The organism is Halobacterium rubrum, from assembly GCF_021729015.1.
GTDB classification, from domain to species: Archaea; Halobacteriota; Halobacteria; order Halobacteriales; family Halobacteriaceae; genus Halobacterium; species Halobacterium rubrum.
In genome coordinates, this window is record NZ_JAJQQZ010000001.1 from 164,862 (window position 1) to 277,753 (window position 112,892).

Below are 112,892 nucleotides of genomic sequence, written 5' to 3' on the forward strand. Positions count from 1 at the left end.
GCCGGCCAGTGCGGACGCGAACAGCCCGATGAACAGCGAGATGCGTCCGCCGAACGCCATGAACGTGAACAGGTCTTTCCCCGTCGTCAGTGTCCCGAACGGATGGAATCGGTCGTACTTGTCGTACGTCCACAGGCCGAAGTTCTGCCGGTCACCCCGGGATTTCGACGCGAGGTTCGCGCTCCCGGCGGTCACTTCCTGCACCTCGCCGGCGTTCTCGTTGTAGTATTTGACCATGCTGTTCTCCGTGTCGTACGGATTGGTCATGTTCTGGGACTCCGTCGTCGGGCTCACCGCCGGCGCGAACAGCGCCATGACGAGGAATGCGGCGACGATGATCAGTCCGAAGCGGCCCCAGTTGTGGCTGCGGAACCGGTCGATCATGTCGTCGGCGGGCGTCCAGTCCGCGTACCGGTAGTGCCGCCGGAACGTCATGTAGCCGCGCCACGCCCAGTACGCCGTCACTGCCGCGTAGACGTAGACGAGCGTGAGCCGAATCAGCCACGCGTACGCGGGCTCGAGGCCGAGGAACGTCCCCTGCCAGCCCTCGCCCGGCACGTGGTAGCCCCGGTTCGGAATCCACTGTCGCTCGAGCAGCGTCGGCACTTCGGCGAACGCGTTCCCGACGTCGGCGAACACGCTGCCGATGCCCGTGACGACGCCGCCGATTGCCGCCGGCAGGACGTCTGCGAGACCCTTGACCGGCACGTCCCACGGGATGGACATGATGCCGCCCCAGATGGCGCCGAACTCGAGCAGGAGCAGGAACGCCATGACGGCACCCCAGCGGGCGGCGGGGCCGGGGTTCTCCTTCACTCGCTCGACGATGCTGTCGTTCTTGTTCTCAGTCATTGACATAGTTCACTCACCTTCGAAGCCGACGCGGGGGTCGACGATCGTGTACAGGAAGTCCTGGAGGATGTTCAGCCCGACGATGAGCAGGATGATGAGGTACATCATCGCGACTGCGAGGGGGAGGTCGCCCCGCGCCATCGCGTTGAAGAACAGCCAGCCGATGCCGTTGATTCCGAAGACGCTCTCGATGAGCACGGACCCGCCGACGAGCACGCCGGCCTCCGCGGTGATGACGGGAATCAGCGGGATGAGGGCGTTCCGGAAGATGTGCTTCCAGACGATGCTGCGGCCGGGGACGCCCTTCGCGCGCGCCATCTCGACGTAGTTGGAGTTCTTCGCCTCGAGGAACGCTGTCCGCCCGATGCGCATCTCATTGCCCATCGACGCGGATCCGAGCACGAGCGCGCCCGGGAGCACGACCTTCACCGCGGCGATGAAGTTCAGCGGCTGGAGGAGGTTGTCCATCTCCGGCGTGCCTGCGACGTTCGTGGACACGATCCAGGTCTCCCAGTTGAATCCGAACAGCCAGTACTCCGAACTGGACAGGACCATCAGCATGATGACCGCCAGCCAGAAGTTCGGCATCGCACGCCACACGATACCGGTGAACGACGCCGTGTAGTCACCGAGCGTGTTCGGCCGCAGTCCCGCGTAGAACCCCAGCGGGATGCCGACGAACAGCGGGAGGATGACCGCCAGCGCACCCATCAGCACGGTCCGGGGTGCGTAGGAGAGAATCACCTCGTTGGCGGCGACGTCGGGCCGGATGACCCACGACTCCCCGAGGCTGAAGGTGAACATGTCTACCATGTACTGGAAGTACTGCTCCCAGAGCGGCTGGTTCAGCCCCAGCTGCTGTTCGAGGTTCTGGATCTGCTCCGAGGTTGCTCCCATTCCCAGGATGGACGTCACCGGGTCTATCGGTCCGGCGTAGATGATGAAGAACGTCAGTGACGTCCCGAAGATTATCACTGGAATTGACAGTACGAGTCGTTTCGCGAAGTATGTCCACCGGCTCATATGTGCATGCCTCGGGTTGTGCGACTGGTTTGCATTCTTCTCTGTCTCATATTCGCGTTTAGGTCTTGTGCTTCGGAGGGTTCGGGGCGCACTGACGGCTTTCGTACCGAAATACGACTACGTCGTTGCCGCGTTCGAAAAAACGGGGGACGGTTCGGTCGGCTGGCCGACTGACTCGATTACTCGTACTCGCCGCGGTCCATGATGCCCGTGGTGTTGGACTTCGAGCGGGAGCCGCCCATCGCACCGACGCGCGGGGAGTCGACCCACTGGTAGCTGTAGCCCTGCGTGATGCCGTGGTACAGCGGAATGTAGACGGCGTCCTCCTCGATGGCTGCTTCCATCGTCTGGCCGCCTTCCGCACGGGCCTCCTGCATGCCGGTCCCGTAGTTGCTCTGGATCTGTTCCCAGCCTTCCTTGGCCTGCTCGGCAGCGGTGGCGTTCTCGCCCCGCCAGTTGATGTAGCCGGTGAAGCTCTCGGAGGAGGTGTTCGTTGCCGGCGGGTACGCGAGGTTCAGGAAGTTGTCGGCACCCGGGTAGTCGGCGATCCAGCCGAGGAAGTACATGTCGAAGTCGCCCTGACGGCCGGTGTTGAGGAACGCGTTCCAGTCGGCCGACTGGAGCTCGATGTCGATGTACGCCTCGGTGAGCTGGTCGCGGAGCAGCGTGAACAGGTCGCTACCCCACGAGGACGCGGTGCCCGACGGCATGTTGAAGCTCATCGAGAAGCGGTTGTCCGGCCCGTAGCCGGCGTCCTCCATGACCTGAGTCGCCTTGCCGAGCTGCGGCCCCATCTGGTAGCCGTACTCGTATTCCTGCGCGAGGCTCTCGTACTCCGAGGGGCCGCCCGGGAAGATGGACGGCGGCGTGAAGTGGTAGGCCTGCTTCGCGGGCCGCGGGTAAATCTCGTTGACGAACGTCTGCTGGCTGAACGTGTACGCGACGGCCTGGCGGACCGGCTTCGGAACGTTCTGGACGTTGAACCCGATGTAGAAGGTCGACAGCGTCGCGACCTCGTAGTAGTCGGCCGTCAGGTCGTTGTCCATCGGGCCGTAGGTACCGTAGCGGCGGCCACGGTCGTCAGTACCCTCGAAGTTGCGGAGCTCGGGGTCGTACTGCGAGCTCGGGATGTACGGCGAGTCCGCGTTGACGTTGACGGTCGCGTACGTGTACCGCGGGTTCGACTCGTTGAAGATGGCCTTGTTGATGCCGGCGTTCCGCGGGTCCATCCCGTGGTAGTCGTCGCGGGCGTCGAGGCTGACCTCGGACGCCTGCTCCCAGGTGTTCAGGACGTACGGACCGGCGCCGATGGGGTTCTCGGTCGCGAACGTCTGGTAGTCCATCTCGCCCTCGTAGCCCTCGACGTCGCCGAGGAGGCCCTCGGGGACGGCGGAGAACGAGGTGTACGCGAGCATGCTCGTCGCCGCGTAGAACGGCTGCTCGAGTTCGATGCGCAGCGTGTAGTCGTCCTCGGCCTCGACGGCGAGGGTGCCGGGCTCGTAGACCTCGACTTCCTCCTCTTCGCCGTCGTCGTTCTCCCGAGTCTCCGTCGTCGTCTCGTGTGCGATGGCGAGAGTGCTCAGGATGAAGCTCTTGCGGCGGGAGTTGTCGGAGGCAGCGAGTCGCTCGAAGGAGTAGACGAAGTCCTGTGCCGTGACCTCGTCACCGTTGCTGTACGTGGCGCCCTCCTTGAGCGTGAACGTCAGCACCGCACCGTCCTCTTCGGTCTCGAGGTTCGTCGCGAGGAGGTTCTCGACGTTGGTCTGACCGTTCGGGTAGTTGGTCAGGGCGTCGAAGATGTTCTGGATGTTCGCGCCGGACGTGGTGTCCGTCGCCTTGATCGGGTCGAGGGTGTCCATCGTCCCGATGTTGAGCGCGCGAACGCGCTTGCTCGGGTCGACTTCGCCCTCGCCCATTCCTTCCTCGGTCGTTCCGTCGTCTTCGGGGGCAGTCGTCGTCTCGTCTTCGCCGTCGTCACCGTCTCCGCCGCCGGTACAACCGGCCAGGGCGGCTGCGGTCGCAGCGGCACCAGTTCCCTGCAGGAACCGACGCCGGGAGAGGTTGTCAGTATCTGTCATCCACACGCGGATTACTAATCTATATTCATAAACTTACCGCTTCTGTGGGGGTCTTCGGTGACAAATTCCGCGCGATGGCGGCAGAAACGCCGCTGTGTCGGCGTCAACACGGTACCATGTGACAATGTAACTTTCGGACGCTTCGACGCGCTTAAGTATCGTCTGTGACGTTGTAGCACACGTCATGTCGACTGACGCCGCCAACTCGGCACACTGCGGGACCGACGTGATGGCCTCACTGGACGACGACGGCCCCGAGTCCCGACTCGTCATCGCGGACATCTCCACGGACGACGCGTGGGTGTCCGTCACCGAAGCCGACGCCACACCGCTCTCGGCGTGGCGATAAGCGCAGCGTCGTCGACCACCACCACACCCCGGAACGCGAGGACTTTTCCTCACCCGCGTCCTTGTCGCGGCCATGAACGTCCGCGAAGTCACGGGCGGCCGCGAGTTCGTCGTCAGCCTCGACCACGGCGCCGAGTGGCGCTCCGAACTCGAGACGCTAGCCGCCGACGAGGACATCGACGCCGCCTGGTTCGTCGGACTGGGCGCCGTCCAGGACGCGGAACTCTGGTACTACGACCAGGACGACTTCGAGTACAAGTCCGCCGAGTTCGACGAGCCACTAGAGGTCGCCAGCTGCGTCGGGAACGTCTCCGACCTCGACGGCGAGCCGTTCGCACACACGCACGTCACACTGTCTAGACGGTCGGGGCAGGCGCTGGCCGGCCACCTCGAGCGAGCGACCGTGTTCGCCGGCGAGGTGTACGTCCGGGAGCTCGACACGGAACTGGTCCGCGAGCACGACGCGGCGACCGACCTCGACCTCTGGCTTTGACATCCTCCCCGCCCTAAGGGGCGAGGATTCCCCGAAGGGGATATTCAGGTTGCGCGTTTCCTCGGTTCTCAAGTACGCTTTCGCGTGGAACGTCGACGGTCGCCACCGAGTTGTGACCAACGGTGTGCGTTACAGCGCGTACAGCCGTGTCAAAGCGGCCTTCCTCCCCGGTCACGCCGGGCGTCGAAGACGGCGGGTTCTTCAGCCCGCGAGGCCGCACGGTTCGCGTCAGCCGAACTGCTACGCCGTGCATGGTTCTCCCTCCCGCTGTGCGATGTTCTCCGCCCCGTTCAGGTCCGAGTGTCGCTCTCGACCACACGACGGACACGAAAAGTGGTCGCCGTCGCGGGTACCGTACTCGTCACAGACCGAACACCGCTGGCTGGTGTCCTCCGGGTCCACCTTCTCGACCCGGACACCGGTGCGTTCGGCCTTGTAGACGATGAACTCCTGCAACTGATGGAAGTGCCACGAGTGGACCCCACGCCAGTCCGACCCAGCGCGGATGCCTTCGAGGTCTTCGAGGCGGAGAACAGGGTTCTCAAACTGCTCTATCCAGTCGATGAGGCGGCGGGAGGCCGTGTGATTGAGGTCACGAATCCGGCGGCTTTCTTTGTCATCTGCACGGTTGAGTGCGCGAAGCGCACCCGCTTCCTGAAGCGACTCGCGCAGGGAACGAAAGTGTCGTCGGATGTATTTCGCCTCTCGACCGGATACCAGCATCGACTTGTCGGTGTCCTCGGCGTGAGCCGCCAGCAGGTTGTTGTGGCCTACGTCCACGCCGATGGCCGTCTCTCCATCGGGGTTAGTATCGTATTCAACGTTGAACGTACAGAACCAGTCCTCACCCCGGCGGTAGACTTGAAGCCGTGTTTTGTCAGCCTTGCCGCTTAGGACACGACGAACGGCGTCGTCTACGTCGTCGTACACTTCGATGGGGGTGTACCACCATCCGGAGATGCAGGGAAAGCCGACGATAACCGAACCGTTCTCGGTGGTGTCGATCTCCCAGTTTTGGTTGTTAAGGGCGAACGGTTGGCTCTGCCGGTAGGACACAGCGCCGTCCTCCTGATGGTCGGCCTTGGCTTCGCGGATGGCTTGGTTCTGGATGGCCGAGTAGAGACCGTTGTCGATGCTGGCCGTGGTCACGGACTTGTCGAAGTCATCGTTCTCCCACCCGTCGATACAGAATTGCTTGGTGTCCCGGTAGAGTTGGGCGGCGCGTTGCCACTCTTTTCGCCGAGAGAGCGACGGGTTGTGGAACTTGACGGTGACCGTCGTCGTAACCACGATTACAGTTGTATATCTCTGCAGATATTGAAAAGGCTTTCGTAGAACCGGTGGGAATGCCGGGCTATGCCACCGACTCCGGTTGTGGAATCGGGCTTACGGATTTATTCCCGCTCTGAAGCGCGGGGCTTTCTCCTGCGGTCCACGTAATGCGGCCGGAAGACGAGTCGTACTTCGCGTCGCTGGAAGCCGACCTCGACGACGCCTTCGACGTCGCGGAAGCCGCGAAGCGACGCGGGGCCGACCCCGAGCCCGAGGTCGAGATTCCGGTCGCGAAGGACATGGCCGACCGTGTCGAGAACATCCTCGGCATCGACGGGGTCGCCGAGCGGGTGCGAGAACTGGAGGGCGAGATGAGCCGCGAGGAGGCCGCCCTCGAACTCGTCGAGGACTTCGTCGACGAGCGCGTCGGCGACTACGAGACGGACGCCGGCAAGGTCGAGGGCGCGGTGCGGACGGCGGTCGCGCTCCTCACGGAGGGCGTGGTCGCGGCGCCCATCGAGGGCATCGACCGCGTCGAGGTCAACGCCAACGACGACGGCACGGAGTACGTCGCCGTCTACTACGCCGGCCCCATCCGGTCTGCGGGCGGCACCGCGCAGGCGCTCTCGGTACTGGTCGCCGACTACGCCCGGTCGCTGCTGGACATCGACGAGTTCGAGCCCCGGGACGACGAGATCGAGCGCTACGCCGAGGAGGTCGGCCTCTACGACTCCGAGACCGGCCTCCAGTACTCGCCGAAGGACAAGGAGACGAAGTTCATCACGGAAAACTGTCCGGTGATGCTGGACGGCGAGGCCACCGGCAACGAGGAGGTCGACGGCTTCCGGGACCTCGAACGCATCGCGACGAACTCCCCGCGGGGCGGGATGTGTCTCGTGCTCGCGGAGGGCATCGCGCTGAAGGCGCCGAAGATCCAGCGCTACACCCGGAACCTCGACGAGGTCGAGTGGCCGTGGCTCCAGGACCTCATCGACGGCACCATCGGGGAGAACGAGGCCGACCAGGGGGAGGCCTCGGAGGACGCGAGCGGCGAAGCCGCGAGCGGTGCAGAAGACCAGTCCGACGCCGACGACGAGCCCGAGGGCCCGCCGCGCGCGGAGCCCTCCGACAAATTCCTCCGCGACCTCATCGCCGGCCGACCGGTCTTCGGCCACCCATCCAAAGAGGGCGGCTTCCGGCTGCGGTACGGCCGCGCCCGCAACCACGGGAACGCGACGGCGGGCGTCCACCCGGCGACGATGCACCTGCTGGACGACTTCCTCGCGACCGGCACCCAGATCAAGACCGAGCTCCCGGGGAAGGCGGCGGGCGTCGTGCCCGTCGACACCATCGAGGGACCGACCGTGAAGCTCGCGAACGGCGACGTCCGCCACATCGAGGACCCCGCCGAAGCCCTCGAGGTCCGGAACGGCGTCGAGGAGATTCTGGACGTCGGCGAGTACCTCGTGAACTACGGCGAGTTCGTGGAGAACAACCACGAGCTCGTCCCCGCGTCGTACGCGCCCGAGTGGTGGATTCAGGACTTCGAGGCCGCCGGCGCCGACGTGCAGGCGCTCCGGGACTCGCCGTACGTCGACCTCGAGGACCCGGACGCCGACCAGGCCATCGAGTGGGCGACCGAGTACGACGCTCCGCTGCACCCCGCCTACACGTACCTCTGGCACGACATCGACGTCGAGCACTTCGAGATTCTGGCCGACGCAGTCGCCGACGGCCGCATCGAGGCACGGGACGGCAGCGAGACCGGCGACGGCGCCGACAGCGACCACGGCGTGCTCGTCCTCGACCACACCGACGCCGTCCGAGAGTCCCTCGAGGCGCTGCTCGTCACCCACAACCAGGGCGACGACGTCCTCCGCGTGGACGACTGGCTGCCGCTCGCGCGCTCGCTGGGCGTCGGCGGAGCGCGAAACGCCTCGGAACCGCCGAGCGGAGCGTCGCTCCACGAGGCCGAGTCCCTGGAGCGCGAGTGGGAGGACCTCTCCGCGGACGCGCGCGAGTGGCCGAACGCCGTCCGCGCCGTCAACGACGTCGCCCCCTTCGAGGTCCAGGAGCGCGCCCCCACCCGCATCGGGAACCGCATGGGCCGCCCGGAGAAGTCCGAGTCCCGCGACCTCTCCCCCGCCGTCCACACCCTCTTCCCCATCGGGGAGGCCGGCGGCAGCCAGCGCGACGTGGGCGACGCCGCCCGCTACGCGCCCGACATGGCCGACACCCCCGGCGAGATTCCCGTTCAGGTCGGCGACCGCGTCTGCCCGGACTGCGGTGACCACACCTACGAGGCCCGCTGTCCGGACTGCGGCGAGTGGACCGACCCACACTACGAGTGCGACGACTGCGGCGCCGTCGCCGAACCCGACGAGTCCGGCCGCGTCCAGTGCCCGCGCTGCGAGCGCGACCTCGACAACGTCACCACGCAGGTCGTCGACGTCGGCGACGAGTACCGCTCCGCGCTCCAGGCTGTCGGCGAACGCGAGAACGCCTTCGACCAGCTCAAGGGCGTCGAGGGGCTGATGTCCGCGGAGAAAGTCCCCGAACCGATGGAGAAGGGCGTCCTCCGCGCGAAACACGGCGTCACCGCGTTCAAGGACGGCACCGTCCGCTACGACATGACCGACCTCCCGGTCACCGCCGTCCGTCCCCGTGAACTCGACGTCACGGCCGACCACTTCCGCGAACTCGGCTACACCGAGGACGTCCACGGCGACCCACTCGAACACGACGACCAGCTCGTCGAACTCCGCGTGCAGGACGTCGTGCTCTCGGACGGCGCCGCCGAGCACATGCTCAAGACCGCCGACTTCGTCGACGACCTCCTCACCCAGTACTACGGTTTAGAGCCCTTCTACGAGGTCGAGGAGCGCGGCGACCTCGTTGGCGAACTCGTCTTCGGCATGGCGCCACACACCTCCGCCGCCGTCGTCGGCAGGGTCATCGGCTTCACGTCGGCGTCGGTCGGATACGCCCATCCGTACTTCCACGCCGCGAAACGCCGTAACTGCTTCCACCCGGACACGAACGTCTGGTTCGAGAACGAAGCTGGCGAGTGGCACCACGACCACATCGAGACACTGGTCGAGGACCGAATCGACCCGGATACGGCCGACGAGGACGACTTCGGGGCGCTCGTGCAGGAACTCGACGGCGACGTGTTCGTCCCGTCGGTGACCGAGGACGGCGACATCGTCCAGAAGCCGGTCGAAGCTGTCTCGAAGCACGTCGCTCCGGACCACATGGTCGAAATCGAGACGGACGGTGGGCGCGAGCTCACCGTCACGCCGGACCACGAAGTGCTCTGTTGGACTGGGAGCGGATCCGAGCGGGTCGAAGCGCGCGAACTCGAGGGAAGTGAAACGCTGCTGACGAGCCCACGGAAACAGCCGACCTCGGAGGCGTCTGGTCTGGCCGCCGTTGACGGCGGCACGACGCTCGACGATGTCGCGTCTGTGGAGTTCGTCGCTTCTGACACCGCCCACACCTACTGTCTCACCGTTGCCGACACACACTCCCTGTTTGCCGACGGCTTAGCTGTCGGGCAGTGCGACGGTGACGAGGACTGCGTGATGCTCCTGATGGACGGACTCGTGAACTTCTCGAAGTCCTACCTCCCGGACAAGCGCGGCGGGCGGATGGACGCGCCGCTGGTGATGTCCTCCCGAATCGACCCGTCGGAGATCGACGACGAGGCGCACAACGTCGACATCGACCGCGAGTACCCCCGAGAGTTCTACGAGGCGACCCGGGAGCTCGCGGACCCCGAGGACGTCGAAGACCTCGTGACCATCGCGGAGTCGACGCTCGGCACCGACGAGGAGTACACGGGCTTCGGGCACACCCACGACACGTCGAACATCCACCTGGGGCCGGAGCTGTCGGCGTACAAGACGCTGGGGTCGATGATGGACAAGATGGACGCCCAGCTGGAGCTCTCCCGGAAGCTCCGGTCCGTGGACGAGACGGACGTCGCCGAGCGCGTCATCGAGTACCACTTCCTCCCGGACCTCATCGGGAACCTCCGGGCCTTCAGCCGCCAGGAGACGCGGTGTCTGGACTGCGGGGAGAAGTACCGCCGGATGCCGCTCACCGGCGACTGCCGGGAGTGCGGCGGCCGCGTGAACCTCACCGTCCACGAGGGCTCCGTGAACAAGTACATGGACACCGCCATCCAGGTCGCCGAGGACTACGACTGCCGCGAGTACACGAAACAGCGCCTCGAGATCATGGACCGCCGGCTGGAGTCAATCTTCGAGAACGACAAGAACCGCCCCTCGACCATCGGGGACTTCATGTGACGAACGCTCCCCGCAGACGGATTCTCGTGGGGGTTCGGGCGAGCACGTCCCTGCGAGGACACCTCCGGACGCTCTATTTGACCGGGCCAAATCGACACGATTCACCGACGTGCGCACGTCGCCCCTCGATGTATCCCCCTGTCGGCGGGGGCCTTCGGTTTCGAATCCACAGCAGCGCCGCGTCGAAAGTGGTGGAATCTGAAGGAAAACTGCAATAGCCGATTCCTGCGATGGTACACGTATGCAGGGGACGATGGCCGGCGGCGTTCTCGAAGCCCTCCGCATCGGCGTCGGATTCCTCTGGACGGCGGCGTGGGCGATCATCATGGGGCTCACGGTCACGAGTCTCGTCCAGGTCTACGTCTCCAAGGAGCGGATGGCGCAGCTCCTGGGGGACGGCGACCTGCGTGGCCTCACCCGGGCGACGGCGTTCGGAGCAGCGAGCAGTGGCTGCAGTTTCGGCGCCGTCGCCATCGGCAAGGGGCTGTTCAAAAAAGGCGCCCACGTCGTGAACTTCCTGGCGTTCATGTTCGCCTCGACGAACCTCATCGTCGAACTCGGGTTGATGATTCTGCTGTTGCTGGGCTGGGAGTTCCTCGTCGCCGAGCTGCTGGGCGGCCTCGTCCTCATCGCCGTCATGGCCGTCATCGTCCACCTCACGCTCCCCGAGACCCTCTTCGACGAGGTCCGGGAGACACTCAACGAGCGCGACCGCGAATCGGGCGTCACCGAGGACCCCACCTGCGGGATGGCGGGCACAGACGAGTACACGCTCACGACCGACAGCGGGGAGACGCTGCAGTTCTGCTCGGCGGGCTGCATGGAGACCTACCGCCAGCAGGCGGCGAGCCGCGGCGGGTGGCGCGAGGAGCTGCTGTCCTGGGGTGGCTGGTACAGGGTCGGGAACCAGTACCGCAAAGAGTGGTCGATGATCTGGACAGACGTCGTCGCCGGCTTCCTCGTCTCCGGGTTCGTCATCGTCTTCGTCCCGCAGTGGGTGTGGAACGCCCTGTTCCTCCAGGGCGACGGAGTGCTCGTGACCGCCGAGAACGCCGTCATGGGCGTCGCAATCGCCGTGCTCAGCTTCGTCGGCAGCATGGGCAACGTCCCGTTCGCCGTCGCCCTCTGGGGCGGCGGCATCAGCTTCGCCGGCGTCATCGCGTTCGTCTACGCCGACCTCATCACGGTTCCCGTGCTGAACGTCTACCGGAAGTACTACGGCTGGCAGGTCATGCTGTACATCCTCGGCGTCTTCTTCGTCACGATGGCGTTCACCGGATTCCTCATGGAGTTGCTGTTCGACGCCCTCGGCATCGTCCCGGACCTGGCCGGCGGGGAGACGGCGACCGAACAGACGTACTTCGAACTCAACTACACGTTCTACCTCAACCTCGTCGCTTTCGCGCTCTCGGGCTTCCTCCTGTACGTGTACCGCCGCGGCCTCGGTGCGCCCGGCCAGTACCGGGATCCGGTCTGCGGGATGCGGACCGACGACAGCGAGCCCGCAGCTACACACGACGGCGAGACGTACTACTTCTGCTCGCAGACCTGCAGGCAGGCCTTCGAGGAGAACCCCGACGAGTACGCCAACGGACACCCGATGGTGATGGACGGCCACGACCACTGAACGCACACCGAGCGAATGCCACGCGCCCGCCGGGCGTGTCACCGATCCGGTCCGTTCCACACGGGTCGGAAACTGGCTCCGAACTGGATACTACGCTTATTCTCTCGCACGTCGAACCGCCACACGTGTCCGACAACCAGCCCCAAATCGGTCCTGGCGCTACAGTCTACACCGACGACGGCGACCCGCTCGGCACGGTCCGTGGCTTCGACGGCGACGGCTACTACGTCACCACGAAGGACGGCATCGAGGCACTGTCAGTCGAACACGAGCGCTCCGGCCACAAGTTCGGGGAGGCGGAACTCGTCTGGCGGTGCTCGCAGTGCGGCGAAGTCGGTGAAATCGGGGACGCACTCCCGGCTGCGTGCCCGAGCTGCGGCACCGAGAGAGAAGACATCTACTACTGGACGGAGGACTAGCCGGTCAGAACGGCGCCTGGGGGCCTTCGTCCTCTTCGCCGTCCTCGGCGTCGCCTTCCTCGCCCGGGAACGACGGGCTCATGCCGCTGCTGTCGCCGCCCATGCCGGTGTCGGCGTGGACGGTGTCGATCTCGGGGATCTCCTTGGTCATCCGGGACTTGATGGCCTGAATCGTCATCGGCGAGATGCCGCAGCCCGAACACGCGCCGCCGAGCTGGAGGTCGACGATGCCCTCCTCGCGGTCGATGTTCTGAATCGCGGCCGTGCCGCCGTGCATCTGGATCTGCGGGAAGTTCCGGCGGAGGAAGTTGTTGACGCGCTCCTCCAGGTCACTCCCGTCCTGACTCTCTGTGCTCATGGCTCCGGGTTGGCGCTCACCCCGCTTAGGCCTTTTCGTCCCCGAGGTCGAACTGGTCGCGGAGGTGCGCGCAGATCCGGTCGGTGTGTTCGTCGATGACGTCGCGAGCGTGGTCGTCCTCGAACTGAACGGCGGCGAGCCGGTCGAGGGGGTCGTCGGGGAGTTCGACGGTGAACTCGCCGTCGCCCTCGTAGAACGGCTCGCTCTCCGAGAGCACCTGCTGGTCGATGGCGTGGACGAGTTCGCGGTCGTACGTCCCGTTCATCTCGTCGAACGCCCGCTTGTAGGCGGTCTCGAGCTTCGGGAAGTAGTCGACGTACTTCTGTTCCTCGAACTCGTCGGGCGTCAGGTCGCTCATTGCCGGCGCTTGGGCGTCCCGGTGCAAGTGCCCGTCGGAAGGCACACACCGGCCCCGATTCGATATCTCACTATGTAGTTTATGACGCTCTCCGCAGGGGCGTCTGCTCGCGGTCCTCGTGACCCTCGAGTCTCTCCCTCAGTCGGACGCTCGCTCGCCTGGGTCGCTGTTGGCTCCCATCGACGCGAAGCAGCAGCCTCCGTCAAGAACTCCGCCACACGCTCTCCGTCCTCGGGGGCTCTCCGCCCGCACGTGGTGGCCTTCGTCGTTGCCTCGTTGGTAACTCTCCCACTGGCTCAGTCGCTGCCGGGTTTGTCCCGGTCGGACACGATGACTGTCTCGACCACTGGACCGGGCCCGGTAGCCGGACACTCACGGTGGCCACGTCCGGTTCGATACACGCGCTGTCGGTTTACCGACTGGCGGCGCAGCTGCTACGCGGAACCGTGTCAGTCTGTAGCGAACGGTGGGTGTCCGATCGCGGACAGCCCCCGGTACTCGGCGTCACCTGCGGGATCGCAGCCGGTCCGGTAGCTCGGCCCTGTCTGTGGCCGGCTGTCGGCTGATGTCACCGCGCGTTCCAGGGAATATAAATTACATAGTGCGATATAAAATTAGGGCGGGACGGCCGCTTAGCCACATCCTTGATACCCCTATGGCGCGTACCCGTCAGGGTGACTCCGCTGGATTCCGGTACGGCCAGCCCGATTCACGTCCTGTACGTGAACGACGACGCCGACTTCGCCGAACTCGCGCGCCAGAAGCTCTTGACCGCATCCTCGACGCTCGACGTCACGACTGCAGCGACCGCAGACGCCGCACTCGACCGCCTCGACGAGTTGGCCGTCGACTGCGTCGTGACGTCGTACTCGCTGCCCGACGGCACGGGAATCGACCTCCTCGAACGAATCCAGTCGGAGGCGTACAGCCCTCCGACGATACTGTTCACCGGGCGCGGGAGCGAGCAGATCGCCAGTGAAGCCACGCAGGCCGGCGTCTCTGACTACCTCCCGATTCACACAGACCAGAACAGCTTCGAGTTGCTCGCGAGCCGCATCCAGACGCTCGTCGGGGCGTCCCGGAAGGAAGCGGCCGCCGAGCAGATGGCCGACCGCTTCCGACGGACGCTCGAGCGCACGGCAGACGCGGTGTACGCCGTCGACGACGAGTGGCGCATCGAGTACATGAACGAGCGGATGGCCGCGCGCATCGACCGCGACCGAGACGCCGTCGTCGGCACGACGCTCTGGGACGAGTTCCCCTCGATCGTCGGGACGCAACTCGAAGACCGCTACCGGACGGCGATGGAGACCGGGGAGCCGGTGTCGTTCGAGCAGCGCCTCGGGCCGCCGTTCGACTACTGGGTCGATGTCCGGGCGTTCCCGGACGACGACGGACTCACGGTGTTCTCGCGCGAAATCACGGCGGAGCGCGAGCGGGAACTGGAGCTGGAGCGCAGCGAGACCATCCTGCAGCACATCCACGACGTGGTGTTCGTCGTCGACGGCGACGGCGTCCTCGAGTTCGCGAACGCTGCTGCGAAGCGCCTGACTGCCGCCGGCCAGTCGACGGAGCTCGCGGGCCAGCAGCTGGCGACAGTCATCGGTGATCAGGTCAGCTCGTCCGACGCCACGGCGTTCTCGAACGCTGTCGAGTCGACGCTGGCAGAGATGGAGAGCGACGGCGGGACCACCGGCCTGTACGACGTGGACTTGACGATAGACTTCGAGACCGGCAGCGGCGAGCGGACGTTCGACGTTCGGTTCACGCCCTTCCAGAGTGCGGCCGACCGACAGGTGCTGGTGGTCGCTCGGGACATCACCGAGCAGAGCGAGGCGAAGCGACAGCTCGAGCGGGAACGGGACGTGCTCCGGGAACTACAGCGCGTCGTGGCCAAAAGCAGCGTGTCAGCCGACGACCGCCTCCGGGAACTGCTGGCGGTCGGCTGCGAGGCGCTGGGACTGGAAATCGGTATTGTCTCTCGCATCCGAGACGACGAGTACACCGTCAGGACCGCACACGCGCCCGACACCGACATCGACGCCGGCGACGAGTTCGACCTGGCGTCGACGTACTGCGAGGCGGTCGTGGGCAGCGACGCGGTCTGCTCGTTCACGGACGCTGTCGCCGACGGGCGAGAGACGCATCCAGCCTACCAGGAGACGGGCCTCGAGTCGTACATCGGCGCGCCACTCGTCGTGGACGGCGACCGTTACGGGACCGTCAACTTCTCGAGTCCGACGACGCGGGTCGCCCCGTTCGGGGCCATCGAGCAGACGCTCGTCGAGTTGCTGGCGGAGCTCGTGAGCGCCGAACTGGCGCGGGCCAGCGACCGCGCCGAACTCGAGCGCCGGGAGTTCCTCTTCGAGCGGGTCCAGGAGACTGCGGACGTCGGAATCTTCGAGTACGCCCCGTCGACCGGGTCGCTGGACTGGTCGGAGGGCGTCCGCCGTATCCACGGCGTCGACCCGGACTACGAGCCGTCGCTGGACGACGCCATCGGGTTCTACCACCCCGACGACAGGCCGGCGGTGGCCGCGGCGGTGGACCGGGCACTCGAGGACGGGGAGCCCTACGACCTCGACCTCCGAATCGTGCGGCCCGACGGCGACGTCCGTGACGTCCGCGCCTGGGGCGAGCGGGTCGACAGCCCGCAGGGTGACGGGCCGGTGCTCCGCGGGGTGTTCCAGGACATCACCGCCCGGAAGCGCCAGGAGCGAGAACACCGGGAGCTCGCCGAGGAGTACGAGGCGCTGCTCGAGACGTCCGGCGACGCGATATTCCTGCTCGACGTCGACACCACTGGTGACGACCCCCGCTTCGAGTTCGCGCGTCTCAGTCCCGGCTACGAGACCCAGACCGGGCTCACGACCGATGAGGTCCGTGGACGGACGCCGGCCGACGTGTTCGGCGAGGAACGCGGCGCGGAGCTCGCCGCGAACTACACTCGCTGCGTCGAGGCGGGCGGCCCGATCTCGTACCGGGAGGAGCTGGCCATCGGTGACGACGCCCGGTTCTGGGACACGAGTCTGGCGCCGGTGGTCGTCGACGGCGAGGTCGTCCGGGTCGTCGGTATCGCGCGGAACGTGACCGAGCAGGTCCAGCGGGAACGCAGCCTCGAGACGACGAACGAGCGCCTCGAGTCGCTCATCGAGGCGACGCCGCTGACCGTGATGGAGATCGACCGCGACGGTACCGTCACGCGCTGGAACGACGAGGCCGAGAAGATGTTCGGGTGGTCGCGCGAGGAGGTGCTCGGCGAGTTCAACCCGATGGTCCCGGCCGACCAGCAGACCGAGTTCGATGACCACCGGCAGCGGGCACTCGACGGTGAGCGAATCCGCGGGAAAGAGATTCGCCGGCAGACGAAGTCGGGCGAGGAACTGGACCTGCTGCTGTCGGTCGCCCCGATTACGGACCCTGACGGGGAGACGACCAGCATCCTCGCCGTCCTCGAGGACATCACCGAGCAGAAGCGACTCGAGACGAAGCTCCGGTCGCTGCAGGAGACTGCACGGCGGCTGACCGGCGCGCAGTCGGCCGAAGCCGTCGGCGACATCGCTGTCGAAGCGGCTGCCGAGGTTCTCGGATACGAACTCACTGGCATCTGGGAGTACGACGAGCACGAGGACGTTTTGGTCCCGCTCGCGTCGACGTCCGCCACCCGTGCGTTACTCGGAGAACTGCCGGAACTGGAACCCGGTGAGAGCCTCGCGTGGGAGGGATTCGAAACCGGAGAGCTGCGCGTGTACGACGACCTCCAGAGCCGGTCGGACCTCGCGGAGTCCGAGACGCCGGTCAAGAGCGGCCTGTTCGTGCCGCTGGGCGACGTCGGCGTCGTCGGCGTCGGCACGACCTCCGAACAGACGTTCTCCGACACCGACGTCGACCTGTTCCGGATTCTGGGCGCGACCGTCGAGGCGGCGTTCGTGCGAGCGAGCCGCGAGGTGGAACTGCAGCGCCAGAACGAGCGACTCGACGAGTTTGCGAGCGTCGTGGCTCACGACCTCAGGAACCCCCTGCAGGTCGCCACGGGGTTCCTCGACATCGTCGAAGACACCGGCGATCTGGCACACCTCGACCGGGTCGAGTCAGCCCACGACCGGATGGGGCGCCTCATCGACGACCTCCTGACGCTGGCCAGCGGCGAGTCGACGGTCACCGACGCGGAGCGCGTCGACCTCCACGCCGTGACGACGGAGTCGTGGGGGTACGTCGACACGGCCGAAGCGACGCTGACGGTCGCCGACGACCTCCAGAGCGTGGACGGCGACGGCGGCCGCCTGACACAGCTGTTCGAGAACCTGTTCCGGAACGCCGTCGAACACGGTGGGGCCGGTGTCGCGGTCGCCGTCGGGCCGCTCGACGACCGCGCCGGCTTCTACGTCGCGGACGACGGAGCCGGGATTCCGCCCGAGAAGCGGTCCGAGGTCCTCGAGCACGGCGTGACGTCGAACGACGGCGGCACCGGGTTCGGGCTCTCCATCGTGGTCGACATCGCGAAGGCTCACGGCTGGACGGTCGACGTGACCGAGAGCGCCGACGGCGGGGCGCGATTCGAGTTCGTCACCGCTCCGTGACGACACCCGGGACGGGGACTGCTCGGAACGGTCGCCGAGCCCAACTGCGGCGGCTCCCGGTCGGTCGCTCCAGTCACGTAGTGCGGTCCGTCGGCCAACGCTTTTCCCGCAGCCAGTGGACGTGAGCGTGTGTCAGCACTCCCGCCCGTCGTCGACGGACACAACGACAGTCTGCTCGCGCTCCGCCGGGCCAGCGCCGACCCGGCGGCGTTCCGGGACGGCCATCCGGGGGGCGACCTGGACCTGCCCCGGGCTCGCGACGCCGGGCTCGCGGCTGGGCTGTTCGCCGTGTTCGTCCCGTCGGAGGACTGCTTCGGCCCGGAGGCGGCTCGCACCGAGACTGCGGACGGCTACCGCGTGCAGCGGCCGCCGCCGCTCGCGCCGAGTGCTGCACGCCGCGTCACCGACGAGCTGCTCGAGGCGTTCGACGTGGTCACCGGCTTCGACGGCGTCCGGAAGTGCACCACGGTCGAGGACCTGCGGGCGTGCGTCGAGGGTGACGAACTCGGTGCCGTCCTGCACTTCGAGGGCGCGGAGGCCATCGCACCGGATCTCTCGAACTTCGCGGACTACTACGACCGGGGGCTGCGGTCGCTCGGGCCGGCGTGGTCGCGGCCGACCCAGTTCGCCGACGGCGTCCCGTTCCGGTACCCGAGCACGCCGGACTGCGGCGGCGGCCTGACCGACGCCGGCCGCCGGCTGGTCGAGCGCTGCGACGACCGCGGCGTCCTCGTCGACTGTGCGCATCTCACCGCCCGGGGTTTCTGGGACGTCCACGACGCGTCGACGAATCCGCTGGTCGTCTCCCACTCGGCCGCCCACGGCGTCTGTCCGCTGTCCCGCAACCTCACGGACGACCAGCTGGACGCCGTCGCCGACACGGGTGGTGTCGTCGGGCTGACGTTCGCGGCGAACGCGCTCCGGCCGGACGGCGACAGCAACCCGGACGTGGAGCTGTCGGTGGTCGTCGACCACGTCGACTACCTCGTCGACCGGATGGGCGTCGACCACGTCGCGCTCGGCTCGGACTTCGACGGCGCGACCGTCGTCGACGGCGTCGGTGACGCCACGGGGCTCCCGGACCTGCTCGCGGTGCTCCGCGAATCAGGGTACTCGCAGGCCGACCTGCGGAAGCTCGCGCACGAGAACTGGCTGCGCGTGCTCGGCGAGGTCTGGGGGTCGTAGTCAGTCGTCGTCCCGGCGCACGTACACCGTCTTCTCCACCTCGGCGTGGCACTCGCCGTCGCCGTCCACCAGCTCGACGTCGTAGACGCGGTCGGTCGACTCACCGGGTGTGAGCTCCCGGAGGGTGTCGACCTCGTCGTCGGACAGGTGGACGTCAGCGTACAGCGTCGACTCGCCGGGTTTCCGGAAGCGGACCTCGGCGGCCCTGTCCCAGACGGTGAAGGCGTCGCCGAGCCGGTGGCGCAGCAACACCACGTAGATAGGGTCGACGGCGCCGTAGATGCTGCCCCCGAAGGTGACCCCGAGGGGGTTTTTCGTCCGCCAGTTGTGCGGGAGTTTCACACGGATGTGCGAGAAGTCGTTCGCCAGCGAGACGACCCGGGCGCCCGTCGACCAGTACGAGGGGTAGTAGGAGAACCCGAGCCGGTAGAGTTCGGTCCGCAGGTCGGAGAGCGTCGGCAACACGCTACGGGGTTGGCGGGCGGCCGGAATAGGCGTTCCGTCAGTCGTCGGCCCGTCGCTGCTCGGCGAGGATGTCGCTGGCGGCGTCGAGGAACGCCCGCTCGTCGCCCGCCGGGACGGTCGCACCCGCGGCGACCTCGTGGCCGCCGCCGTCACCACCGACCGCCTGCGAGGCGTCCCGCAGCACGACCGAGAGGTCGACGCCGTCCTCGACGAGTCCGGGAGTGGCACGAGCCGACACCTTGACCTCTTCCTCGCCGTCCGGGTCGTCGCCGTCCTTGGTCCCGAACGCGACGATGGGGCGGTCGCTCTCGGTGGCGTCGCTGCCGAGCGCCATCCCGGCGACGATGCCGACGATGGTCTCCCGGATGCGGTCCTCGGCGTGGAACCACTGGAGGTCGTCCTCGACCGTGACGCCCTCGCGTTTCACCCACTCCAGACCCTCCGAGAGGTTCCGCCGGTGCTGCCGGAGGAGCTCTCGAGCGGCCTCGAGGGGCTCGCCGCGCTCGCCGAGGCAGACCGCGAGCCCGACGTCCGCGCGCTCGTATCGCGCCGTGGCGTTCAGCAGCGTGGAGAACTCGCTGGCGTCCCGCAGTTCGGTGCCCGGCGCTTCGTCGGTGAGCGTGTACGTCGTGCCGACGAGCTTCGTCACCTCGTCGCCGGAGACGCCGTTCCGGACGGCGCGCTGGACGAGCGCGCTGACGACCGTCTGGCGCTCGTCGTGGGTCAGGTCGGCCCACGTCCGCCAGTCGCCGCCGTCGTGGAGGTCCACGTCGAGGCCGTCGAGGAACCGAATCGCCCCCTGCTGGTCGTTCGTGATGCCGGGGACGTACACCTCGCTTGCGTACTCCAGGAGCTTCGGCAGCGGCCGGGTCTGGGTGCCGTACAGCGCGAGGTCCTTCGCGGTGTCGAGCACGCCCGCCGCGACGCCCTCGACGGCGATTCGGGTGTTCGCGCCGACGAGCTCGCCGTCGACGGTCTGGCGGTCACCGACCGCGCCGACGACCGCCAGCGCGGCGAGGTCCGTCGCGTCCTCGCCGAGCAGGGCTCGCGCGAGCACGTAGCTCGCGCCAGCGCCGGAGAGCTCCTTGCCGCCGTCCACGCCCTCCAGCAGCGGGTTCAGGTGGAACTCCGTGTCGGCGTCCTCGGCGGGCTGGTGGTGGTCCGCGACGACCGGCGTGAAGTCCCCGTGGTCCTCGTGGTCGGTGATGGCGTCCAGTTGTCCGCTCCCGAAGTCCGTGAACAGCACCGTCTCGTGGTCGTGGGCGGCGATGCCGGCGATCTCCTCGTCGTCGAGTTGCTTCGAGAAGACCACGTCGTGCGGAATGTTGGCGCGCTCGAGGGCCGTCGACGCGATACCGGCGCTCGTCAGGCCGTCGGCGTCGATGTGGGAGGCCAGCAGGACGCTGTCGGCGTCCCGCAGGGCGTCCGCGCAGGCCGCCGCGCGCTCTGCGAGCGCCGGTACGGGAGGCCCGTCGCCGGCGCCGTCGACGTCCGCCTCGTCGTCGTCCATCACTCCGGGGTAGCGCGCACTCGGGTAAAAAGTCCCGCCTACCTGTCGAGGGCGGCGCGTGCGAGCTCCTCGAAGCCGGCGTCGTCGGGCACGACGTCGACATCGATGCCGTGCTCGACGGCGGTGTCGGCCGTCGGCGGCCCGATGACGCCGACCGTGGCGTCGGCCAGCCCCTCGCGCGCTTCCGGTTCGACGCCGCGCTCGCGGGCGGCCGCCAGCCAGTTCTCGACGGTCAGCGAGGACGTGAACAGCGCGGCGTCGAGGTCGCCCTCGGCCGCGAGTTCGACGGACTCGCCCGCGCCGGCCGGCCGCACGAGCTCGTACAGCACCGTCTCGTGGACGTAGGCGCCGGCGTCGTCGAGGCCGTCGGTGAGCACCGCCGAGCCGTGGTCTGAGCGCGCCACCTCGACGCGCGCGCCGTCGACGTCGTCGTCGAGCGCCGCGACGAGGCCGGCGCTCGTGTACTCGTCGGGAACCACGTCGACGTCGTAGCCCGCCTCCCGGCAGGCGTCGGCGGTCGCCGGACCGATGGCGACGAGCGTCGCGTCCCCGGGCGTCCAGCCGTCGGCTGCGGCGAGTTCGACGCCGGTCTTGCTCGTGACGACGACGTACCCGGCGTCCTCTCGGGGGGTTTTTCCAGTGGGTTCGACGGCGAGCATCGGGTCCGGGACGGGCTCGACGCCGAGGTCCGCCAGCAGGGCGACGGCGTCCGCGAGGCGCTCGTCGTCCGGCCGGAACACGGCGACGTTCACGACTGGCCCTCCGGCTCGTCGCCTCTCTCGTCGGCCCACAGGCCGGCGACGCCGCCGACGACGGTGACGGCGGGCGGCGAGATGCCCACCTCGTCCCGGGCGTCCACGATGGTGTCGAGGGTGCCGGTGGCGACCTGCTGGCCGGGCCGCGTCCCCTTCTCGACGAGCGCGACCGGCGTCTCGGGGTCCATCCCGGCGTCGCGCAGCACGTCGGTGTACTCCGGGAGCTTGCCGACGCCCATCAGCACGACGATGGTGCCACCGGTGTCGGCCAGCGCCGCCCAGTCGACGGCGGACTCGTCCTTCTCGGGGTCCTCGTGGCCCGTGACGAACGAGACGCTGGAGGCGTGGTCGCGGTGCGTCACCGGGATGTCGGCCGCCGCGGGCGCCGCAACCGCCGACGTGATGCCGGGCACGACCTCGAAGTCCACGCCGTGCTCGGCGAGGTACAGCATCTCCTCGCCGCCCCGGCCGAACACGAACGGGTCGCCGCCCTTCAGCCGCACCACGTCGTTCCCGGCTTCGGCGAGTTCGACCAGCCGGGCGTTCGTCTCGGACTGCGGCGTGCGCTCGCCGCCCGCGCGCTTCCCGACGTCCTCGCGCTTCTCGGCGGGAATCGACTCCAGAATCTCAGGCCCGGGGAGCTTGTCGTGGAGCACCACGTCGGCCGCCTCGAGCAGCCGCTTCGCCTTCACCGTCAACAGCTCGGGGTCCCCGGGGCCGCTCCCGACGAGGTAGACGGTTCCCGTCATCTCAGGCCTCCCTGCGCGCGTTCTCGATGAGGTCGGCAGCGCCACGGTCGCGGAGGTCGTCGGCGAGCTCGCGGGCCTCCTCGGCGTACCGCTCGGCGTCCAGCTCGCGGGTCTCCCCGACCTGCTCGCTGCCGTCCTGACTGAACACCTGGACCGCCGTCCGGACGGTCTCGCCCTGCACGAGGGCGTGCACGCCGATTGGGGCGATGCAGCCGCCACCGAGCTCCTCGAGGACGACGCGCTCGGTCGTCACTTCCACGCGAGTGCGGACGTGTTCGAGCGCGTCGCGGAGCTCGTCGACCACGTCGCTGTCGCGGCGCGCCGTCACGCAGAGCGCGCCCTGTCCGGTCGCCGGCACGTGCGTCCCCGTCGACAGCTCTTCGATGCCGACGTGGTGCAGCAGGCCGGTGCGTTCGAGGCCGACGCGCGCCATCACGAGCGCGTCGTACTCGGTGTCGGGGTCGCGCTCCATCGCGGACTGCTGGAGCGGCGTCAGCGAGTCGAACCACTCCTCGACCGACTGGTCGAACTCGCTGTCCGACTCCTCCTCGTCGTCGTCATCGTCGTCCTCGCCGTCGAGGTTCTCGACGCCAGCCTCGACGTCGTCGCTGTAGTCGCCCCGGCGCTGCTCACGGGCCGCCTCGGACTGGGCATCCTTCTCCGCCTCGGTGCGGCGCTCGTGCTCGCGGTGGAGCGCGGGCGCCAGCAGCTTCTCCACCCGAGTGTCGACGTTCCCCCGGATGGGTTCGACCTCGAGGTCGGGCCGGTGGGCCTGCACCTGCGCGCCCCGCCGCAGGCTCGACGTCCCGACGACGCTGCCCGACGGGAGGTCCTCCAGCCGGGTGCCGTCCTCGGTGACGAGCACGTCCGCGGGGTTCTCGCGGTGGGGCACGGCTGCCACCACGAGGTCCTCGGGGACGTCTGTCGGCACGTCCTTCATCGAGTGGATGGCGGCGTCGACGTTGCTCTCCAGGACCTCCTGGTCGAGTGCGCGCACGAACGCCCCGGTTTTGCCGAGGTCGCTGATGAGTGCGTCCGTCACCCGGTCGCCCTCGGTCTCCACCTCCACGAGTTCGACGTCGTGGCGGTGGTCCTCGAGGGCGTCGACGACCTCGCCCGCCTGCCGGAGCGCGAGGTCCGACCCCCGTGTCGCGAGCCGAATCTGACTGCTCATGTCCCGAACTCCGCGCTCCCGCTTGAAACCCCCTGCGTTCCGCTCGCGGCGTCAGGTCGCCGTGGCGTCGCCGGCATCCGGTAGCCCGTCCTCGCGGAACACTTCGAGTGCCTGCCAGACGTTGTTCGCGCCGTGCAGGACGACCGCCGGCAGTAGACTCCCGGTGAGGACGACGACGCCAGTCATCACGAGCGCGAACGCGAGGTAGAACCCAAGCGCCATCGGGTTCAGCACGGCGAGGCCGTGGGTGGCAGCGAACGCCAGCGCCGCACCGCCTACCGCCACCGGCCACGGCAGGCCGACGCCGAGCAGCGCCGCGAGCACCACGCCACGGTAGACGAACTCCTCGCAGACGCTTGCCGTGACACAGCCCGAGACGTACCAGAGAACTCGCTCTCGACCGTTCGCGGGGTACGTCGTGGTGAAGCTTGTCGGCGCGTCTGCCACCGGAACCGACGGCTCTCTGGCGGCGGCGTAGGCGTACCACGCCGTGAGGCCGACCGCTGCCGCGGCGCAAGCGACGGTGACCGGCAGCGACGGCAGCCGGACACCGACCGACGAGAGCGGGACATCCGCCACGGCGACGACCAGCCAGCCGGCGACGGCTGCCTGCACCCAGCGAATACCGGTCACGACGCTCCAGAACTGCGACCACGCCCGGTGGTCGAACGCCGTCCAGAGCCGGCGGGACCACGGTGTCAGGCTGTGCAGGAAGTCGAAGACTGGGAGCGCGAGCAAGACGACAACCGCCCACGTCGGGAACGCGACGGCACCGTCAGGGAACACGTGTCGTCACCTCTCCGAACCGGTTCCGGGGTTGCATCTACCGGACGCCCTCGGGCCGCCCACTTCAGTATTTTCGTGGCAGGCACTAGACGCGTTCGCCCTCGCGCAGTTCGGCCCGCCACTCGCGGAGCCCCGACGGCATCACGACCACGTCGCGGCGGGCGCGAACGTACCGGACGCTCAGCCACGTCCCGGCGACGACGGCGGCCGCGACCAGCAGCGTCCCGACCGGGTCGGGTTCGCTGACGGCGTTGCCGCCCTCGAAGAACAGGTAGACGCCGACGACCAGCACGAGGTCGATTGCGGCGCCGAGCTTCGGCGTCTCGCCGGCGAGGCCGGGAATCTCGCCGCCGGCGTCGCGAATCGCGCGGCCGTCCATGTGGGCGGCCAGCGGCATCGCGAGGTAGGCCACGAGCGCCGGGACGCCCAGCGCGACCGCCGGGATGGAGACGACGGCGCTCGCTGCCGACGCTCCTGCCTGCGGGACGAGGGCGACGACGCCCACTATCCAGAGTGCGGTGACCACCCAGAAGGCGGCCACGACCGGGACGGCGGCGACCCAGTACCACCAGCGGGACCGGACTCGGAGTTCGCTCACGGTCGCCCTACGGACTCGTGCCTCTTGTATAGGTAGTACACGGCGAGCGGCACCTGGAGCGGCTGCGCGACGACGCCCGCGAGCCCGAGCAGCCCGTAGAGCGCGGGGTCGGGCTGCCAGTCGCGGCGGGCGTCGGCGACGGCCTCGGCGTCGAGGTAGACCGCGACCGGGAACACCAGCGAGACGACCATCCCGGCGAACGCAAGCAGCACCGCGACGGCGGCGAAACCGAACGCGCCGAGGCCGAACCCGGCGCCCGGAATCCCGCCCATGTGCCCGAACCCGGCGGCGCCCGTGAGCGCGAACGCGAACGCGAGCAGCCCGATAGCGAACCCGGCGACAGTCGCCACCACCCAGTAGACTGGCACCGACGCCACCCAGTACCACCAGTTCGAGTCGACGCTGCCGTCGGCCGGCTCGCCGACTCCCCGGGCGTGGTCTGGCCCGCCGCCGCTGGGGGTGACCGGGTCGGTTCGACGACCACTGTCCGTCTCGTCGTCGGCTCGCGGCGTCTCGCCGCTCCGGGGTGCATCGCGGTCGTCCTCGTCGTCGGCGGTGTCGTCGACGCCGTCGCCTCCCGGCGGAGCGCCGTCGCGCTCGCTGTCGTCGTCGTCAGTGTCGGGGACCATGGCCGAAGGTTCGACGTGCCGCGAGAAAAAGCCGCCGGCCTCGACCGTTCTCCGGCCGTCTCAGAGCGCGTCGCGGTAGGCTTCGACGGTCTGGTCGACGTCCTCCTCGGTGTGGGCGTACGAGACGAACTGGGACTCGAACTGGTTCTGGGAGAGCATGATGCCCTCGTCGAGCAGCTGCGGGCGGAACACGCGGTTCCAGCGGTCGACGGCCGCGTCGCCGACGTCGCTGGCGTCCGTCGGGCAGGCGTCGAAGCGCTCGCAGTCGGGGTCCTGCCGGCAGCCCGCCGCACACCGCCCGGACTGGGCGCTGCCGCCGCGCGTGAACACGACCTTGAACATGCTGTCGCGGCCGACGACGGTGTACTCGGGCGCCTGCTCGGCGACGACCTCGGCCAGCCCCTCGCGGAGCCGGTCGCCCAGCCGGTTCACGTGCTCGTAGACGTCGTTCTCGGCGGCGTACTGCAGGGTCTCCAGCCCGGCGGCCATCGTGACCGGGTGGCCGGAGAACGTCCCCGCCTGGAAGACGTCGCCGGTCGGCGTGAACGCCTCCATCACGTCCGTGCGGCCGCCGATGGCGCCGACGGGGAAGCCGCCGCCGACGATCTTCCCGAACGTCGTGACGTCCGGCGTGACGCCGAACTCGGACTGCGCGCAGCCCAGTCCGCCGACCCGGAAGCCGGTGATGACCTCGTCCCAGACCAGCAGCGCGCCGTGGTCGTGCGTGAGGTCCCGCAGCGTCTCGTGGTACCCCTCGACGGGTTCGACGATGCCCTTGTTCGCGAGAATCGGCTCCACGAGCACGGCGGCGATGTCGTCGCCGTGCGCCTCGAACACCTCGGTGACGGCCTCGGTGTCGTTGAACGGCACCGGAATCGTGTGCTCGGCGAACTCCGGCGGGATGCCCGCCGACGACGGCCCGCGGTGGTCGGCGTCGCCTTCGACGAGGGTGGACTCCTGGGCGCCGTGGTAGCCGCCCTGCATCACGACGATCTTGTTCCGGCCGGTGTAGCCGCGGGCCAGTCTGACCGCCGACACCGTCGCCTCGGTCCCCGAGTTCACGAAGCGCAGCATCTCCACGCTGGGGACGTGGCGCGCGACGAACTCGGCGTGCTCGACCTCCAGCTCTGTCGGCACGCCGTACATCGGCCCCTCGCTGGCGTGGCGCTGGATGGCGGACTCGACGGGCTGTGGGAGGTCGTGGCCCAGAAGCAGCGGCCCGAGCCCCATCACCCAGTCCACGTACCGGTTCCCGTCGGCGTCGACGACGTGGCCGCCGTCCCCGGACTGCACGAACGTCGGGTACGGCTGCGGGGCGGCGCGCACGGTCGAGTTCACGCCGCCGACGAGCACGTCGAGCGACCGGTCGTAGAGCTCCCGGGACGTCTCGCGATTCATGCCCCGAAGTTGGGAGGGTCCCCGAAAATAGGTGTCGGGTCAGGTGTTCGGCGCCGCGGAGTCGCGGTTCTCGCAGGGTCCCCGGCCGTCGTTCTGTCTGTCAGAAAACACTTACGGGTGGTCTGCCACCAGAGACGTGTGCAGCGACGCCGACTCCTCGGTGGCATCGGCCTCGTAGCGACCGGACTCACCGCGGGCTGTTTCGGGTGGAGCGACACCTTCAGCAGCCCGGGCGGCAGCGTCCTCGTGTGGAACAACGACACCGTCGCGCACTCGCTTTCCGTCACGGTTAGCGACGGCGACTCCGAGGCGTTCTCGGCGGAGTTCTCGGTCGACGGAGGCGAGAACCGAGAGCACGAGGACGCGTTTGGCGGCGGCGAGTACGACGTCGAGGTGGTGCTGGACGGCGACACGACGAAGACTCACCACCTGACTGTGGGGCGTTGCAGCGGCATCCGACTCCTCGTCGACATCGACGACGCCGGCGAGTGGGGGCTCTCGCAGGGGTACTGCGACTGACTACGGCACACCTCGGGGCCACGCCGGCGCCTCACCCGCCTAATCGGCCGTGCGTTCGGCTAGCAGCAGGCCGGCGACGTCGTTGAGCGCGTGGACGGCCATCACGACCGGGAGGCTGTGCGTCCAGAGGTACAGCGCGAGCAGGACGACGGTCGGCTGGGCCATCTGGACGGCGGCGGCCCGCGACCACTGCTCGCCGACGTGCGCGGCGAGAAACGCCACGAGCGAGACGGCGGCCGCGAGCAGCGGGCTGCCGGTGAGTGCGGTCACGCGCTCGACGGCGTACCCCCGGTAGGGGACCTCTTCGGTGATTCCGGCCGTCCCGGCGACGAACAGCCGTTCGGCCACCGAGAAGTCCGCGAACGCCGCCATCCCGTCCTCCATCGCCTCTGCGGTGCCCAGCGCTTCCCAGAGCGGCGAGAGGAGGATGGCGCTGCCGAGCATCGCGGCGAAACCGACGGCGGTGTGGTACGCGAACGGCAGCGGGCCGGCGAACGTCCAGCCGATGGACGAGAGCGGCCGGCCCTCGACGGCGAGGACGTAGCCGGCGACGGCGGCCGGCACCAGCCACTTCCAGGCGTGGGCTTCGAGGCTCTCGCTGGGCCGGCCGAGGCGGTCCTGCAGCCGGGACAGCGCCTCGAAGCCGCCGAAGGAGAGCGCGAGTCCGCCGAACGCGACCACCCAGCTCATCCGTCGCTCAGAGCGACCGGGCGACGCCCTCGGCGAAGTACGTGACGATGAGGTCTGCGCCCGCCCGCTTGATGGACAGCAGGCTCTCGCGGGCGACCGCGTCGAGGTCGAGCCACCCCTGCTCGGCGGCGGCGTGCAGCATCGCGTACTCGCCGGAGACGTTGTAGGCGGCGACCGGCCGGTCGAACTCGCGGCGCACGTCCGCCACCACGTCGAGGTACGGCAGCGCGGGCTTGACCATCAGGACGTCGGCGCCCTGTTCGACGTCCAGCGCCACCTCGCGGCCCGCCTCGCGGCGGTTCGCGGGGTCCATCTGGTAGTGCCGGCGGTCGCCGAACGCCGGTGCGCCGTCGGCGGCGTCCCGGAACGGCCCGTAGAACGCGGACTCGTACTTCGCGGCGTAGCTCATGATGGGGACGTCCGAGAAGCCCGCGTCGTCCAGCGCCACCCGGATGGCGCCGACCATCCCGTCGGTCATCGAGGACGGCGCGACCATTTCGGCTCCGGCCTCGGCCTGCGAGACGGCGGTCTTCGCGAGCAACTCGAGCGTCTCGTCGTTGTCCACCGTGAGGTCGGGGTCCTCGGCGGCGTCGTCTTCGAGCACGTTGGAAGAGCAACGCTCTTCCATGCGCTCACTCGCTTCGCTCGTGAGAACCCCGCAGTGGCCGTGGCTCGTGTACTCGCAGAGGCAGACGTCGGTAATCACGTAGGCGTCCGTCTCGCTCGTGATGCGTCGCGTGGCCTCCTGCACGACGCCGTCCTCGGCGTACGCCCGGCTGCCGACCTCGTCTTTGGCCTCGGGGATGCCGAAGAGCATGACGGCCTCCACGCCCGTCTCGAGGACTTCCTCGACCCGGGCGACGGCGTCGTCCAGCGGGACGCGCTCGTGGCCGGGCATCGACTCGATGGGCTGGCGCTCCTCGGTCGTCGCGTCGACGAACACGGGCGCGACGAAGTCCGATGGCGACAGGCTCGTCTCCGAGACGAGGTCGCGGACGCCGTCCCGGCGGAGCCGCCGGGGGCGGTGCGTGAGGTGGTCCATACCGGCTCCTCCGGGCGGCGCGGCAAAAGGGTTCGCGGAACCGACGCCCGTGGCCGCTACTCGCCCTCGGGGGCGACTAGGCCCGACAGCAGGCCGCCCCGGAGCGGCCGGGCGGAGTTCCCGACGACGACCAGACTGGAGGCCGCCATCGCCACGGCCGCGAACAGCGGGTTCAGCAGCGCGCCCACGGCCAGCGGGACGGCGACGGCGTTGTACGTGAACGCCCAGCCGAGGTTCTGGCGGATGCGCGACCGGGTGGCGTCAGCGAGCCCGAACAGCTCGGGGACGGCGTCGAGGTCGCCGGTGACGACGGCGTCGGCGGCGTCGGCGGCGAGTTCGGTGCCGGACGCCATCGCGACGCCGAGGTCGGCGGCGGCGAGCGCGGGCGCGTCGTTGCTGCCGTCGCCGACCATCGCCACCGTCGCGTCCTCGCTGTCGCCGACCGCGCGCACCGTCTGTGCCTTCCCCTCGGGCGGGACGCCGGCGAACACGTCCGCGACGGCGTCGTGGTCGCGGAACGGCGCAGCGGCCTCGGGGTCGTCGCCCGTCAGCACGACCACGTCACGGCCTTCAGCCGCGAGCTGTTCGACGACCGGTAGCCACTCCTCGCGGGGCTGGTCGGCCACGGCGAGTACCCCCTTCGCCTCGCCGTCCCAGCCGACGACTGTGGGCACGCCCTCGCTCGCCGCCACGGCGTCCCGGACTGTCCCGGGCACGGCCCAGTCAGCGAACAACTCCGGGTGACCGACGAGCACGCGGTCGCCGTCGACAGTGCCGGCGACGCCCCGCGGTTTCCGGTCGAAGTCGGTCACCTCGGCGTCCGGCGGGTCGGCGCGGTCGGTGACGGCCTCGGCGACCGGGTGCGTGGAGAACTGTTCGACGGCCGCCGCTCGCGCGAGCACGGTCTCTGTCTCGGTGCCGTCGGCCGCCGTCACGTCCTCGACGGCCATCTCCCCCGTCGTGAGCGTCCCGGTCTTGTCGAGGACGACGGCGTCGACGTCCCGCACGCGCTCGAAGACGCCGGCGTCGGTGACGACCACGCCCGCGTCGAGCGCTTCCCGGACGCCCGCCGACACGGCCAGCGGCGTGGCGAGCCCGAGCGCGCACGGGCAGGAGACGACGAGGACCGCGACGCCCGTGAGCACGGCGGCCGCGACGCCGGCACCCGCCCAGAGGTAGTAGGCGGCCGTGGCGATGGCGACCACCACCACGAGCGGGACGAAGACGGCGGCGAGCCGGTCGGCGACCTGCTGGACGCCCGGCCGCGAGCTCCGGATGTCCCACAGCAGGTCGACCAGCCGGGCGGCCGTCGACCCGGCGCCCTCGCCCGCCTCGACGACGAGCGCATCGTCGGTGACGACGGTGCCGCCGACAACCCCGTCGCCGGGCCGCTTCGTGTCCGGGACGGACTCGCCCGTGACGAGGGACTCGTCGACGGCCGCAGCGCCCTCGGCGACGGTGCCGTCGACGGGGACGCGCTCGCCGGCGCGCACCACGACCTCGTCGCCCGTCTCGAGGTCGTCGACGGCGACGGTCTCGGTGGCGCCGTCGCCGGTCCGCCTGCGGGTCTCGTCGACGCGCGCGGCGGCGAACGCCGACAGGCCGGAGACGGCGCGGGCCTTCACGCGCTCCTCGATGCGGTTGCCGAGCGTGACGACGAGCACCACCATCACGGCGACGTCGAAGTAGACGTGCGCGCTGCCGGCCGCCCACGCCACCACCGAGTACCCCCACGCTGCGAGCACGGCGAGCGCGACGAGCAGGTCCATGTTCGGGCGGCCGGCGCGCAGGCTCACGTACGCGCCCCTGAGGAACGGCCGGCCGGTGTAGAAGACGACGACGGTGGCGAGCGCGGCGACGACCGGGACGACGCTCCCGACGGAGAGCGCGTCGGCGTTGAGGATGGCCGCGAACGACACGCTCTGGAGCACGGCGAGCAGCGCCACCGCTTCGAGCAGCCCGAACACGAGCCCGAACGTCACCGCGCAGTAGACGGTGCCGAGCGCGAGCGTGGCGGCGAGCACCCCGAGTTCGGTCGTCGGCGCGAGGTCGAGGTAGGAGCCGTACAGCACGAGCCCGTAGCCGAGCATCACGACCATCCCGAGCAGACTCCCGACGACCACCCGGAGGTCGTCGCCGAGCCACCCCTCGGACCCGCTGGCTCCCGCCGCCTCGCTCTCGTCGTCCGGGAGCGACGCGCCGTACCCCAGCCGGTCGAAGATGCCGGGCAGGTCGGCGGGGTCGGTGGTCTCCGGGTCGTAGGCCACGCGGGCGGCGTCCGTCGCGTAGCTCACGTCGGCGTCGTGGACGCCGTCCGTGCTCGCCGCCTCGTCCTCGAGGAACAGCTCGCAGGCCGAACAGTGGAGGCCGTCGACGTCGAGGTAAGCGGTCTCGGCGCTCTCGGGCACGTCGCGGCCGCTCGCGTCGTCGCTCACGTCGGTCCTGTCGAGGTCGTCGGGGTCGGCGGCCGAGACGTCGTCGAGCCGGCGGCCGACCTCCAGACAGCCACGGCAGCAGTACTCGCCGTCGACGCCGCCGTCGGTGACCGGCGGGTCGGGCGTCGGGAGGTCGCAGAGCGCGCACTGGCTCACCGCCACTCACCCGTCCTGCTGGCGCCACGCTCGGCTGGCCGACGGCCGGCGCGCTGGTGCATACCCGGAGGTAGGCAACACCGCCGCAAGCCCCTTCACCCGAACATCTTCCCGCGCGTTCCCGGCGGGTCGGAGTGCCGCCGCTGGCCCGGAACTGCCGGCAAACCCTGCCGGCTACGGGGAATCCGCAACGGCCTTGACGGGGCTGGCCCACCCGCGAGTGTGGACCGGGACCAACTGCAGTTCTACTCGCTGTACGTCTCGCGGTTCGCCGGCGGCTTCGGGTTCAGCGCGCTCGCCCTGCTGCTCCCGAAGTACGCCAACGAACTGGTCGCCTCCGACCTCATGATCGGGCTGTTCTACACGGGGTTCACGGCGACCCAGGCGCTCGTCGTCGTGCCGCTCGCGTGGGCCGGCGACCGCTACGACAAACGCGCCATCTTCCTCGGCCTGCTCGGGTTCGGCGTCGTCGTCTCGCTGGCGTTCACGCTCGTCGGCACGTCCTGGCAGCTCGTCGCCGTGCGCGGCGGGCAGGGCATCCTCGCCACCGGCATGGGGCTGTTGAGTCTCTCGCTGGTCGGCGAACTCGCCTCGAAAGGCACCCGCGCGAACTACATCGGGAAGGCCAACGCCTGGCGGTTCGCCGCCTCCCTGTTCGGGTTCGGCGCCGCCGGCGTGCTCTACGACCTCTACGGCTTCGAGCCCGTCTTCTACGTGCTCGCGGTGCTGTTCGTCGTCGCCTTCGTCGCAGTCTGGTTCCTGCTCGACGCCGACGACACCCGCATCCGGGGGTTCCCGTTCAGCGACCTCGCCGTGAACCGTCGCATCCTCACCCTCACCAGCTTCCGCGCGCAGTACGCCGTCGCCGTCACCCTCGTCCGGTCGTGGGTCGCCGTCTACGCCGGCCTCGAAGCCTCCCGGGGCGGGCTGGCGTACACCGGCGTCGTGCTCGCCGTCGTGCTCAGCGCGGAGAAGTTCACGAACATGCTCTGCCAGCCGCACACCGGCCGGCTCTCCGACCGCTTCGGTCGGTCGCTGTTCGTCGCCGCCGGCGGCGCGGGCTACGGCGTCGTCGCGATGCTCGTCCCGTTCACGCCCGCCGTCGGGAACGCGCTCGGGCTGGCCGCCTCCGCGCCCTTCCTCGGCGAACTCTCCCCGGCGTTCCTCCCGCTGCTGGCGGTCAACGGTCTGCTCGGCGTCGCCGACTCCTTCCGGGAGCCCGCGAGCATGGCGCTGTTCGCCGACGAGGGCATCGACGGCGAGGGGGTCGCCTCCTCGTTCGGCATCCGCGAACTCGTCTGGCGGCCGGGCAGCGTGCTCGCGCCCGTGCTCGGCGGCTGGCTGATGGGCCAGTTCGGCATCGAGTGGGCGTTCTACGTCGGCGGCGCGTTCGCGCTCACCGGCGTCGCCACCTTCGTCGCGGTGCTCGTGCGCTCGCACGGCGCCGAAGCCCTCACCGAGTGGTAGCAGACCTCTCGGGTTTCCGAGTGAAATCCCCTTCAGCGAACACCTAACTCTCCGTGGGTGCCTTGTCCGGGTATGCCCGGCCCAGCGTTCGCGGAGGGCGACGCCGTCTCCCTCCACCCGATCGAGGACGAGGACCACGAGTTCATCCAGCGCTACCGCAACCATCCCGACGTGCGGGTGCCGCTGACCGACACCCGCATCCGGACGCTCGGTGACGTCGCCGAGTCGGTCGAAGAGGACGACTACCGGTTCCTCATCTGCGTGGACGAACGAAGTGAGTCCACCGAAAACGCGAGCGGGGACGCAGGACCCGCGAGCAGCGTGGACGACGAGGACGGCGACGACCCGACGCCGGTCGGCGAGGTGGCATTCGCGTACGTCCACCAGGAGGGCGAGCGCGGCGCCCTGATGTACTGGGTGGCGCCCGAGCACCGGGGCAACGGCTACGTCACGGAGGCCACCGAACTGTTCCTGGACTACGCGTTCCGGGAGTGCGGGTTCCACAAGGTGACCGCCCGGGTGCTCGCGTCGAACGAGGCGTCGGCCGGCGCGCTGGAGAAACTCGGGTTCCAGCAGGAGGGCCGACGCCGCGAGAACGCGGTCGTCGACGGCGAGCGCGAGGACATGTTCACGTACGGCTTGCTCGCCCGCGAGTGGCTGAACTGACGGCGCGCGAACAGGAATTCGGTTCAGCGAGGCTATAACTGGCCGTCCGTGCAAGTCTGGGGTATGCCCGGTCCAGCGTTCACCACCGGCGAGCGGGTGTCCCTGCACCCCATCGAGGACGAGGACCACGAGTTCCTCCAGCGCGGCCGCAACCACCCCGAGGTGCGCGTGCCGCTGACCGACACCGACGTCCACACCATCGACGACGTCGCGGAGCTGGTCGACGACGCCGACCAGCACTTCCTCGTCTGCGAGAAGCCAGACGGCGACGAGGCGCCGACCCGGGTCGGTGTCGTGGCGTTCACGTGGACGAGCGAGCCGCCGAAGTCCGGCGACATGATGTACTGGGTGCTGCCCGAACACCAGGGCAACGGCTACGTCACGGAGGCCACCGAACTGTTCCTGGACTACGCGTTCCGGGAGTGTGGCTACCACAAGGTGACGGCGCGGGCCCTCGAGACGAACGCGGCCTCCATCGCCGTTCTGGAGAAACTCGGATTCCAGCGGGAGGGCACGCTGCGCGACGACCACTTCGTCGACGGCGACCTCGTCGACGCCCACGCGTTCGGCCTGCTTGCCGACGAGTGGCTCGCGGAGTGAGCCTACGCCTCGCCGAAGGCGACCCGGCGGACTGACGCGACGAACTCCGTCAGCGACTGCGCCACGCGGGCATCCAGTTCGACGAGCATCCCGCGCTGGCCGGCGGCGTCGCCGGTCGGCCGGAGGTGCATCACGGCGGCCTCGTCCCGTATCTGGATGCTCGCGCGTTCGGGCCCCAGCGTCCCCCAGCGGTCGTCCTCGGGCGCCGTGGTCGTCGCGCGAATCGACTCGTGGACGGCGCCGAAGCGTTTTGCGACGTCGTCCTCGAGGTCGCTGCGAGCGTACCTGACGTCGAGGTCGTCGCCGTCGTAGACAGCGACCCCCCGCAGGCCGTCCTGAGCGCGGTCGTGGACGTACGCCTGCACTTCCCGGGGTCTGAGCGAACCGTCGGCCATACGGTCCTGTTGGAGGGCTGACGGAAAACTGTTCGGTCGGCGGACAGGTCGGCCGGTCAGTCGGCGGCCGCCGACGTGGCGCTGGCGTCGCTCGCAGCGCCGCCGTCTTTCGCCTCGATGGCCTCCACGAGCAGCTCCGTGACGTCCGTGATCTCGATGTCGTCCTCGTAGCCGCCGGTCTTCCGACCGTCCTCGTACATCGTCATGCACATCGGGCACGCGACGACGAACCGGTCGACGTCCGGCCCGGCGTCGGTGTCCTCCAGCGCCTCCCGGATGCGCTCCTCGCTGGGCTTGGGCTCCTCGTCGAAGTCCATCCAGAGGCCGCCGCCGCCGCCACCGCAGCAGAACGAATCGCTGCGGTTCCGCGGCATCTCGTCGAGGGTCACGCCCGTTGCGCGCACGACCTCCCGGGGCGCCTCGAACTCGCCGTTGTACCGGCCGAGGTGGCAGGGGTCGTGGTACGTGACGGTGTCGTCGAGTTCCGTGCCCGAGAGCCCGAGCGCGCCCCGGTTCACGAGGTCTTCGACGACCTGCGTGTAGTGGTAGACCGAATCGGCGTCCTCGAAGCCGAACTGGTCGTACTCGTTGCTGAACGTGTTGTACGAGTGCGGGTCCGTGCAGACGACCTTCTCGTAGTCGCACTCGCGGAACGCCTCGATGTTCTCCTCGGCGACCATCTCGAAGAGCCCCTCCTCGCCCACGCGGCGGATGTCGTTGCCGTCGTTTTGCTCGTCCTCGTAGAGGATGCCGTAGTCGACGCCGGCCGCCTCGAAGACCTTCGCCAGGGAGCGCGCGACGTGCTGGTTGCGCTCGTCGTAGCTCGGGTAGTCGCCGACGTACCAGAGGTACTCGACGTCCTGCTCGCGGGCGTCGGGCACCTCGAAGTCGAGTTCCTCGGTCCAGTCCGGGCGCTTCCGGTCGGGTTCGCCGAACGTGTTGCCCTTCTGGAAGACGTTCATGACGGCCTCCTCGACGTTCTTGTTCATCTGGCCGGACTCCGTGAGCCGGCGGTTCATCTCCGTGAACTGCGTGACGTGCTCGATGTCCACCGGGCAGGCGTCCATACACGCCATACAGGACATGCAGGACTCCATCGTCTCCGCGTCGATAACGGAGGTGCCGCCGTCGGCGACGATGTCGACCTCCTCGCGCTCGCCGGACTCCAGGCCCTCCCGGTAGGACTTCAGGTCGAGAATCACGTCCCGGGGGTCCAGCGGGCGGCCGGCGGCCTTCGCCGGACACGCCGACGAACACCGGCCGCACTTCGTGCAGGCGTCGTGGTCGAGCAGCTGTTTCCACGAGAAGTCCTCGATCTCGGAGGGCCCGATCTCCTCGGGGCTGGCGTCCTCGGGGACGCGCGGCAGCCGGCGGCCGGCGTCCTCGTCGCGCGCCACGAGGTTCGCGTAACTGGAGATCATGTGGAACGGCTTCGCGTACGGAATCGCGGCGACGAACGCCAGCGCCAGAATCGAGTGGCTCCACCAGACGACGGGGTAGGCCGACGCCGCCATCGACGCGTCGACGCCGGCGACCGCCAGTACGTCGGCGACGAACCAGCCGACGAACGACACCGTCTCGAACTCCGGCCGGCCGGTGCCGAGGATGCGGACGCCCTCGGTGAGGTAGCCGCCGACGCCCAGCAGGAACAGCGTCCACACGAACGCGTCGTCCTCGAGGCTCGTGTGCTTCCCCCAGAGGCGCTCGTTGCGCACCCAGTACCGCCGGTAGATGGCGACGCCGACGCCGACGACGAACAGCAGCCCCATCGCGTCCATCACCAGCGAGTACGAGAGGTAGAAGTCACCGACGAAGAAGGAGGGCTGGCCGAGCGCCTTCGTCCAGATGTCCATGTCGATGGCGAGGATGGTGGTCCCAATGAGCAGCGTCAGGAAGCCCCAGAGGATGAACGTGTGCATCAGGCCCGCGACCAGGTCGCGGTCGAACTGCTTCTCGTTGGACGCGACGAGTTTCGCGGCCGCCACCACGCGACCGGGGAGGTTCGACAGCCGCTCGGTCGGGTCCTCGCTCCCCGTCGCGTACGTGGCGAACCGCTGGTAGATGCCGTACAGGAGGATGGCGATGGCCATCGCGGCGAGCCCGTAGAACATGGCCTCGCCGACGTGGCTGATGCGCCAGAACGTGGGGCGGGTGACCTCGCCCCCCGTCTGCGCCAGCACGGTCGAATACATACCAGTACGCGTGGGCAGGATTCGCATAAAGGTTGTCAACCGGGAGACCACGGGCTCGGCGTTTGTTTCGGCTGTCTGTCACGCGAGCGCGGCGGCGGCGCCGAGTGCGGCGGCGACGCCGGTCGCCAGCCAGTCGCGGCGGCCGTACGACAGCGGCGGGCTGGTGGGGTTCCAGGCGAAACACCGGGCGCGCAGCGCGACCGCGAGCCGGTCGGCCCGCGAGAGGGCGCGGCCGAGCCCACCCACCCCCACGAGGCGGATGCGCTCCCGTAGCGAGCGTTCGCCGCCGAGCCGTGCGTTCACGGCGTCCCGGCGGGCCGCGAGGTCGCCCTGGAGCACCGGCAGGAACCGGAAGACGAGCGCGACGCCGACGCCCGTGGCCGCCCCGAGCTTCCCGGGGAGGAGCCAGCGGACGGCCGCCCGCGAGTCGCGGACCGGCGTGCTGTAGACGTAGGCGGCGGCCACGAGCAACAGCAGGAGGACGCGGTAGGACGCCAGCGCGGTGTGGACGGCGGGCGCGACCTCGAACCACGGCTCGCCGAGCCTGAGCCCCGCGACCAGCGGGCTGGCGAGCAGGAACGGCGCAATCACCCGGAACTCGCCGAGGGCGTCCCGCACGGACGCACCGGCCAGCCGGGGTGCGAACACGGCGAGCGGCGTGAGCACCGCCAGCCCGGGCGCCGTCGTGTGGACGAACGCGGCGGCGGCGAAGCCCGCCTGCAACGCCAGCTTCGACCGTGGGTCGAGGCGGTGGAGGACGCCGTCGCCCGGCCGGTACGCGAGCGTCACGGCGGCCGCACCCCGACGCCGGTGAGGTCGCCACGGACCTCGCCGGGGGTGCCGCGCAGCGCCACCTCGCCGTCCCGCATCGCGACGACGCGGTCGGCGAGCCCCCAGACGTCCCGGAGGTCGTGCGTGACCACGACGAGACTCGTGCCGGCCTCGTGGAGCGCCCGCAGGCGGTCGAGGACGGACTGGCGGGCCGGCCAGTCGAGGCCCGTGAACGGTTCGTCCAGCACGAGGTGGTCGGGGCGCATCGCGAGCGCCGCCGCGATGGCGACCCGTTCCTGCTCGCCGCCGGAGAGGTCGCCGATGCGCTCGTCGCGTCGGCCCGCCAGCTCCACCGCCTCCAGCGCTTCGGTCACGCGTTCGTCGACGGCCTCGCGGGGGAGACCGAGGTTCTCGGGGCCGAACGCCACGTCCGAACCGACGGTCGCGCCGACGAAGCCGTCACGGGGGTCCTGGAAGACCATGCCGACGCTCGCCCGCGCGGCGACGACGTCTTCGTCGACGGGCGTGCCGTTCACGAGCACCTCGCCCTCGTCGGGCTCCAGCAGGCCGTTGAGGTGGCGGACGAGCGTCGTCTTCCCGGAGCCGTTCGCACCGGCGACCAGCACGCACTCGCCGTCCGCGACGTCGAGGCTGACGCCGTCGACGGCGACGGTATCCCCGTAGCGGTGGGTGAGACGGCGGACCGACAGCATCAGGCGGCGTTCAGCTGGTCGCTGCGCGTTATGCCGATTGCGGCCGCAATCTTGAACGCCTCGGCGGGGATGAACGCCGCGGCTGCGAGGCCGAACGCCTTCACGAGTCCGACGTTCTCGACGACGGCGTACCCGACGGTGCCGCCGGCGTAGATGAGGACGGTGCCCGCGACCATCGCTGCGACCAGCCGCGGGACGCCGACCTGCCGGGGGTCGACGAGACCGCTCGTGCCGTGCGCGACGAGGCCGGTGAGCGCGGCCGCCACCGGGTACGCCCAGAGGTAGCCGCCGAACGGTCCGAGCAGGCTCCCGAGGCCGGCGCCGCCGCCGGCGTAGATCGGTGCGCCGACGGCGCCCGCGGCGACGTACAGCGACATGGAGGCGCCGCCCCAGACCGGACCGAGGTAGAGGCCCGCGAGGAACACGCCCAGCACCTGCATCGTCACCGGGACGGGCGAGACGGGGTTCGGGAACGACACGTACGCCATCGCGCCCGTGAGCGCCGCGAACACGGCGGCACGGGCGATGTTCTCGACGGTCTCGTCGCCGACCAGTTCCACGCCGTCTGTCTCGACACTCATGGCTCCTCCTCGCCCGTCAACCACTTTCAATTCCGCGGTTTACGGACTGGTGGACCAGGCGTCAGACATTTGCACTCGGGAGCACAGACGTTCGCACTACCGCAATGGACGAGAAGACCGAGGAACTCCGTGACATCTTCCAGAGCGTCGCCGACGACGACACCGTCACGGAGTCCCAGGCCGACAGCCACGGCTCCCTCGCCTCCGAGACCGACGTCGAGGACCGCCTCAACGACACCGTCGCCACCATGCGCGACCGCCTCGACTTCCGCACCGACCTCGACACGGACGCCCTCACCACCGTCGTCCGCCAGTTCTACGCTGGCGACAGCGACGCCGACATCGCCGGCGAACTCGACGACGACGCCGCCGATCCGGAGACAATCCGCGCCGCGCGACTCGACCTCCACCTCGTCCGCGACGACGACGCGCCGGTCGCCCTCGACGACGTCCGTGCCGCCGCCGACGACCCCACCGACCCCGACCTCGCCACCGTCGTCGACGCCATCGACGCCGACCCCGAGGACGCCGAAACCGCGCTCGGCGTCCTCCGCGTCAGAAACGAGATCCAGCGCGTCAACGACCGCTACCGCGCCGAGTTCGAGAACGCGCTCCGCGACCGCGAACTCACCGAACGCCTCACCGCCACCGTCCACGAGGACGGCCTCGACGACGCCACCGAGGGCCAGGAGACGGACGTCGACCTCTGACGCCCGGGAACGCAGCCGCCGACACACCTCCGCTCGTACTCCGCCCGCCCGAACCCGTCTGCCTGCGCCCGTCCGCCGCCGGCTGCCGACGCCACCGGGTTTAAGTCAGCCTCGCGCCACGTAGGCAACCAATGAGCGATGGTGACGGCACAGACGGCGGCCCCGACGGCGTCGAGTCGGTCGAAGACCTGCTCGACGTCCGATCCGCCGAAGACGTCTTCGACCGTCTGTTCCGGGACAGCCTCGTGAACGCCGTCATCGCGTGGCTGCTGGTCGCCGTGCTCGCAGGCGTGTTCGTCGACAGCGTCCTCGACTTCGACCAGCAGTGGATGCTGTTCGTCGCCGCCGTCGGCGCCATCGTCCTCGTCCCGCCCGCCGCACTCCGGTCGTGGCGCGTGATGCTGCCGTGGGAGCTGCTGGTCGTCGCGCTGCTCCCGATACTCGTCCGCGGTCTGTTCGGCGGCACCGTCGGGACGTTCGCCGTCTACTTCTCGCTGGCCGCCGTCGCGCTCGTCGTCGTCGTCGAACTCCACCTGTTCACGTCGATGGAGGTCACCCACTGGTTCGCGGTCGTGCTCGTCGTGATGACGACGCTCGCGTCCGGCGCCGCGTGGGCGGTCTTCCGGTGGAACGCCGACCAGTATCTCGGCACCGACTTCCTCACCACGAACGAGGCGCTGATGACCGAGTTCCTCTGGATGACCCTCGCCGGCTTCGCCGCCGGCATCATGTTCGACGCGTACTTCCGGCGGCGCGACCGCTGGCTCCGCCGCGCCTTCGACCGGGTGATGCGCCGATGACGCTGCTCCCGCGGCCGTCGGTCGGGAACCAGCGGCGTCTCACGCGCGCCATGCAGACCGTGCTCGTCGGCATGGTCGCGTACGGCTTCCTGCAGGGGAACTCGAAAGCGGTCGTGAACGGCTCCATCACGCTGTTCGTCACGTTCCTCCCCGCCCTCCTCGAACGCAACTACGACCTCCCGATGGACCCCTGGCTCGTGCTCTGGATCTCGGCGGCCGCGTTCCTCCACTCGCTGGGCTCCTCGGGGCTGTACGCCCACATCTCGTGGTGGGACCACGTCACGCACTCGCTGTCGGCGTCGCTGATCGCGGGCGCCGGGTACACGGTCGCGCGCGCCATCGACCTCCACCACGACGACATCACGCTCCCCAGCGAGGTCGCGTTCGTCTACATCTTCGTCGTCGTGCTCTCGTTCGGCGTCGTTTGGGAGCTCTTCGAGTTCGGCCTCGACGTGCTCTCGACGGCGACCGGCCTCGAGATGCCGCTGGCCCAGCACGGCCTCGACGACACGGTCAAGGACTTCATGTACAACTCGCTGGGCGCGCTCGTCGTCGCCGTGTTCGGGCAGGCCCACCTCGTCGGCGTCGCCGAGACCGTCGAGAACTGGTGGCTCACCCGCAGTCGCCAGTAGGGGCCCGCGAACGTTCAAGTACGAGGCCGGGACCACGCCGTGCCGTGGCCGCACCCGAATCCGCGCCCGAGTCCGCCCGCGACGCCGACACCGACGACCGCCAGCTAGCGCCCGCCCCGGACTCCGTCCCGTTCAGCGACCTCGCGCTGGCGGCGTACTGCCCCCGGCAGCTCTACTACGCGCGCCGCGACGACACGGACCGCAGTCCGCCGCCGGTCCACGAGACGGCCCGGGCGCTCGCGGGCCAGTACGACGCGCTCGCGGTCGCTTCCGACGCCGCACTCGCCACCTACGACCTCGCCGTCGAACCCCCCGAGTTCCGGTCGAACCTCGCCGTCAGCCGCGACCGACACGACGTCTCCTCGCCGGCCGAGACCGCCGTATTCCTGCGTGGGAAGGACGCACACGGCCGCGCAGCGAAAGTCCACCACGACCCCCTCGCGCCCTCCCTGGTGACCCCCGGCAGCCCACCCGAAGCGGGGGTCTGGGAGCCACAGGCAGTGCGCGCGACCGCCGCCGCGAAGGCGCTGTCGTGGCGCGAGCAGACGCGCGTCGACCACGCGTTCGTGGAGTACGCCCGCCACGGCGTCGTCCGCCGCGTCGACCTCACGACCCGGAAGAAGGCAGCGTACCGCCGGGCGCTCCGGACCGCTCGCGGCATCGACGGGCCGCCGCCACGCATCCACGACGACGCGAAATGCGGGGCGTGCGAGTACCGCGAGGAGTGCGGGACGAAGACGCGCACGCTCGGCTCGCTTTTGTCGTTCGGCGACGGTTGAAGAAGAACCGGGACCGCGAACGGGGTCTACGCGTGCTCGGCGAGCCACTCCCGGACGGCGTCGCCGACTGCGCCCTCCCGCAGAATCTCGCCGCGCTCCACGTCGACCACCGTGCTCCCGGTCCCACCCGGAGTCTCGCCGGCGTCCAAGACGGCGTCGACCCGGTCGACGAACTCGGGGTCGAGGTCGTCGGGGTGGGTGACGCTCGGTTCGCCGGAGACGTTCGCGCTCGTCGCCGTCATCGGCGCGACCCGGTCGAGCAGCGCCAGCGCCACGTCGCTGTCGGGCACGCGCACGCCGACGCGGTCCCGGCCGCCAGTCAGCACGTCCGGGACCGAGTCACGCTTCTCGCAGACCACCGTGACCGGTCCGGGGAGGAACTCGGCCAGGAACACGCGCTCGGTCTCGTCGACGTCGACGTGCTCCAGTGCGGCCTCGGGGTCGGGGAACGCGAACGACAGCGGCTTCTCCCTGGGGCGCCGTTTCGCCTCGAACGCTGCCTCGACGGCGGCCGGGTCGAGGGCGTCCGCGGCGAGGCCGTACACCGTCTCCGTCGGGTAGACGACCAGCCTGCCGTCGCGGAGCGCCGCGGCGGCCTCGTCGAGTGCGTCCTCGGTGACCATCGTACCAGTGGGAGGCACTGGCCGGGAAAAAGCGTTACAGGTCGACGGTCAGTCCTCGCCGCCCGCGTCGAGGTCGCTGACGGTCGTCGCGTACACCGCGAGACCGAGAACCGTGAGCACGACGGCGCCGAGGACGCCTGCGACGAACAGGCCGATGACGGCGCTGACCAGGGCGACGACGAGGAAGAACAGCGGGTGGACGGCGTCCGAGGCAGTCACGCTTCCCGGTCCACTGCGAGCGGAAATAACTGTTTCGGCGCCGATTACAGGGCTTCGAGCGCGGCTTCCAGCTCGTCGTAGTCCGGGAAGTCCGGCCACTGCTCGGCCGTCCAGGCGTACTCCACGGTGCCGTCCTCGGCGACGACGAACGTCGACGGGCGGTGTTCGACGACGCCAGCCATGCCGTCGAGGTCGTTGACGACGCCGTAGGCCTCGGCGACGCCCGCCTGCGGGTCGCTGAAGATGCCCTCGAACTGCTCGATGCCGCGCTCCTCGATGGTGGTCTTGTGCTCGTACGGCGACGAGACGGAGACGCCGACGACCTGCGCGTGCTCGTCGACGCCCCGGTCGCGGAGCTCGTTGTAGACGTACGTCGTCGGGAACGCGCCGTCCATCGGCGTGAACACCAGCAGGACCGGCCCCTCGGCGAGCAGGTCCGAGAGCGAGACGTCCTCCCAGTACTCGTCGTTCACCAGCGGGCGCGTGAAGTCCGGCGCCTGCTCGCCCTCGGGGACGTGGTCCGCCTCGGGGAGGTCGACGACGTCGAAGTCCAGTTCCATCACTCCCCACCCCCGTAGGTGGCGTCGAGGTAGTCGACGATGTTCGCGCTCTCGGCCATCGCCACGCCCGTCTCGTCGTCGACGATGGCGGGCACGGTGCGCGCGCCGACGATGCGCTTGACTGCGTCCCGGTCGCCGTGCATCGGCTCCACGAACCGCGACTGGTACTCCAGCCCGAGTTCGTCGAGGCGGCGGACGACGCGCTCGCAGAACGGACACGCCTGCAGCCGGTAGAGCGTGATGTGGGCGTCACTGTGCGGCGGCCGCGGCGGCGCTTCTGCTGCACTCATGTGCGGGGTGTTCGCCGGAAACCCGGGTAAACGCTTCGCCCGCGGCGGTCACCGCGGCTTCGGTGAGCAAAGCATTAAACGGCCGGGAGGTAAGACCCTCTACTTGACTAATGGGCTCTCCACTGCTGTCGCCGCTCTCAGTGTCGGTGCTCGGCGTTGACCTCGGACAGAACGTCATCGTCGCCGCCGGTGTGGCGACGCTGGCGGTGCTGATGGTGCTGTCGGCGTTCTTCTCCTCCTCGGAGATCGCGATGTTCTCGCTCGCGCGCCACCGCATCGACGCGCTCGTCGAGGACGACATGCCAGGCGCGAAGACGGTCGCGGACCTCAAGGAGGATCCACACCGGCTGCTGGTGACGATTCTCGTCGGCAACAACCTCGTGAACATCGCGATGTCCTCCATCGCGACCGGGTTGCTCGGTTACTACATGTCTCAGGGCCAGGCGGTGGTCGCGGCGACGTTCGGCATCACCGCGCTCGTTCTCCTGTTCGGTGAGAGCGCGCCGAAGTCCTACGCCGTCGAGAACACCGAGTCGTGGGCGCTGTCCATCGCGGGGCCGCTGAAGTGGAGCGAGCGCCTGCTGTACCCGCTGGTCGTCACGTTCGATTACCTCACGCGAGTCGTCAATCAGGTCACTGGCGGCCGGGCGGCCATCGAGACGAGCTACGTCACGCGCTCCGAGATTCAGGACATGATCAAGACCGGGGAGCGCGAGGGCGTCATCGAGGAGGACGAGCGGGAGATGTTCCAGCGCATCTTCCGGTTCAACAACACCATCGCCAAGGAGGTGATGACGCCGCGGCTGGACATGGTCGCCGTCTCGAAGGAGGCGACCATCGAGGAGGCCATCCAGACGTGCACGCAGGCTGGCCACGAGCGCGTGCCCGTCTACGACGGCGAGCTCGACAACGTCATCGGCGTCGTCAGCCTCGAAGATCTCGTCCGCGAGTACCTCTACGGGGAGACCGAGGACGTCGAGCTGGACGACCTCATCGAGCCGACCCTGCACGTCCCCGAGTCGAAGAACGTCGACGACCTCCTCCAGGAGATGCAGGACGAGCGCGTGCAGCTGGTCGTCGTCATCGACGAGTTCGGGACGACGGAGGGCCTGCTCACCACCGAGGACATCACCGAGGAGATCGTCGGCGAGATTCTGGAGGGCGAGGAGGAACTCCCGCTGGACTTCGTCGACGACGACACGGTCCGGGTGCGCGGTGAGGTGAACATCGAGGAGGTCAACGAGGCTCTCGAAATCGACCTGCCGGAGGGCGAGGAGTTCGAGACCATCGCGGGATTCATCTTCAACCGCGCCGGCCGGCTGGTCGAAGAGGGCGAGACGTTCCGCTTCGAGAACGTCGAGCTCACGGTCGAACACGTCGAGAACACACGCATCATGAAGGCGCGCGTGAAGCGGGTGCCCGCCGACGACGCCGTCGACCCCGAGGCGGAGGCGCTGACGGCCGAGGGCGACGCCGAAGACGCGTAACCCGAAGCGAGCGGCGCCACCACCGGCGCCGACCGCGCCACGCTTCTCGTCCGGCGACAGCGCCCCGGGATTTAGGTGGCTCGTCGCTGTCGGCTCGCCTGCATGTCCCTCCGTCCGCTCGACGTCATCCGGTCCCCGCTGTACCTCCTCGGGTCGTTCCCGCTCGGCGTCGCGTACTTCACACTGCTCGCGGCCGCCGTGTCCGCCGGTGTCTCGCTGCTCGTGTTCGTCGTCGGCGCGTTCGTGCTCGCCGGCGGCGCCGCTGTCGCACGCCGGGTGGCGGTCGCCGACGCCGCGCTCACGGCCCGGGTGTACGACACACCGACCCCCGAGCTGGCGTCGCCGTCAGTCGACGGCGGCCTGCTTGCTACGGCTCGCGCCGAACTGTTCTGTCTGGACAGCTACCGCGCGACGGGCTACCTGCTCGTGCGGTTCGCCGTCGGCGTCGCCGGATTCACCGCCGTCGTGACGTGGCTGACGGTCTCGGTCGCGCTGCTCGCGACGCCGTTCCTGTACGACCACCCCGAGTTCTACGTCGGGGCGGCCGGCGTCTGGACGGTCGACACGCTGCAGGCCGCGCTCGGCGCCGCCGCACTCGGCGTCGTCGTCGCAGTCGCCGGCGCTGTCGCCGTCGCCGCAGCCGGCCGGGCCGCGGCCGCGGCGAGCGCGCGCCTGCTGGCTGGCCCCACCTAGATGAGGGCGTCGACGCCCGCGAAGACGCCGTAGCTCACGGCCAGCGCGAGCACCAGCGACGCCACCCACGCAAGCACCGTGAACAGCATCTTCCGGCCGCTGACGCCGCCGCCGCTGCCGCCGGCCGCGGCGTACCCGGAGCCGACGATAGCGGAGACGATAATCTCGTTGAACGACACCGGGATGCCGAAGAAGACCGCTGACTGCGCGATGGCGAAACTCGGGATGAGCGCGGCGATGGAGCGCCGCGGCCCCAGCGAGGAGTAGTCCTGCGCGAGCGCCTTGATCATCCGCGGAGCGCCGGTCCACGAGCCGACGAGCAGCCCGATACCGCCGCCGAGCAGCACGTACACGAGCGGCACCTCGTCGCCGACCAGCGGCAGCAGCGGCCCGACGGCCAGCCCCACCTGGCTGCCGCCCGCGGAGAACGCGACGAGGCCGCCCAGCGCCAGCAGGAAGTGGCGCTGGCCGCGCTCGGGGTCGCCGGCGACGTCCCGGTAGAGGGCGGCCGCGACCAGCGCCGCGAACGCCAGCGTGACGCCGGCCTGCGCGGCCAGGCTCGTGCTCCCGAGCGCGCCCGCGGCGGCGGTCTGCGCGAGCGACTGGCCCTCCCCGGGGCCGCCGAGGAACGCGAACTGGATGTTCGCGACGATGACGCCGACGACGCCCGCCAGCAGCGGGACGAGCACGCGGTCCCGGCCGATGTCCCGGAGGCCGCGCGCGGTGACGTACGCGGTGCCGCCGCCGACGAACGGGACGAGAACCCACAGCGCCGCGATCTGTCGGTACTTCGGCCACGCGGCGCCGCCGCCCATCGCCAGCCCGGTGCCGACGACGGCGCCCGTGACGGTGAACGCGGTGGCTATCGGGTAGCCGGCGAACACGCCGATGGCGACGAGAATCGCGGCCGTCGACAGTGCCGTCGTCGCGGCCAGCGGGGAGAGGGTGACGCCGACGACGAGCTCGCTGCCGACCGCCTCCGAGACGTTCGCGCCCTGGAAGACGGCGCCGGCGAGCCCGAGGATGCCGACGACGAACCCCGCCCGCATGACGGTAATCGCGTTGGCGCCGACGGCGGGCGCGAACGGCGTCGACCCCGAGGACCCGGCGCCGATGGCCCACGCCATGAACAGGCTCGCCAGCGCGGCGACGCCGAGCGTCGCCAGTCCAGCACCAACCATCGTGTATTGTCCGTGATTCCGTGGGGACGAGCAAAGAGCCTACCGACACACCGCCAGCCCGCCGGTACCATCGGCTGGCGACTGCGCGCGACTGCAAGCGGTGGGGTGGCCGGCGGTCAGTTCGTCGTGGACTTCGCGTCCTCGCGTTGTTCCGGGGGTTCGACGCCTTCGGCGGCCTCTGCGGCCTCCGTCTCGCGCTCGGTGTCGACGTGCCACCGGTCGATGTCCTCGTCGAAGGACTCGAGGTGCTCGCGGACGGCGTCCTTGAGGTCGTCGTCGTTGACGTTCACTTCGAAGGCGAACTCCTCCTGGCTGCGGACGCGCTGGACGTTCGCGGACACGAGGTCGTTGTCGAAGTAGTACGGCGCGACCTGCGTCATCACGTTCCGGTAGACGGCGTCCTCGACCTTCCGCAGGGCCTTCCGGCCGGCGGTGTCGGCCGCGCGCTTGACGTGCCCCAGGGAGTCCTGCCACTTCTCGACGGCGTCACCGTTCTCGCCCTCCTCGAGTTTCTCGTAGGACTCCGAGAGCTGCTCGCCCGCCGTCTGGAGGTCCTCGTCGGCGGACTTCCCCGCCTTCTCGCCCTCGCCCTCGGCGACGCTGGCCTGGTCGGCGGTCTTCTCGCTGACCTCCTCCTCGATTCGCTCGTGGGACTTCGGCCGCCAGTTGTCCCACGCTTCGAACGCGTCGGGATACTCGTCGTCGGCGTCAGCCTCCCGGAGCGCGATGGTGATTCGTTCCCCGTGCTCGACCACGTCGCCCCACGTGCCGCGCTGTTTGAACCCGGCGACGCTCTCCTCCATGATTGGACTGTCTAGGCCGCCATCGCATAAACCTCTTGTCGGGTGCGTGCTGGCGTCCACCGTGCTAGACGCTCCGAGCGTCCGGGACTCGGGGGTTGCGTGCCCGTAGCAACTGCCACGACCGTTGCTGTTGCCACTACTGCCCCGCCGTAGCCACTGGAACACGGCGGCTGCCGCGGGCCGGTCGGCATAGCAGGTTTCAAGCCGACGCGCGGCGGCATACCAGACATGACCATCGAGGACCGCGGCGACGCGAACGTCATCACGCACTCGCTGGCGAAACACACGCTGTCCCGGCTCCGGGACGTCGAGACCGAGCAGGTGGGCTTCCGGAAGGGGCTGGTGAAACTCGGCCGCATCTCGGGGTACGAGATCATCGACGGCGCGATGGAGACCGAGTTCACGGCCATCGAGACGCCGCTCACCGAGACCACCGGCGAGAGCGTGAAGGGCCTCGACGACGTCGTCATCATCAACGTCCTGCGCGCGGCGACGCCGTTCGTGGAGGGGCTGCTGAAGGCGTTCCCGCGCGCGAAGCAGGGCGTCATCAGCGCCGGCCGCGACGAGGAGGCCGGAATGGACGAGGCGGGCGAGTTCCCCATCACCATCGACTACGTGAAGCTGCCCGAGATCTCGGCGGACGACACTGTCATCGTCGCCGACCCGATGCTGGCGACGGGGTCGACGATGTGCACCGTCCTCGGCCACGTCACCGACGAGATGCCCGACTCGGGCGTCGAGGACCTGTTCGTGCTGTCGGCCGTCAGCGCGCCCGACGGGCTGCTGCGGGTCGGTGACCAGTTCCCGGAGGCCGACCTGCTGACGGTCGCTATCGACGACCACCTCAACGACGAGGGCTTCATCGTTCCCGGCCTCGGCGACGCCGGCGACCGCGCGTTCCGCACGACGTAGCGCCGCTCGCGCGCCAGCCGGCGGTTCCCGCCGGCACGGAATCCGCGCCGCTGTTTTCACCCCCGTAGTCGTAGGTTCTGCCGTGCTCGGACGCATCGTGCGTGGTCGGCCGCTGGCGCTGTGGGGGCTGTGTGTCGTACTGTCGTCGCTGTCAGTCCGTGGACTCGCCGGCGGCGCCGCGCTCGTCGCCGACCCCTCGGGAGGCCTCGTCGGCGCCTCGACGGCCCCGCTTGCTGCCACGCCGTTCGATACCTTCCTCGGTCCCGGCGTCGTGCTGTTCGTGGCGTTCGGCGTCGCGCCCCTCGCTACTGTCGCTCTCGTCTACCGCCGCCACCCTCGGGGCTGGCTCGTGGCCGCCGCTACCGGGGTCGCGCTCGCCGTCTGGGTGGCCGTCGAGGTGGCAATTGGCTTCTACCGCCCGACGGTCGCGCTCAACCTCGGAACGGCGGCGGCGCTGGTCGCGTTCGCCGGCCACCCAGCCGTCCGAGCGCCCGCGAGCGAGGCGTAACCTCGCCTGTCAGGCGTCGAGTTCGTCCGCAAGGCCGTTCAGCGTCTCGACGGTCAGGTCGGGGTCGACGCCGGCGAACGGCTCCCACGGGTCGCCCTTCCGGTCGACGCGGACGCCCTGCATGCCGGCGTGCTGGGCGCCGAGCACGTCGAACCAGGCGGCGGTCGCGTGCGCTATCTCGTCGATTGGCGTGCCGGTCCGGGCCGCGGCGTGCCGGTACAGCTCGGCGGCCGGCTTGAACGTCTCCACCTCGTCGGCGCTGACGGTGTCCTCGACGAGGTCGCCGATGTCGGCGTGGGCGACCATCGACTCGAGCATCTCCGGGTCGCCGTTCGAGACGACGTAGCAGTCGTAGCCAGCCGCCCGCAGCCGCTGGACCGCGTCCCGGACGTCGTCGAAGACGTCGAGCTCGTGGTAGACGGCGAGAATCTCGTCGCGCTCCTCGGCCGAGACGTCGTCGAGGCCGTGGGCGTCCAGCGCGTACTGGAGCGCCGCCCGGTTCAGCTCGTAGAACGGCCGGTAGGCGTCCACGTGGTTGGCGACGAACGTGTACGAAAGCGACCGCGAGCGCCACAGCCGGGAGACCGGCTCCGGGTCGGGGACGCGGTCGGCGAGCGCGCGCTCGGCGGCGTCGACGTCCACGAGTGTGCTGTACGAGTCGAACGTCACGGTGCTCACGCGCCCGGGGTCGAGTGCCATACGTCACCGTCCGGCTGCCGGGGGCATAGGCTCCGGGCCCGGTGAACCCGTGTGTGCCCGCCAGTGACCCCCACGTTCAAGACGCTCGCCCGCGAGTCGCCGGGTATGAGCGAGGACGACGCCGACGCGGAGCCGTGTCACCACTGCGGGGAGGCGGTCGCCGACCCGCTGTCGCGGACCGTCCGGGTGACGGTCGACCGCTCCCAGATCGACAGCCAGCGGCTCTGCCCCGAGTGTTTCGCGGACTGGATCGACCGCTACGAGACGGAGATGAAGCCCGACGACGCCGACGAGGAGCCCGACCCCGGGCCGACGCCGGTCGACGACGACACCGACATCATCGTCGACTGACCAGACCCCTCTCTTTCACCTCCACGACGCGCCCCAGTCAGGCGATTACTGGGCCCCAGAAGGGGGTCGGAAACCGTCCCCCGGACGGCTATAGAGACGACCGGAGACCGGCGTCGCGCGATTCGTCGCCGTTCTCGTTCTCACCCTCGCCCTCGTCGCTGTTCTCGCCGGCGGTGAGGCCGTCGTCGCGCTCGCGGTCGAGCGCGCGGTCGGCGTCGTGGTGGTCGCTGTAGCCGTCGAACCAGCGCGTGATGCGCTCGATGCGGTCGACGACGTGGCCGGGTTCGCCCGACCGCGAGAGTTCGTGGCCCTCGCGGGGGTAGCGTACCATCCGCGTGTCGACACCCTGCTTCCGCAGCGAGAGGTAGAACAGTTCGGCCGTGTTCGCGGGCGTCCGGTAGTCGTTGTCCGAGTGGACGACGAGCGTCGGCGTGTCGACCTTGTCGGTGTGCGCGACCGGCGACTGCTCCCACAGGAACTCGGCGTCCGCCCAGGGGACGGCGTCGAAGTCGCCCTCCACGAGCTTGTAGGCGTCCGTGGAGCCGTAGAACCCCGTGAGGTCGTAGACGCCGCGCTGGGCGACGGCGCCGTCGAAGAAGTCCGTGTGGCCGACCGTCCACGCGGTCATGAACCCGCCGAAACTCCCCCCGGTGACGAACGCGCTGTCCTCGTCGACGTAGTCGCGGTCGGCGACCGCCCGGGTGCCGGCCATCACGTCCTCGAGGGTGACGTCGCCCCAGTCGCGTTCGATGCTGCGCATCCACGCCTCGCCGTACCCCGACGACCCGCGGGGGTTGCACCAGAAGACGACGTAGCCGCGGGCGGCCAGCGTCTGGAACTCGTGCCACATCGAGCCCGTGGTCGACCACATCCGGTGGGGGCCGCCGTGGACCTCCACGGCGAGGGGGTACTCCTCGTCGGGGTCGAAGTCCGGGGGCGTGAGCACCCAGCCCTGGACCGCCCCGCCGGGTGCGTCGAACCAGACCTCCTCGGGCTGGGCGATGGCGCGGTCGTCGAGGTAGTCGCGGTTCGCGCGCGTCAGAACGCGCTCCTCACCGCCGGCCGGGGTCGCCGCCACGACCTCGCCGGGGTGGTCCCACTCGGAGTGGACGGCGCCGACCGTGTCCGCGGACACGGAGAAGCCGTGGACGTGGCGGTCGCCGCCGAGCACGACCTGGTCGTCGCCGGTCTCGGCGTCCAGCCGGCGCACGACGTAGCTGCCCTCGTCGGGCGTGCAGACGTAGAGGTGGTCACCGTCTGGCCCCCACTCCGGGGCGTGGCTGTCGTTCCACAGTTCCAGCGTGCGGTCGAGCCCGGCAGTGAGGTGGTCGACGTCGCCGGTCTCGCGGTCGAACACCTCGATCTCGGTCTGGGCGAGCGTCGGGTCGTCGGCGGGCGTCGTCGTGTACGCCACCGTCGACCCGTGGACGGCCAGCGTCGGCCCCCAGCCCTCGACGGTCGTCACGACCTCGGTGTCTCCCGACTCGGGGTCGTGGGCCTCGAGCTCCCACTCCAGTCGGTCGTCGCCGTCCAGCCCGCGCCGGATGGGGTAGTAGAGGTCGTCGTCGCCCCACGCCGGGCCGAGGCACTCCGCGACGCCCTCGGTGACGCGCTGGACGTCCCCGGACGAGACGTCGAGCACGTAGACGTGGCTGCGCGCGCCGTCCCGGTACTGCTCGTGGGCGCGGTAGACGTGCCGGTCGATTACCCGGGGGTCGGGGTCCTCGCGCTCGTAGTCCTCGTCGCGCGCGAGGTCCATGTCCGCCTCGCGCTCCTCGTCCCGGACCGACTGCAGGAAGGCGATTCGGTCGCCGTTGGGCCCCCACGCGATGGCGGAGACGCCGCCGACCACGTCGGTCACCTGCTCGGCCTCCCCGCCGTCGGTCGGCAGCACCCACAGCTGCGGGCGGTCGTCGTCCGCGCCCCTCGTGGAGACGAACGCCAGGCGGTCACCGGACGGGCTCCACGCCGGCTCCGAGTCCACGCCCTCCGCGACGGTGAACCGCCGGCTCTCCTCGCCGCCGATGGAGGCCACGTGCACCGTCGCCTCGTGGTCCTCGTCGGTCTCCGGCGTCGTCCGGACGTACGCCACCCGGTCGCCGCCCGGCGCCACCACCGGATGGCCGAGTTTCGCGAACTCGTGGTAGTCGCTTGCCTCGACTGGCTGCATACCGGTGGGTGGCCCGGCGCTCGCAAAACGATTCGGGTACCCCACGCACACGCCCGCCGTCGCCGGTGTCGGAGTGCTCCCGGGACCGGACTGGCCGCCAGTCCGGGCAGTCGGCCGCTACTCGCGGCGGTCGTCGAGGTAGGACTCGATGTACTCGTCGTCGACGTGGTCGAGCAGCCTGTGGTAGCCCGCCTCCGTCTGTCGCGCTATCTCCTCGTCGGTGAGCTTCGTGTCGAACGCGCGGTCGATGTACGCCTCCCGGAGTTCGGCGAACCGGTCGTCGTCGAGCCCGTGGTCGTCGCCGGCCTCCGCCTCGAACCACTCCCGCCAGCGGTCGCGGTCGCCCCACTCGCCGCTGAACTCGGACTCGGGGCGCTTCCAGTCGTAGTGCGGGGCGACGCCCTCCGGGAACCCCCGTTCGCGTTTGTGGTCTTCGAGCAGGCTGCGAGCGACGTGCGCGCCGTTGCCCGCCGCGATGACGACCTGCGCGCTGCGCTCGCCGCCGGGCGACGCGACGTACAGCCCGTCGGCCGGGGTGCGGCCGTCCACGTCGGCGTACTCGTGGTCGAAGCGCTCGTGGGTCTCGCCGTGGTGGTCGTGGACCTCGAAGGCGTCGTCGCCGACGACCGGCCGGAGGTAGGAGCCGTCGTACCAGGCGGCGGCGAGCACGTAGCTCGCGCGCACCCGGCGGCCGTCCTGCGTCTCGACGACGAATCCGGATTCGTCGTCGGCCGGCCGTTCGACGGACTCGACGGTGTCCTCGATTCGGTCGCAGCCCGCCGCCGCGGCGTGGTCGCGGAACAGGTCCAGCAGCGTCGGGACGTCGACGCCGCCCGGGAAGCCGGGGTAGTTCTCGACGAACGCGCACCGCTGGAGTGCGGCGTTCCCGCGGTCGAAGACGAGCGTGTCGAGGCCGTACCGGGCGGTGAACACGCCCGCCGAGCAGCCCGCCGGGCCGCCGCCGACGACGACGACGTCCCGGCGCTCGTCGTGGCCGCTGCCGTCGTCGTCGTCGTCGTCCGCCGTCTCGGACACGTCAGAACTCCCCCGCGACGATGTCGGCGACGCGCCCGCGGTCGAACAGTTCACCGTCGAACCCGTAGAGGTCGCCGGCCAGCCGCTCGGTGAGCACGAGGTTCGTGATGGGGCCCTGGTAGAGGCCGCCGGCGCGGTACACCTCGCCGTTCTCGACGGCGGCCACGCGGCTCGCCGTCTCGTGGTCCTCGAGGAAGGAGACGATGGTGTCCCGGAACTCCTGTTCGCTCATGTTCTCGTAGCCGCGCAGGAGCAACACCTCGGGGTCGACGTCGAGCAGGGTCTCCACGTCGATGGCCGCCCGGGTGCCGTGGAAGTCCTCGACGCCGGACTCGGCCAGGGCGTCCCGCACGCCGAGGTCGCGGAGGTGCTTGAAGCCCGTGCCGTCACCGATGACGTACGGGTAGAACTTCGTCGGCTCCTTCCCGACGCCCCAGAGCACGGCCGCGGACGGGCGCTCTCCCTGGCCGGGGACGACCGGTGCGAGATTCGACTGGAAGTCGTCGTGGACGCCCTGGAAGGCCTCGTAGCGGTCGGTGCGCTGGAAGACCTCCGCCAGCTTCTCGAAGCACTCCATGAGCGAGTAGTACCGGTAGTCCCCGTGCCAGGGGTAGTGCTGGGCGTAGCTGCAGTTCCCGAACAGCGGCGCGACGCGTTCCTCGAGCTCCGAGACGTCCTCCTCGTTCCATCCCTCGAAGCGGCTCTGGAGGAAGTTCGGATCCATCACGTGGACGTCGGCGTCGAGCTCCAGGAATCGCTCGAGGCTCACGCCGCCGTTCTGGTACAGCGACACCATCTCGCTGTCGTCGACGCTGACGCCGTCGACGTCGTCGTAGTAGTGGGTGTGGTAGCGGCTCGTGAGCCAGACGCCCTCAGGCGGTTCGAGGCCGAGTGCGACGCCCATGTCGGCCCAGCTGCCGTTGTTCGCCACCCACGTCTCCGGCACCGAGTCGAACTCGACCTCGCCGACCGGTTCGATGGAGACGGTGTACGACCCGCCGTCGCCGCCGTCGCTGCCCCCGGTGGGGCTGCTGGCACAGCCCGCGAGCAGGCCGGCGGCCGCGAGGCCGGCGCTCCCCCGGAGGAACTGTCTGCGCGTCCGTCGCTGGCTGTCGTCTGCTACGCCCATGTGGTTTAGGCTCCCCTAAACACACTTGTGCGCTTCGATTTTTAGGCGGCCCAAAAGTAACGGGGCTGTCAGGTCGGGCTACGACACGTCCGCCCGCCCGCTCGTCGCGTCCGCCACGCGCTCCCGGAGGCCGTCGGCGTCGGCCACGGCCACGGTCACGTCGAACGCCACGTCCTCGCCGTAGTCGGCGTCGAACTCGCAGTCCGCGCTCTCCAGAATCCCCCGGACAGTGCCCGAGTCGTCGTACTCGACGGTCACCGTGAACCGCTCCTGTGGCCGTTGCTCGACCACGCCGGCGGCGTCCACGGCGTCCTTGACCGCTCGCGAGTACGCCCGCGCCAGCCCGCCGACCCCGAGGTTCGTGCCGCCGTAGTACCGCGTGACGACGACGACGGCGTTCTCCACGTCGCGCTGCTGGAGGACGTTCAGCGCCGGCTTCCCCGACGAACCGGTGGGTTCGCCGTCGTCGCTCTGGTACTCGCGCAGCATGTGTCCTCCCCCCGGTCCGCCGGACTCCACCCGCACCCGGTAGCAGGGGACGTTGTGCGTGGCGTCGCCGTGGCGGTCCCGCACCTCGTCGACGAACGCCTCCGCCTCGTCGACGGTACCGGCGGGGCTGGCGTACCCGATGAACTCCGAGCCCTGCACCTCGAAGCTGGCGTCCCCCCGGCCGGCGAGCGTGCGGTAGACGTCAGTCACGCCAGTAGCTCGGTCGGCGAGCGAGTTCCCGCTTGCGGTTCGTCGCCCCAAAAGGTTATGCGTACGTCGGCGCAATCCCGGGACAGATGGCCGCGTTGACGACGCTCGAGTTGCTGTACGTCGCCGCCAGCGTCGCGCTCTCCCTGTCGGGGCTCGCGATGGTGGCGTTCGCAGCGAACGCGTTCCTCCAGACCGAGCGCCGCGAGATGCTGTACCTCGCGCTCGGGTTCAGCATCGTCGTCGCGGCCGCCATCGCCACCACCGTCTCGGCGTTCGCCCAGGACTTCGAGAACGCCATCGTCCTGCTCACCGTGAACTACGCGCTGACGACCGTCGGCTACCTCTTCATCCTCGGCAGCGTCGTCTTCCGGAAGTAGCGCTGCTCCTCCGGGCGCCCGGTTCACGACAGCTCGACGGAGCGCACGAACGGCATGTCGGCCAGCTCCGTGAACACCTCGCCCGGCAGCTCCTCGTCCGTCACCAGATAGAGCCGGGGTTCGTCGGTGAACTCGGGGTCCTCGCTGATGGTCTGGCGGATGGAGATGCCGCGGTCGGCCAGCAGCCCGGTCACCTGCGCGACGATGCCGGGCTCGTCGGCGTCCTGCACGGCGATGGTGACGACGTGGAGGTCCAGCACCGGCGCGAGGTCCATCAGGCTCGGAATCTGGCTGATGTTCTGGAAGATGCGCGTGAGCTCGTCGTCCGCCAGGATGGCCTCGGTCGTGGAGTCGACCACGCGGCGGTCGACGCCCGCCTCCTGGGCGACCTGCGTGTAGGGAATCTCGATGTCCCCCGAGACCACGCGCCCCTCGTCGTTCACGGAGAAGCCGCGCTCGAGCAGGAGCCGGATCACGGCCTGCTGGCCGGGGCTCCCCTCGAACTTCTCCATAATCTCTGCGAACATACCCGGAGTCAGGTGGACGCGCCTGAAAACGGTTCGCGTCTGACCGGCGTTGCGGACGCGCCAGTCGGTGTCTCCCTGGGATCGACCAGCGTCGACACCGACCCGTCGGCGAGTCGCCGCTGCGGCCGTCGGCGAGCAGGCTTTTGGTGCCGCACCGCGACGCAAGCGGTATGCGTCAGGTAGACACCTGTGACTTCTGTGGCGAGGCCCCGGACGGGGTCTTCGAGGTGGTTCCGGCGGCCGTCCCCGACGGCCCGGTCCGGCTCGCCCTCTGTGCGGACTGCCAGCGGACTCTCGAGACGGTCGTCGACCCGTTGCTCGACGCCGACGCCGGCGAGGCGGGCGACGGCGCTGTCGGCGACAGCCAGCGAGACGACACCGGAGCGGCCGGCGAGCCGGCGGACAGCACTACTACTGCTCCCGAATCCGCCCCCGAGCGAACCGCGACGACGGCAGCGCCGTCCGGTACTCGGAATGCGGCCGACGGCCCGGCCTCCAGCGCCGACGCGGACGCCAGCAGCGCCGAGACTGATGTCGTCCAGTCCGAGACTGACGCCAGTAGCGACGACACTGACGCCGCCCGAACCGAGACCGACGCTGGCAGCGCGGATGCCGCCGACGACGGCATCACCATCGAGGAGCCGTCCGGCGGGACGCCCGTCGAGCGGCCGGACGGCTACGCGCAAGTGCTTCGCCTGCTGGAGAACCGCGACGACGGCATGCCGCGCAGCGACCTCCGGTCGCTCGCGACGAACGCCTACGACCTCACCGACGCGTCCTTCGAGGCCGCCGTCGAAGCCGCCATCGAGAACGGCGACGTCGAGGACACCGCGGGCGGCCTGCGTCGCACCTAGAGGTCGCCCTTCGTCGACGGCGTCTCGCCCGCCCGCCGCTCGTCCACGCGAGTCGCGTCGTCCAGCGCCCGCGCGACGCCCTTGAACAGCGCCTCGACCTCGTGGTGGGCGTTCTCTCCGGTGACCTCGCAGTGCAGCGTGAGTTCGGCGTTCGTCGCGAACGACCGCCAGAAGTGCGCCGCCATCTGGCTGGTCAGCCCGCCGACCTCGCGCTGGCTGAACTCGCCGTCGAACTCGTAGACTGCGCGGCCCGAGACGTCCACGACGACGGCCGCCACCGCCTCGTCTAGCGGCACCCGGCGGTCCGCGAACCGCTCGATGCCGCGCTTCTCGCCGACAGCCTCGTCGAACGCCGTCCCGAGCGCGATGCCGACGTCTTCGACCGTGTGGTGGTCGTCGACCTCGAGGTCGCCGTCGCAGCGCGCCGTCAGGTCGAACAGCCCGTGTTTCGCGAACGACGCCAGCATGTGGTCGAAGAAGGCGACGCCCGTGTCCACCGTGCTCTCGCCGTCCCCGTCGAGGTCGAGCGTGACCTCCACGTCGGTCTCGGCCGTCTCCCGCGTCACCGCGGCCGTGCGGTCTGTCATTGGTTGGGTCGTGGCAGGCCGGCTACAAGGCCGTTGCGCTCGTCGCAGTCCGCTGGCTACGGACGCCGCCGAGAACCAGCTACTCTTCGACCGCCCGCTTCGCCTCTTCGAGTGTGAAGCTCCCCTCGTAGAGGGCGGTGCCGACGACGACGCCCGCAGCCCCAGCCTCCTTCAGCGCGCGGACGTCGTCGACGGTGGCGACGCCGCCGCTGGCAATCACGGGGATGTCGACGCTGTCGGCGAGCGCCCGGACGGGTTCGGTCCGGACGCCTTCCTGGCGCCCCTCGACGTCCACGTCCGTGAACAGGATGGCGGCGGCGCCGAGGTCGACGTAGCGCTGGGCGGCCTCCACGGGGTCCATGCCGGTGCCCTCGGTCCACCCCTCGACGACGACCTCGCCGTCTTTCGCGTCGAGGCTCACCATCACGCCGTCGCCGTACTCGGCCGCGATCTCTCCGACGATGTCCGGGTTCTCGACGGCCGCGGTGCCGAGGATGACGCGGTCGACGCCCCGGTCGAGCAGGTCGGTGGCGTCGTCGGCGGTCCGGATGCCGCCGCCGACCTGCACGGAGACGTCGGTCGCGTCGAGCACGCTACCGACGGCGTCGGCGTTCGCGCGAGCGCCCTCGAACGCGCCGTCGAGGTCCACGAGGTGGAGCGTGTCGGCGCCCTCGTCTACCCACCTCGTCGCGGCCTCCACGGGGTCGCCGTACTTCCGTTCTGTCCCGCGCTCCCCCTGGACGAGCTGGACGACCTCGCCGTCCTGCATGTCGACGGCGGGTACCACCGCGAACGACTCGAAAGCCATACTGTCGCCACGGCCCGGCGCGTATAAAACCCCTCGCTGGCGGTGGCCCTACTCGTCCTCGTCGCCCGTCACGAACCGGGTCGCGTGCCGGATTGCTGGAGTGAACAGCAACTACTATGACTCGGGGCGCCGAACTGCCGGGGTGATGCCGACGGTAGAATACCTCAACTACGAGACGCTGGACGACCAGGGCTGGGACATGGACGACGACGACCTCTTCGAGAAGGCTGCCGACGCGGGCCTCGACGACGAGGACTACGGTAGCCTCGAGGTCGCCGAAGGCGAGTACATCCTCGAAGCCGCCGAGGCGCAGGGCTACGACTGGCCGTTCTCGTGCCGCGCCGGCGCCTGTGCGAACTGCGCGTCCATCGTCAAGAAGGGCGAAATCGACATGGACATGCAGCAGATCCTCAGCGACGAGGAGGTCGAGGAGAAGAACGTTCGCCTGACCTGCATCGGCTCGCCGGCCGCCGACGAGGTCAAGATCGTCTACAACGCCAAGCACCTCGACTACCTGCAGAACCGCGTCATCTAACGCGGCGACGACCCACATCGTTTTTTCGCCGGACGCGTGCAAAAGGGCTAAGCAACCGCAGGTCCGTCACCCGGTAGTGGTGGACGCTTCGATACCGGACCTCCTGCGGCTCGTCGCGGTGCCCGCGCTCGGCTGGGCCGCGCTTCGCGACGTGAGCACGCGTCGCGTCACGAACGACCTCTGGGGGCCGCTGGCGTTCCTCGGCGCGCTCCTCCTGCTCTGGGAGGGCTTCGCCGCGCTCGGGCAGCCGGGCGCGTTCACGCTGTTCGCGGTGCGGGCGGGGTTCAGCCTCCTGTTCGTGATTCCGCTCGCGTACGGCTTCTGGTACATTGGGGGGTTCGGCGGCGCCGACGCTCGCGCGTTCATGGTGCTTGCCGTCCTGTTCCCGACGTACCCCGCCTACGAGGTTGCCGGGTACGCGCTCCCCGAGGTGCAGACGACGCTGGGCGTGTTCTCCCTGACTATCCTCACGAACACGGTGTTGCTCGGGCTGGCGTACCCGCTCGTGCTCGGCGTGCGGAACGCGCTCGACGGCGAGTACTCGGTCGTGATGTTCGTCGGGCGGCGGGTCGCCGTCGACGACCTGCCGTCGATTCACGGCAGTCTCCTCGAGGACGGCGACGGCTTCACGCGGGCCGGCCTCGACCTGGACGCGCTCCGGATGTACCTCCGGTGGCGCGGCCTCACGCTGGCGGACCTCCGCATGGACCCCGAACTCCGGGACCCGGCGACGCTCCCCGAGGACCCCAGCGACCCGACCGACGGCGCCGTCGCCACCGACGGCAGCGGCGACCCCTGGGGGGCGGCGGCGTTCCTCGACGCCATCGACCACTCGGCGTACGGCACGACGCCCGCCCAGCTCCGGGCGGGCCTCGACCTCGTCGCCGAGCGCGAGGACGTCTGGGTGACGCCCGGCGTCCCGTTCCTGCTGCCGCTGTTCGTCGGCCTCGTCGTCGCGCTCACGTTCGGCGACGTGCTGTTCTACGTGCTGGACGCGCTGGGGTTCGCGGCGGCCTGAGCCGCACGCGCAACCACTAACCCCGCGGGCGCCCAGTCGCCGGTATGGAGGAGTTCGACGTCGACCTCGACTTCGGCGACGACGGCCTCGTCACCGTGGTCGCACAGGACGCCGACAGCGGCGACGTACTGATGCTCGCGCACGCCACCCGGGAGGCGGTCGCGGAGACCGCCGAGACCGGGCGTGCGCACTATTACTCGCGCTCCCGCGACGAGCTCTGGGAGAAGGGCGCGACCAGCGGCAACACGCAGGCCGTCGAGGAGATTCGGGTCGACTGCGACGGCGACGCGCTGCTGTACCTCGTCGACCAGACCGGCGGCGCCTGCCACACCGGCTACGAGTCGTGTTTCCACCGCACGCTGGACGGCGACGTCGTCGGCGAGAAAGTCTTCGACCCCGAGGAGACGTACTGAATCCTCTCAATACCTCCAAGAGTTTATAACTCCTAAATAGCAAACTCTGGTTTATCCGGGATTACGGACTAGAGCCGCCTAACAACCGGAATAGAACTCATAATGGACGCTATTCGATTTACTTTCCTGTCTTTTGCGTCTTGGTACGCTTTATCGAAATTCCTGTGGATCTTCTCTGTCGTCGCTAAGATCTGCCGTTGCTGGGGTTCAGACAGTGGGGCAAATAGCTGCTCTTCGGAATCAGTAATTGCATTGTATGTCTCCAGGTCGTCAGCAAAAACGAAATCTTCGTGGGTGAATCTGGAATAAACGGAGTTCAGATAATCGTTGTACGACTTCCGCTGATTCTCTAATTCATCAATGGAGAGGCCAGTTAGCTCTTCATACGAAAAGTGCTCTTCGATGAAAGCAAGCCTTCTCTCCAGAAATTCGTCTGCAGTTTCGTCATTTGGGGTTCCTAGAAACTGCGAGTCATTCTGTTCCTCTTCTCGGTCCATTGTGTACAATGTAGGAGCCTAGAACAAAAAGAACTACGGCGTCCTAACTGTATTCGGCAGAATCCAACGCCTCTATCGCTGGATTAGGCGCTTGCGATATCCTTCAGAATATCGGGCGCCTGCTCCAGTGCGTCGTCGAGGCTGTCGACGTCTGGGCCGCCGCCCTGCGCGAAGTCGGCGGGACCGCCGCCGCCGCCGCCCACCATTCGAGCGAGTTCGCCGACGACCTCGCCGGCGTTCACGGGAACGTCGTCGGGGACGCCGACGACGAACTGCGCGCCGTCGGCGCCGGAGCCGACGACCGCGACCTTGCCGCCGTCGACGAGCGCGTTCGCGGTCGCGCGGAGCTCGTCCATGTCGCCGTCCACGCGCTGGACGACGGCCGTCGTGCCGGCGACGTCGATTTCCTCGCCGGCGCCGCCGCCGGACGCGCGCGCCTCGGCGAGCTGTTCTTTCAGGTCCTCGATGGTCTTCCCGCGCTCCTTCCACTCGGTGAAGAACCGCTCGGCGGTCTCCGGCACCTCCGACGGCGTCACGTCGAGAATCTCGGCGGTCGCCAGCAGGTCGTCCTCCAGCTCCTGGACGTGCTCGACGGCGGCTGCGCCGGCGGCGAACGTCAGCCGCTCGACGCCGTCCTGTACGCGCTCGGCGTTCAGAATCTTGATGGAGCCGATCTCGCCCGTGCGGTCGACGTGCGTCCCGCCACAGGCCTGCACGTCGTCGTCGACGTGCACCAGCCGGATCTGTTCGCCGGTCGGGATGCCGCCCTGGTAGAGGTCGAAGCCGTACTTCTCCTCGGCCTCGTGGCGGTCCGGCCACTCCCGCTGCACGCTCGTGTTGTCGGTGACGACCTCGTTGGCGACGCGCTCGATCTCCTTGACCGTCTCGCGGTCGAGGCGCTCGTAGTGCGTCACGTCGATGCGCGAGGAGTCGACGCCCTTCTGGGCGCCTGCCTGCCGGACGTGCTCGCCGAGCACCTGCCGGGCGGCGTGAACGACGACGTGCGTCGCGGTGTGGTGGGCCATCAGGCGGCGGCGGCGCTCGGTGTCGATCTGGCCGCGCACGAACTCGCCTTTGCCCGGGCTCTCGGCGGTCCGGTGGAGGACGACGCCGTCGCGCTCCTGGACGTCCGTCACGTCGACGGTGCGGTCGTCGGTCGACAGCGTCCCGGTGTCGGCGGGCTGGCCGCCGCCCTCGGGGTAGAACATCGTCTGGTCGAGGACCACGTCGTAGGCGGCCTCGCCGTCCTCGTCCTCGCGCTCGAAGACGTCGAGGACGACGGCCTCGAACTCCGAGCGGTAGGCGTCGTCGTAGTACAGCGTCTCCGTCTCCGGCAGGTCGGCGAGGCGCTCGTCGCCGTCGTCGCCGGCCGCCTCCCCGGCGTCGGCCTCGTCGTGGCGGGCCGCCACGAGCGAGTAGAAGTCGTCGGGGGCGTCGACGTCGGCGCCGACGTCGGCGGCGATGTCCGCCACCATGTCCGGCTGGATGCCGTGGGAGTCGTAGAGCTCGATGAGCTCGCTGGTCGGAATCGGCTCGCCGCGCTCGGCGTACTCCTCGGCGAGTTGCTCGACGCGACGGCCGCCGCGTTCGAGCGTCTCGGCGTACTTCTCGACCTCCGAGCGCACGATGCTCCGGATGCTGTCGCGGTTCTCGTAGCCGAGGCGTTCGGCCTGCATGTCGACGAGCTCGTCCAGCGGGACGTCCGCGCCGACGTCGTCGACGAGGCGCTTGGTGCGGCGCAGCACCATCCGCGCGAGGTAGCCGGTGCCGACGTTCGACGGCACGATGCCGTCACCGAACATGTACGCCAGCACGCGGGAGTGGTCGGCGATGGCGTAGATGTCCTCCAGCGGCTCGACGAGCCCGGTGAGGTAGTCGGCGTCGACGCCGAGTTCGCCGGCGACCTCGGCGCGCGCGGTCGCCATGTCGTCGATCTCGTCGATGTCGAGGTTGCCGGAGAGCTTCGACGCGCGGTGGACGAGCTCGGCCTCTTCGTCGGTGTGCTCGATGCCCGCCTGCTCTTTCAGGAAGTCGATGGTCTCGGGGTAGACGGCCTCGTAGACGGTCGGGGTGCCCTGGCTCATCCACGTCCAGCGCTCGACCCCGTAGCCGGTGTCGACGACGCGGCGGTCCATCTCCGCGTACGTGTTGCCGTCTTTCATCTCGTACTCGCCCTCGGGGTCCAGTTCGAGGCTCATGAAGACGAGCGTCGCCAGCTCGAGGCCCTTGTAGATGACCTCGAAGGCGGGCCCGGCGTTGCCGCCGCCGACCCAGGGGTCCTCGATGAACGTGACCTCGTCCAGCGGGACGCCGACCTCCTCCAGCAGGCCCTCGCAGTATTCGACGGTCTGGTCCTTCCAGTAGACCTCGCCGTCGTAGGCGTAGTCCGTGCCGTCGTCGGCGTTGAACGCGTGGTGGCCGAGCATCTCGAACGCCATCGTGTGCCGGCCGGTCTTCCCGACGTTGTCGATGTCCTGCATCCGGATGCAGGGCTGGCTCACTACCAGTGGGTTCGCGGGCGGCGGCGACTCGCCGCTCGTGACGTGGGGCTGGAAGTCGTAGATAGAGGCCTGCGTGAGCAGGACGTCGTCCCGCCAGCGGTTCGCCGCGACGGGGTAGGGGTCGATGCGCTCGTGGCCCTCGCGCTCGAAGTACGAGAGCATCTCCTCGCGCATCTCGGTCAGCGAGTACTCCTCCTCGAAGCCGGGGTCGTCGATGAACTGGTAGTCCTCGCAGGGCGGTTCGCCGCAGGTCTCGCGGTCGCCGTCACGGGTCCAGAAGTGCGCACCACACTCCACGCACTCCGTTCGGTGGAACCCTTCCTCCTCGAAGTACTCGAGGCGGTAGGCGGACTCGAGGTCGCTCATTGGGGGTAGGTGGCCGGCGAGCGAGTAAAACAGTTCCGGGACTGCGAGAGCCAAGCGAGCGCAGCGAGCGCGGGTCTCGGGCGTGCGAACGGCGAACGGAGTGAGCCGTGAGTTGCGAGCGCCGCGAGGCACCGTCAGGCGCCTCGGAAGGAGTGAGCGGTGACCGCAGGGAACCGCGAGACGCGAGCCGTCTCCGTACGGGCGACCAGTCGCTACTCCTCGAGCCCGATGGCGTCGACGAACGTCTGGTAGGACTGTGCGCCGACGACGGTCCCGGTGACCTCGCCGTCGCGGGCGACGACGAACGACGGCGTGGAGTCGAGGCCGGCGTCGCGCATGGCGTCCTCGTCTTCGGTGACTTGCTCGGTCTCGGTCCTGTCGGTGGCGGCCGTGCGGACGGCGTCGGGGTCGGAGAGGGTGGTGTTGTCGGCGAGGAAGCTGGCTGCGGCCTCGCCGGGGTTCGACGCGACGGCGTCGGGGTTGCGGTACATCCAGCGGCGGAGCGCCCAGAACGCGGCTTCGTCGCGTGCCCAGGTGGCTTCGAGGGCGTGGATGGCGGCCGGCGCCCACTCGCGGGCGACGGCGACGTTTCGGTAGACGAACGACAGCCGCTGGGACTGTACGAAGTTCTCGCGGAGCCGGGGGAACGTCTCGGTCTCGAACGTCTGGCAGTGCGGACACGACGGGTCCGAGAACGCGACGAGCGCGGCGTCGGCCTCCATCGGTGGCGGGCCGAGCGTCGGTTCGTCGTCGAGTCCGGCGGCCGCAGGGTGGTCGGCGAGCGCGTCACTGCTGCCGCCGTCTCCGCCGCCGATGCCCAGACAGCCCGAGAGCGCGACGCTCGTCGTCGTCGCTGCGGCGGTCGTCGCGAGGAACGTCCGTCGGCTGGTCATGCTGCGGGCTTGACGCGGGACTGGCAAATAGTCCGGGGGCAGTTTCGCCGGGCCGGCGAAGCGCGGTGCCTGTGAACGTCCGACACGCTTACGACGCCGGTGTGCTAACGGTGAGGCGATGGGTTCCCGACGTCACCTCTCCCGGCGCGCCCTCCTCGCCAGCGTCGGTTCGGCCGCCGCCACCGCCGCTGCAGCGGGCTGCACGGCGCCAGCGAAGTCCCCGGATACGTCGACGACCGCGCCCCCGGACGCGGCCGACGGCTCGCAGTCCGAGCGCGGGGAGGCGCCCGACCCCCGGCTGTCGCTGTCCAGCGACGACGAGTGGACGACTTACGGCTACGACGGCGGCCACACGGGCTACAACCCTCGGGCGTCGGCGGTCGGTGACACCGCCACGTCCGTCTGGGAGTCGGGGGTCGACGGCATCTACACGCTCCGCGAGCCGGCGGTCGCGGACGGCCGACTGTTCGTCGGGAGCAAGCAGACGATGTGGGCGTTCGACGCGGCCACCGGCGAGGACGAGTGGAAGACGCACCTCGGCGGGATGGCCCACCACTTCGCGCCGACCTGCCGGGACGGCACGCTGTACACCGTCGCGAAGGAGGGGGCGGGCGTCGACACCGGTGCGCCGGGCTCCGTGCAGGCGCTCAGTGCCAGCTCCGGGGGGAAACTGTGGTCGACGGCGGTGCCGGCGACGTCGACGGTCGCCCACGACGGCAGCCGGCTGTACGTCGCCGGCAAGGAGGCCGGCGCGGGCTACGTTCGCGCTCTCGACCCCGAGTCCGGCGACCGAGGCTGGCGGTTCGAGGTCCCCGACGCCGACCGGAGCTCCGTCACCGGCGCCCCCGCGCACGCCGACGGCACCGTCTACGTCGCCGCGACCCTGCTGGCCGACGACGGGTCGACGAGCGGCCGACTGTACGCTCTCGACCCCGACGACGGCGGGCGCGTCGAGTGGTCCGTCGGGACGGCCGGCGCGCTGGACGTGGCACCCGTCGTGACCGGTGACCGCGCGTTCGTCGCGGCGCGCGACGGCACCGTCCACGCGTTCACGCTCGCCGGCGACACCGCGTGGACCGCCGACACGGGCGCGACCATCTACTCGCGGCCGACGCACGCCGACGACCGGCTGTTCGTCGTGACGACGGGAGACGTGGTCGCGCTGGACCCGGGCGGCGAGGAGGCGTGGCGCGCCGGCAGCGAGCGCACCCAGATGACGGGCGCGACCGTCGCCGGCGACACGCTGTACGTCGGCGGCGAACCGCTGTTCGCGCTGGACACCGCGACCGGCGACGTCCGGTTCGACCTCCCGGTCGACCAGTACCACGGCGCGTACGGCGCGCCGGTCGCCGCCGGCGACGCCATGTTCGTCGGCGTCTGCATCAAGGACACGGCGGGCGCGCGGTACGACAACTACGTCCGCGCCTACACGTAGTCCGCTGGCGACTCGCCGGCCCCGCCCCGCCACGTAGGGGCGAGGTCGGCCGTCGCCCGCACCGCTAAACCGTCGGCTCCCCAACAGGGGGTATGGGCAGAATGGTCGACGGCGAGTGGCGGACCGAGGAAGAGATGATCGACCACGGCGACGACGGCGAGTTCGAGCGCGAGGAGACGAGCTTCCGGGACTGGGTCGGCGAGGACGTCCCCGCCGAGTCGGGGCGCTACCACCTCTACGTCTGCTACGCGTGCCCGTGGGCGCACCGGACGCTTCTGGTGCGGGCGCTGAAAGGCCTCGAGGACGCCATCTCGGTGAGCGTCGTGGACCCGGTGCGGTACGACCAGGGCTGGGAGTTCGACCCGGAGAAGCCCGGGTCGACGCCGGACCACCTGTTCGGCCACGACTACCTCCGGGACGTGTACGCCGAAGCCGACCCCGAGTACTCCGGGCGCGTGACGGTGCCCGTGCTGTTCGACACCGAAGCCGGCACCATCGTGAACAACGAAAGCGAGGAGATCATGCGGATGTTCGACGGCGCGTTCGACGCGTTCGCCACCCGCGACGTCGACCTCTACCCCGAGGGCTACCGGGACGAGATCGACCACCGTATCGAGGACATCTACGACCCCATCAACAACGGCGTCTACCGCGCCGGGTTCGCTGACACTCAGCGCGCCTACGAGAACGCCATCGCCGACCTCTTCGACGCGCTCGCGCGCTACGACGACCTGCTCGCCGACCAGCGGTACCTCGCGGGCGACCGGCTGACGCTGGCGGACGTTGCGATGTTCACCACCCTCTACCGGTTCGACGAGGTCTACCACACGCACTTCAAGTGCAACCGCCGCCAGATCGCCGAGTACGACAACCTCTGGCCGTACCTCCGGGAGCTCTACCAGCTGCCGGGCGTCGCCGCCACCTGCGAGATGGACCACGTGAAGAACCACTACTACCGCAGCCACGGCCAGCTCAACCCGAAGCGGCTCGTCGGCGCCGGCCCGAACCCCGAGTTCTCGGCGCCCCACGACCGCGACGAACTGCCGGGCGGCCCGCCCGGGGCGCTGCTGGACTGAACAGGGCTCCCGCAGCCCGCCGCCCCCGAGACGGTGGACGACACCCTCGCCAGCCCCGCGCTCGGCGCCGCCGCCTCCCCAACCGGCGCGTTCTGGACGCCGAACCGGCTCGGCGGGTCACGACGGCGGGGACACGGTGACGTTCCCGCTCGACCCCGAGACGGTTGCACTCGAGACGAAGCCCTCGTCGCCGGCGACCACCACGACCGTCCCGGACCCGGCGCGCTCGCGCCGCACGAACGGGTACTCGTCGTTGCCGCTGGCGGCCGCGTCGAACGCCGCCGCGAACTCGTCGGCGTCCGCGGCGGTGTCGAACCGCAGTACCCAGGCGGCCGCCTGCGCGCTCTCGGTGCCCTCGCCGAACAGCACCGCGACGTCCTCGCCCCAGCCGGCTGCCGCGCGACTCGCGCGGTCGTCGGGCAGCTGGTTCGCCAGCAGGGCGCGCACGAACAGCTCGCCGCGGTGCCCGCGCTCGACCACGCGCCAGTCGCCGCTGTCGGCGACGGTCACGTTCAGTGCTGCCGGCGGTTCGCTGCCGCGTTCGAGGCCGTGAATGAGCTCCTCGGCGGTCCGCGGCGGCTGCTGGTAGACCGCCGAGAGGTTCGCCGGCGTGTCGAGTCGCGCCGCGAAGTGCTCGCCACCGAAGTAGTACTGGGCGTAGATCTCGCCGACGCCCCGGGGCGCGTGCTCGTAGAGGCACCGCCGCATCTCCATCGGGGTGCCGTGCGTCCACCCGAGGTCGTGCTCGCGAGCGTACGCCTCGGACGCGTAGACGGCCGCTCCCTCGACGATGGCGCGCGAGGTGGTGCGGCCGCCGATGGTCTTGGTGAGGGTATCGCGCATCGGGGCCTGCACCTCGAGCTGGGCTGACTGGTACTGGATGGCGTGGACGTACTCGTGGACGAGCAGCAACTCGAGTTCGGCGGCAGTGAGGCCGTCCGTGGACACGACGACCGTCGAGGCGTTCGCGAGCCCGACGGTCTCCGGCATGCACGTGCGCGGGTCGCCGCCGTCCTTGGCCGCGCCGACCAGCGACACGAGGTCCGCCACCGGCTCGATGGGCAGGTCGTCTTCGGGCTGCCGCACGCGCACCGTCGGCTGCGTCGCGTCGACGCCGAGCAGCGTTTCGACGCGCTGGAACACGGCCTCCGGGTCCACGGGGAGCGACTGGTCGGTCGTCGTCTGGGCCGGCGTCCCGGTGGCGGTGGTGGCCGTCGTCGGGTCCACTGTCCCGGTCGTGGCGGGTCCGTCGTCGGTTGCCGGCGCCGGCGTCGTTGCGTCGGCACCGGGGTTCAGTCCGGCACAGCCGGCCTGTGCGACGAGCAGGGCTACCGCGGCTAGGGAGAGGAGGGCGCGGGGACGCATACCCGCGAGTGGAACACGTCAGGTGAAAAATGTTCGCGCTGGAACAGTCGGCCTACCGTTTCTCCTGCCCGATCTGGATGCCGCCCGATTCGCTCCAGAGTTCGAGCCGTTCGTCGATTGCGTCGAAGACCTCCGGGACGGTGATGTCGTTCTCGTTGGCGAGGTGCAGCGCGTACGCCGCGAGGAGGTCGAACTGCGGGTTCGGGCCGCGCGCGGCGAACTTCCCGTCGTTGAGCAGCATGTTCGCACCGCCGTCCTCGCCCATCTGGACGACTGCGGTCGGGGCTTCGGCGTCGGAACTAATCATCTCGACGGCGTCCTCCTGGAAGTCGGTGAGGTCTGCCATGCGCGAGCGTTCGTCCCCGCGCGGAAGAAGGTGCTGTTACTGGCTGGCGGCCCGCGGTGCGTTTGTCGGAGCTACGCCGATTCGTCGGCGTTCAACGCGACCGAGGCCAGCAGCGCCTCGAGCTGGACGCGCTCGTTGGCGCCCTCGGCGATGCGGTAGTCGGCCTCGCCGAGCCGGTCGAGCAGCCTGACGGCGGCGGCCTCCTCGACGTCGAAGCTCCAGACGGAGCGGTGGATCTGGTCGATGATGTCGCCGCCAGCGAGCCCGCGGTTCGTCAGGAGGTCGTCCAGCGTCGCTCGCGCGGCCGTGAAGTCGCCGCCGAGCGCCTCCGTCACCATCGCCTCGATCTCCTCGGGTCGCGCCGTCGCCGTGATGGCGTAGACGGTCTCCTCGTCGACGACCTCGCCGGTCGCGGAGGCGGCTTGCAGGGCGTTGATGGCGCGCCGCATGTCGCCGTCCGAGGCGTACACGAGTGCGTCGATGCCGTCCGACGTGTACTCCAGGTCCTCCTTCTCGGCGATGGTGCGGAGGTGGTCGGCGACGGCGTCGTCGCCGAGCTGCGCGAACCGGAAGACTGCACAGCGGGACTGGATGGGGTCGATGATCTTCGAGGAGTAGTTACAGGAGAGGATGAACCGCGTGTTGTTCGAGAACTGCTCCATCGTCCGGCGGAGCGCTGATTGCGCGTCGTCTGTGAGGGCGTCTGCCTCATCGAGGAAGATCACCCGGTAGTCGTGGCCGCCGAACGACGACCGCGCGAAGTCCTTGATGCGGTCCCGGACGACGTCGATGCCGCGCTCGTCGCTGGCGTTCAGTTCGAGGAAGTTGTCCTGCCAGTCGTCCTCGTAGATCTCCTTCGCGATGGACACCGCTGAGGCAGTATTGTGCATCGTTGTCGGGACGTTGCCGGCGACGAAATTGTGCGTCTCGGGGACGGTGAGGTCGTACACTCTCGTCGGCTCGCCGTTGCGTTCGACCGCCTGAACTGCATCGTAGTAGAGGTCGGCAGACGCCAGCAGTTCCAGCGACCGCATCTGCGCCGCCACGTCGAGCGAGAGCATCCGTTCTGCCGCACGCTCCAGTTCTGCTGCGACGGTCTCGAACCGCGTGAGGGACCGCAGACTGTGGTCGTCGTTTGTCAGGAGGTTGTTCACCGCCACACCACGGTACGGGGTGCCGTCGGCGAGTTCCTCGTAGGAAACACCGAGTGACTCGCGAACGCCTTCGAGGGTCTCCTGGACTGCCCCGACGTTCGGCTCGCTCTCATCGAGCTCGGCGAGCAGCCGTCCGACTCGCCGACCGGTCGGCGTTCGTCGGCCGTCGGCGTACTCCAGCAGTCGGTCAGTTCGCGCATCGACCGTCTCCGCGATCGCTTTCCGCTCGTCGAGCGGCTCCAGCTGGGGCCTGTTCTCCACCCACGCCGTCGCGGCTCCAGTCACTGCAGCGAGTTCGGACTGGGTAGCTTCGAGGGAGTCCAGTGCAGTCTGTGCCGCGTCGAGTTTGTCGTCGGCCGCGTCCAGCACGTCGTCGAGTGCCGTCAGGTACTGCTCTCGCGCTCGCGCGTCGCTGCACAATTCGCCGACGAGGCCCTCCTTCTGGAGGTTGAGACGGCGACACAGTCGGTCGACCGACGCTTGAACTGGCATCGTGTCGTGGTTCGGGTTCGAGTCACGCGCCGCCGCGTCGGCGAGCCGCGAGGCCTTCTCCCCGATTGTGAACCCGACCGCCGACTCGAATCTGGCGAGGTCGCGCGCTCCCGAAACGTAGAGCGTGTGGTACTCGCGCTCGATTCCCGTCCCGTTCGTCGCGGCCTTCTGCTCGCGCTTTCGGCGCGCCGGGATGCCGAACCCCGCGAGCAGGTACGTGAGCGCCGAGACGAACTCGCCGTCTTTCTGCGAGAGTTCGATGGCGCCTTTCTTCGTCACGTAGCCTTCGGCGTCGAAGACCGCCCGCAGGAACGCGCTCCGGGTCTCGTCGCTCGCCTCGAGCAGCGTCGAAACGATGCCGTCACCGGTCACGTCGAAGCACGCCTCGAGGTACGCCGACAGCGTAGCGCTGATCGCGTGAACGAACGGGACGCCCTTGCGTTCTCGTCGCTCGCAGGACAGCCCGAACTCGTCTTCGAGCGTCGTCTCGACGTGTTCGAGCAGCCGCTCGTCCTCGTTGTAGAACCGGAGACGACCACCGTCGACCCGGGCTTCGCTCACCACCAGCCCGAGGAACCGCGCGAGGGACGCGTCGACTCGTTCTGGTGGCGTGATCGGCGCCGAGCGCAGATTGTTCGCATTCACGTACTGGATGCTCTCGATGTGGTTCGCAACGTCGTCGTAGTCGAACCTGTCTCGGAGGTAGGCGAGCGAGCAGACGGTAGAGGACGCAGCGAGGTCACGATCGGCGACATCGTTGGCGTACGCCTCGACCGTGTCTCTCGGGACGTCGAGCACGTCGCTGGCGGTGTCGACGTTTCCGTGTCGCCGGAGCTCCCGTACGACTCGCTTCTTCGCTCCGACGTAGTTCTCCTCGGCAGGAATTCCGGCCGTGGCAGCGAACCCGTCGTCGAGGTGGACGAGCGTCCGGTCACCGTCCATCGCCTCGTACCAGTCAATTCGACCGTCACCGCCGGGGGCCGGCGCGTGGAGTGGACGGGCAACCCGATCGCCAGCCGTCAACTCCTCGGCAGGCGTCCAGGAGAGCCCCTCACCGTCGACGGTCAGGAGGGGATGTTCAGGTGTGACCGTGAACTCGCCGCCGTCGCGCGTCGAGACCGTCACTGTCTCGTCGGCCTGCCGGCTGAACACGTCCGATGGTGGCGCGTACTCGAAGTCGCCGTCCTCGGTGAACGTCGCCACTTCGAGATCGGGGCGGGGAGACTCGAAGCCGTCGACGTCACCGACCACGTCCTCGACCCGCTCGACGCCGTCGTTCGTCAGCACGGGGGTTTCGCCAGTGAGACACTTCCCGGTACCCGCTGGACCTGCGAAGAGCAGGTGGGGGAGGTCGTCGCGGTCGACGTAGCTCTGCAGGCGCTCCGTGATGTCGGGGTGTCCGACGACGTCCTCGAGGCGCTCCGGTCGATACTTCTCGACCCAGATTTCCTGCCGGCCGCCAGCGGCGTCTGCCATGCACGGACGGTGGGGCGTGTGGGACTTAAACACCGCGAGACATGCGAGACCCGAGCGAGCGAAGCGAGTGCGTGGCTCGGAGGGAGTGCGCGGTTCGGAACGAGCGACGCGAGTGAGAACCGCGTCACGCGAACGGGACTTGTCCCGTGAGCGCGCGAACGGAGTGAACGACTGAGAGCCACGGATTACGTGAGCGGCGAACGGGGTGAGCCGCGAACTGCGAGGGTCTCGGGATAGCGAACGGGGAGCGCGTGGCCGACCGGCGGGAGGCCACGGTGCGGACGAGCGGGGAGCGGAGCGACCCGCGAGGAGCGGAGCGACCCGTGAGCCGCGCGGTGGCGGTGCGGTGGGTGAACGAGCGAAGCGGGGGAGGGTCTCGAGGATGCGGGCGCCTCGAAATCTCGTGTCGTCCCGCAGCCGGTCGTCCGACGCTGTGTCGCCGTCTGCGACGGCGCAGCTACGTTTATCAGGAGCGACGTTGAGTGTCGACGTATGAACAGGAAACAGGTGCGAGCCGTCGCGCTCGCCGTCGTGCTCGTCGTCTCGATGCCGGCACTGGTCGGCGTGGCGGCGGCCGAGGAGCGGTTCGGCGGCACCGTCGTGGTGGAGGAGGGTGAGACTGTCAGCGACGACCTGCAGGCGGTCGGCGGGACCGTGGTCGTTCGCGGGACCGTGGACGGGAATCTGGAGGCGTTCGCGGGGTCAGTCGTGCTCGCGGAGGGCGGGACGGTCACCGGGACCGTGCAGGGTGCTGCCGGCAGCGTCACGATCGCCGGGTCGGTCGGCGAGGACGTGGAGATCGCCGGCGGGAGCATCGACGTCGCCGAGACCGCGACCATCGCCGGGGATGTGGACACCGGCGCCGGGTCGTTCACGCTGGACGGGCGCGTCGACGGCACCGTCCGGGTCGGCGCCGGGTCGATTCTGCTCGGGTCGACGGCGTCGGTCGGCGGCGACTTCCTCTACGACGGCGACCTCTCGCAGAGCGGCGGTGCGACCGTCGACGGTGAACTCCGGCAGGACGACAGCATCGCCAGCGGCGGCGGCTTCCAGAGCAGCGGGATGCAGGTGGCGAGCTGGCTGTTCACGGCGTACGGCGTCGCCGTGACGCTGGTGTTCGGCGTCATCGTCCTCGCCCTGCTGCCGGGCGTGGCGGCGGCGACCGTCTCCGACACGCGCGAGCAGCCGGCGCGGACGGCCGGCATCGGGTTCCTCGCGCTGTTCGCCGGGCCCGCGCTGTTCGCTGCACTCCTGTTGACAATCGTCGGCATCCCGCTGGCGTTCCTGTGGCTGCTCGTGTACGGGCTGCTGGTGCTGGTCGGGTTCGTGCTCGGCGAGTACGCGGTCGGCGCGTGGCTGCTGTCGCTGGCGGACTACGAGAACCGGTGGGTGGCGCTGCTGGTCGGCGTGCTGGCCGTGTTCGCTCTCGGTGAAGTCCCCATCCTCGGTGGGCTCGTGGAATTCGTCGTGCTCCTGCTGGGGCTCGGCGCGCTCGCCGCCGTGCTCTGGCGGCGAATCCGGGGCCGGCGCCGGACGGAGACGGCCGCCGACGCAGCCGCCAGCACCGGCGACCAGGCCGGGGCGGCCGACGACGGCGAGCCGACGGCCTGACGAACGGCGGTCCGACGACCGGGGGGCTGAAGGCCCTCGGCCGGCTACCGCCGATGTATGCGCGTGACCGTGGAGGTGGTCGGCGGGGAGACCCGCGAGTTCGACGTCGACGCCCCAGCCGACGGCGACGACGGTGAGCGGGCGACGACGTACGCCGACATCCTCGCGGACCTCGAGTTGAGCCCGCACGAGGTGTCGGTGATGGTCGACGGCACGCCGGTGCCCGAGGACCAGCCCGTCGACGCCGACTACGTGCGGGTGCTGCGGCTGATTCAGGGAGGGTAGCGCCGTGGCCGCTGGCGGCGACCTCACCGTCCGGGACGCCGGGCCGCGTGACCACCTCGGCGTGATGCGGGTGCTGGACGGTGCAAACCTCGAAGTGGACGCGACGGCCGTCGAGGACCGCATCGAGGCGGGGACTGTGGTCGTCGCCGACGACGCGAACCGCATCGTCGGCGCGCTCGTCGCCGTCCCCCGGGGCGAGACGGGGGCGCACGTCGAGGCCGTTGCGGTCCGGCGGCGTCGCCGCGGCCAGGGCATCGGCTCCCGGCTCGTCCGGGCTGCCGCCGAGCGCTGGCGGCCGCTGACGGCGAACTTCGACCCCGGCGTGAAGCCGTTCTACGACGACCTGGGCTTCGACTGCGAGCGCCGCGGCGAGCGCTACCGGGGCGTCCTCGAATAGCCGGAGGGACGACGGTGAAGCCAGCCGGTCAGACGAGCGGTTCGACGAGGTCGCGACCGGCGTCGAGGAGGGCGGCGACGCGGTCGCCGCTGCCGGCCTCGGCGTACACCCGCATCTTCGGTTCGGTGCCCGACGGGCGGACGAGCAGCCACGAGCCGTCCGCGAGCAGAATCTTGAAGCCGTCCGTGTCGTTGACGTCGTCGACGCCGACGCCGGCGACGCTGTCGGGGAGTTCGTCGGCGAGGTCGTCGAGGACTGCCTGTTTGCGGTCGTCCGGGCAGTCCACGCTGACCTTGTCCTGGTGGATCTCGCCGTGGGCGGCCTCGATGGCGTCGATGCGCTCGTCGAGGCCGGCCTCGCTGGCGGCGGCCGCGGCGAGCAGCGCCATCAGCACGCCGTCCTTCTGGCGGACGTGGCCGCGCATCGTGTAGCCGCCGGACTCCTCGCCGCCGAAGAGGCCGTCGTGCTCGCCGACGGCCTCCGCGACCCACTTGAAGCCGACGGGGACCTCGACGACCTCGCAGTCCCGGGAGTCGGCGAGCTTGTCCACGTGGAACGTCGTGGAGACGGTCCTGACTGCGGGGCCGGCGTCGGACTCCAGCAGGTAGTCGTAGGCGAGCACGTAGAACCAGTTCCCGTCTAGCACGCCGCGCTCGGGCGTGACGGCGGCGACCCGGTCGGCGTCGCCGTCGTTGGCGATGCCGAGGTCGGCGTCGTGTTCGCGGACGGCGTCGGCGAGGCCGGCGAGGTGTTCGGGCGTCGGCTCCGGGGGCGTGCCGCCGAAGTCCTCGTCCCGCGTGCAGCGCCGCCGAATCACGTCGGCGCCCGCCGCTTCGAGGGCGTCGTCGGTGACGCCGCGGCCGCTGCCGTGCATCGCGTCGTAGACCACTGTCAGCCCCGAGAGGTCGGCGTCCACGAGGTCCCGGCAGTGCTGGACGTGTGGGCCGGCGAAGTCGACTTCCCGGATTTCGCCGGTCTGCTCGCCGTCGACGGGCTCGCCGAGATTCGCGACGATGCCCTCCGTGACCTCGGGGAGGGCGCTGGCGCCGTCTTCCGGAATGAACTTCACGCCGTTGTACTCCGGCGGATTGTGGGAGGCGGTGATGACGAGCGCGCCAGCGAGGCCGCGCTCGACGATGGCGTGGGAGACGGCGGGCGTCGGGCAGTCGCGCTCGGGCACCAGCACGTCGAAGCCGCTGGTAGCGAGCACGTCGGCGACGTCCTCGGCGAACCCGCGGGACGTGGCGCGGGCGTCGTACCCGACGGCGACGGTCTCGCCGGCGTGGCCCGCCGCGGCGAGGTAGTCGGCGGTCCCCTGAGCGACCACGCGGACGCGCTCGCTGGTGAACTCGTCGAGCGTCGCCCGCCAGCCGTCCGTCCCGAAGCTGATGGCGTCGTCCATGCGCGAGTCGTCGCTTCGACTCCTCAAAGGCGCTGCGGTCGGCGGGGTAGTCGGACGTACCAGTTCGCGTACTGAAACGAACTGCCGGAAACGCGCTCGGAGACCGCGCGGAACTTAGGCGGGGGCGGTCTACGGACACGCAATGACTGGCACACCGCTCGTCGTCGGCGTCGCCGGCAGCCGCCGCGACGGCAGCTACACCCTGAAAGGCGTTCGGCGGGCGCTGGCGGCGGCCGAACGGGCGGGCGCCGAGACGGACCTCGTCGACCTCGGGAGCGTCGACCTCCCGCTGTACGACCCCGACCGCCCCGCTGCAGAGTCCGGGGACGCCGAGGCGCTGCTCGCCCGGATGCGGGCCGCAGACGGCGTCGTCGTCGGGTCACCGGTCTACCACGGCAGCTACTCGTCGACGTTCCGGAACTTCCACGACTACTGCTCGTTCGACGAGTACGAGGACACCGTCGCCGGCATCCTCGTGGTCGCGGGCGGCGGCACCATCGCGTCCACGATGGACCACCTGCGGGTCACGATGCGGGGCGTCCACGCCGACGTGGTGCCGGCGCAGGTCGGCGTCCGGAACGCCAGCGACAAGTTCGGTGCCGACGGCACCGTGCTGGACGACGACATCGCCGACCGCATCGACGGCGTCGCCGAGGACGTGGTCGCCACTGCTCGCCGGCGGATGGCGTCGCGGGCCGGGCCCTGAGTCGACGGCTCGCCGTGGCTCGGCGCGCGCTCAGAACAGGGCTTCCTTCTCGGCGCGGGAGAGTTGCTTGAGTTCGTACTCGCGGCTCATTGCGGCGGACTTCGACTCGAAGGACTCGGTGTGCCTGAGCTCGACCGGGGTGCGGCCGCGCGTGTACTTCGCGCCCTCGCCGGCGTCGTGTTCGGCGACCCGTCGCTGGACGTCGGTCGTGTAGCCCGTGTAGTAGGTGCCGTCGCTGCACTCGAGGACGTACACGTAGTGCACAACAGAACGGAGCGGCCGGTCCGATACCGGTGTTTCGGTCAGGCGTGGCGTCCCCGCTCGCGGGATACCTCGGCGATGCCCGCGTTCGCGGAGCAGTTCGGGCACGCGCGAACCTGTCCGTCCTCGTCCGCGAACACGCGGACGAAGTCGTCGGAGACGTGGCCGTCGCAGTGGGTACAGCGGGGCATGGGGAGTTGCGCCGACTGGTCGTCGGCACTACGTTACTACTCCGCACACCAATAAAGCAGTTTTCCCAATTTGGAACATAATTTCCCCCAGTGCGAACCTGAGTTGGTTCACTCCCGCCGTCACACACCCCACCTTCGTTTCACGTGGAACGACCCTTGGTCACGCGCAGTTCGCCGTGCACACGGCGTAACCGGGCCGTTACGCGGCCGATTATGGGAAGCCTTATAAGGAGGGGAGAGAAAAGCCAGCGTGTATGGCAGACCTCATCGTCAAGGCCGCTGTGAAGGAAGCACTCGACGACAAGAACGTTGCCTCCGACTTCTACGAGGCGCTCGACGAGGAAGTCGACGAGCTCCTCGCCGACGCTGCCGAGCGCGCCGAAGCCAACGGTCGAAAGACCGTCCAGCCGCGCGACCTGTAAACTCGGCAGTCCTTTTCCGTTCTTTCCCGGGTCGTAGCGGCGCGTCTCCGCCGACCCGCGACCGTTCGCCCGCCAGCTACGGCGTCACCGTTCTGACGCCGTCGCCGGTCCCGACGTAGACGACGTCCGCCAAATCGACGAACAGCCCGTGTTCGACGACGCCCGGAATCCCCGACAGCGACGCCGCCAGCGACCCCGGGGCCTCGATGTCGCCGAAGTCGCAGTCCAGCACGAGGCTGCCGTCGTCGGTGACGACCGGGCCGTCCTTCCGCTCGGCGTCCCGCAGCACGGGCTCGCCGCCGAGGGCCACCACTCGCTCGGCGACCACCGTCCGGGCGTCCGGCAGCACCGCCACCGGCACCGGCACGTCCAGCACGTCGGCCTCCTTCGACGGGTCGGCGACGACGACGAACCGGTCGGCGCTCGCGTCCACGTACTTCTCGCGAGCGTGCGCCGCCCCGCCACCCTTCACGAGCGCTCCGCCGGCGACCTGGTCGGCGCCGTCGATGGCGACGTCCACCGACGCCTCTTCGAGGGTCGTCAGCGGAATCCCCGCCTCGACGGCGCGCTGCCGGGACTCGAAGGACGTCGGCACGCCCTCGACGTCGACCGGCCGCTCGCCGAGCGCCCGAATCGCGTGCGCCGCCGTACTCCCGGTCCCCAGCCCCACGACGTCGCCGTCCTCGACCTCGTCGGCGGCGGCCTCGCCCGCCCGCCGCTTCTGTGCGTCGCTCCCGCCGGACTGTTTCATGCCACACGCTCGGGCGGCCCCCGGCAAAAAGCCACCTCCGCCACCCGCCCGGGCTTTTTCTCGCTGCCGTCCGTGCCGTCGGACGTGTCCCGAACTGTCCTCGTGGTCGGCGTCGGCTCCGGCCTCGGCGCGTCGGTCGCCCGCCGGTTCGCCGAGGCGGGGGCCAGCGTCGGCCTCGTCGCCCGCTCCGCGTCGTTCCTCGACGACCTCGCCGCCGACATCACGGCCGAGACACCGGGCTCGGCCGTCGCGGCACCGGCGGACATCACCGACCCCGACGACCTCTCGGCCGCCGTCGACGCGGTCAGAGACGCCGTCGGCCCCATCGACGCCCTCGTCTCCACGCTGTACAGCGACGACGCGACCAGTGGCGACAGCGCCGTCCCCAGCGTCGCCGACCTCCGAGCGACGACGAGTGTCGAACTCGACGGCGTGCTCCGGTGTCTGAACGAGGTCCTCGCGGACCTCCGTGCGGCCGACCGCGCCGACGTGCTGGTCACCGGGTCCGCCAGCGCGGTCCGCGACCGCGGCAGCGACCCGGCACGTACGGCCGCCCGGTCCGCCCGGCGTGCGCTTCTCCGGTCGGTCGCCGACGACCTCGCCGACGACGGCGTCCACGTCGCTCACGTAGTCGTCGACGGCTGGCTCGACACGCCCGAACTCAGGGATGCACACCCGGACCGTCCCGACGACGCCTGGATCGACACCGACGCCGTCGCCGACTGTTTCTGGCGGCTCGCCACACAACCCCGGACCGCGTGGACCTTCGAACTCGACGTCCGGACCAGCAGGGACGCCCAGACCTTCTAGCTGTGGCGCTCTCTCGGAAGAAACCGGTTAAGCACCAATTACCGAAAGGGGGGCGGTCCGTGTCTGACGAGCGGATGACGTCAACGAGGGGGCCGCCGGGGGGAAATAGCGGGAGCGGCCCGCTCGCGCTGGTCGCCGACACCGACACCGACTCCTGTCGCCGCTGGCTCTCGCAGGCCGACGACGCGCTCGTCGTCACGCTCGACCAGCGACCCCGCGAGTGGCTCGCCGCCCACGACCACGCCGTCCACCCGGCGTTCGTCGCAGCCTACCCGCACCCGGACTGCGTCCGAACGGTCGCCGACCCCGGTGCACTCGACGCCATCGCCGTCGCCGTCGACGAATTCCTCGCCGACGTTCCGGCCGACGACACGCCCGCCGTCTGCGTCGCCACCCTCGACACCCTCTGCGAGTACGCCGGCCGCCGCCGCACGGAGCGCTGGCTCGCCGCCGTCGCCGGCCGCGTGCGCGCCGCTGGCGGCACACTGCACTGTCACGACTGCGACGCCGACCTCCCCCACGCCGACGTCATCTTCGACTAGAGCCGCTCTTTGACCGCCTCGGGGTCGTGCGTGAGCCGGAGGGTTCGCGAGCGCCCGCGCCCCTCCAGTTGCTCGTACTCGGCGTCGATGAGCCCGAGCTTGTCCAGCTTGTTCACGATCTCCGTGTACCGCGTGTACCCCAGGCCAGTGCGGTCGTTGAACGTGTCGTAGACCTCGCCGGCCTGGTCGCCGTCGCGGTCCGCCACCGTCTCCACGAGCGCTCGCTCGTTGTCCGACAGCGCGCGGAGGTTCCGGGACAGGTGGACGTGCTTGGCCTCCTCGTAGACCGCCTCCACGTCCTCCACTTCGACGGTCCTGCTCGCGCGGGACTCGGCGTGCAGGCCCGCCCGCCGCAGCAGGTCGATGCCGACCCGGAGGTCACCCGCCTCGTCGGTGAGCTCGCTCACCTCGTCCAGCACCGGCGTCGGCACGGCGTCCTCCCGGAACCCCACGTCGATGCGGTCCCGGAGGATGTCCGTGATCTCCGAGCGGTCGTACGCCGAGAAGTACGCCTCCTCCGGCCGGAACACCGACTGCACGCGGCCGTCGAGGTCCTCGATGACGTCGAGGTCGAGGTCCGAGGACACCACGATGACGCCGACCTTCGCGCCGGCGTGGGTCTCGTGTGCGCGCAGCAGCGAGTACAGCGTGTCGCTTGCTTCGTCCTCGTAGAACAGGTAGTTCACGTCGTCCAGCGCCACCACCAGCACCTCGTCGTCCTCGGCGATGCGCTCGGCCACCTGCCCGAACAGCTTCTTGAAGGAGATGCCCGACGACGGCGGCTCGTAGTCGAATATCTCCTGGAACACCCGGGAGAAGACGGCGTACCGCGTGGAGTCGACCTGGCAGTTCACGCGCACCGTCCGCACCCCGGGCTGGCCACCCAGCTCGCCGAACAGCTTCTGGACGGCGGTCGTCTTCCCGGTGCCGGGCGGCCCCCGCACCATCACGTTCAGCGGTCGGGACCCCCTGACGGCGGGGCGGAGCGCGTACTGCAGGGTCTGGAGCTGGGCCTCCCGGTGGCGGAAGACCTCCGGGACGTAGTCGATCTCGAAGACGTGCTCGTCCCGGAACACGGTCTCGTCCCAGCCCAGCATCCCCTCCCCGGGGTCCTCGTCCATCACTTTCACCACGCCCGGGCAGCCACTTAACGGTTCGCCACGGTTCGCCGAACGCGGGAGTAGCGCCGTCGAGCGGACGAATCGCGGCTACTCCGCGGTGTCGGCGACGTCAGAACTTCTCCAGCAGCCGGCCGTAGAACCCGCCACGCTGCTCGCCGCTCCCGCCGTCGGCAGCGCCGGCCGCCGACCCGCCGTCGCCGCCGCTCCCGCCACCGCCGCCGGGCGCCCCGCTCTCGGCGGACTCGTCGGCGAGCTTCTCCACGATGAGCTCGGGCGTCGACCGCGCGAGGTGGTCTTTGACGGGCGAGCGCTCCACCACGAGTTCGCCGCCCTCCAGCCCCTCGGCGCGGATGCCGTCGACGGTCACGGCGAACCCGCACTGGTCCCGTATCTCGCCCGCGAGGTGGGAGACGAACACGCCCGAGGCACCGGCCTCGTGGAGCTCCTCGAGGATGCCGGCGATGATTTTGGCGGACGCACCGGGCTCCGTGATGGACTCCAGCTCGTCGACGAGTACCAGCCGGCTGCTCGCGCCCTCGGTCAGGCCGGCGAAGTCCCGGAGCGTCGCCTCGAAGGCGCCCGCGTCCAGCGTCCCCTGCGATTTGGCGTAGTAGTGCAGTTCCTCGATCTCGGGGACTCTGGCGAACTCGGCCGGCACTGGCAGCCCCATGTGCGCGAGCACGACGACGACCGCCACGAGGTCCAGCGTGCTCGTCTTCCCGCCGGAGTTCACGCCCGAGAGCAGCGCCACGCCGTCGACGCCGTAGTCCACCGGCTCGACGTCCGCGAAGGCCACGTCCAGCAGGGGGCTGCGGCCGGCCTCGATGGCGAAGCCGCGGCCGCCGCGCTCGGCGAGCACGCAGTCGAAGTCGTCGGCGAACCGGGAGACAGCGAGCTCCACGTCGAGGTCGAGGGCGTCGTTGACGAGCTCTCTGGTGGGCTCCCGGAGGTCCGCGAGCGTCGCGGCGAGCTCGCGCTTGCGCTCGGCCGCCCGCCGGTCCCGGGCCGCCGTCAGCTCCTCGCGCAGCCGCGAGACGGCCTCCTCGTCGTGGTCGACGGGGAACGTCGGCTCGTCGCCGAACGCCCGCCGCGCCAGGTCGACCTCGCCGCCCTGCAGGTCCAGCGACTCCACGAGGCTGTCGCGGGCCGCCGCCACCGCTTCGGCGTACTCGTCGGCGAGTTCCCGGCTGAGCAGGCTGTCGACGCCCGCGCCGCGCTCCACGAGGCTCAGGAGGTCGGCGCCCTCGATGGTGACGTCCTGCTCCTGGATGACCTCGCGGAGCCGGTCGTTGGCGACCGACTCGGCCGTACCGACGGCGGCGTCGAGGTCGTTCACGGCGACCGTCAGCCGGTCCAGTTCGTCGTCGCCGGCGACCGAGCCGTCGCTCTCCAGCTGGGCGAGCGCGTCGTCGAGCTCCGCGAGGTCGACGTCCGTCTCCAGCCCCGCGGTCTCGTGGACGTCGACGGCCGCCCGGATGCGGTCGCGGTTCGTCGCGAAGAAGGAGAGCACGCGCTCCGGGACGACGTCCTCGGGCCGCTCGAGGGCGTCCGGCTCCACGCGCACGTCGCCCTCGACTTCGACGCCGACGAACGCCTCGTCGAGCGCGACGACCGTCGAGTACCCCCGGGCGAGGTCCGCCAGCCCCCGCGCGTCCTCGACGACCTCCACCGAGAGTTCGGGGAACACGTCCTTCGCCTCGCTGTACGTCTCGGCGTCGGTCGTCGCCAGACACCGGTCCCGGACCGACAGCCCCGACGGCCGCGACAGCGGCGCCACGCCGTCCAGCGCCTCGACGACGGCCTCGTCGGGGTCGCGCACCATCGCGCGCTCGGCGAACTCGTTGACCTCCTCGATCCGGGAGTCCGCCGCACTGGGGTAGAACGTCCGCAGTCGCTGGCGCGCGTACCCGGTCACGGCGCGCTCCTGCAGCAGCGACAGGACGCGCTCGTGTATCTCGCTCGCGCGGTCGGTCGCCAGGAAGCCGCCGGGGTCGTCGTGGCGCGCGCGAATCGCGTTCCGAACGATGCGGGCCGCCCGTCCCTCGCTGACGCCGGGTGCGCCCGCGACGGCCGCCACGTCCCCGCGTTCCAGCGCGCTCTCGGGGTCGTCCAGGCTCCGGAGCGCGTCGGCGGTCTTCGCGCCGACGCCCGGAATCGCCTCCAGGTCCATCGAGCGAGGTGTACGCGCCCTGCCTGAAAGTGTTTTCGCGGTTCGGCGTGCCGGCCGCCGGCTCAGTTACCCGTCCACCGGAGCAGCGCGAGCGTCCCCTCGAACAGCGCGATCATCGTGATGGCGACGATGATGGGGACGACGCCGGTCGGGTCGATGGCGCCGAACGTGAACGAGATGCCGGCGAACGCCGCCCAGAACAGGAGCCGCCGGCTCTCCAGCCAGCGTCGGGTGACGACGCCGAGCATGATGGCGAGCATGATGAACAGCGGAATCTGGAAGACGACCGCGAGGTAGCCCATCACCATCAGGATGAGGTTGAACGTGGTGCCGAGCGCGAACGCGATGTCGGCACTGGGCTTGGTGTACCCCACGAAGTAGTCCATCGTGTACGGGAGCACGATGAAGAACGCGAACAGCACGCCGAGCACGGCGAGCACCAGACTCGTCGGAACCGAGGCGAGGTAGTAGCGGCGCTCGTTCTCGTAGAGCCCCGGCCGCATGAAGGCGTACGACTCGTAGACGAACGCCGGCAGCGCGACGACGAGGCCCGCGAGGCTGGCGACCTTCAGCTGCGTGATGAGCAGCTCCAGCGGGTGGTAGACCCGTGGGTCGATGGCTTCCCCGCTGGGCAACACCTGGTTCCAGATGGTGGTGATGAGGCCCTCGGTGAGCGGGAAGACGATGACGCTGACCAGCCCCGCGATGGCGATGACGATGGCGAGGCGCTTGACCATCTCCTCGACGTGTTCGCCGAGCGGCGCCTCCTCGTCGGTCTCGGGGGCGTCCATGTCGAGGCCGCCGGTGCCCGCGGGTTCGGGCGCCGAGTCGGCCGTGATGACGCTGTCCTCGCTGTCGTCTCCCGTCGGTGTCTCGTAGCTGGCGGGGGTCGGCCCCTCGACGTCGTCGTGGGCGTCGGGGCCGTCGGACTGGTGGTCCTCGTCCGCGAGCAACTGGGGGTCGGTGGCGGGCGACTCGCCTTCGGCGAGGTCCGGCGGCACTCGGCCCTTGGTGCCCCACTCCCACTCGTCGACGTCGCCGTCCCCGCTGTCTGCGTCCTCTGCCGGTTCGACGGCGGACTGGAGGCCGACCCAGTCGACGCGGCCGTCGCTGGCGGCATCGCCACCGTCGGCGTCGCTGGCGGTGTCGTCGTTCGCTCCGGCGTCGTCGTTGTCGCTGTCGGCGTCGGCGACGTGACGCACCGCCTGCGTCGGGCTGGTGGCGTCCTCGCTGTCGTCAGTGCCGTCAGCACTGCCGCCAGCGCTGTCGTCGCTGATGTCGTCGCCCTCGACTCGACGGACGGCGGACTGGAGGTCGTCCCAGTCGTCGCGAGACGGACGTCCCTCGGCGAGGTCGCGTCCGCCGTCCGGTTCTTCGGCCATTCGTGTGGCCCTTGTCGACCGGGGCGTTATAGGCTTTCTTTTGACGGTCGACGGGAAGATTGATAACCGCGAGCGGGTTACGCCGTCACAATGAGTAGCTCCGGCTCGGACATCGTCGACCCGGGAACGGCCCGCGCAATCGACTCCGGCCGGGAGACGCTGGGGGTACTGCTTTCGGCCGCTCAGGACCGCCTCCAGCACGTGTTCATCGCGTTCGTCGTCGGCCTGCTCGGCGGCATCTTCCTGATGCGGCTGTTCATCTGGCCGGCGCTCGAGGCCGACCTCCTCGAGGCCGAAGCGCGGGTCATCGCCCAGACGCCGTTCGACGTCATCCTGATGCAGGTGAAGATCGGGCTGTTCGCGGGTGTCGGCGCCGCGATTCCCGTCCTCCTCTACCACGCCCGGAAACCACTCCGCGACCGGGGGATCATCCCGGACGTGACGGTCAAGCGCTGGCACGTCGGCGTCGTCGGCCTGCTGTGTGCCGGTCTGGCCTCCATCGGCGTCGTGTACGCGTACTTCCTGTTCTTCCCGCTGATGTTCGACTTCCTCGCCGGGAACGCCGTCGGCGCGGGGCTCGCACCGAAGTACTCTATCGTGAAGTGGACGGAGTTCATCTTCTTCCTCGCACTGTCCTTTGCGCTCGCCGCCCAGCTCCCCATGTTGATGTCGGCGCTCTCGTACTCCGGTGTCGTCCCCTACGAGACCTTCCGCGACAAGTGGAAGTACGCCGTCATGGGCATCTTCGCGTTCGGCGCGTTCTTCTCGCCGCCGGACCCGTTCACGCAGATTCTCTGGGCGAGCCCGCTGATTCTGCTGTACGGCCTGAGTCTCTACCTCTCGAAGGTCGTCGTGACGTTCAAGCGGGGCCGCGAGCACGTCGATATCGCGGGCGTGTTCGGCGAGTTCTGGAACCGCATCCTCGGCGTCGCCGTCCTCGGGTTCGCGGGCGGCTACGCCCTCGGCATGTACGACGGGATCGGCGCGTTCAACGACGGACTGGCGTTCATGGGGTCCTCGGTGCGGGTGCCGACGGCCGGTGAGGTGCTCGGCGTTCCGCCCGAGACCGGCTTCCTCGTGCTCGGCGTCGCGTTCGGCGTTCTGGCGCTGCTGGCGGCGATGCTGTACTACGTCTACGTCGCGGTCGACCGGGCGGCGCGAGCAGTCGCCGACGAACGCCGCCGTCGTCCGGACCCGGCCGCCATCGACCTCGACGAACTCGACGCCGCCGGCGTCCGGGCCGCGCCGCCCGAAGCGTTCGCGTCGATGACCGAGGACGAGGCGCTGGCGACGGCGAAACGCGCGATGGACGACGGCGACGACGAGAAAGCCCAGCTCGTCCTCGACCGATTCGACGAGGCCCAGGAAGCAGCCGCCGAGGAAGCCGAGGACGCGGCAGCCGCCGAAGGTGCCGCTGGCGGCGACGGTGACGGCGACTCGAACCCGGTCCAGAGCACGGCCGCCGGGATGATGGACGCCTTCACCGAGGAGGAGACCACCGAGGACGACATCGGCGGCTACTACTACGACCTCCGGTTCATCTTCGACAGCCTGCGGTCGCGGGCGTTCCGCCTCGTCGGGACGTTCATGGCCGTCATGGTCGCCATCTTCGGGTGGCTGTACTACGGCGGGTTCGGGAGCCTGCGCGACGACTTCATCGCGCGCATCCCGGCAGAAGTCCAGCCGGACGCCGCCACCTGGCCGATCACGCTCCACCCCGTCGAGGCGCTCGTGTTCCAGGTGAAGATCTCGGTCGTGCTCGCCGCCATCGCCGTGCTCCCGATGATCGTCTACTACCTGTGGCCGTCGCTGGCCGACCGCGGCTGGGTGACCGGCGACCGCCGAACCATCCTCGTCTGGGGCGGCAGCATCGTCGGCGCTCTCGCACTCGGCAGCTACGTCGGCTACGGCTTCATCGCCCCCGAGGTCATCTCCTTCCTCGTCTACGACGCGGTCCGGGAGGGCATGATCATCAGTTACACCGTCAGCACGTTCGCGTGGCTGGTGTTCTTGCTGACCGTCGGCATCGGACTGCTCGCCGACATCCCGGTGACGATGGTGCTGTTCCACCTCGGCGGCATCGTCTCCTTCGACACGATGCGCGAGCGCTGGCGCGTCCCCGTGCTCGGAACGTTCGCGTTCTCCGCGCTGGTCACCCCGGACAGCCTCTACACGATGCTGCTCGTCGCGCTCCCCATCGTCGCGATGTACCTCGTGGGACTGGGCCTGCTGTACCTCGTCACGCTCGGCGGCCGGCGCGGCGGCTCCGCGGAGCCCCTCGGGGAGTGAGCGTCTGGAGGCGGTCCCCGCGCTCGGCTCGTCGTGCTCCTCCGGAGAAGTCGCTGTGTGCAGGTACCGTCCTCAATCGGCGTGTGTAGCGTCTAGAGGCCCGAGAACCGGTTTCAGTTGAGGCGTGGTCTCAGCGGTCGTCCGGATTCTGCTTGCCGTCGACGACGGTCTCGTTGCTCCCCGTGACGAATTTCGGGTTGAAGTACGTCTTGTTGCGTTCCTCGACGTACACGGCGACGAACTTCGGGCCGCCCTCGACCTGACTGTTGAGCTTCGCCGTCGGGTCGACTTCGACGGAGCCGTTTTCCGTGAAGTCGCTCGACGACCCTCCCTCTGCCTTCGTCTCGGTCCAGTAGGTGACGTTCACCGTCTCGGCGTCCGTCGCACCGAACTCGAAGTTCCCGGCGCCATTGAACTGCGGCCCCGGCTCCTGTCCGGAGCCGCCACAGTCCAGTTCGAACGAGCGGGTGTCTCCCGAGATGGCGGCTGTGACGCCCTCACCCTCGACGGTCACGGAGACGGTGATGGAGACGTCCTCGTTCCCGTGACAGTGGATGTCGGCCTCGATGGGCTCTTTGTCCCCCGTGCCGATTTCGGGCTTCGAGACCTTCGAAACGGTGACGTCGTCGTCGCCGGTCGTGACCGTGACGTTCGTCACCGACGCGTCGCTCGGCAGGCGGTTCTCCACCGTGACGAGGGCGACGCGCTCGGTACCCGTCACGTCGACCGTTTCGGACTCGTAGCCGACGAGCGCCTCGTCGTCGCTGGCGACCGAGACGCTGACGCCACGGTCGGCGGCGACCGCGCTGAACCCCACCGACCCGAACACGAGCCCGGTGCTGGCGACGGCGGCGAGCACGATGCTTGCGAGTTTGAGTTTATTCATCGTCGAGCTCGGCCGGTGTGGGGCCGCGGCCGAGCGCCGTCCGCTGCGCGTAGTGGCGGTGGACGACGGCGGAGACGGCGAACGCCGCGACGACGGCGACGCTCCACGCGAGCTCCGGGAGCGCCGTGAACGGCCACGCGCCGAGCGCGACCGCCGCCAGCAGCGTCGCCGCGACGCCGGACAGCCCGAGGTAGTAGTCGCTCCAGGGGATCTCGCGTCCCTTCACGACGTCCATGTAGACGCGGACGTCCTCGAGCGCGGGCGTCGGTTCAACGACCCCCCTGTTCTTGTCGAACGATACGACGCCGGCGTCGTCCATCTTGGGGAGGTGGGACTGCTGGAGCGCGGTGTACACGCGCTTGCGTTCGTCGTAGGACACCTCCGCGACAGTCTCGCCGTACTCCCAGGCGGCGACCTGCTCGGCGACGTCCCCCAGTTCGACCGGCTCCTCCCGTCCCTTGAGCATGTGGAGCGCGTAGCGCCGCCGCCGACTGGAGAGCACGTCGAAGAGCTCGTCCTCGGTCGGCTCCGGCGCCTCGCTCTGTTCCACGCCCCCCCGCTGACGTGTGGATGACACGACAATTCAAGCAACTAACGTGACTGGTAATAAATGTTGGCTAACCTTTATTTCACGCCTGTTGGCTGCTAACGCACCGACAGCCGGAAACCGGCTTGAGAGGGGCTGAGAGGCCACTTCTTCAATCTCGCTATGGGCGGTCCGTTGTCCGGCGGATGGCGCACAACCTCCGCGACCGGGAACCCCCCGTGTAATGGGTCGTTGACGCCCGGTTCGTGTGGTCGTCGACGCCCGGTTCGTGTAGCCGTCGGGCTGGCGCCAGCGTGTCAGGCTTCTCAATCCGGTGGGTGGCGCGACCCTCAGGCGGTGGTTTCGCCCGGACCTGCTCGTTCAGTCACCTCGTGAACCTGTGTCTGGCGTGTCAATACTACTTACAAAGGGGGTGATGGGTCGAGTGAGCGCTCCCGGGGCGTGCGGTGCCCGAGGGAGTGCACGCAAACGAGGTCAACGACAACAATGCAACGTCGCAAATTCATCGCTGGCATGGGATCGCTCGCTGCCGCCGGGGCAGCTGGAATCGGTACGGGCGCGTTCACGAGTGTGCAAGCGGAACGCGATATTACGATCGAAACTGCGGGTGACGCGAGTGCATACCTAGGGATTTCCCCGGACTCCGACAGCCCCAACGCACAGTACGCGTCCACCAGCGACGACGGTACCGTGTCGCTGGATTTCACTTCGAACGAGAAAAATAGCGATACTGGCCTGAACGACGAGGCCAAGGTGAATATCGAAGACGTTCTCGAGATCACTAACAACGGCACTCAGCCCGTCTACGTTACCGTTATGGTTGAAGACAGTAGCGGGAACACGGGCCGTGATGTCGCGGGTCTTTCGGAGTTCGGTATCAGTGGCGACGACGATTACGACTTCGCACGGACGGCCGGTGATTACGACGGTGACAAACTTCCGGCTGGGGAGTCCGCTGGCATGGGCTTCTTCTTCAATTGGAACGGGAACAGCAGCTTCGGCGACGTGGTCAATGATATCGACACGATCACTCTCGTCGCCGCAGCGAGCAAGGACGAGCTCGAACGCTTCAAGCCTTCCCCGGATAGCTAAATCAGTAATTCCCGCGCTGGCCCGCCACGGCGGCTCGATTCCGCCGGTGGTTCCCAACACGGGGGTAAGAATCTATGAAACGAAGAAACTTCATCGCGACACTCGGCTTGGCCACGACCAGCGGGGCGACGCTCCTGGGTACCGGTGCCTTCACGAGCGTCCAAGCCGAGCGAAGCATCTCTGTCGCCGTCGCCGACGACGCCTACGCTTACCTCAGATTGAACGAGCGTGGGAAGGGTGAACGGTCCGAGACCGACGGCGGAACCCTGGAGTTCAGCATCCCGGGTGACGACGAGGGCGAGTACCCGACTGGAAACCCCACGGACCCAGACGGACTCGGAACTGATTCCGTCTACCGCTTCGGGGCGGATGCGGCCCACGACGAATCGGGCCTGTTCGCCGTTCGGAACCGAGGAACTCAGCCCGTCGAGGTGTACAGCACCCAGGGTTCCACCGAGGGCGTGCCGTCAGTCACGATGTTTGACGTGGATTCCGGCGACCTGCTGACGGAGAGCAGCCCGTCGGCGCCACTCGGTGTCGGTGCCGGCCCGCTCGTCTGTGGCCTCGAAATCGACACGCACGGCGTTCCGATTCAGGACGAGGCGTACGACGTTGATCTGACCATTAACGCGGTCGCGACCGACGGCGACTGACGGCCCACACTGGTCGGTTCTTTCGGCGGTTCGATTCCGCCGGTGGGTCTTCCCTGCGTGGGGGGTGAACCATGAAACGACGACAACTCTTGCTCGGTGTCGCGTCCGTCGCCGGAGCCGGCGGCCTGCTCGGGCCGGGCGCGTTCACGAGTGTGCAAGCGGACCGGAGCGTGAACGTCGAGGTGGCCGACGACGCGAACGCGTTCCTCGCGATGGAGCCGATGAACACGCCGAACGGTGACGAGTACGCGAGCGTGACCGCCGACGGCCTCGTCACGGTCGACCTCACGGAGACCGACGCTGGAGGCGACGGGCTCGGTGTCGACTCGACGTACACGTTCGACGACGTCCTCCAGGTGACGAACCAGGGGACACAGCCCGTGTACGTCTGGGCGACATTCGCCGGCGGTGGCGACCTCGGGAACGACGACATCTGGCTGTACCCGGACAGCGACCCGTCGACGAAGCTCAACGACGGGTCGAACAGCGTCGCGTACCTGCCAGTCGGCGAGTCGCTAGCCGTCGGCGTGCGCGTGAACACCGACGGGCTCGACGCCGCGTACGACCGCGACCTGACCGCGACCATCAACGCCAACGTCGACGACCAGGGGTCGAAGCCCAGCGACCCCGGCGGTGACCCGATAGACGGGCCCGTCGACGGCCTCGTGAGTTACTGGCGGCTGAACGACCTCGACGGCTCCGGGACTGGAACGACCATCGACGCCGTCGGAAGCTACGACGGAACCGTCGAGGGGCCTGTGGGCGTCGCCGACGGCGTCGAAGGCGGTGGCGCCGCGGAGTTCGACGGCGACAACGACGTTATTTCGACGGACCTCAACATCGGTGCAGCCGGCGAGTCAGTGACGGTCGCTGGCTGGCTGAAAGCGCCGTCCGGGCAGGGAATCGGGAACAACCACTTCTTCCTGAGCAACTACATCGACCAGGGCCACGACGGCTTCTTCGCCATCGGGTCGAACGACGGCCAAGAGATGTTCTTCTGGACGCGCGACCCGAGCACCCAGACCAGCAAGAAGACGGGCAGGACCGACGCAGCCTTCGACGGGGACTGGCACCACTACGTCGGCGTTCGGGATGCCGAGAACGAGGAAATCCGGTTCTACGTTGACGGGAGCTTCGTCGACAGCAAGAGTTTCCCGGGTGACGTCGCGATTCGAGACTCCGACTCGACGTTCGGGCTGATGCAGCACTACGACAACCGGTATCTCGAACGCTACGTGGACGCCGTCCGGGTCTACGACCGGGCGCTCACCGGCTCCGAGGTCCAGACGCTCTGCGACGTTCACGCCCCGTCGGCGGAGTAAGAACCCGGTTCACTTCTTCGGAGTACTCTCCTCGGTCCAACTGGCTCCCGCATTCTGCCGGCCCTCGATAGCGTGTCGTATTCGATTGAGCCCAATTCATCGTCGTGAGGACTGTCACCCGTCGTCTCTGATTCCTCCCGCCGTCGAACCGGTGGGGCAAGGATGTATATGGGAGGGCAGTGGCACGGTGACATCGTCTCAGCCTCCGGCTTAATCCGTTCAGTCGGTGCAATACTACGTCCATCCGTGTCCAAGATTCTGGCACGTCACCCGGAACAATCCGGACGTATTCAACGAGGCTCGAAACCAATGCAACGTCGCAAGTTTATCGCCGGGATGGGATCGCTCGCTGCTGCTGGAGCAGCTGGACTCGGAACGGGTGCGTTCACGACCGTGGAAGCCGACCGCAGCGTCTCCGTCGAAGTCGCCGACGACGCGTCGGCGTTCCTGATGTTCGACCCCGGGCTGAAGTCCTCGACCAACGACGTCTTCGCGTCCTACGAGGACGGCCTCCTGGTGCTGGACTTCGCCGAGACCGAGGTCGGCGGACAGGGTGTGAATCGCAATGCAGTCTTGCAGTTTGACCAGGTGTTCAAGCTCGTGACCCGCGGTACACAGGCGGTCAACATCTGGTTCGAGCACGACCTGCCGGGTGTGACGTTCTACCGGTTCGACCCGGACTCGAACAGCCTCGACGGGCCGGAAAACGCGAAGATCGGGCTCGCCAATGGCGGCCACATGAAGATCGGAGTCGAGATCGACACGACCGTCCCGGAGTTCGACGGCGTAGACGAACTGGACGGAACAGTCACGATTCACGTGAGTGCGGAAGACCCGACCGGGAGTGACTGATTCGACGCGCTGCGTCGACGTCGGCCACGCTAGCTGACGTACTGAAACCAGTCTGGGCGTCCGGTGACGCGTTACGAATTCCGGGCCACCGAGTGCCCTTCTCCCGGTTGTTCCGGAGTACAGACCCTCCTTGACCTTGCTTCAAGCACCCCAATACTACCCCCTAATCCCTCATTGTCCCGTCCAACTGACCGGGGCCGGTCGCTCGGCCGCCGGGGGGCACGTACATTGACACGTCGACGACGGCGGTGGCTCGCACTCGCTGCGGCGCTCGCGCTGGCGGGGACGCTGGCGTTCCCGTCTGCAGCGGCGCCGCTGCTTGGCGGGCCGGTGGACACGACGACCGGTGACGGCGTCGAGTTGCTGCCGGCCGAGGACAGCCAGTACGCGACGGTCGGGCCGGACGGCGAGCTGGCGCTGGACCTGACGCCGGGCGACGCCGGCCTGAATCCGGGGGCGGTGACGGACTTCGGGGCGGTGTTCTACGTGCGGTACACCGGTGACCAGTACGCCGAGGTGTGGGTGACGGCCGGCTCGGAAGCGGTGTCGTTCGCGGTCGACGGGCAGCCGGCGGGGTCGGCGGCCCAGAATGTGCGAGTCGGGCCGGACGAGGTCGTGCCCGTGAGCGTGCGCGTGGACACGACCAGTGGGGACGACCTCGACGTCGGGGGGCTGACGGTGCATTCGCGGGTCGCCGAACCCGAGCGCGAGGCGGACGGCCAGACCGCCGAGAGGACGGCGGAGACGACGACCGACTCGACCGACACGACCGAGGTGTCGGTGCCGGCGGTCCAGCGCCGGGGGACGGCGGCCGACGGGCTGACGTTCACGATGCTGACCCCGACGGCCGGCGACGCCCTCACTCTCGACACGGACGGGATGGTCGTCGCCGGTGAGCCCGAGCGCGGGGCGGTCCTGGAGTCGCTGACCGTGACGCCGGCGTCGGGCGAGGGGATGACCGTCGACGTCGAGCGGACGGCGGCCGACCCGGTGCCGGGTGAAGCCGTCGAGTCCCTCGGGGCGGTCCGCGTCGACGCCAGCACCGACGTCGACGCGGCGACGGTCCGGCTGGCGGTCGACGACGCGTTCCTCGCCGACGTGGCGGTCGACGACGTCGACGACCTGTCGCTCTACCGGCACGGCGGGGACGGTGAGTGGAGCGAGGTGTCGCTGTCGGCTGTCGCGGAGCGGAACGGTTCGACGGTCCTCGAGGGGTCGACCGGCGGCTTCTCGACGTTCGTGCTGGCGGCCGACCGCCCCACCATCGGCGTCAGTGCGGCGTCCGTCTCGCCGGCCACGGTGAGCGCGGACGGTTCCGCGACGGTGTCGGCGACGCTGCGCAACGACGGGCAGGCCGCCGGCGAACGGACGGTGCCGGTGACCGTCGGCGGCGAGGTCGTCGCCGAGCGCACCGTCGTGCTGGAGGCGGGCGAGACGGCGACCGTGACGGCGTCGGTGTCGCCCGGCCCCGGCGAGCACACCGTCTCGGTCGGCGGCGTCGAGGCCGGGACAGTGAGCGTCGCGGCTGACAAGGACGGCGAGGCGGGCGGCAGCGACGAGTCCGACGGCGACGCGCCGGCGACGGACAGCGGCGACGAGCCGGCCGAGAACGTGCAGTCCGAACCCGCCGGGTTCGACTTCGAGACGCTGGCCGGCGCGGGCGTGGCGGTGGCGGTCGTGGTCGTCGGCGTCGGCGCGCTCCGGCGTCGCCGCGGTGGGGAGCCGTGACGGCGACCGTGACCCGACCGCGACAGCGCTCGACGGGCCACCCGTCGGAAGATACTTGCAGTCCTGACACGTCGGTGCCGGCGACCAGATGACACCGCGTCGCGTACTCACGCTGACCGGGGAGGTGGCGGTGGTGCTCGTCGTCGTGGCGCTGGCCGCCGGTCAGGTGCTGGGCTACCCCGTCCTGCTGGGGTACGTCGAGACCGGGAGCATGGAGCCGACACTCGAACCGGGCGACGGCTTCGTCTCCGTGCCGGCACCGCTGGCCGGCGACGTCGAGGCGGGCGACGTGGTCGTCTTCCGAGCGGAGGAGCTTCAGGGCGGCGGGCTCACAACCCACCGCGTGGTCGGGGAGACCGACCGCGGATTCGTCACCAGGGGCGACGCCAACCCCTTCACCGACCAGGACGGCGACGAACCGCCGGTGAAGCGCGCCCAGATCGTCGCTCACGCCCTGCAGGTGAACGGCGAGGTGGTCGCCATCCCGAATCTCGGGACGGCCGTGACGGGGCTCCAGGACGCCATCGGAGACACGCAGCGGCGGGCGGCGGCCCTCACCGGGTCGCGGTCACTGCTGGGCACGCAGGGCCTGACGTACCTCCTGTTCGCGCTGTCGGCGCTGCTGTACGTCGTCGACCTCCTCATCGACGACGGCAGAGCCCGGGACCGCAGCCGGAGTCGGTCCCGGGACAGCGGCGTCTCGCCGGGGCTCGTCGTCGCCGCGCTCGCGGCCGTGCTCGTGGTGTCGGCGACGGCCGCGATGGTGGTGCCCGCCGGCACCGAACAGTTCGGGGTGGTGAGCGCGGAGTTCGAGTCCGAGAACCCCACGGTCATCCAGCAGGGCGAGTCCTCGACGTTCGAGTACCGGGTGGCCAACGGCGGACTGGTGCCGGTCGTCTCCTACCTCGAGCCGGCCAGCGAGGGGGTGGCCGTCCAGCCGACCCGGTTGCGGGTTGGGTCGCGGGGGACGGCGACGGCCGACCTGACGCTGACCGCGCCCGAGGACACGGGCTACTACCGGCGGTACGTCACCGAGCACCGGTACCTGGCGGTGCTGCCGGTGTCCCTCCTGGACGCGCTGTACGACGTCCACCCGTGGCTCCCCATCGTGGCCGTGGACAGCCTGCTGGCGTCGGTCGTCGCCGTGCTCGGTCTCGTCCTGCTCCGGGGGCGTCGCGTCCGCGTGCGGAGCCGGGAGAGCCGTCACGGCCGGTCGACGTGGGCGCGCGTCCGCCGGCGCCTGCGGTGACCCGGTCGTCCCGCGACGGTGGTCTCGTCGCGCCGCCGCTGCACTCAAACTATCGACACTTGTATGCCGTCGGGCGCAAGTGTACCGCGCATGACAGGGGAGACGCGGTGGCTCCGCGCCAGAGCCTTCGCCGGGGAGTGGTTCACGGTGCTGGCGGCGGCCTTCGTGGTGCTCGCGCTCGCGGGCGGGTACGCCGCCGGGACGGCGTACGCGACGCCGGATACCGAGACGGAGCGACAGACGGTCGAGCACTGGGCGGTCTCGGGGGACTTCCAGCACTCGGCGACGGTGACCCGGGAGAACCCGGTGTTCCCGGTGGGAGCGACGCTGGACGACAGGTCGACGTACTTCGTGAGCGCTACGCCGGTCTTCGACGGCACGTACACCGTCTCGTACAGCGACGCCGCGGCCGGCGGCACCGGGGAGCCGGTCGAGATGGCGGCGACGGCGACCCTCGTCCTCCAGTCGGCCAGCGAGGACGCCGTCTACTGGACGGACCGCGAGCAGGTCGCGGCCACGGAGGCGACGCTCGCCGACGGCGAGTCGGCGACGCTGTCGTTCTCCCTGAACGCCACGCGGGTCGACCAGCGCGCGGCCGACATCCAGCAGGCACTCGGTGACACCGGCGGGGAGGTGTCCACGAGCGTCGTGGTCGACGTGAACGCGACGGGGAGCGTCGCCGGCACCGAGCGCGCGGTGACGGCCTCGCAGTCCATCCCCCTGCGCCTCGGCGGGTCGACGTACAGCGTCGGGGAGACCGAGACGGCTCGCGAGGCGGCGACGACCACGCGCACCGTCGAGGTCACGCAGTCCTACGGACCGTCTCGGACCGTCGGCGGGCCGCTCCTGCTCGTCGCCGGGCTCGCGGGGCTCGGCGCGCTCGCGGTGCTCCGGCGGCGCGACGCCCTCGCACTGACCGCCGCCGAGCGCGAGTACCTGGCGTTCCGCGACGACCGCGCCGAGTTCGACGAGTGGGTGGTGCGGGCGCGGCTGCCGCCGTCGGTCCACGACCGGGAGCGCGCCGACGCCGAGTCGCTGGCGGACCTCGTGGACTACGCCATCGACGCCGACGTCGGCGTCGTCGAGGACACCGGGACGGGGTCGTTCTACGCCGTCACCCGGGAGGTCGTCGTGGCGTTCGACCCGCCGGCCGAACCCGGTGCAGCCTCGCCGTTCGCCGCCGACGACGACGAGGACGCCGACACCGAGTCGCTGGCGGACCTCGTCGGCGGCGATGCCGACGACGGTGCGAACGGCGAGGAGAGCGGCGACGGTGCGACTCATCGACGGGACGCCGGCGACGCCCGCGAGGACGGCGACGCGCCGACAGTCGAGCCAGAAGACTGACCGCCGAGAGCGCGTGGGCTCGGTGCAGCGCCCACTGGAACGGCCCACCCCAGGGTAGTCAGTCGCCCTGCGACACCCGGGGGTCGAGAGCGGCGTGGACGACGTCCTGGAGGAGCGTGCCGCCGACGGTCAGCACGGCGGGTGTCATCGCGGTCCCCATCAGCAGCGGGAGGCCGCGGTCGATCACGCCGTCGTACAGCAGGTGGCCGATGCCGGGAATCCCGAAGACGAGCTCGATGACGACGACGGCCACGAGCAGGACGTCGACGAGTTCGGTGAACGTCGTCGAGACGATGGGACCGGCGGCGTTCCGGAGGACGTGGCGCGCGACGGTACGAGCGCCGGCGCCCTTCGCGCGCAGCAGTGTCACGAACTCCTCGCCGAGGTGCTCGAGGGACTCGGCGCGCGCGTACCGGATCTGGCCGGCCCGTCGCTCTCCTCCGCCACCAGCGTCGCCGCCGTCGGCCTCGCCGCTGTCGCCGCGCTGTACGCCTACGACGTCGTCGCCGTCTCGGCCGGCGACCCCTTCCTGCCCGGCGAGTGCGTCGGCGCCGTCGTCGACAGCCGCTGCCGGGGCACGCTCCAGTACCCCCTCGGCACCAACGTCTACGGCGAGGACCTCGGGGTCCTCGTCGTCGCCGGGATGCGCGTCGCCGTCACGCTCTCGCTGGTCACCGCTACGATTCTCGTCACCGTCGCGACCGTCGTCGGCACTCCCGCGGGGTTGTGGTGGCCGCAAACGGCCGAGCTTATATTCTCGAGGTATTCTCTAGGGCATATGCCGAAGATCAGCGTCGAAGTGCCGGCCGAGCTCCTCGGCGACCTCGACGACCACGTCGGGGAGGACGGCAAGTTCGTGAACCGCAGCGAGGCGATCCGGGCGTCGGTCCGGAAGACACTGGATATCCTCGACGACATCGACGACCGCCAGGGCCGACTCGGGGAGGGCGACGATGGCGAGTAGCCGGAGTGAGCGCCTCGCCGCCGGACAGGTGGCACTCGTCGGGCTGTTCGTCACCGCCCTCGTCACCGCCCAGCTCACGGCGTCGAAGCTCCTGCTGTTCGGCCTCCCGGTGTCGCTGCCCGTCACCGGCTCCGCGCTCGTGCTGCCGGGCGCCGCGCTCGCGTACGCCGTGACCTTTTTCGCCTCCGACTGCTACTCCGAGCTCTACGGCCGCCGGCCCGCGCAGGTGATGGTCAACGTCGGGTTCGCGATGAACTTCGTCATGCTCGCGCTCGTCTACAGCACCGTGCAGGCCCCCATCGCGCCGTTCTCCGGCGTCGGCCAGGGCGAGTTCTCCACGGTCCTGCTGTCCTCCGCGAACATCGTCGCCGGCTCGCTTCTGGCGTACGTCGTCAGCCAGAACTGGGACGTCGTCGCGTTCCACGCCATCCGCGACCGCACCGACGGTGACCACCTCTGGCTGCGCAACATCGGCTCCACCGCCACCAGTCAGGCCATCGACACCGTCATCTTCGTCACCGTCGCGTTCTGGGCGGCGCCGACGCTGTTCGGCGTCGGGCAGGCGAACAGCCTCGAACAGATTCTCACGCTGGTCGTCGGCCAGTACCTCCTCAAGCTCGCCATCGCCGTCGGCGACACGCCGTTCGTCTACGCCGTCGTCTCGGCGTTCCGCTCCCGGGGGCTCGCCGACCCGGCGCCCGCCGCCGACTGACGAGACGCGACCGCTACTCCGCCGTGTCGTCGCGTCGCTCGGCGAACCCGTAGTTCGGCTTCAGGTCCGTCACCGTCACGTCGACCGTCTCGCCTTCCTCGGCGTCGCCGACGAACAGCGTGTACCCATCGACGCGGGCGATGCCGTCGCCCTCGTCGCCCTCGTCGACCACGTCGACGCTGAGCTCGTCGCCCTCCGCGACCGGCGCGACGATGCGGTTCTTCCCGACGACGTACAGCTCCGAGGACGCGTCCCGGGAGGCGTCCGGGCTGTTGGTCGCGACGAACGCGAACTCGTCCTCGACGTCCGCGAGGAAGTCCTGAAAGTCCCGGCCGTCGAACACCTTCACGACGAAGTGGCCGCCCGCGTCCAGCAGCTCGCGGGCCGTGTCCAGCGCCTGCCGGGCGAGGTGCACCGACCGCGCGTGGTCGAGCTGGTACTCGCCGGTCATGTCCGGCGCCATGTCCGAGATGACGATGTCGGCGCTACCGTTCGCCGCCGCTCGGACGCGCTCCCGGGTCTCCTCCTCGGTCATGTCGCCGCGCACCGTGTCGAGCCCGGCGTCCGTCTCGAAGTGCGAGATGTTCTGGAAGTCGACGCCGACGACCTTCCCGCGAGCGCCGACGCGCTCGGCCGCCACCTGCAGCCAGCCGCCCGGCGCCGCCCCCAGGTCGACGACGGACGCGCCGCCGAACAGGACGTCGAACCGGTCGTCGAGCTGCTGGAGCTTGTACGCGGACCGCGACCGGTACCCCTCCTGCTTGGACTTGTTGTAGTACTTGTCTTTACCTGTCATGCGTACCTCACTAAATTCCCTGATAGGTCGCTAGTGTACGTTACCGGCGAATCCGCGCTCATGCGCGAAGAGACGCCGTCAACCCGGAAAGGCGCATCGGAAGGGTCACGCCACGCTCTCGATACCACTGCCTAGATTTTCTGGACGACCCGCTCCAACAGTGACGGCGACGCGCTCACCACGTCCAGTCAGAGCGTATTGCCGAAGAACCGGCCGGCTCGCCGAGTACCCAGACACGGATTCGCGACCCTTCTCGCAGAATGATAACTATTTTGACTCTACCTCCGGGGATGGTGTGATATGCCGATGGAACGCGTGAACGGGGCGGACATTGCGTACGACGTATCCGGTGACGGCCCGCCGCTCGTCTTCATTCACGGGATCACGCTCACCAAGGAGCTGTGGGAGCCCCAGGTGGACGCGCTCGCGTCGTCCCACACCGTTCTGCGATACGATCTCCGTGGTCACGGCGGCTCTGACGGCACGGCGACTGCTGCGTACTCCTACGACCGCCTCGCAGACGACCTCGACGCGCTTCTCGGGAGTCTCGGCATCGAAGACCCCGTCGTGTGCGGCCACTCGCTCGGCGCGGGGGTTGCAGCTGAATACGCAGCGAAGTACCCCGACGAGCTCTCCCGCCTCGTCCTCGTTGGTATGGGGGAGGCGAGCGGGTATCGAGTCGCCGCCAAACGGAAGGTCCGTAGCGTTGCCACCTCGCTCCCCGCACGCCTCCTCAGCGACGAGCGCGCGGACGCCGTTGTAGGATTCCTTATCAACCTCCTCACTGGCGGTCCAGACTTCGACCCGGAGGAGATGCCGGGCGGGCGCATCCCGGAGGCAGAAATGGAGAAATACGCCCCGCTCTTGGAGCGGGGGACGGACGACTTCCCGCTTGCCGAGATCAGCGTCCCGACCTTGATTCTGACCGGGGAGCACGAACCCGCTGACGGCTCGACGGTCGCAACGCAGATTCCGACCGCGACCTGTGAGACGGTCCCGGCTGCCGGACACGTCTCGAACTGGGACAATCCCCAAGCCTTCACCTCCGCCCTCGAGTCGTTTCTTTCGCGTGCCGAGACACCCCGGGTTTCCTGAGCAAGCTCCCGCCGGTTGTTTCTTCGAACTGGTTCCTGGGTCGGCCAGTTTCACTGCTGGAGAGTTCGGCTCACCCTCTTCCGCACCGTCCATCTCGACGAGGGGATGGCGTCACCTCAGACGACCTCCACCCCGATCAGGTCGAACAGTTCCGGGAGGACTGGCAGTCGTTCGTGGAGTCTTGCCGCTCGACGAGCTTTGAGCCGCCAGCGACTCACTTCCCTTGCGGCGGCGGCGACGTCGTGGCCACCGCGTCGACGTCCGCGAGGAATTCCCGGAGTGCCTCGTCGAACGCCTCGGGGTTGTCGATGTTGCCGGCGTGGCCTGCACCCGGAATCGTCTCCCGCCGCGCATCCGGTATCTCCTCGACGAGCGTCGCTGCGGAATCATGGTTGAAGCTGTCCGGACCGTCGCCCGTCAGGACGAGCGTTGGTACGCTCACCTCGCCGGGGGTGTCGATGGTGTCCGCGAACGATTTTCGGAGCTTGAGTTTTTCGCTGCGGTCGACTTGCCTGACAGCGTCGCGGACGTACTCCTCTTTTGTCATCCCCAACCCCCGAATGTGCGTGGGTTCGGTGTCCGAGTCCTCGATGTCGAGTCGTCGCTTCTGGAACCAGCTGAAGAGCTTGTAGGCGCGGTACGGGCCGAGGAACCGAAGGACTCCGCGGTGGATGCGATCCAGCACGCGGAGCGGCAGCGAGAGGGAAAGCGGCTCGAGTCGGACGGGGGCTTCGTAGCTGACCACTGCGGTGAGTGTCTCGGGGTGAGCGGCCGCGTAGCGGTGGGCGATGCGACCGCCCATCGAGAGGCCGACGAGGACGGGCCGGGCGACGTCGAGGGCGTCGAGGAGTGCCTCGAGGTCTGCCGTGTACGTCGCGTACGAAATGTCCGTCTGGTCGGAGCCTCCGGTCTTACCGTGGCCCCGCACGTCGTACGTGATGGCCTCGAAGTCGTCGGTCAGCGTCTCGACTTGTGGCCTCCACTGGCGGTGGTCCCAGCCGCTCCCGTGGATGAACACCAGTGGGTGCCCGTCACCGTGGCGCTCGTAGTACGTGTCGACGCCGTTCGTCTCGACCCGCGGCATACCTCGGGTCATTCAACAGGGCCACTAAATCATTGCGGGAAACCAACATGTAGCCGGACAGCAAGCACACTCGCCTCGCATGGCCCACACAGCCAAGGCCGTCGGCTCCTGTCGATACCTCTGATTCGAGTCTCCAGGACCTACGGTCCCAGTCGGCCCTGTTTGGCCTCCTCGCGCATCTCCTCTAGCGACTGCTTCAGTTCGTCGACTCGCTGATCAACGGCGTCCTCGCCGTGGTATTCGCCGAAGTTCCGGAGTGTATGCTCGATTCCGTACAGGTACGCGTCCAACTCCTCGTCCAGATCGTAGTTGACCTGCACGGTAAGGTCGTGGAGGACAACCCACCAGCCGACCGGGCCGGCCCCCGCATCCTCGTCGGGATAGGTGTCTCCTGCGGCGGGGAACGAATCGAACTCTTCGTAGGCCAGTTTCGCCATCTCGGCCGAGAGCCCTCCGATTCGCTGATTGAGAGCAGCCGTCTGCTCGCCCATCAGTGACTCAAATTCCTCGACGCTCCACTCTCGGGTCAGCTCCCAGTCGTCGAGCAATCCACTTTCGAGATGTGGTTCGAAGTACGACCGCTCCTTCTCGATGACCGTCTCCGGGTCTCCCCAGACGACGAAGCTGACCGAGTCTCGCCCGTTCGTGCCGGCCGGGGCGAAACTGACCCGCTCGCTCGATTCGTAGTCTGTCACCCGCTCCAGGGCACCCAGTACGTACTCGCGGATGAACTCCTCTACCGCCTCGGTCTCGCCCACCTCGAACCGGTACTGACCGACCTTCGACATTTTGGAATGTTGGAAATACTGTATGATAATAAAATTGTCTTTTACTGCGTTTACAGACGTGTCTCGAAACCGCCGATGCGTCTCGATGTCGCCAATAAATCACTCACCGTGGGGTGGAACAGAGCGTCGCGCCTCGGTCTCCTGCACGAACTCGCGTACGGCACTCGTGAACGCCTCCGGGTTCTGGATGTGTGAGTTGTGGCCCGCGTCCGGGATCTCGTTGATCGTGACGTCCGACACGCGATCGCGATAGACGGGTATATGGTTTCGAATGAGTGGCTCCGTCTCGCCGTACAAGACGAGGGTCGGCACGGTGATGTTCTCGAGGCGAACCGGCGCGTTCCGGTAGTCATCGGCAGCATCCATGATTTTCTCGTATTCGCCGGACTCCAGTTCCACGTCTTCCTCGCGCAGCTCGTCGGCTGCAGCTTCGACCTCCTCGGCCTCGCCGCTATCGCCGATTTTCTCGGATACCCACCACATCACCGACTGAACCCGATCATAGCCGATGAGTCCTGTCAGTTTCGTCATCGCGGGATAGATGCCATCCATCAGGATAGCTTCCTTCAGCGATTGCGACTCTGGAGTGGGCGCTCCCGCGACGATGAGCGCCGAGAGTTCGTCTGGATACCGGGCAGCGTAGGTGAGGGCGGTCATTCCGCCCATTGAGAGCCCGCAAACGCACGGCGACTCCAGTTCGAGCGCATCGATGAGTGCGCGGAGGTCGTCGGCGTACAGGTCGATCGTGTACCGGGGGAGGTCTGAGTCGCCGGTTCGGCCGTGGCCACGCATGTCGTAGGTGATCACCTCGTAGTCGTCGCTGAGCGCGGCGACTTGGTTGCCCCAGAGCTGGTGGTCGCTGGTCGCCCCGTGCACCAACACGAGTGGCTGTCCGTCACCCTCCCGCTCGTAGTAGGTCTGGATACCGTTCGTTTCGATGAATGGCATACGCGAGTTTTCATTATTGATTTACGACTAATATAAATTATCAAACCTAATTGTCGGTGAACCTGTCTCGGTGGCGGCCAGTACCGGCCACATCACCACCGACTCCGCCATGATAGCGCCATCCCAGTCCGTTGGTAACTTCCGCCTGTTTTGCCCGCGACAGCCCTGCACTCCTCCATCTCGTACACCGACACCTCGTGTAGCGGGACGCAGGGCGCGTTCACGTGGCGGCCCGCGCTCCGGTTTCAGGCGTCGACCTGACCCGTGAACTCGTGGGGGCCGTTACTGGTATGACTTGCTGCGGGCCGTCCCTGAACTCGCGACCCTCGCTGATTCTCTGACCGCTGGGCGGCTAGTTGACCAGCCACGAGATCACCGCCCCGCTCGCAGAAGTCCGATACGTGCAGCCGGCGGCATCCGTCAGGAGCGTGTTCCGGTTGAACGGGCTGAACACATGGCCGTACATTGTCGGCTTGGGGTCGCCGTTTAGTGGCTCCCTGGCTCCGGCGTGAAATGAAACTGTTAAAATTACTCCGTAGAGCACGTGAGATGTATCTTTTGGCACTCTGACCACAAGAAACACCCCTCCTCTTGACATCTTAAACGGCGACCGGAACCACCATTGAAGAACACGAAAGGGAGTGTGACGCCGCCTCACCGGCGGCGAATAGCTCCACCTGACACCATACGTGACGGGAGTGCCGGTCTGGCACCGGCGTCTAGTAGCTACGAGATACAATCCAATAATCCCTGGCCGCTACTCACCGGCCATTCACTGGAATATTGCCTGCTCAATGTGGATCAGGCAAAGCCGTCTATCATGTTCTATGGGTTGCAGGACTCCTTTCCCGTCATCGATCCTGCGCATACTCATATAGACCGTATAGGGCGTAACCCCGTCGAAGGAGACCCCCCGCTCGAGAAAGTCTTACTGCACTTCCAGCGTGATGGTCGCACGTGGGTCCTCAGCGAGAGTCTCTTCCCTCCCTTCCGGCGGGCTGTGCGGAACTCAGCCGGACGACCAGCGCGAACAGTAATCAGGTTCTCGACGCACACCTCGACGCGATTCCGGCACTGGACCGGGCGGCCCGGTCGACGCTCGAGGCGGTCGCGACCGGTGGCCGTGACACGACCGAGTCGACCGGCCTCGGCGTCCCGGACCTGCTGCGCAGGCGCCCCGACGGCAGTCACGCGTTACATCCACGCGTGCTGCAGGTACTTCCAGCAGACGCCGTCGACCCCACGCTGACGCGCGTGGCGGACACCATCACGGAGCGCATCCGCTACGCGGCGTACCAGTATCCCGACCACCTTCTGGAAGCCCGCACCGGGGCCCGGGACGGGTCGGTCTGCCCGAGCGCCTACCACATCAACGTGCTCGACGCCGCTCGCGACCTCCGGGCGAACAACATCCTGACCTCGGTGCGACGTCCAGGCGGTCGAGAACAGCGTGGTCGCGATAGCGGACAGTCTTGTTCCGCGCGTCGTACTTGACGACGCCGGCGTCCGCCAGTTGCGGGAGCACCACGTGGTGGAGTCGAATCGCGAGGGCGTCCGCGTCGACGTCCTCCGCCGTGCGGAGCTCGCCGGCGAGCGCCTCCAGTGAGGTCTCCTCGGTCGTCGAATACTGAATGTGGGACAGCACGCGGCGCCGAAGCGGGTCGGCGAGGAGGGCGTAGTGGTCGGTCGGCACCTCGGGGGTGAGGGACTGGTGGTGTGACATGGTTGGGGTCTCCGGTCGTCGTCGGGCGAACTGGCATGCGGCCGTGCCACGATACGTGCGGGTGCGAGTGCGGTAACTCGCGTGTCATCCGCCGTGGTGTGTGGGCGGCCTCTGTCACCGTAGCTGACAGATAGTCAGACTCACGTCAGACATAATAAATGTATCTCTCGGTTGTATCGCCGATGTATATGCTCCGGCCGCTGGCCCTGCTGGCGGGTGCCACCAGTACTGGTCGGCGACAGCCCGAACGACGGCCCCGGAATCCCTGCAGACATCCGGGAGCAGGTGTTCGAGGCGCGGTACTCGACCGAGGCCGGGGGCACTGGCCTCGGCCTCGCCACCGTCGAAGATGCCGCCGATGCCCACGACTGCCCCATCTCGCTCACCAACAGTGCTGCGGGCGGCGCGCGGTTCGAGATCACTGGCGTCGACCTCCGTGATTGATCGCACCCGGTCGAAGTGGTCGCGGGCCTCTGCGACGCCGGTGGCGTTGGTGACGGAGAAAGCGCTCTGTTCGCGTTCGAGGAACGTGGCCACCAGCTCTGCGAAGCTTGGTTCGTCGTCCTCGTGGAGGACGTGGATGTTACCACCGCGAGATGGAGGGCGCTCATTGGGAACCCCCGCCGCTGACGGGGGTAAGCCTTTCTCCCTGTCCGTTCCTCGGAAGCGACGCCTGCCCGGGTTGGTCGACTAGTTGAGTCCCGGGGAATGATTTATCTGTTACATGTTGGCTAATCGTTGCCATGCCGACAGTCGAGACGAACGGCATCGAGACCTTCTACCACGACTACGGGAGCGGTCATCCCCTTGTGGTGCTGCACGGCGCGATGGCGACCCATCAGGGGTGGGCCCAGCAGCTCCAGACGCTCGCAGACGAGTACCGGGTGCTCCCGTATGATCTCCGCGGGCACGGGAAGACGGGTGGGTCAGACCGGGACAGCTACACGGTCGAGACGTACGCGGACGACCTCGCGGCCTTCATCGACGCGCTGGATCTCGACCAGCCGGCCGTCCTCGGCCACTCGCTCGGCGGGATGGTCGGCTACGCGTTTGCTGACGGATATCCCGAGAAACTCTCTGCCCTGATTACGGTCGGTTCGGCAACCCCAGAAACGTTTTCCGCGCGGGAGTGGATCTTCAGAACCGCCGTCAGCCGCCTTCTGTTCCCTGCTATGGGAAACGAACGGGTTATGAACGCAGTTGTCCGGGCGCAGACGGCGCTCCTCGGCGACGAATCGACGGTAGATATGGACGAACTGGAGCAACTTCGGGAGGCCCACGACTGTACCGTGCCAGAGCTATCGACGACCGAACGCTCGAAAGTCCTGCACGCCGCCAAGGACTACTACACATCGAGCTGGTCGTGGCAGTTGTTCGGTCTGCCTGTCCTGATGCTGTACGGCGAGAACGAGCCGTTCATCGAGCCCCACGCCGGCTTCCTCGAGGCGGAACTCGAGGACTGCCGGACTGCGGAGATTCCGGAAGGGAGCCACAACGCCCACGTCGACAATCCGGAGTTCATTCGCACGAAGCTACGGGAGTTTCTCGGCGAGGTAAACGCCGACCGAGAGAGGGCGGCTACGAGGTAGTAACACAATAGACCGAGATGGTTAGTTGCAGACCGGGTAGTCACCTTATCGGACAATGCCGTTGGCGACGGCGGTGGCGTCTGGTCAGGTCTCGAAGGTGGACTGGCACACCGAAATCATGCGGGTGAGGTACTCGGCCTTGTTCTCCGTCTTCACAACACCGTGGCCCTCGTCTTCGAAGAGAACGTACTCGTGTGGGATCCCGCGCTCGTCAAGTGAGGACACGAGTTGTTCGGCCTCACTCTGGGGGACTCGCGGATCGTTGCCGCCCTGGATAACGAGCAGTGGGACGTCAATCTCGTCGACGTGCGTTATCGGCGACCGCTCTTCGTACAACTCCGGGACTTCCTCCGGTGTTCCGCCCATCAGCATCCGGAGTAAGTCGCCGAGATACCCACGTGAGTTCTCGACTGCTGTCTCCCAGTTGACGATGCCGACTGCACTGGTACCGGTGTCGAACGCGTCCGTCGTCGAGACAGCCATCAGCGTCAGATAACCACCGTAGGAACCACCAAACACGCCGACATGTGAGTGGCCCCGTTCGCGCAGATAGTCCGCGCCCGCGACGATATCGTCCACGTCGCCGCCGCCCAGATCGCCCATGTTCGCCGTTCTAAAGTCCCGTCCATAGCCGATGCTTCCTCGATAGTCCGGCGCGAGTACCTCGAAGCCAGCCTGTACGAGCGTCTGTGTGGGGGGCGTGAGATTGTTGTACGCCTGCGCTGGCGGCCCACCGTGTATATAGACGATGGCGCCGATGGGCTCCCTGTCAGGTGTGTAGAGGCGGGCAGCGATCTCCTCGCCGTCCGCGGACTCGTAGGTCACGTGCTCTGGGGAGGTCGTCGGGAACTCGACGGGACTCTCGACGACGACCGGCTCCCCGTCGCGTTTGAGATCGCCGACCTCGGTCGGACTGTGATTGATGTAGTAGACGCCGTCTTCGGTCGCCTCCTTATACTGGTGATAGCCGGTTGATTCGACCGTTTCAGCGTCGCCCTCGTGGAGACGACGAATCTGCCAGTCCCCGTGCCGGGATTCGTCGAAGACGATGTCGCCATCGGGCGTCCATTGGGGATTGTACTTGTCCTGTTCGTTCACGAAGTGGAGGTCGTACTCACCCGACACATCGGCGATGGCGAGTTCCCGGTAGCCGGTCTCGTGGTTCGTCGTGAAGACGATCCCGTTCTCCGACCACGCGTCGCGTCCGCTGTGCCGATTGTTCATCGCGAGTGACTGTTCCGAGTCGGGTTCATCGAGCAACACCTCGTCAGTCATCGCTTCGGGATCGACGAGTCGGAGGGCGGTCTCGTGGCCCGAACCCGACTGGTAGACGATTGCATCGCCGTCCGGCGCCCACGCGTACGCCCAGACTGGGTCGTCGGTCTCGGAGTGTTTCGTCACGTCACCTGCTTCGACGTCGATCGTGTACAGGTCGATGGAACGGTCGCGGGTGGAGAGGAAGGCTAACTGGTTGGAGTCTACCGGGTTCTGTTGTGGATTCTGATTCTGGAACTCGTCGTCGAGAATCGGCGTGACGCTTCCAGTCTCCGGATCCACTTCCACGAGGTCGTACGCCTCGGTGCCGCCGACATCCCGGTGAGCGACGAGCGCCTCTCTTCCCTCGAGCCACTGTGGGTAGGTGATGTCACCATCGGTCTCGGTGAGCCGGTTGTCCGGCGTACACAGTTCGTATTCGCCACCCCGGTATGCCGCGAAGACGACCGTACCGTCCGGCCGACGCGTCGCCCCCTTAATACCATGTGCCTCAGAAATCTGTGCCACGTACTCTCCCACATCAATTGACATCTATGCTCGGGATGTCTCCCACCGCGAAAACTTCTATCTTTTGACTTAATGTGTGGTCGACAATTTCCGGGCTGTACTCTCCAATGCGAGTAATAATGGCGCCACAGACACCGTCAGAGGGGGAATCGTATAATTCGGATCGGGTGGAGAACAGGGCTCCTCAGACGGTCACGAGATAAGTTCGTTTCTGAGGCCGATTTCTTACAGGGTCTTGGCATCGTCCTCTACAAACTCTTCCCTCAACGAACCGGTGAGCAGGTAGTAGGTACAACAGACCGAGAGAAGTAGTTGTAGTAGTGGTCCTTCCCGTTACCCATGATGTCCGTAGCGAGGGCGCCAGAACGGAAAGTTTCGTCGTTCGGCGGGACGCGAGCGCGGCTCGCTCGACTCGCCCGGTCGCTGGCCGCGACGGGAACGCTTGAGGCGCTGGCGTTCCACCCGTCTGTATGCGAACTGACGACGGCGGTTTCCGCGCCGAGGCGGTCGACGCGCTGGCGGCCCGCGAGTACGGCCGCGCCGGCGACGCGTACGTTCGGGCCGGCTGGCGTGTGCTGTCCGCGCCCCGCAGCGAACAGGACGTGTCGCCGTTCGGCGCCGACGGGAAGGGCTGGGTGGGGGAAGGCCTGGCGCATCTCGCGGCGAGCACGGCCGCCTACCGGGTGGCCGGCGCGCCGGCCCGCGCCACCGATCGGGCCGTCGAGGGCGTCGCTGTCGCCCGTGACCTCCGCCGTTCGTACGCCGACCGGCACCCCGCACGGGCGGCGTGTTTCGACGAGTTCGTCGCGGACTTCCGTGCGGTCGGTGGACTGGACGGCGTCGCCGACGCCTACGAGACGGCGGCCGACGCCTACCGCGAGGCCGCCGCGTCGGTGGATTCGCCGCAGGTGCTGGCGACGACGCCACTGTTCGAGGCTGGGGCGGCGCTCGTCCAGCAGCTCGCTCGGGGGCAGGCGGACGGCGAAATCGCGGTGTCGTGGTCGGACCTCCACGGCGCCGACCCCGGCGACCCGGGCGCGTTCCTCGCACACCGCGCGACGTACAAGCGCCAGCGGCTCCCGGGGCTGGTCGACGCAGCCGTCGAGGACGGCTATCTCGCGGCGCCCCGGGGGACGACGGAGTACGCCACCGACCACCACGAGTGTCCGGCGTGTGGCTCCCGGCACGTCAACTGGGTCTGCGACAGCACGCTGTGTCTGGTCTGTTCGCGGCCGACGGAACCGACGGACGGCTAGTCGAGGCGGTCAGCCGAGGAACTGGCGTTCGCGGGCGCCGCGCCGTATCGCCGACCGCAGCGCGTCGTCGTCGCCGCGCTGGAAGGCGTCGATGGCGTCGCCGGTTGCGGCCCGGTGCTCGTCGTTCGGCGCCACGTCCACGCGGTCGACGGTCGCCGCGAGGTCGTCGCCGTCGAGGTCCAGCACCTCCGTACACCGGGGGTCGAAGTACCGCGCGGCGTCCCGCAGGTGGTCGAAGTACGCGGGGAACGCCTCGCGGACGAACGCCGCGTCGTCGTCGGTGAGGGCGTGTGCGCCCAGCAGCGTCGGCGGGCAGCCGACCGCGTACAGCGACGCCGTGTAGCCGATTGCCCGGGGGAGTGCGTTCTCTCCGACCTCCCGCGAGTAGCCGAACAGGCCGACGTGGAGCTTGCGGGCGCGGCGGTCCGGCACGAACGACGACAGCCGGTTCACGGTCGGCGCGATGGCGTCCACCTGGTCGGCGTACGCGTCGGCGGTGCGGTCGACGACGGCCAGCGCGCGGTCCTCGTCGATGGGCTCCGGGGACGCGCCGAGGTCGGCGTCTCGCAGTGCCTCGACGCCGTCCCGGACCGTCTCCACCGGATGGTCGTACTTGAACGCCGACTGCACGGTGAACGTCTCCACCTCGCCGTACGCGTCGGCGGTCTCGGCCGCGCGTTCGGGGGTAAGGTTCCCGCGGAACGGCGCCGAGCCGGCGCCGAGAATCGGGTGGACGTCGACCCCGGTCTCGTCGCTCATCTCGTAGAGGCGCTGGAGCGCCACCTTGTTGATGAGGTCGGCGGCCAGACAGCCGTAGTTCAGCGCAGGGTCCGAGCGGGCGAGGAACACACGGACGGCGTCCCGGTCCTGCGCGGTCGCGTACTCGGCGACGATGTCGTCGGCCGACAGCATCGCCTCCCGCTGCTCGATGAGCGGGATGACGGCGACGGATTCGGGCTCGAAGCCACCGACCCAGTCCTCGACGGTGCGGCCGTCCCAGACCTCCATGCTGGCCTTCCCGGTGACGAACCGCTCGTAGTACTCGTGGACGGCGTTGAGCTGGTCGGCACTGGTCACCATCGGCACGATGACCTCGTGGATGGGCGCGACGACATCGACGCCGTACCCGTCGGCGAACTGCGCCGCGGCGTCGAACGACCGCGGGACGCTCTCCAGGATCTCGAGGAGGATCTTCGCCTCCGACTCCTCGAGGTCCGGGTTCGGGCCGCGGACGGTCAGCCGGACGTCCTCGCCCAGCCGCCGGTCCGCGAAGAACTCGTCGTACCGGGACAGCAGCTTCTTTACCGCGTACTCGTCGCCCTCCTTCCCCTCGAAGTCCCACATCTGCTCGTCGCAGCCGAGGTGCGAGTACACGTAGTAGGCCTCCTGTATCTCGTCCTCGCCCTCGATGACGTCACCCGCAGTGAAAAACGGGAGCGTGGCGTTGTCCGGGTGCTGGGTGCTCATCACGCGTGGTACGTCCGCCATGCACCACGGTATGTCACTCACTCACAAAAACGGGCCGCCCAGTCTGGCCGGGTCGCCGTCAGTTCGCCGCGGCGACGGTCGACGCGTCCACGGTGACGGACTCGCCGTCCGCCGTCACCGTCAGCTCAGACGTCATCGAGACGTCTGCGGGCAGCGCCACGGACAGCTCGCCGTTGGCGTCCGTCTCGCCGACGACTTCGCCGTCGACCTCGACGGTGGCGTCCTCGACGGCCTCGCCGTCGCCGTCGGTCACGAACACCGTCACGGTCTCGTTGGCGGCGAACGCGCCCTCGTAGGCGACCGCGAGGTCGGCGTCACCGTCCTCGACGTCGGGCGTCTCGCTGTCCGTCTCGTCGCTGTCGTCGCCGTCCTCGCCGTCGTCTTCCTCGCGTTCGTCGTCGCTCTCGGACTCGCCGAGGTCGACTTCGAGTTCGCCCTCGCTCTCGCTGTCGCCGTCCTCGTGCTCCGCTTCGACCTCGAACTCCTCGGCGTCGGCGGGCACGGCGACGGTCGCGGTACCATCCGCGTCGGTCGTCACCGTCACGTCGCCCGTGACTTCGACGGTCGCGTTCTCGACGGGCTCGCCGTCACGCGTCACCTCGACGGTCGCGTTCTCGCCCGCCGTCACGTTCCCGACGAAGGACACGTCGAGCTCGTCAGCCTCCTCGCCGCCCCGCTTCTCGTCCACGTCGACGATGGGGACGTCGGTTCCGGACTCGCTGGCGACCGGCTTCAGGATGTACTTCCCGGAGTTCCCGGCCTCGAAGACCGTGATGTCGAAGACGAACGCCACGTCGCTCTGGCTGTCCACGGTGAAGCCCTCGTTCAGCTGGAGCTTCTGGGACGGCAGCTTCACGTTCACTTCCTCGCCGCTCTCCAGCGTGCCGTTGACCTCGCCGACGTGCACGAACACCTTCTCGTACTCGCCCTCGGGCACCGAGATGTTCCCGAGCGCGGTCGCGTTCGCGCCCTGCAGCTCAGTCAGGTCGACGGTGCGCTGGTCCACGTCCCGTTCGACCCAGCCGACCGCCGACTCGTTGCCGTCGTCGTCGTCCGAGTCGCCGTCTTCGGACTCGGCTTCCACGGAGAGCGAGGCCGACGCCTCGCCGTACGTGCTGTTCTCGGCGGTCTCGGCTTCGATCTCGAACTCGTCGGCGTCGGCGGGCACGGCGACGGTTGCGGTGCCGTTCGCGTCGGTCACCACGGTGACCTCGCTGTCACCGGCCTCGACGACCGCCGTGACGTTCGCGGCTGCCTCGCCGTTCTGGGTCACCTCGACGGTCGCGTTCTCGCCGGGCGCGAAGTCACCGTCGAGTGCGACCGCGAGGCCGCCCTCGCTCTCGCGTTCGACTTCGACCTCGGTCTCCGACTCGCTCTCGTTGCCGTCCGCGGTGTCGGTCTCGTTCGCGTCCGCGGCGTCGGCCTGTGCGAAGCCGACGCTCGTCACGGTCACGTTCAGGTGTTCGAACTGGTCGATGGCGTTGCGCTCGTCGCTCACGTAGAACTGGACTGTGCCGTCCTCGCTCGCGTCCGAGCCACCGGCCTCGGGCCCCGCGATGCCGCCGGCACACCCGGCCAGCACCACGAGCGCAGCCACCAGCAGACTGGATACGGTCTTGTTCATTGCATCCGACGCCACACGCCCCACACCCATAAACGAGGAACTCCGTGAAGGCGTCTTGGCCGCTCTCGTCCAGAATTAAGCCGAATTAAGCGACTGCATCCGGGACCGAAACCAGTTTGGGAGAGCGCGCCGTCGCCGCCACCCACCGTGTTCGACGTACTCGGCGCGCTCGCGCTCGCGGCGGTCGCCACCGGCGTCGTCTGGGTCGGCGGCGCCCGCCTCGAATCGGCAGCCGACGGCCTCGCCGCCCACTACCGGCTGCCGCCGGTCGTCCAGGGCGCCGTCGTCGCCGCCGTCGGCTCCAGTTTCCCCGAGCTCTCCAGCGTCGTGCTCTCCACGCTGCTGCACGGCGACTTCGAGCTCGGCGTCGGCGCCATCGTCGGCTCCGCCATCTTCAACGTCCTCGTCATCCCCGCAGCGTCGGCGCTGGCCACCAGCCGGCCGCTCGACTCCAACCGCGACCTCGTCTACAAGGAAGCCCAGTTCTACATGCTGTCGGTCGCCGTCCTCCTGCTCACGTTCGCGTTCGCGGTCATCTACGAACCGATCGGCGGGCTCTCCGGGACGTTCACCCGGCCGCTGGCAGCCATCCCCCTCGCGCTGTACGGCCTCTACCTCTTCGTCCAGTACCAGGACACCGCCGACCACCGCTCCGACGCCGACCCCGTCGACGGCGACCCAACCCGGCTCTGGTTGCTCCTCCTCGGCAGCCTCGCGCTCATCCTCGTCGGCGTCGAAGCCCTCGTCAGAGCCGCGCTCACGCTCGGCGACGCCCTCGGCACGCCGGCCTTCCTCTGGGGGCTGACTGTCGTCGCCGCCGGCACCAGCCT

The 112,892-nt window shown here is 69.0% G+C and carries 110 protein-coding genes (2 of these 110 cut by a window edge); 49 read left to right on the forward strand and 61 right to left on the reverse strand.

The window, feature by feature from the left end:
• The 3 genes from LT971_RS00870 to LT971_RS00880 all read right to left on the reverse strand — a co-directional run.
• A protein-coding gene (locus LT971_RS00870; protein ID WP_442908488.1) for an ABC transporter permease crosses the window boundary here: on the reverse strand, positions 1–852 show its 5' portion. It extends 633 nt beyond the left edge of the window; the window shows 852 of its 1,485 coding nt (coding positions 1–852); it begins with the start codon at positions 850–852; the stop codon falls past the left edge of the window.
• A gap of 9 nt (positions 853–861) precedes the next feature.
• Positions 862–1,875: an ABC transporter permease gene (locus tag LT971_RS00875; RefSeq protein WP_237004962.1), complete on the reverse strand. Its 1,014-nt coding sequence runs from the start codon at positions 1,873–1,875 to the stop codon at positions 862–864.
• A 179-nt stretch (positions 1,876–2,054) separates the two neighbouring features.
• A complete protein-coding gene (locus tag LT971_RS00880; protein ID WP_237004963.1) occupies positions 2,055–3,953 on the reverse strand; it encodes an ABC transporter substrate-binding protein in 1,899 nt (632 codons plus the stop codon).
• Between the two features lie 184 nt (positions 3,954–4,137).
• Between LT971_RS00880 and LT971_RS00885 the strand changes: the two genes are divergently transcribed.
• Together LT971_RS00885 and LT971_RS00890 are read left to right on the forward strand one after the other, a co-directional pair.
• Entirely contained in the window at positions 4,138–4,302 is a 165-nt protein-coding gene (locus LT971_RS00885; RefSeq protein ID WP_237004964.1) for a DUF7556 family protein, read from the forward strand.
• A gap of 72 nt (positions 4,303–4,374) precedes the next feature.
• A complete protein-coding gene (locus LT971_RS00890; RefSeq protein ID WP_237004965.1) occupies positions 4,375–4,794 on the forward strand; it encodes a PPC domain-containing DNA-binding protein in 420 nt (139 codons plus the stop codon).
• 240 nt (positions 4,795–5,034) lie between these two features.
• On the opposite strand, the gene LT971_RS00895 is transcribed toward LT971_RS00890, so the two are convergent.
• Positions 5,035–6,084, reverse strand: coding sequence for an RNA-guided endonuclease InsQ/TnpB family protein (locus tag LT971_RS00895; protein ID WP_237004966.1), 1,050 nt, complete (start codon positions 6,082–6,084; stop codon positions 5,035–5,037).
• Between the two features lie 149 nt (positions 6,085–6,233).
• On the opposite strand from LT971_RS00895, the gene LT971_RS00900 reads away from it, so the two are divergent.
• From LT971_RS00900 to LT971_RS00910, 3 genes are all read left to right on the forward strand, one after another.
• Positions 6,234–10,379 (forward strand): DNA-directed DNA polymerase II large subunit, encoded by a 4,146-nt coding sequence (locus tag LT971_RS00900; RefSeq protein ID WP_237004967.1) that lies wholly within the window; start codon positions 6,234–6,236, stop codon positions 10,377–10,379.
• A gap of 241 nt (positions 10,380–10,620) precedes the next feature.
• Complete coding sequence (locus LT971_RS00905) at positions 10,621–12,006, forward strand: permease (RefSeq protein WP_237004968.1); 1,386 nt, start codon at positions 10,621–10,623, stop codon at positions 12,004–12,006.
• Positions 12,007–12,131: 125 nt separating this feature from the next.
• Entirely contained in the window at positions 12,132–12,425 is a 294-nt protein-coding gene (locus tag LT971_RS00910; RefSeq protein ID WP_237004969.1) for a DUF7130 family rubredoxin-like protein, read from the forward strand.
• Between the two features lie 4 nt (positions 12,426–12,429).
• On the opposite strand, the gene LT971_RS00915 is transcribed toward LT971_RS00910, so the two are convergent.
• Together LT971_RS00915 and LT971_RS00920 are read right to left on the reverse strand one after the other, a co-directional pair.
• Positions 12,430–12,783 carry a NifU family protein gene (locus LT971_RS00915; protein ID WP_237004970.1) on the reverse strand — a complete coding sequence of 118 codons (354 nt, stop codon included), beginning with the start codon at positions 12,781–12,783 and terminating at the stop codon, positions 12,430–12,432.
• Between the two features lie 25 nt (positions 12,784–12,808).
• On the reverse strand, positions 12,809–13,141 hold the full coding sequence (locus LT971_RS00920; RefSeq protein WP_237004971.1) for a DUF5783 family protein: 333 nt from the start codon (positions 13,139–13,141) through the stop codon (positions 12,809–12,811).
• A gap of 674 nt (positions 13,142–13,815) precedes the next feature.
• Between LT971_RS00920 and LT971_RS00925 the strand changes: the two genes are divergently transcribed.
• Together LT971_RS00925 and LT971_RS00930 are read left to right on the forward strand one after the other, a co-directional pair.
• Positions 13,816–17,721, forward strand: a complete 3,906-nt coding sequence (locus LT971_RS00925) for a PAS domain S-box protein (RefSeq protein WP_237004972.1) — start codon at positions 13,816–13,818, stop codon at positions 17,719–17,721.
• 129 nt (positions 17,722–17,850) lie between these two features.
• Positions 17,851–18,906, forward strand: coding sequence for a dipeptidase (locus tag LT971_RS00930; protein WP_237004973.1), 1,056 nt, complete (start codon positions 17,851–17,853; stop codon positions 18,904–18,906).
• On the opposite strand, the gene LT971_RS00935 is transcribed toward LT971_RS00930, so the two are convergent.
• The 9 genes from LT971_RS00935 to hemL form a co-directional block, all read right to left on the reverse strand.
• A complete protein-coding gene (locus LT971_RS00935; RefSeq protein ID WP_237004974.1) occupies positions 18,907–19,371 on the reverse strand; it encodes a DUF4442 domain-containing protein in 465 nt (154 codons plus the stop codon). It lies immediately after the preceding gene.
• Positions 19,372–19,408: 37 nt separating this feature from the next.
• A complete protein-coding gene (recJ, locus tag LT971_RS00940; RefSeq protein WP_237004975.1) occupies positions 19,409–20,881 on the reverse strand; it encodes a RecJ family nuclease in 1,473 nt (490 codons plus the stop codon).
• Between the two features lie 38 nt (positions 20,882–20,919).
• Positions 20,920–21,633 (reverse strand): uroporphyrinogen-III synthase, encoded by a 714-nt coding sequence (locus LT971_RS00945; RefSeq protein ID WP_237004976.1) that lies wholly within the window; start codon positions 21,631–21,633, stop codon positions 20,920–20,922.
• Positions 21,630–22,385 carry a uroporphyrinogen-III C-methyltransferase gene (gene cobA, locus LT971_RS00950; protein WP_237004977.1) on the reverse strand — a complete coding sequence of 252 codons (756 nt, stop codon included), beginning with the start codon at positions 22,383–22,385 and terminating at the stop codon, positions 21,630–21,632. Before cobA ends, LT971_RS00945 begins: the two co-directional genes overlap by 4 nt.
• 1 nt (position 22,386) lies before the next feature.
• Entirely contained in the window at positions 22,387–23,559 is a 1,173-nt protein-coding gene (gene hemC / locus LT971_RS00955) for a hydroxymethylbilane synthase (RefSeq protein WP_237004978.1), read from the reverse strand.
• Between the two features lie 51 nt (positions 23,560–23,610).
• Positions 23,611–24,345: a CPBP family intramembrane glutamic endopeptidase gene (locus LT971_RS00960; protein WP_237004979.1), complete on the reverse strand. Its 735-nt coding sequence runs from the start codon at positions 24,343–24,345 to the stop codon at positions 23,611–23,613.
• 85 nt (positions 24,346–24,430) lie between these two features.
• The gene (locus LT971_RS00965; protein WP_237004980.1) at positions 24,431–24,943 is read right to left on the reverse strand and encodes a hypothetical protein; all 513 of its coding nucleotides are present in this window, start codon (positions 24,941–24,943) and stop codon (positions 24,431–24,433) included.
• A complete protein-coding gene (locus LT971_RS00970; protein WP_237004981.1) occupies positions 24,940–25,572 on the reverse strand; it encodes a hypothetical protein in 633 nt (210 codons plus the stop codon). Before LT971_RS00970 ends, LT971_RS00965 begins: the two co-directional genes overlap by 4 nt.
• A gap of 60 nt (positions 25,573–25,632) precedes the next feature.
• Entirely contained in the window at positions 25,633–26,970 is a 1,338-nt protein-coding gene (gene hemL / locus LT971_RS00975) for a glutamate-1-semialdehyde 2,1-aminomutase (RefSeq protein ID WP_237004982.1), read from the reverse strand.
• 138 nt (positions 26,971–27,108) lie between these two features.
• On the opposite strand from hemL, the gene LT971_RS00980 reads away from it, so the two are divergent.
• Entirely contained in the window at positions 27,109–27,489 is a 381-nt protein-coding gene (locus LT971_RS00980) for an Ig-like domain-containing protein (RefSeq protein WP_237004983.1), read from the forward strand.
• Between the two features lie 39 nt (positions 27,490–27,528).
• Here LT971_RS00980 and LT971_RS00985 read toward each other — a convergent pair whose 3' ends face one another.
• The 3 genes from LT971_RS00985 to LT971_RS00995 are packed head-to-tail and all read right to left on the reverse strand — an operon-like array spanning position 27,529 to position 31,812.
• On the reverse strand, positions 27,529–28,179 hold the full coding sequence (locus LT971_RS00985; RefSeq protein ID WP_237004984.1) for a CPBP family intramembrane glutamic endopeptidase: 651 nt from the start codon (positions 28,177–28,179) through the stop codon (positions 27,529–27,531).
• Between the two features lie 7 nt (positions 28,180–28,186).
• Entirely contained in the window at positions 28,187–29,221 is a 1,035-nt protein-coding gene (gene hemB / locus LT971_RS00990) for a porphobilinogen synthase (RefSeq protein ID WP_237004985.1), read from the reverse strand.
• A 56-nt stretch (positions 29,222–29,277) separates the two neighbouring features.
• A complete protein-coding gene (locus tag LT971_RS00995) occupies positions 29,278–31,812 on the reverse strand; it encodes a heavy metal translocating P-type ATPase (protein ID WP_237004986.1) in 2,535 nt (844 codons plus the stop codon).
• A 222-nt stretch (positions 31,813–32,034) separates the two neighbouring features.
• Between LT971_RS00995 and LT971_RS01000 the strand changes: the two genes are divergently transcribed.
• The 3 genes from LT971_RS01000 (at position 32,035) to LT971_RS01010 (ending at position 34,545) form a co-directional block, all read left to right on the forward strand.
• Entirely contained in the window at positions 32,035–33,279 is a 1,245-nt protein-coding gene (locus LT971_RS01000; protein WP_237004987.1) for an MFS transporter, read from the forward strand.
• Positions 33,280–33,351: 72 nt separating this feature from the next.
• On the forward strand, positions 33,352–33,945 hold the full coding sequence (locus tag LT971_RS01005) for a GNAT family N-acetyltransferase (RefSeq protein WP_237004988.1): 594 nt from the start codon (positions 33,352–33,354) through the stop codon (positions 33,943–33,945).
• A 63-nt stretch (positions 33,946–34,008) separates the two neighbouring features.
• On the forward strand, positions 34,009–34,545 hold the full coding sequence (locus LT971_RS01010; protein WP_237004989.1) for a GNAT family N-acetyltransferase: 537 nt from the start codon (positions 34,009–34,011) through the stop codon (positions 34,543–34,545).
• 2 nt (positions 34,546–34,547) lie between these two features.
• Here the strand turns inward: LT971_RS01010 and LT971_RS01015 are convergent, their stop codons facing one another.
• The 5 genes from LT971_RS01015 to LT971_RS01035 form a co-directional block, all read right to left on the reverse strand.
• The gene (locus tag LT971_RS01015) at positions 34,548–34,940 is read right to left on the reverse strand and encodes a DUF7522 family protein (protein ID WP_237004990.1); all 393 of its coding nucleotides are present in this window, start codon (positions 34,938–34,940) and stop codon (positions 34,548–34,550) included.
• Positions 34,941–34,996: 56 nt separating this feature from the next.
• Entirely contained in the window at positions 34,997–37,132 is a 2,136-nt protein-coding gene (locus LT971_RS01020; RefSeq protein ID WP_237004991.1) for a (Fe-S)-binding protein, read from the reverse strand.
• Between the two features lie 78 nt (positions 37,133–37,210).
• A complete protein-coding gene (locus LT971_RS01025) occupies positions 37,211–37,921 on the reverse strand; it encodes an energy-coupling factor transporter transmembrane component T family protein (RefSeq protein ID WP_237004992.1) in 711 nt (236 codons plus the stop codon).
• A complete protein-coding gene (locus LT971_RS01030) occupies positions 37,918–38,616 on the reverse strand; it encodes an energy-coupling factor ABC transporter ATP-binding protein (protein WP_237004993.1) in 699 nt (232 codons plus the stop codon). Before LT971_RS01030 ends, LT971_RS01025 begins: the two co-directional genes overlap by 4 nt.
• Positions 38,616–39,197, reverse strand: coding sequence for a biotin transporter BioY (locus LT971_RS01035; protein ID WP_237004994.1), 582 nt, complete (start codon positions 39,195–39,197; stop codon positions 38,616–38,618). The genes LT971_RS01030 and LT971_RS01035 overlap by 1 nt, the downstream gene beginning before the upstream one ends.
• 104 nt (positions 39,198–39,301) lie before the next feature.
• On the opposite strand from LT971_RS01035, the gene LT971_RS01040 reads away from it, so the two are divergent.
• From LT971_RS01040 to LT971_RS01055, 4 genes are all read left to right on the forward strand, one after another.
• On the forward strand, positions 39,302–39,907 hold the full coding sequence (locus tag LT971_RS01040; RefSeq protein WP_237004995.1) for a conditioned medium-induced protein 4: 606 nt from the start codon (positions 39,302–39,304) through the stop codon (positions 39,905–39,907).
• Positions 39,908–40,038: 131 nt separating this feature from the next.
• Complete coding sequence (locus LT971_RS01045) at positions 40,039–40,707, forward strand: hypothetical protein (protein WP_237004996.1); 669 nt, start codon at positions 40,039–40,041, stop codon at positions 40,705–40,707.
• Positions 40,704–41,339, forward strand: coding sequence for a DUF2238 domain-containing protein (locus LT971_RS01050; RefSeq protein ID WP_237004997.1), 636 nt, complete (start codon positions 40,704–40,706; stop codon positions 41,337–41,339). Before LT971_RS01045 ends, LT971_RS01050 begins: the two co-directional genes overlap by 4 nt.
• A 146-nt stretch (positions 41,340–41,485) precedes the next feature.
• Entirely contained in the window at positions 41,486–42,118 is a 633-nt protein-coding gene (locus tag LT971_RS01055) for a CRISPR-associated protein Cas4 (RefSeq protein ID WP_237006238.1), read from the forward strand.
• A gap of 26 nt (positions 42,119–42,144) precedes the next feature.
• Here LT971_RS01055 and LT971_RS01060 read toward each other — a convergent pair whose 3' ends face one another.
• From LT971_RS01060 to LT971_RS01075, 4 genes are read right to left on the reverse strand one after another with little or no spacing between them, the layout of a single operon-like run.
• On the reverse strand, positions 42,145–42,741 hold the full coding sequence (locus LT971_RS01060) for an L-threonylcarbamoyladenylate synthase (protein WP_237004998.1): 597 nt from the start codon (positions 42,739–42,741) through the stop codon (positions 42,145–42,147).
• A 48-nt stretch (positions 42,742–42,789) separates the two neighbouring features.
• The gene (locus LT971_RS01065; protein ID WP_237004999.1) at positions 42,790–42,960 is read right to left on the reverse strand and encodes a hypothetical protein; all 171 of its coding nucleotides are present in this window, start codon (positions 42,958–42,960) and stop codon (positions 42,790–42,792) included.
• A 44-nt stretch (positions 42,961–43,004) separates the two neighbouring features.
• Entirely contained in the window at positions 43,005–43,520 is a 516-nt protein-coding gene (locus LT971_RS01070; RefSeq protein WP_237005000.1) for a redoxin domain-containing protein, read from the reverse strand.
• Positions 43,520–43,810, reverse strand: coding sequence for a glutaredoxin family protein (locus LT971_RS01075; protein WP_237005001.1), 291 nt, complete (start codon positions 43,808–43,810; stop codon positions 43,520–43,522). The genes LT971_RS01070 and LT971_RS01075 overlap by 1 nt, the downstream gene beginning before the upstream one ends.
• 110 nt (positions 43,811–43,920) lie before the next feature.
• Between LT971_RS01075 and LT971_RS01080 the strand changes: the two genes are divergently transcribed.
• On the forward strand, positions 43,921–45,297 hold the full coding sequence (locus LT971_RS01080; RefSeq protein ID WP_237005002.1) for a hemolysin family protein: 1,377 nt from the start codon (positions 43,921–43,923) through the stop codon (positions 45,295–45,297).
• 102 nt (positions 45,298–45,399) lie between these two features.
• Complete coding sequence (locus LT971_RS01085) at positions 45,400–45,990, forward strand: sensor domain-containing protein (RefSeq protein WP_237005003.1); 591 nt, start codon at positions 45,400–45,402, stop codon at positions 45,988–45,990.
• Here LT971_RS01085 and LT971_RS01090 read toward each other — a convergent pair.
• Both LT971_RS01090 and LT971_RS01095 read right to left on the reverse strand, forming a co-directional pair.
• A complete protein-coding gene (locus tag LT971_RS01090; protein WP_237005004.1) occupies positions 45,987–47,171 on the reverse strand; it encodes an inorganic phosphate transporter in 1,185 nt (394 codons plus the stop codon). The genes LT971_RS01085 and LT971_RS01090 overlap by 4 nt on opposite strands.
• 116 nt (positions 47,172–47,287) lie before the next feature.
• Positions 47,288–47,974: a DUF5828 family protein gene (locus tag LT971_RS01095; RefSeq protein WP_237005005.1), complete on the reverse strand. Its 687-nt coding sequence runs from the start codon at positions 47,972–47,974 to the stop codon at positions 47,288–47,290.
• 228 nt (positions 47,975–48,202) lie between these two features.
• Here LT971_RS01095 and upp point away from each other — a divergent pair, with 228 nt between their 5' ends.
• On the forward strand, positions 48,203–48,886 hold the full coding sequence (gene upp, locus LT971_RS01100) for a uracil phosphoribosyltransferase (protein ID WP_237005006.1): 684 nt from the start codon (positions 48,203–48,205) through the stop codon (positions 48,884–48,886).
• Positions 48,887–48,968: 82 nt separating this feature from the next.
• A complete protein-coding gene (locus LT971_RS01105) occupies positions 48,969–49,394 on the forward strand; it encodes a hypothetical protein (RefSeq protein ID WP_237005007.1) in 426 nt (141 codons plus the stop codon).
• Positions 49,395–49,403: 9 nt separating this feature from the next.
• Here the strand turns inward: LT971_RS01105 and LT971_RS01110 are convergent, their stop codons facing one another.
• Positions 49,404–50,093, reverse strand: coding sequence for a haloacid dehalogenase type II (locus LT971_RS01110; RefSeq protein ID WP_237005008.1), 690 nt, complete (start codon positions 50,091–50,093; stop codon positions 49,404–49,406).
• 105 nt (positions 50,094–50,198) lie between these two features.
• Here LT971_RS01110 and LT971_RS01115 point away from each other — a divergent pair, with 105 nt between their 5' ends.
• Positions 50,199–50,444 carry a DUF7569 family protein gene (locus LT971_RS01115; RefSeq protein WP_237005009.1) on the forward strand — a complete coding sequence of 82 codons (246 nt, stop codon included), beginning with the start codon at positions 50,199–50,201 and terminating at the stop codon, positions 50,442–50,444.
• An 88-nt stretch (positions 50,445–50,532) separates the two neighbouring features.
• Here LT971_RS01115 and LT971_RS01120 read toward each other — a convergent pair whose 3' ends face one another.
• The 4 genes from LT971_RS01120 to LT971_RS01135 all read right to left on the reverse strand — a co-directional run bounded on the left by LT971_RS01120 (position 50,533) and on the right by LT971_RS01135 (position 55,477).
• Positions 50,533–52,614 carry a S9 family peptidase gene (locus LT971_RS01120; RefSeq protein ID WP_237005010.1) on the reverse strand — a complete coding sequence of 694 codons (2,082 nt, stop codon included), beginning with the start codon at positions 52,612–52,614 and terminating at the stop codon, positions 50,533–50,535.
• Positions 52,615–52,731: 117 nt separating this feature from the next.
• The gene (locus LT971_RS01125) at positions 52,732–53,649 is read right to left on the reverse strand and encodes an NAD(P)/FAD-dependent oxidoreductase (protein WP_237005011.1); all 918 of its coding nucleotides are present in this window, start codon (positions 53,647–53,649) and stop codon (positions 52,732–52,734) included.
• 1 nt (position 53,650) lies between these two features.
• On the reverse strand, positions 53,651–54,778 hold the full coding sequence (locus LT971_RS01130) for an ABC transporter substrate-binding protein (protein ID WP_237005012.1): 1,128 nt from the start codon (positions 54,776–54,778) through the stop codon (positions 53,651–53,653).
• A 78-nt stretch (positions 54,779–54,856) separates the two neighbouring features.
• Positions 54,857–55,477 carry an IMPACT family protein gene (locus LT971_RS01135; protein ID WP_237005013.1) on the reverse strand — a complete coding sequence of 207 codons (621 nt, stop codon included), beginning with the start codon at positions 55,475–55,477 and terminating at the stop codon, positions 54,857–54,859.
• An 86-nt stretch (positions 55,478–55,563) separates the two neighbouring features.
• On the opposite strand from LT971_RS01135, the gene LT971_RS01140 reads away from it, so the two are divergent.
• Positions 55,564–55,854 carry a hypothetical protein gene (locus tag LT971_RS01140; RefSeq protein WP_237005014.1) on the forward strand — a complete coding sequence of 97 codons (291 nt, stop codon included), beginning with the start codon at positions 55,564–55,566 and terminating at the stop codon, positions 55,852–55,854.
• A gap of 23 nt (positions 55,855–55,877) precedes the next feature.
• Here the strand turns inward: LT971_RS01140 and trpY are convergent, their stop codons facing one another.
• Positions 55,878–56,381 carry a TrpY family transcription regulator gene (trpY, locus tag LT971_RS01145; RefSeq protein WP_237005015.1) on the reverse strand — a complete coding sequence of 168 codons (504 nt, stop codon included), beginning with the start codon at positions 56,379–56,381 and terminating at the stop codon, positions 55,878–55,880.
• A gap of 170 nt (positions 56,382–56,551) precedes the next feature.
• On the opposite strand from trpY, the gene LT971_RS01150 reads away from it, so the two are divergent.
• Positions 56,552–57,235, forward strand: a complete 684-nt coding sequence (locus LT971_RS01150; protein WP_237005016.1) for a DUF8528 domain-containing protein — start codon at positions 56,552–56,554, stop codon at positions 57,233–57,235.
• Here the strand turns inward: LT971_RS01150 and hisB are convergent.
• Together hisB and hisA are read right to left on the reverse strand one after the other, a co-directional pair.
• Positions 57,232–57,822 carry an imidazoleglycerol-phosphate dehydratase HisB gene (hisB, locus tag LT971_RS01155; protein WP_237005017.1) on the reverse strand — a complete coding sequence of 197 codons (591 nt, stop codon included), beginning with the start codon at positions 57,820–57,822 and terminating at the stop codon, positions 57,232–57,234. The two genes, LT971_RS01150 and hisB, sit on opposite strands and share 4 nt — an antisense overlap.
• Positions 57,823–57,901: 79 nt before the next feature.
• Positions 57,902–58,630 (reverse strand): 1-(5-phosphoribosyl)-5-[(5-phosphoribosylamino)methylideneamino]imidazole-4-carboxamide isomerase, encoded by a 729-nt coding sequence (hisA, locus tag LT971_RS01160; protein ID WP_237005018.1) that lies wholly within the window; start codon positions 58,628–58,630, stop codon positions 57,902–57,904.
• A 145-nt stretch (positions 58,631–58,775) separates the two neighbouring features.
• Between hisA and fer2 the strand changes: the two genes are divergently transcribed.
• The 3 genes from fer2 (at position 58,776) to hisI (ending at position 60,596) form a co-directional block, all read left to right on the forward strand.
• Entirely contained in the window at positions 58,776–59,165 is a 390-nt protein-coding gene (gene fer2, locus LT971_RS01165; RefSeq protein ID WP_237005019.1) for a ferredoxin Fer2, read from the forward strand.
• A 79-nt stretch (positions 59,166–59,244) separates the two neighbouring features.
• Positions 59,245–60,183, forward strand: a complete 939-nt coding sequence (locus LT971_RS01170; RefSeq protein WP_237006239.1) for an A24 family peptidase C-terminal domain-containing protein — start codon at positions 59,245–59,247, stop codon at positions 60,181–60,183.
• A gap of 44 nt (positions 60,184–60,227) precedes the next feature.
• A complete protein-coding gene (gene hisI, locus LT971_RS01175; RefSeq protein ID WP_237005020.1) occupies positions 60,228–60,596 on the forward strand; it encodes a phosphoribosyl-AMP cyclohydrolase in 369 nt (122 codons plus the stop codon).
• Positions 60,597–60,664: 68 nt separating this feature from the next.
• Here hisI and LT971_RS01180 read toward each other — a convergent pair whose 3' ends face one another.
• The 3 genes from LT971_RS01180 to LT971_RS01190 form a co-directional block, all read right to left on the reverse strand.
• Positions 60,665–61,093: a hypothetical protein gene (locus tag LT971_RS01180; protein ID WP_237005021.1), complete on the reverse strand. Its 429-nt coding sequence runs from the start codon at positions 61,091–61,093 to the stop codon at positions 60,665–60,667.
• Positions 61,094–61,176: 83 nt separating this feature from the next.
• Positions 61,177–63,960, reverse strand: a complete 2,784-nt coding sequence (alaS, locus tag LT971_RS01185) for an alanine--tRNA ligase (RefSeq protein WP_237005022.1) — start codon at positions 63,958–63,960, stop codon at positions 61,177–61,179.
• 212 nt (positions 63,961–64,172) lie between these two features.
• On the reverse strand, positions 64,173–64,853 hold the full coding sequence (locus LT971_RS01190) for a DsbA family protein (protein WP_237005023.1): 681 nt from the start codon (positions 64,851–64,853) through the stop codon (positions 64,173–64,175).
• A 118-nt stretch (positions 64,854–64,971) separates the two neighbouring features.
• On the opposite strand from LT971_RS01190, the gene LT971_RS01195 reads away from it, so the two are divergent.
• Together LT971_RS01195 and LT971_RS01200 are read left to right on the forward strand one after the other, a co-directional pair.
• On the forward strand, positions 64,972–66,288 hold the full coding sequence (locus LT971_RS01195) for an outer membrane protein assembly factor BamB family protein (protein ID WP_237005024.1): 1,317 nt from the start codon (positions 64,972–64,974) through the stop codon (positions 66,286–66,288).
• A 92-nt stretch (positions 66,289–66,380) separates the two neighbouring features.
• The gene (locus LT971_RS01200) at positions 66,381–67,364 is read left to right on the forward strand and encodes a glutathione S-transferase family protein (RefSeq protein ID WP_237005025.1); all 984 of its coding nucleotides are present in this window, start codon (positions 66,381–66,383) and stop codon (positions 67,362–67,364) included.
• 117 nt (positions 67,365–67,481) lie between these two features.
• On the opposite strand, the gene LT971_RS01205 is transcribed toward LT971_RS01200, so the two are convergent.
• From LT971_RS01205 to LT971_RS01220, 3 genes are all read right to left on the reverse strand, one after another.
• Positions 67,482–68,729, reverse strand: coding sequence for a hypothetical protein (locus LT971_RS01205; protein ID WP_237005026.1), 1,248 nt, complete (start codon positions 68,727–68,729; stop codon positions 67,482–67,484).
• Positions 68,730–68,781: 52 nt separating this feature from the next.
• Positions 68,782–69,075 (reverse strand): hypothetical protein, encoded by a 294-nt coding sequence (locus LT971_RS01210; protein WP_237005027.1) that lies wholly within the window; start codon positions 69,073–69,075, stop codon positions 68,782–68,784.
• A gap of 71 nt (positions 69,076–69,146) precedes the next feature.
• The gene (locus tag LT971_RS01220; protein ID WP_425293258.1) at positions 69,147–72,197 is read right to left on the reverse strand and encodes a replication factor C small subunit; all 3,051 of its coding nucleotides are present in this window, start codon (positions 72,195–72,197) and stop codon (positions 69,147–69,149) included.
• A 492-nt stretch (positions 72,198–72,689) separates the two neighbouring features.
• Here LT971_RS01220 and LT971_RS01230 point away from each other — a divergent pair, with 492 nt between their 5' ends.
• From LT971_RS01230 to LT971_RS01240, 3 genes are all read left to right on the forward strand, one after another.
• Complete coding sequence (locus LT971_RS01230) at positions 72,690–73,808, forward strand: bactofilin family protein (RefSeq protein WP_237005028.1); 1,119 nt, start codon at positions 72,690–72,692, stop codon at positions 73,806–73,808.
• Between the two features lie 57 nt (positions 73,809–73,865).
• Positions 73,866–74,093 (forward strand): ubiquitin-like small modifier protein SAMP2, encoded by a 228-nt coding sequence (gene samp2, locus LT971_RS01235; protein ID WP_237005029.1) that lies wholly within the window; start codon positions 73,866–73,868, stop codon positions 74,091–74,093.
• A gap of 64 nt (positions 74,094–74,157) precedes the next feature.
• Positions 74,158–74,490 (forward strand): GNAT family N-acetyltransferase, encoded by a 333-nt coding sequence (locus LT971_RS01240; protein ID WP_237006240.1) that lies wholly within the window; start codon positions 74,158–74,160, stop codon positions 74,488–74,490.
• A 28-nt stretch (positions 74,491–74,518) separates the two neighbouring features.
• On the opposite strand, the gene LT971_RS01245 is transcribed toward LT971_RS01240, so the two are convergent.
• Positions 74,519–75,892, reverse strand: coding sequence for a phosphoglucomutase/phosphomannomutase family protein (locus LT971_RS01245; RefSeq protein ID WP_237005030.1), 1,374 nt, complete (start codon positions 75,890–75,892; stop codon positions 74,519–74,521).
• A gap of 142 nt (positions 75,893–76,034) precedes the next feature.
• Between LT971_RS01245 and LT971_RS01250 the strand changes: the two genes are divergently transcribed.
• The gene (locus LT971_RS01250) at positions 76,035–76,598 is read left to right on the forward strand and encodes an NADPH-dependent FMN reductase (protein ID WP_237005031.1); all 564 of its coding nucleotides are present in this window, start codon (positions 76,035–76,037) and stop codon (positions 76,596–76,598) included.
• Between the two features lie 30 nt (positions 76,599–76,628).
• On the opposite strand, the gene LT971_RS01255 is transcribed toward LT971_RS01250, so the two are convergent.
• On the reverse strand, positions 76,629–76,862 hold the full coding sequence (locus LT971_RS01255; protein WP_237005032.1) for a GIY-YIG nuclease family protein: 234 nt from the start codon (positions 76,860–76,862) through the stop codon (positions 76,629–76,631).
• A gap of 38 nt (positions 76,863–76,900) precedes the next feature.
• Positions 76,901–77,050 carry a DUF7563 family protein gene (locus LT971_RS01260; protein WP_237005033.1) on the reverse strand — a complete coding sequence of 50 codons (150 nt, stop codon included), beginning with the start codon at positions 77,048–77,050 and terminating at the stop codon, positions 76,901–76,903.
• Positions 77,051–77,304: 254 nt separating this feature from the next.
• Here LT971_RS01260 and LT971_RS01265 point away from each other — a divergent pair, with 254 nt between their 5' ends.
• Positions 77,305–77,472, forward strand: coding sequence for a DUF1931 family protein (locus tag LT971_RS01265; RefSeq protein ID WP_237005034.1), 168 nt, complete (start codon positions 77,305–77,307; stop codon positions 77,470–77,472).
• A 76-nt stretch (positions 77,473–77,548) separates the two neighbouring features.
• Here LT971_RS01265 and rpiA read toward each other — a convergent pair whose 3' ends face one another.
• Positions 77,549–78,223 carry a ribose-5-phosphate isomerase RpiA gene (gene rpiA / locus LT971_RS01270; RefSeq protein ID WP_237005035.1) on the reverse strand — a complete coding sequence of 225 codons (675 nt, stop codon included), beginning with the start codon at positions 78,221–78,223 and terminating at the stop codon, positions 77,549–77,551.
• A gap of 84 nt (positions 78,224–78,307) precedes the next feature.
• Between rpiA and LT971_RS01275 the strand changes: the two genes are divergently transcribed.
• Positions 78,308–79,033: an SDR family NAD(P)-dependent oxidoreductase gene (locus LT971_RS01275; RefSeq protein WP_237005036.1), complete on the forward strand. Its 726-nt coding sequence runs from the start codon at positions 78,308–78,310 to the stop codon at positions 79,031–79,033.
• A 59-nt stretch (positions 79,034–79,092) separates the two neighbouring features.
• Entirely contained in the window at positions 79,093–79,575 is a 483-nt protein-coding gene (locus tag LT971_RS01280; protein ID WP_237005037.1) for a DUF7504 family protein, read from the forward strand.
• Here LT971_RS01280 and LT971_RS01285 read toward each other — a convergent pair.
• The 3 genes from LT971_RS01285 to LT971_RS01295 all read right to left on the reverse strand — a co-directional run bounded on the left by LT971_RS01285 (position 79,572) and on the right by LT971_RS01295 (position 84,248).
• Positions 79,572–80,696, reverse strand: a complete 1,125-nt coding sequence (locus LT971_RS01285; RefSeq protein WP_237005038.1) for an ORC1-type DNA replication protein — start codon at positions 80,694–80,696, stop codon at positions 79,572–79,574. The genes LT971_RS01280 and LT971_RS01285 overlap by 4 nt on opposite strands.
• Before the next feature lie 109 nt (positions 80,697–80,805).
• Entirely contained in the window at positions 80,806–82,866 is a 2,061-nt protein-coding gene (locus LT971_RS01290) for an endonuclease MutS2 (protein WP_237005039.1), read from the reverse strand.
• Positions 82,867–82,928: 62 nt separating this feature from the next.
• Positions 82,929–84,248, reverse strand: coding sequence for a twin-arginine translocase subunit TatC (locus LT971_RS01295; RefSeq protein ID WP_237005040.1), 1,320 nt, complete (start codon positions 84,246–84,248; stop codon positions 82,929–82,931).
• 90 nt (positions 84,249–84,338) lie between these two features.
• On the opposite strand from LT971_RS01295, the gene tatC reads away from it, so the two are divergent.
• Positions 84,339–86,537, forward strand: coding sequence for a Sec-independent protein translocase TatC (gene tatC, locus LT971_RS01300; RefSeq protein ID WP_237005041.1), 2,199 nt, complete (start codon positions 84,339–84,341; stop codon positions 86,535–86,537).
• A gap of 130 nt (positions 86,538–86,667) precedes the next feature.
• Here tatC and LT971_RS01305 read toward each other — a convergent pair whose 3' ends face one another.
• Both LT971_RS01305 and LT971_RS01310 read right to left on the reverse strand, forming a co-directional pair.
• A complete protein-coding gene (locus LT971_RS01305) occupies positions 86,668–87,423 on the reverse strand; it encodes a hypothetical protein (RefSeq protein ID WP_237005042.1) in 756 nt (251 codons plus the stop codon).
• Entirely contained in the window at positions 87,416–88,000 is a 585-nt protein-coding gene (locus LT971_RS01310; RefSeq protein WP_237005043.1) for a DUF7344 domain-containing protein, read from the reverse strand. The genes LT971_RS01305 and LT971_RS01310 overlap by 8 nt, the downstream gene beginning before the upstream one ends.
• Before the next feature lie 456 nt (positions 88,001–88,456).
• On the opposite strand from LT971_RS01310, the gene LT971_RS01315 reads away from it, so the two are divergent.
• From LT971_RS01315 to LT971_RS01345, 7 genes are all read left to right on the forward strand, one after another.
• Positions 88,457–89,062: a hypothetical protein gene (locus LT971_RS01315; protein ID WP_237005044.1), complete on the forward strand. Its 606-nt coding sequence runs from the start codon at positions 88,457–88,459 to the stop codon at positions 89,060–89,062.
• A gap of 74 nt (positions 89,063–89,136) precedes the next feature.
• The gene (locus LT971_RS01320) at positions 89,137–89,715 is read left to right on the forward strand and encodes a hypothetical protein (protein WP_237005045.1); all 579 of its coding nucleotides are present in this window, start codon (positions 89,137–89,139) and stop codon (positions 89,713–89,715) included.
• Positions 89,716–89,786: 71 nt separating this feature from the next.
• Positions 89,787–91,037, forward strand: coding sequence for a LamG-like jellyroll fold domain-containing protein (locus LT971_RS01325; protein WP_237005046.1), 1,251 nt, complete (start codon positions 89,787–89,789; stop codon positions 91,035–91,037).
• Positions 91,038–91,346: 309 nt separating this feature from the next.
• Entirely contained in the window at positions 91,347–91,889 is a 543-nt protein-coding gene (locus tag LT971_RS01330; RefSeq protein ID WP_237005047.1) for a hypothetical protein, read from the forward strand.
• 228 nt (positions 91,890–92,117) lie between these two features.
• The gene (locus LT971_RS01335) at positions 92,118–93,617 is read left to right on the forward strand and encodes a CARDB domain-containing protein (protein ID WP_237005048.1); all 1,500 of its coding nucleotides are present in this window, start codon (positions 92,118–92,120) and stop codon (positions 93,615–93,617) included.
• An 88-nt stretch (positions 93,618–93,705) separates the two neighbouring features.
• Complete coding sequence (locus tag LT971_RS01340; protein ID WP_237005049.1) at positions 93,706–94,866, forward strand: signal peptidase I; 1,161 nt, start codon at positions 93,706–93,708, stop codon at positions 94,864–94,866.
• A gap of 90 nt (positions 94,867–94,956) precedes the next feature.
• Positions 94,957–96,213, forward strand: a complete 1,257-nt coding sequence (locus LT971_RS01345) for a DUF5305 domain-containing protein (protein ID WP_237005050.1) — start codon at positions 94,957–94,959, stop codon at positions 96,211–96,213.
• 58 nt (positions 96,214–96,271) lie between these two features.
• Here LT971_RS01345 and LT971_RS01350 read toward each other — a convergent pair whose 3' ends face one another.
• On the reverse strand, positions 96,272–96,952 hold the full coding sequence (locus LT971_RS01350; protein WP_237005051.1) for an ABC transporter permease subunit: 681 nt from the start codon (positions 96,950–96,952) through the stop codon (positions 96,272–96,274).
• Between the two features lie 39 nt (positions 96,953–96,991).
• Between LT971_RS01350 and LT971_RS01355 the strand changes: the two genes are divergently transcribed.
• On the forward strand, positions 96,992–97,177 hold the full coding sequence (locus LT971_RS01355; protein ID WP_237005052.1) for a ribbon-helix-helix domain-containing protein: 186 nt from the start codon (positions 96,992–96,994) through the stop codon (positions 97,175–97,177).
• Entirely contained in the window at positions 97,167–97,889 is a 723-nt protein-coding gene (locus LT971_RS01360) for a queuosine precursor transporter (protein ID WP_237005053.1), read from the forward strand. The genes LT971_RS01355 and LT971_RS01360 overlap by 11 nt, the downstream gene beginning before the upstream one ends.
• 13 nt (positions 97,890–97,902) lie before the next feature.
• Here LT971_RS01360 and LT971_RS01365 read toward each other — a convergent pair whose 3' ends face one another.
• Complete coding sequence (locus tag LT971_RS01365) at positions 97,903–98,685, reverse strand: 23S rRNA (uridine(2552)-2'-O)-methyltransferase (protein WP_237005054.1); 783 nt, start codon at positions 98,683–98,685, stop codon at positions 97,903–97,905.
• A 300-nt stretch (positions 98,686–98,985) separates the two neighbouring features.
• Between LT971_RS01365 and LT971_RS01370 the strand changes: the two genes are divergently transcribed.
• A complete protein-coding gene (locus LT971_RS01370; RefSeq protein ID WP_237005055.1) occupies positions 98,986–99,780 on the forward strand; it encodes an alpha/beta fold hydrolase in 795 nt (264 codons plus the stop codon).
• 214 nt (positions 99,781–99,994) lie between these two features.
• On the opposite strand, the gene LT971_RS01375 is transcribed toward LT971_RS01370, so the two are convergent.
• The 4 genes from LT971_RS01375 to LT971_RS01390 all read right to left on the reverse strand — a co-directional run bounded on the left by LT971_RS01375 (position 99,995) and on the right by LT971_RS01390 (position 104,323).
• On the reverse strand, positions 99,995–100,864 hold the full coding sequence (locus tag LT971_RS01375; RefSeq protein ID WP_237005056.1) for an alpha/beta fold hydrolase: 870 nt from the start codon (positions 100,862–100,864) through the stop codon (positions 99,995–99,997).
• A 140-nt stretch (positions 100,865–101,004) separates the two neighbouring features.
• The gene (locus LT971_RS01380; protein ID WP_237005057.1) at positions 101,005–101,652 is read right to left on the reverse strand and encodes a hypothetical protein; all 648 of its coding nucleotides are present in this window, start codon (positions 101,650–101,652) and stop codon (positions 101,005–101,007) included.
• Positions 101,653–101,751: 99 nt separating this feature from the next.
• A complete protein-coding gene (locus LT971_RS01385; RefSeq protein WP_237005058.1) occupies positions 101,752–102,600 on the reverse strand; it encodes an alpha/beta fold hydrolase in 849 nt (282 codons plus the stop codon).
• Positions 102,601–103,969: 1,369 nt separating this feature from the next.
• Positions 103,970–104,323 (reverse strand): DUF7344 domain-containing protein, encoded by a 354-nt coding sequence (locus LT971_RS01390; RefSeq protein WP_237005059.1) that lies wholly within the window; start codon positions 104,321–104,323, stop codon positions 103,970–103,972.
• Positions 104,324–104,539: 216 nt separating this feature from the next.
• Here LT971_RS01390 and LT971_RS01395 point away from each other — a divergent pair, with 216 nt between their 5' ends.
• Positions 104,540–104,767, forward strand: coding sequence for an ATP-binding protein (locus LT971_RS01395; protein WP_237005060.1), 228 nt, complete (start codon positions 104,540–104,542; stop codon positions 104,765–104,767).
• Between the two features lie 299 nt (positions 104,768–105,066).
• The gene (locus LT971_RS01400) at positions 105,067–105,912 is read left to right on the forward strand and encodes an alpha/beta fold hydrolase (protein WP_237005061.1); all 846 of its coding nucleotides are present in this window, start codon (positions 105,067–105,069) and stop codon (positions 105,910–105,912) included.
• An 84-nt stretch (positions 105,913–105,996) separates the two neighbouring features.
• Here LT971_RS01400 and LT971_RS01405 read toward each other — a convergent pair whose 3' ends face one another.
• The gene (locus LT971_RS01405) at positions 105,997–107,718 is read right to left on the reverse strand and encodes a S9 family peptidase (protein ID WP_237005062.1); all 1,722 of its coding nucleotides are present in this window, start codon (positions 107,716–107,718) and stop codon (positions 105,997–105,999) included.
• Positions 107,719–108,164: 446 nt separating this feature from the next.
• Between LT971_RS01405 and LT971_RS01410 the strand changes: the two genes are divergently transcribed.
• A complete protein-coding gene (locus tag LT971_RS01410) occupies positions 108,165–108,950 on the forward strand; it encodes a hypothetical protein (protein WP_237005063.1) in 786 nt (261 codons plus the stop codon).
• 9 nt (positions 108,951–108,959) lie between these two features.
• Here LT971_RS01410 and ppcA read toward each other — a convergent pair whose 3' ends face one another.
• Complete coding sequence (gene ppcA, locus LT971_RS01415; RefSeq protein ID WP_237005064.1) at positions 108,960–110,438, reverse strand: phosphoenolpyruvate carboxylase; 1,479 nt, start codon at positions 110,436–110,438, stop codon at positions 108,960–108,962.
• Positions 110,439–110,496: 58 nt separating this feature from the next.
• Entirely contained in the window at positions 110,497–112,062 is a 1,566-nt protein-coding gene (locus LT971_RS01420; RefSeq protein WP_237005065.1) for a DUF4382 domain-containing protein, read from the reverse strand.
• 147 nt (positions 112,063–112,209) lie between these two features.
• On the opposite strand from LT971_RS01420, the gene LT971_RS01425 reads away from it, so the two are divergent.
• On the forward strand, positions 112,210–112,892 hold the 5' portion of the coding sequence (locus tag LT971_RS01425; RefSeq protein WP_237005066.1) for a sodium:calcium antiporter. The gene runs 325 nt beyond the window's last position; only the first 683 of its 1,008 coding nucleotides appear in the window; the start codon lies at positions 112,210–112,212; the stop codon falls past the right edge of the window.

Coding starts and splice junctions, on each gene's coding strand:
- LT971_RS00875 (WP_237004962.1), bottom strand. CDS start 1,875: ATGAGCCGGTGGACATACTTCGCGAAACGACTCGTACTGTCAATTCCA.
- LT971_RS00880 (WP_237004963.1), bottom strand. CDS start 3,953: ATGACAGATACTGACAACCTCTCCCGGCGTCGGTTCCTGCAGGGAACT.
- LT971_RS00885 (WP_237004964.1), top strand. CDS start 4,138: ATGTCGACTGACGCCGCCAACTCGGCACACTGCGGGACCGACGTGATG.
- LT971_RS00890 (WP_237004965.1), top strand. CDS start 4,375: ATGAACGTCCGCGAAGTCACGGGCGGCCGCGAGTTCGTCGTCAGCCTC.
- LT971_RS00900 (WP_237004967.1), top strand. CDS start 6,234: ATGCGGCCGGAAGACGAGTCGTACTTCGCGTCGCTGGAAGCCGACCTC.
- LT971_RS00905 (WP_237004968.1), top strand. CDS start 10,621: ATGCAGGGGACGATGGCCGGCGGCGTTCTCGAAGCCCTCCGCATCGGC.
- LT971_RS00915 (WP_237004970.1), bottom strand. CDS start 12,783: ATGAGCACAGAGAGTCAGGACGGGAGTGACCTGGAGGAGCGCGTCAAC.
- LT971_RS00920 (WP_237004971.1), bottom strand. CDS start 13,141: ATGAGCGACCTGACGCCCGACGAGTTCGAGGAACAGAAGTACGTCGAC.
- recJ (WP_237004975.1), bottom strand. CDS start 20,881: ATGGACGACGACGAGGCGGACGTCGACGGCGCCGGCGACGGGCCTCCC.
- cobA (WP_237004977.1), bottom strand. CDS start 22,385: ATGACGGGAACCGTCTACCTCGTCGGGAGCGGCCCCGGGGACCCCGAG.
- hemC (WP_237004978.1), bottom strand. CDS start 23,559: ATGAGCAGTCAGATTCGGCTCGCGACACGGGGGTCGGACCTCGCGCTC.
- LT971_RS00970 (WP_237004981.1), bottom strand. CDS start 25,572: ATGGTCCCCGACACTGACGACGACGACAGCGAGCGCGACGGCGCTCCG.
- hemL (WP_237004982.1), bottom strand. CDS start 26,970: ATGAATCGCGAGACGTCCCGGGAGCTCTACGACCGGTCGCTCGACGTG.
- LT971_RS00985 (WP_237004984.1), bottom strand. CDS start 28,179: ATGAGCTGGGTGGTCGCGTTCGGCGGACTCGCGCTCTCCTTCGGCGGC.
- hemB (WP_237004985.1), bottom strand. CDS start 29,221: ATGGACCACCTCACGCACCGCCCCCGGCGGCTCCGCCGGGACGGCGTC.
- LT971_RS01005 (WP_237004988.1), top strand. CDS start 33,352: ATGCCCGGCCCAGCGTTCGCGGAGGGCGACGCCGTCTCCCTCCACCCG.
- LT971_RS01010 (WP_237004989.1), top strand. CDS start 34,009: ATGCCCGGTCCAGCGTTCACCACCGGCGAGCGGGTGTCCCTGCACCCC.
- LT971_RS01015 (WP_237004990.1), bottom strand. CDS start 34,940: ATGGCCGACGGTTCGCTCAGACCCCGGGAAGTGCAGGCGTACGTCCAC.
- LT971_RS01020 (WP_237004991.1), bottom strand. CDS start 37,132: ATGTATTCGACCGTGCTGGCGCAGACGGGGGGCGAGGTCACCCGCCCC.
- LT971_RS01030 (WP_237004993.1), bottom strand. CDS start 38,616: ATGCTGTCGGTCCGCCGTCTCACCCACCGCTACGGGGATACCGTCGCC.
- LT971_RS01035 (WP_237004994.1), bottom strand. CDS start 39,197: ATGAGTGTCGAGACAGACGGCGTGGAACTGGTCGGCGACGAGACCGTC.
- LT971_RS01040 (WP_237004995.1), top strand. CDS start 39,302: ATGGACGAGAAGACCGAGGAACTCCGTGACATCTTCCAGAGCGTCGCC.
- LT971_RS01045 (WP_237004996.1), top strand. CDS start 40,039: ATGAGCGATGGTGACGGCACAGACGGCGGCCCCGACGGCGTCGAGTCG.
- LT971_RS01050 (WP_237004997.1), top strand. CDS start 40,704: ATGACGCTGCTCCCGCGGCCGTCGGTCGGGAACCAGCGGCGTCTCACG.
- LT971_RS01060 (WP_237004998.1), bottom strand. CDS start 42,741: ATGGTCACCGAGGACGCACTCGACGAGGCCGCCGCGGCGCTCCGCGAC.
- LT971_RS01070 (WP_237005000.1), bottom strand. CDS start 43,520: ATGGAACTGGACTTCGACGTCGTCGACCTCCCCGAGGCGGACCACGTC.
- LT971_RS01075 (WP_237005001.1), bottom strand. CDS start 43,810: ATGAGTGCAGCAGAAGCGCCGCCGCGGCCGCCGCACAGTGACGCCCAC.
- LT971_RS01080 (WP_237005002.1), top strand. CDS start 43,921: ATGGGCTCTCCACTGCTGTCGCCGCTCTCAGTGTCGGTGCTCGGCGTT.
- LT971_RS01085 (WP_237005003.1), top strand. CDS start 45,400: ATGTCCCTCCGTCCGCTCGACGTCATCCGGTCCCCGCTGTACCTCCTC.
- LT971_RS01090 (WP_237005004.1), bottom strand. CDS start 47,171: ATGGTTGGTGCTGGACTGGCGACGCTCGGCGTCGCCGCGCTGGCGAGC.
- LT971_RS01095 (WP_237005005.1), bottom strand. CDS start 47,974: ATGGAGGAGAGCGTCGCCGGGTTCAAACAGCGCGGCACGTGGGGCGAC.
- upp (WP_237005006.1), top strand. CDS start 48,203: ATGACCATCGAGGACCGCGGCGACGCGAACGTCATCACGCACTCGCTG.
- LT971_RS01110 (WP_237005008.1), bottom strand. CDS start 50,093: ATGGCACTCGACCCCGGGCGCGTGAGCACCGTGACGTTCGACTCGTAC.
- LT971_RS01115 (WP_237005009.1), top strand. CDS start 50,199: ATGAGCGAGGACGACGCCGACGCGGAGCCGTGTCACCACTGCGGGGAG.
- LT971_RS01120 (WP_237005010.1), bottom strand. CDS start 52,614: ATGCAGCCAGTCGAGGCAAGCGACTACCACGAGTTCGCGAAACTCGGC.
- LT971_RS01130 (WP_237005012.1), bottom strand. CDS start 54,778: ATGGGCGTAGCAGACGACAGCCAGCGACGGACGCGCAGACAGTTCCTC.
- LT971_RS01140 (WP_237005014.1), top strand. CDS start 55,564: ATGGCCGCGTTGACGACGCTCGAGTTGCTGTACGTCGCCGCCAGCGTC.
- trpY (WP_237005015.1), bottom strand. CDS start 56,381: ATGTTCGCAGAGATTATGGAGAAGTTCGAGGGGAGCCCCGGCCAGCAG.
- LT971_RS01150 (WP_237005016.1), top strand. CDS start 56,552: ATGCGTCAGGTAGACACCTGTGACTTCTGTGGCGAGGCCCCGGACGGG.
- hisB (WP_237005017.1), bottom strand. CDS start 57,822: ATGACAGACCGCACGGCCGCGGTGACGCGGGAGACGGCCGAGACCGAC.
- hisA (WP_237005018.1), bottom strand. CDS start 58,630: ATGGCTTTCGAGTCGTTCGCGGTGGTACCCGCCGTCGACATGCAGGAC.
- fer2 (WP_237005019.1), top strand. CDS start 58,776: ATGCCGACGGTAGAATACCTCAACTACGAGACGCTGGACGACCAGGGC.
- hisI (WP_237005020.1), top strand. CDS start 60,228: ATGGAGGAGTTCGACGTCGACCTCGACTTCGGCGACGACGGCCTCGTC.
- LT971_RS01180 (WP_237005021.1), bottom strand. CDS start 61,093: ATGGACCGAGAAGAGGAACAGAATGACTCGCAGTTTCTAGGAACCCCA.
- alaS (WP_237005022.1), bottom strand. CDS start 63,960: ATGAGCGACCTCGAGTCCGCCTACCGCCTCGAGTACTTCGAGGAGGAA.
- LT971_RS01190 (WP_237005023.1), bottom strand. CDS start 64,853: ATGACCAGCCGACGGACGTTCCTCGCGACGACCGCCGCAGCGACGACG.
- LT971_RS01195 (WP_237005024.1), top strand. CDS start 64,972: ATGGGTTCCCGACGTCACCTCTCCCGGCGCGCCCTCCTCGCCAGCGTC.
- LT971_RS01200 (WP_237005025.1), top strand. CDS start 66,381: ATGGGCAGAATGGTCGACGGCGAGTGGCGGACCGAGGAAGAGATGATC.
- LT971_RS01205 (WP_237005026.1), bottom strand. CDS start 68,729: ATGCGTCCCCGCGCCCTCCTCTCCCTAGCCGCGGTAGCCCTGCTCGTC.
- LT971_RS01210 (WP_237005027.1), bottom strand. CDS start 69,075: ATGGCAGACCTCACCGACTTCCAGGAGGACGCCGTCGAGATGATTAGT.
- LT971_RS01220 (WP_425293258.1), bottom strand. CDS start 72,197: ATGGCAGACGCCGCTGGCGGCCGGCAGGAAATCTGGGTCGAGAAGTAT.
- LT971_RS01230 (WP_237005028.1), top strand. CDS start 72,690: ATGAACAGGAAACAGGTGCGAGCCGTCGCGCTCGCCGTCGTGCTCGTC.
- samp2 (WP_237005029.1), top strand. CDS start 73,866: ATGCGCGTGACCGTGGAGGTGGTCGGCGGGGAGACCCGCGAGTTCGAC.
- LT971_RS01240 (WP_237006240.1), top strand. CDS start 74,158: ATGCGGGTGCTGGACGGTGCAAACCTCGAAGTGGACGCGACGGCCGTC.
- LT971_RS01245 (WP_237005030.1), bottom strand. CDS start 75,892: ATGGACGACGCCATCAGCTTCGGGACGGACGGCTGGCGGGCGACGCTC.
- LT971_RS01250 (WP_237005031.1), top strand. CDS start 76,035: ATGACTGGCACACCGCTCGTCGTCGGCGTCGCCGGCAGCCGCCGCGAC.
- LT971_RS01260 (WP_237005033.1), bottom strand. CDS start 77,050: ATGCCCCGCTGTACCCACTGCGACGGCCACGTCTCCGACGACTTCGTC.
- LT971_RS01265 (WP_237005034.1), top strand. CDS start 77,305: ATGGCAGACCTCATCGTCAAGGCCGCTGTGAAGGAAGCACTCGACGAC.
- rpiA (WP_237005035.1), bottom strand. CDS start 78,223: ATGAAACAGTCCGGCGGGAGCGACGCACAGAAGCGGCGGGCGGGCGAG.
- LT971_RS01285 (WP_237005038.1), bottom strand. CDS start 80,696: ATGGACGAGGACCCCGGGGAGGGGATGCTGGGCTGGGACGAGACCGTG.
- LT971_RS01290 (WP_237005039.1), bottom strand. CDS start 82,866: ATGGACCTGGAGGCGATTCCGGGCGTCGGCGCGAAGACCGCCGACGCG.
- LT971_RS01295 (WP_237005040.1), bottom strand. CDS start 84,248: ATGGCCGAAGAACCGGACGGCGGACGCGACCTCGCCGAGGGACGTCCG.
- tatC (WP_237005041.1), top strand. CDS start 84,339: ATGAGTAGCTCCGGCTCGGACATCGTCGACCCGGGAACGGCCCGCGCA.
- LT971_RS01305 (WP_237005042.1), bottom strand. CDS start 87,423: ATGAATAAACTCAAACTCGCAAGCATCGTGCTCGCCGCCGTCGCCAGC.
- LT971_RS01315 (WP_237005044.1), top strand. CDS start 88,457: ATGCAACGTCGCAAATTCATCGCTGGCATGGGATCGCTCGCTGCCGCC.
- LT971_RS01320 (WP_237005045.1), top strand. CDS start 89,137: ATGAAACGAAGAAACTTCATCGCGACACTCGGCTTGGCCACGACCAGC.
- LT971_RS01325 (WP_237005046.1), top strand. CDS start 89,787: ATGAAACGACGACAACTCTTGCTCGGTGTCGCGTCCGTCGCCGGAGCC.
- LT971_RS01330 (WP_237005047.1), top strand. CDS start 91,347: ATGCAACGTCGCAAGTTTATCGCCGGGATGGGATCGCTCGCTGCTGCT.
- LT971_RS01340 (WP_237005049.1), top strand. CDS start 93,706: ATGACACCGCGTCGCGTACTCACGCTGACCGGGGAGGTGGCGGTGGTG.
- LT971_RS01345 (WP_237005050.1), top strand. CDS start 94,957: ATGACAGGGGAGACGCGGTGGCTCCGCGCCAGAGCCTTCGCCGGGGAG.
- LT971_RS01355 (WP_237005052.1), top strand. CDS start 96,992: ATGCCGAAGATCAGCGTCGAAGTGCCGGCCGAGCTCCTCGGCGACCTC.
- LT971_RS01360 (WP_237005053.1), top strand. CDS start 97,167: ATGGCGAGTAGCCGGAGTGAGCGCCTCGCCGCCGGACAGGTGGCACTC.
- LT971_RS01365 (WP_237005054.1), bottom strand. CDS start 98,685: ATGACAGGTAAAGACAAGTACTACAACAAGTCCAAGCAGGAGGGGTAC.
- LT971_RS01370 (WP_237005055.1), top strand. CDS start 98,986: ATGCCGATGGAACGCGTGAACGGGGCGGACATTGCGTACGACGTATCC.
- LT971_RS01375 (WP_237005056.1), bottom strand. CDS start 100,864: ATGCCGCGGGTCGAGACGAACGGCGTCGACACGTACTACGAGCGCCAC.
- LT971_RS01380 (WP_237005057.1), bottom strand. CDS start 101,652: ATGTCGAAGGTCGGTCAGTACCGGTTCGAGGTGGGCGAGACCGAGGCG.
- LT971_RS01385 (WP_237005058.1), bottom strand. CDS start 102,600: ATGCCATTCATCGAAACGAACGGTATCCAGACCTACTACGAGCGGGAG.
- LT971_RS01390 (WP_237005059.1), bottom strand. CDS start 104,323: ATGTCACACCACCAGTCCCTCACCCCCGAGGTGCCGACCGACCACTAC.
- LT971_RS01400 (WP_237005061.1), top strand. CDS start 105,067: ATGCCGACAGTCGAGACGAACGGCATCGAGACCTTCTACCACGACTAC.
- LT971_RS01405 (WP_237005062.1), bottom strand. CDS start 107,718: ATGTCAATTGATGTGGGAGAGTACGTGGCACAGATTTCTGAGGCACAT.
- LT971_RS01410 (WP_237005063.1), top strand. CDS start 108,165: ATGCGAACTGACGACGGCGGTTTCCGCGCCGAGGCGGTCGACGCGCTG.
- ppcA (WP_237005064.1), bottom strand. CDS start 110,438: ATGGCGGACGTACCACGCGTGATGAGCACCCAGCACCCGGACAACGCC.
- LT971_RS01420 (WP_237005065.1), bottom strand. CDS start 112,062: ATGAACAAGACCGTATCCAGTCTGCTGGTGGCTGCGCTCGTGGTGCTG.